Raw genomic sequence first — 92,180 nt, forward strand, 5'->3', positions numbered from 1 at the left:
ACAACTACAAAAGAAGTGTCCACAGAGTCATGAGACACCAACTGTCCACGAAGTCATGAGACATGAAGTGTCTACGAAGTCCTGAGACATCACAACCGCTGAAAACGCGCACAAATGCGACCTAGTTGGGTGCGAGGGGGAGTTCCATGAACACGCTGTTCGGATCCAGCGTGTAGTCGGCAAAAGGAGCGCACTCCGTGAATCCGTGTTTGGCATACAAGCGCCGCGCGGGAGCGAAGTACTCCTCGGTCCCCGTTTCCAGGGCAACCCGATCATAGCCGCGATGGCGTGCCTCGGCCACAATGTGGTTCAGCATCAACGTGGCCACTCCGCGACCCCGGGCCCCGGAAGTGGTCCGCATCGACTTGACCTCCGCTTCGCCCGGAACACCCAGTACTTTCAACGCCCCGCAACCCAGCAGCACCCCGTCTTCGCGGGCAGTCCAGAAGGTGATGGACTCGTGCTGCAACGCCGAATGATCCAGGGCATGCACGCTCTCTGCCGGCGACGTGGCGAACATATCGGCCAAGTGCTCGCTCAAGAGGGCGTGGACGTCAGGGCGTGCGGGATCGTCGGTTTCGATGCGGATCATGCCCCCAAATTTACCCCTCCAGCAAGTGCAGCTGGTCCTTGGTATCCAGGTCCTCGCCGGAGCAGAGATCGCTGCAGTCCACCAGATCCACCAGCCCCGGGTGCGCCTTAAGGAACGATCGCGCACCGGTATCACCGCTGGCTGCCGCCGCAGCTTCGTCGCGAAGCCCGACGTCGATAATCACCGGGTGCCGACGCTTCAGCTGGCCCGAGTCATCAGGGTAGGCGGCCGCGGTGATCCGGCCGGGACGGTGACTGCCCAGCAACCTGCTCACCGCCGTCGGGGTTAATCCGGGCTGGTCCACCAACGCAACCATGATGCTGTTGCCCTGCGATGCTGCTTCGATTCCCGTGCGGAACGAGCCCGCCATTCCTTTGGCCCAGGCAGCGTTTTCCACCACGGTGTACCGCCCAAGGTCCGTGCTGTTCCTGATGCGCTCGGCTTCGGCACCGAGTACCACCACCACCTCGCGGCAGCCGCCGTCGAACAGGGTGTCGGCCACTACTTCAACCAACGTGCGCCCGCGGAAAGGCAGCAGGGCTTTGGGACCGCGGCCCAGTCGGGTGCCGGCCCCGGCGGCGAGCAGGACGCCGGTGATGGGCGCCGTGCCGGATTGAGTCATAAACACACCATACGCGCGGGCTTCCATGCGGTCTCTAGCTCCTTCAAGGCTTTCCGGGACATCTACCAAAATCGGTTGCAAACTACTCATGGGTAGGGCTGTTGGCGGCGTCCGGCGGCGATTACTGTCTGAAGGGACACGTTCAAATCAGCTCTGGTGCAATGACGCGTGGAGGTCAGCAAGATGGCGGGCAGTTTCGAAATTCTCAAGGCAGGAACCAACACCTTCCGTTTCCGGCTCACGGCCGACGATGGAACCGTTGTGGCAGTGTCGCCACAGTTCCCGAGCCTGGCAGCCGTGGTTGCCGGGATCAATGCGGTCCGAGAGAACGCAGCCACCGGATTCGTCGTGGACCGGAGGAATCTGGGGACGTAGCTTTTCCGGTTGAACGCAAAGGTGGCGGCAGTGTTCTTTGGGAACACTGCCGCCACCTTTTTCATGCGCTTTTGCGGGTCGCCTTGTCAGGCCTCGCCTTGTTACGCGTCGCCGCCGGCGCCACCCGTGGTGCCCGCGTTGACGTCGAGCAGCTTGTAGCGGTCAATCGCGTACGACGGCGCGCCCTCCTCAACCTCGCCCCTCGCCGCCAGCATCTGCAGGGTTTTGGTGACGATGGAGTGGGTGTCGTTTTTGAAGTAGCGGCGTGCGGCTTGGCGGGTGTCGGAGAAGCCGAAGCCGTCTGCTCCGAGGGAGGCGAAGTCGTTGGGGATGTATTGGCGGATTTGGTCGGGGATGGCTTTCATGTAGTCGGAGACGGCGATGACGGGTCCGTGGTGGCCGTTGAGTTGCTGGGTGATGAAGGGGGTGGGTGCTTCGGTGCCGGGGTTCAGGAAGGCGTGTTCGTCGGCGGCGAGTCCGTCGCGTCGGAGTTCGTTCCAGGAGGTGACGGACCAGACGGTCGCGGCGACGCCCCAGTCTTCGGCCAGGATGCGGGCGGCGTCGAGGGCCCAGGGGACGGAGACGCCGGAGGCGAGGATTTGGGCGGTGGGCCGGTTGTTTTCTCCGGTGGGGGCGTCTGCGAGTTTGTAGATGCCTTTGAGGAGGCCGGTGGTGTCGAGGTTTTCGGGTTCGGCGGGTTGGGTGATGGGTTCGTTGTAGACGGTGAGGTAGTACATCACGTTCTGGTCCGTGCTGTTTTCGCCGTACATGGTTTCGAGGCCGTGGCGGATGATGTGGCCGATTTCGTAGCCGTAGGCGGGGTCGTAGGTGCGTACGGCGGGGTTGGTGGCGGCGAGCAGGGGTGAGTGTCCGTCGGCGTGTTGGAGTCCTTCGCCGGTGAGGGTGGTTCGTCCTGCGGTGGCGCCGATGATGAAGCCGCGGGTCATTTGGTCCGCGGCGGCCCAGAAGGAGTCGCCGGTGCGTTGGAAGCCGAACATGGAGTAGAACACGTAGATCGGGACCAGGGGTTCGCCGTGGGTGGCGTAGGAGGTTCCGGCGGCGGTGAACGCGGCGACGGCTCCGGCTTCGTTGATGCCGGGGTGGATGAGTTGGCCGGCGGGGGATTCTTTGTAGGCCAGGACGAGGTCGCGGTCTACGGAGAGGTAGTTCTGGCCTTTGGGGTTGTAGATTTTCGCGGTCGGGAAGAACGCGTCCATGCCGAAGGTGCGGGATTCGTCCGGGACGACCGGGACGAGGCGGTTGCCGAAGTTTTTGTCCCGCATCAGGTCCTTGAGGAGCCGGACGAAGGCCATGGTGGTCGCGGCTTGTTGTTTGCCGGAGCCGCGTTTGGCGATGTCGTAGGACTTGGTCTCGGGCAGGGTCACGGGGGTGTGGGAGGGGCGGCGTTCGGGCAGGAACCCGCCGAGGGCTTTGCGGCGTTCCATGAGGTACTGGATTTCGGGGGCGTCCATGCCGGGGTGGTAGTACGGGGGCCGGTAGAGGTCCGCGTCGAGTTGTTCGTCGGTGATGGGGATGCGCAGGTGGTCGCGGAAGGCTTTGAGGTCTTCCATGGTGAGTTTCTTCATTTGGTGGGTCGCGTTGCGGCCCTCGAAGTGCGGTCCCAGGCCGTAGCCCTTGACGGTTTTGGCGAGGATGACGGTGGGTTTGCCCTTGAATTCGGTTGCTGCCTTGTACGCGGCGTAGACCTTGCGGTAGTCGTGGCCGCCGCGTTTGAGGTTCCAGATCTGCTCGTCGGTCAGGTCCGCGACCATGTCTTTGGTTTGCGGGGTGCGGCCGAAGAAGTGTTCGCGGACGAACCCGCCGGATTCGGCTTTGTAGGTTTGGTAGTCACCATCGGCGGTTTCGTTCATGAGGTTCACGAGCGCACCGTCGGTGTCGTTTTCCAGGAGGGTGTCCCATTCCCGGCCCCAGACGACCTTGATCACGTTCCAGCCCGCGCCGCGGAAGAACGCTTCGAGTTCCTGCATGATCTTGCCGTTGCCGCGCACGGGTCCGTCGAGGCGTTGGAGGTTGCAGTTGATGACGAAGTTCAGGTTGTCCAGGTTCTCGTTCGCGGCGAGCTGGAGCAGGCCACGGGATTCGGGTTCGTCCATTTCCCCGTCACCGAGGAACGCCCAGACCTGCTGGTCCGTGGTGTCCTTGATGCCGCGGTTGTGCAGGTACCGGTTGGACTGGGCCTGGTAGATCGCGTTCATCGGGCCGATACCCATCGACACGGTCGGGAACTCCCAGAACCCCGGCATCAGGCGCGGGTGCGGGTAGGAGGACAGGGCATGGCCTTCCTTGGACTTCTCCTGCCGGAACCCGTCCAGGTCCTCTTCCGTGAGCCGGCCTTCCATGAACGCCCTGGCGTACATGCCCGGGGACGCGTGGCCCTGGAAGAACACCTGGTCCCCGCCCGAGGGGTGGTCCTTGCCGCGGAAGAAGTGGTTGAACCCCACCTCATACAGGGTCGCCGCGCCGGCGTAGGTGGAGATATGCCCGCCCACACCAATATCGGCCCGCTGCGCCCGGTGCACCATCACGGCCGCGTTCCACCGCATGTACGCCCGGTACCGGCGCTCGAACTCCTCATTACCCGGGAACACCGCTTCCTGGTCCACCGGGATCGTGTTCACATAATCAGTGGTCGTCACCATCGGAACACCCACGCTCCGGGCACCAGCACGCTGCAACAACGAACGCATAATGTACTGCGCCCGCTCCGTACCCTGCTCCGCGATCAACGCATCAAGGGACTCAATCCATTCCGCGGTCTCTTCCGGATCACGATCAGGCAACTGGGCAGTCAACCCACTAAGGATGTGTGAGGTCTCTTCTCCTGCAGCCACGTCCAACCTCTCTTCATTGAATGTCTGGGCGCTTGCTCTGTGGGGGCGCTCATTGAATTTCGTATTGTGAGAATAAAATTCTGCAATTCGAGATTACGCACGCCTGCTGGGCAGCGTCAATACGGATTGCGGGACCGCTACAGTCAACTCCTGTCTGACGAGCCAATCAACAGAATGTGACCCGTCATACAGTTCAACCCTTGACGTGACGTGACCTGAGTCATAGAGTTCTTTCACTATTCAATAACTTGTTTTCATAATGTGGAAACAGTACGAAGTGGAGATCCACGATGCAGACGACTTCATCAGTCGGCGTCACTGGGACTCCGGAAGAAGATGAGCACCAAGGTGGGCACCACCTGCTTTCCGTAGGAAATACGGAACTCTGTGCCATCGCTTCCGAAGCCTCAGGCCGTACCATCAGCCCCAGCCTCTACAACATTGACCTCGCCCCCACCAAGGCCAAAGGCCGAAAGTGGACCAGTTACAGCATCTTTACCCTCTGGGCCAACGACGTCCACAGCCTGGGTAACTATGCCTTTGCCATCGGCCTGTTCTCGCTGGGGCTGGGCGGTTGGCAGATCCTGGTTGCCTTGGGCATCGGGGCTGTGTTGCTCTTTGCCCTCCTGAACTTCTCCGGTTTCATGGGCCAGAAGACGGGTGTTCCGTTCCCCGTCATGAGCCGCATCAGCTTTGGCATCCGTGGCGCCCAGATCGCCAGCCTGGTCCGTGGCGCCGTCGCTGTCGCCTGGTTCGGTATCCAGACGTACCTTGCCTCCGTGGTGCTGCGCGTCCTGCTGGTTGCCATCGCGCCGGGCCTCAAGGACCTGGACAGCAACTCCATCCTGGGTCTTTCCACCCTCGGCTGGTTCTCCTTTGTTGCCTTGTGGATCGTCCAGTTGGTCATCGTGAGCTTCGGCATGGAAATGATCCGTAAGTACGAGGCCTTCGCAGGACCCATCATCCTTGTCACTATGGCCGCCATCGCTGTGTGGGTCTTCATCGAAGCAGGCGGGGCCATCCAGTGGTCCGGCATCAAGGGCCTCGAAGGTACTGAGATGTGGCTGACCATCTTTGCCGGCGGTGCCCTCTGGGTCTCCATCTACGGCACGTTCGTCCTGAACTTCTGCGACTTCACGCGGTCCTCCACGTCCAAGAAGTCCATCGTCAAGGGCAACTTCTGGGGCATTCCCATCAACATGCTGGTCTTCGGCGCCATCGTCGTGATCATGGCCGGCGGGCAGTACAAGATCAATGGCGCGGTCATCGAGAGCCCTTCGGACATTGTCCAGAGCATTCCGAACACGCTCCTGCTGGTCCTGGCCTGCCTTGCCCTGCTGATCCTGACCATTGCCGTGAACCTGATGGCGAACTTCGTGGCTCCGGTCTACGCGCTGACCAACCTGTTCCCGCGGCACCTGAACTTCCGCAGGGCTGCCTGGGTCAGCGGCACCATCGGCTTGGTCATCCTGCCCTGGAACCTGTACAACAACCCGATTGTCATCGTGTACTTCCTGGGTGGCCTCGGCGCCCTGCTCGGCCCGCTGTTCGGCGTGGTCATGGCCGACTACTGGCTGATCCGCCGCGGCAAGGTCAACGTCCCAGAGCTGTATACCGAGGATCCGAAGGCCGCCTACTTCTACAAGCGCGGCGTCAACCCCAGGGCGATCGTCGCAATGATCCCTGCAGCCGCCATCGCGCTGGCCATTGCGTTCATTCCAGGCCTCGCGGCCGTTGCGCCCTTCGCTTGGTTCATCGGAGCCGGCGTCGCCGCGCTCACGTACTTCGCTGTGGCTGACAAGAAGCAGCAGCACGAGGACGTCTCCGGCGAGCCGATCGCCGTCGCCAGCACCCACTAAAGCATCAGCAAAGGTGATGCCCGCCCTCCCGGCCTCCGAATCCCTGCGGACGCCGGCGAGGGCGGGCATAGCCATTGAGAGGAAACCATGCGCATCCTGGTCGCAAACGTGAACACCACCCAGTCCATGACCGATTCCATTGCAGCCCAGGCACGGGCCGCCGCCGCGCCAGGCACGGAAATCATCGGCATCACCCCGCGCTTCGGCGCTGATTCCTGCGAAGGAAATTTCGAAAGCTACCTGGCTGCCATCGCCGTCATGGACGCCGTGGTCAATTATCCGGAGCCGTTCGACGCCGTCATCCAGGCAGGTTACGGCGAACACGGCCGGGAGGGTCTCCAGGAACTCCTCGATGTCCCGGTGGTGGACATCACCGAGGCCGCCGCCAGCACAGCGATGTTCCTTGGCCACAAGTACTCCGTGGTGACTACCCTTGACCGGGCCGTTCCGCTGATCGAGGACCGCCTCAAGCTGGCCGGACTCGATGCCCGTTGCGCGTCGGTGCGGGCCAGCGGCATGGCCGTGCTGGAACTCGAAGAACACCCGGACCGCGCCGTGGAGGCAATCGTCGGCCAGGCCGAGGAAGCCGTCAGCAAGGACCACGCCGAAGTGATCGTCCTGGGCTGCGGTGGCATGGCCGGACTGGATGACCAGATCCGCCAGCGTACCGGCGTTCCCGTGGTGGATGGCGTCGCCTCGGCCGTCACCATCGCCGAGTCCCTCGTCCGCCTGGGCCTCTCCACGTCCAAGGTCCGCACCTACGCGGCGCCGCGCCCCAAGACTGTCATAGGCTGGCCGATAACTCCCGCGGCCCAGACCGCCGCACGCTAAGGCAACTCCCCGAAAGGCAACCACATGACTGACTCAAGCCTGCCCGCAGACCCCAGGGTCGCCGTCGTGACCGGGGCCGGTTCGGGCATCGGGAGGGCGGTTGCCCGGCTCATGCTCGCCGAGGGGTATCGCGTGGCGCTGGCCGGACGCCGGGAGGCGCAGTTGCTGGAGACGGCGGATGGTCACCCCGAGGCGCTTGCGGTTCCGTGCGATGTCACAGTGCCCGACGACGTCGCCCGCCTTTTCGGTGCGGTGCGCCAGCGCTGGGGCCGGGTGGATGTCCTCTTCAACAATGCAGGCATCTTCGGGCCGGCCGGCGACGTGGGGGACCTGGACGTGGCGGAGTGGGAAGCCACGCTGAGAGTCAACGTGACCGGTTCCATGCTGTGTGCCGCCGAGGCCGTCCGGACCATGAAGGCCCAGGAGCCGCACGGTGGCCGCATCATCAACAACGGGTCCATCTCGGCGCATTCGCCGCGGCCCAGGTCTGTTGCCTACACGGTGACCAAGCATGCGATGAGCGGGCTGACCAAGAGCATCGAGCTGGACGGCCGCGAGTTCGGGATTACGTGCGGGCAGATCGATATCGGCAACACCCGCACCGAAATCATGGACACCATTGGCGTTGGATCGGGTGCGCTGCAGGCCGACGGGTCACGCAAGGTGGAGCCGATGTTCCCGGTGGACGACGCCGCCCGGGCCGTACTCCTCATGGCCAACATGCCGGCGTCGGCCAGCGTGGGATCCCTGGTAGTGACTGCGGCAGGGATGCCCTTCGTAGGCCGCGGCTAGGGGAGCTGCGCCGCCCCTGGCCACCCCCGCGGCCCAGCGTGGTCTACCTTGGCCACGCGGCTGCTTAGCCTGCGCCGCCCTTGGCCACCCCAGCGGCCCGCCCCAGCCGCCCTTGGCCACCCCAGCGGCCCGCCCCAGCCGCCCTTGATCAACCCCCAGCGCCCGCCCCGTGCCGCCACGACCAACTTTGCCGCCGCCGAGCCCCCGAATCGCCGTATTTCCCGGCGATTCGGGGGCTTTCCCACGTCAAAGAAGGTCGCGGAGGCACGCCATCCTTGGCATACCAAACCAAACATGACTTCCATATTATGGAAAAGCTTTTTCCCCTTGCGGAATGATGTGAGCGGGATTACATTGAAAAACATCCCCCCAAAATGAGGGGCTGTTCCCAAACTGATTGGTTCAGATCAATGAAGATCCCAGACTCTGCGGCGCTGAAGGCGAGTTCGGCCCCGCGGAAGAAGAAGCCACTGTATAAGTCGCTCTTCTTCCAAATTCTGATCGCCGTCGTCGCAGGTGTACTCATCGGCCACTTTTGGCCGACCATCGGGTCCACCCTCCGGCCGTTGGGCGATGGATTCATTCAACTCATCAAGATGATCATCGCCCCGCTGATCTTCCTCGTGATCGTCACGGGCATCTCAGCGGTCGGCGACGTCAAGGCGGTCGGACGAGTCGGGGTCAAAGCGCTCCTCTACTTCACCGGCGCTACCCTCTTCGCCCTGGTCTTCGGGCTCATCGTGGCCAACATCGTCCAGCCCGGTGCCGGGCTGAACATCGATCCGGCAACCCTTTCCCAGGATGCCCTCAACGCCAAGACCGGCAACGCGCCGCCCAAGGACGCCGCAGCGTTCATCCTCGATGTGATTCCCACCAGCGTGATCGGTGCCTTCGCCAACAACAGCCTGCTTCAGGTGCTGTTCTTCTCGGTCTTCTTCGGCGCAGCCATCGTGGTGATTGGCCGTGAGCGCTGCATGCCCGTCATCAGCCTCATGGAAACCGTGCTGGAACTGATCTTCAAGATCATGTCCTGGATCATGAAGGTTGCCCCGATCGGTGCCTTCGGCGCCATGGCCTTCATCATCGGCCAATACGGGCTCGGTACCCTCAGCACCTATGCACTCCTGATCGCCGCCTGCTACGGGGCCGCCATCGTCTTCATCGGGCTGCTGTTCCTGGTGGCGTGGGGCTTCGCCCGCGTTCCGCTGTGGAGCTTCCTCAAGTACACCCGCGAAGAATTCCTGCTGGCACTCGGCACCGCCTCCACCGAGGCCGTCATGCCGCGCATCATGACCAAGCTGACCAACGCCGGCTGCTCCCGTGCCACCACAGGCCTGGTGGTCCCTACGGGCTACTCCTTCAACCTGGACGGCGCAGCGATCTACCTGTCCATCTCCCTGCTCTTCCTCGCGCAGGCCTTCGGCCACAACCTGGACCTCGGCCAGCAGTTGGCCGCGCTCGGTGTGTTGCTCCTGACCTCCAAGGGCATGGCCGGTGTTCCGGGCTCATCGTTCCTGGCCCTCTCGGCTACCGCTACCGCACTGGGCATCTTCCCGGTTGCCGGCGTCGCGCTCCTGCTGGGTGCCGACCGCCTCATGGACTCCATGCGGGTGGTGGTCAACCTGCTGGGCAACTGCGTGGCCACGTTCGTGGTGGCCAAGTGGGAAGGCCAGTTCGACCGCAGCGTCATGCTCCGCGCCTTCAAGGGTGAAATCACCAACGAGGACTCCGCCATCATGCTCGGCAAGGAAGATGTGTATGAAGAGCAGGAACTCGAGCGCATCAGCGGAGGCCAGAACCCCTCGCCAAAGTTCCGCGGTGGCCCCACCAAGGACAACATCCCGCAGTTCGAGATGAGCAAGAAGGGCCAGGCTGAAACCCCGGTCTGCCCGGACTGACCCTGGTTCACCGAAAACACTGACGGACCAGCTGCCGGCGACCCCTCCACAAAAGGGGCGTCGGCCGCCGTCGTTAACGGCAGTTACAAGGGGAGCAGCGCAGAAAGGTCGGCCCGTAGCCCGGAGGCAGCCACCCGGCCGGCCGCTACTGCGTCTGCCCACGAAATCCGTCCGGTCACCAGCTCAAGCCAGGTGGCGCCGTCGGTCTCGATGACGTTCGGGGGAGTGCCGCGCGTGTGCCGCGGACCCTCCACGCATTGCGTCACGCCGAACGGTGGCACGCGGACCTCCACGGAATTGCCCGGCGCGCGGGCGGTGACTTCCTCCAGGGCGTAGCGGACCGCCGTCGCAATGGTTGAGCGCGACGGCGGGGTGGCACCTTCCGCAGGTCCGGAACCGCCGGAGGGCCCGACGGCGGTTTGCCAGGCTTCCAGCGCGGCGCGGCCCTCCTGGATGTCGATGCGGCGTCGTGCAACTGCCATGGTAAAACTCTCTCCTCTGTCTGTCTGGCTGACGGAATTAGTCGCGTTAGCCGAGCATTGCGGACACAGCGTGACCCAAACGGATTTTTCCCACTTGCCGTCCGCCGCCAAGCACTGGTTCCACGACGCGCTCCAGGACGTTGGACACGGCAGGAATATCCACGGCGCCGCTGACTGCCAGGAGTGTGAGGCCTATCAGGGACGTGGCGCGGAGGTTGCCATCCAGCACTTTGACGGCAACCGTGGCGCCCGTTGGGGTGGCGAGGACCAGCACGCCTTCCGCGCCGATCTTGGCCAGCACCTCCAACTCTTCCATGACGATCGTGTTGGCCTCGCCCTTGCCCTGCACGGCCCACGGGTAGTCCAGCATGGAGGTGGCAATGGTGGCGGCGCGGGCGTTGGACGCAGGGTCGCCGGGTGCCTTCGCCAGACGGGAGTAGGCCCGCGCCAGGCCCGTTAGGGAGATCGCTGCCACAGGAGCTCCGCAGCCGTCGATGCCCAAGTGGGAGATGGCCTCGCCGCTGTACTCCTCAATCCCTGAGCGGACTCGTTGCTGCAGGGGGTGGTTTGGCTCAAGGTAGCTGCGGAGGTCCCAGCTGTTCTCCACGCAAGCCCACAGGAAGGCCGCGTGCTTGCCGGAACAGTTGAACGCGAGCTTTGACTGTCCGCGCTCGGAGCGGACCAGCCAGTTCCGGGCCGTCTCGTCCTGCGGCCAGGCAGCTGGGCATTGGAGTTGGTCCACGCGGAGACCGGCGGCCTTGAGCATGCCCTCCACCACGTCCATATGGTCCAGGGAACCGGTGTGGCTGCCGCACGCGACGGCCACCTGGGCGCCCCGCAGCGGAACGCCGGCCTGCATGGCGGCCAGTGCCTGGAAGGGTTTGAGGGTGGAGCGGGCCATGATGGGTGCGTCGATGTCGCCGAGGCTCGTGACCACGTTGCCGTCGCCGGACAGGACCACCGCTGCGCCGATGTGCCGTGACTCGATGAAACCACTGCGTTCGATCACTGCAAGTTCGACGGCGGACTCAACAGTAAACGTTTCATGGGAACTCAGTGGCATGTGCCAAGTCTAGGGCGCTGGGCGGGTTCATCCCGTTCCGCCCATCGACACACCTTAGGACTCGCCCGGCTTCACAAAGTACCCTTGAGGACTGTGAAGGTACTCGTCATTGGCCCAGGCGGCCGCGAACACGCCATTGTCCGCTCTCTGCTTGAAGACCCGAACGTTTCCGAGGTCCACGCGGCACCCGGCAACGCGGGCATCAGCAAACTGGTCCCCACGCACGCAATCGACGGGAACAACCCGGAAGCCGTCGCTGCCCTCGCCACCAAGTTGGCCGTGGACCTGGTAGTTGTCGGTCCGGAAGCTCCCTTGGCCGCGGGCGTCTCGGATGCCGTGCGCGCAGCTGGTATTCCAGTCTTCGGCCCCAGCAAGGAAGCCGCGCAGCTCGAAGCCTCCAAGGCGTTCGCCAAGCAGATCATGGCGGAAGCCGGAGTCCCCACTGCGATGGCCCGGGTGGCCGAGAACGCCGAGGAAGCGGCCGATGCCCTGGATACCTTCGGCGCTCCGTATGTTGTGAAGGACGATGGCCTCGCAGCAGGCAAGGGCGTTGTGGTCACCAAGGACCGCGCTGAGGCCCTGGCCCACGCGCAGGCTTGCTTCGACGCCGGCGGAACCGTGGTGATCGAGGAATTCCTGGACGGCCCGGAAGTTTCCCTGTTCGTCCTCTGCGACGGCCGCACCACCGTGCCGCTTTCCCCGGCGCAGGACTTCAAGCGCATCTTCGACAACGACGAAGGCCCCAACACCGGTGGCATGGGTGCCTACACTCCGCTGGAGTGGGCTCCGGAAGGCTTGGTCCAGGAAGTCATCGACCGGGTGGCGCAGCCCACCGTTGACGAGATGGCCCGCCGCGGCACCCCGTTTGTCGGCGTCCTCTACTGCGGCCTTGCCCTGACCTCGCGCGGAACCCGCGTCATCGAGTTCAACGCACGCTTTGGCGACCCGGAAACGCAGGCCGTCCTGGCCCGCCTCAAGACGCCGCTCGGTGCCCTGCTCCTGGCAGCCGCCAAGGGCGAACTGGACACGGCAGAAGAGCTGCGCTGGTCCAAGGACACGGCTGTCGCCGTCGTCGTTGCCGCCGAAAACTACCCGGACACTCCCCGCACGGGTGACCGCATCCGCGGCCTGAAGAAGGTTGACGAGCTGGACGGCGTCCACGTTGTCCACGCCGGCACCAAGCTGGACGACGAAGGCAAGGTTGTCTCCGCCGGTGGCCGCGTCCTCGCGGTGGTCGCGCTCGGTTCCGACCTTGTCGAGGCTCGCGAAAAAGCGTACGACGGCGTGGAGCTGGTTCAGCTGGAAGGCTCACAGTTCCGCACGGATATTGCAGGCAAGGCCGCACGCGGCGAAATCCGGGTGCCGTACACGGCTACCGGCACCATCCCGAAAGTACAGGCCTGAGCATGACTGAATCCCTTCCCACCGGCGGTTTCGAAACCGAGGCGCTGCAGCTTCCGGGCTGGACGCACGTCTATTCCGGCAAGGTGCGCGACCTCTACGTTCCGGCCGACGAATCCATTACCGAGAAGTTCGGCCAGGATTGCGTCCTGGTGGTAGCCAGCGACCGCATCAGCGCCTACGACCAAGTGCTGAGCAGCGAAATCCCGGACAAAGGACGCATCCTCACGCAGCTGAGCCTGTGGTGGTTCGAGCAGTTGGACGTGGAGCACCACGTCCTCGCTTCCACTGTTGAGGGTGGCGTTCCGGCCGAGGTTGAGGGCCGGGCCATGATCTGCAAGAAGCTGGATATGTTCCCGGTGGAATGCATCGCCCGCGGGTACCTGACGGGTTCGGGCCTGGCCGAATACAAGGTGTCACGGACCGTCTGCGAGATTCCCTTGCCCGAGGGACTCGTTGACGGCTCGCGCCTGGAGGCCGCGCTGTTCACGCCGTCCGCCAAGGCCGAGGTGGGCGAACACGACGAGAACATCACCTACGACGACGTCGTAGCGATGGTTGGCGACGACATCGCCGCGCGCCTGAGTGAGCTCACGCTGAAGATCTACACCCGCGCCGAGGAGATCGCCCGCGAACGCGGCATCATCCTTGCGGACACCAAGGTGGAGTTCGGCATCGACGCAGGCACCGGCATCATCACGCTCGGTGACGAGGTCCTGACCCCGGATTCTTCGCGGTTCTGGGATGCGTCTACGTATGCGCCGGGCAAGTCGCAGCCTTCCTACGACAAGCAGTACGTCCGCGACTGGCTGACGTCCGCCGAGTCGGGCTGGGACAAGGCCTCGGACACTCCGCCGCCGGCTCTTCCCGTGGACGTCGTGGAGCGCACGCGTGCACGCTACGTGGAGGCTTACGAGAAACTCACGGGCCGCACCTTCGCGTAACCCCACCCAACTGAGTCGCAGTAGAGCGCGTTTTGAACCCTCAAAACGCGCTCTACTGCGACTCAGTTGGCTTTAAACGGCTTCCGTGTGCGACGCGGCCGCGCGTCGCTCGGCAAGGCGGATCTCCAGCACCGCGTCCATGGCCTGCTGCACCCGGTCCGAGGCGCCGGCAGCACTGAAGTCGTGCTGGGCTTCTTCCAGGAAATGCAGGGCTTCGGACGTTTCGCCGGCAGCCTTCAGGGACTTGCCGAGCAGCAACGACACCTCACCGGCGGTGTGGCGGGCAAGGGCCTTGCGGTCCTGGTAGATTTCGCGGAGCTTTTCGACGGCGGCAGGAATGTCCCCGGTCAGGTACAGCCAGCGGGCGCGAATGAAAGCGACTTCCAGCTGGTCTGTCTTGTTGCCGCCCACAATCGACAACGCCAACTCTGCCCGCTCGATCGCAGACAGTGTTTCCGGTTCAACAATGCCCGACGACAAGCGGACTGCCGCGGAGGCCTTGTTGAAACGGGCCCACAGCTCAATGTCGTTGGCAGGGGAGAGGAGCTTCGCCGCGCGTTCGTGGTGCTTGATGCCCTCTGCGTAGTCGTGGCGCATGAAGGCCACGTTTCCCACCACCCACGCCACCTCGCCGGCCAGCTGCGACATGGAGTGCTCGTCCATGTGCTCGATCATGGCCAAGCAGTATTCCCACGCTTCATCCAGCTTGCCGCTCTCCGCAAGGGCTCCGATCAGTGCGCGGTGCGCGCCGATGATCAGCGTGGAGCCCTTCGGCAGCTGCTCGCACAGCTTCACGGCTTGCTTTGCATGCTCGACGGCGGTGGCCAGCTGGCCTTGTCCGTGACACACCGCGGCGAGCATCTGCCAGGCGCGAACTCCCAGGCCTGCGGACTCGGTGGCCATGGGGTGCTCCAGCAGGTGTTCCACGATCTGCTGGCATTCCTTGAGCAGGCCTTGCTTCATCACGCATTCGGCCTGCATGTACGTCATGTTCCACCAGGCACTGTTGTTCTTGGCTTCCAAGGCAATCTGCGCTGCGGTGGCCGCGTGCGTCGCGGCGAGTGGATAATCACGCAAGTCCCACGCTTGCCGGGCGTAGAGGCCAGCCAAGACATACTCAGCGTCGCTGACGGAAACAGGTTGGCTCCAGGCTTCCAACGCCTTGGGGGCCAGTTCGAGCCGGCGTGCGAGTTCTTCGATGACCTCGGCCGTGGGCTCACGCCGACCGGTCTCCAGAAGGGAGATGTAGCTCGGGGAATACAGGTTTTTGCCCAGCTCAGCCTGGGTCAACCCGCGTTCGAGCCGTTCGGCACGCAACTTCTCGCCGAATCCGTTTCCCACGGGTCCCTCCTCCTGAACATGTCTCTGCGACAGATACCCTTGACAGTCTCTGTGGAAAACATTTTACAATGTATGTCAACAGGGACCGTGTAATTTCCGTAACGAATCCGACTCGCATTGGGGAACACTATGTTCAAGAAAATCGCCGCTTCGGTGGCATTGGCAGGCGCTCTTGCGTTCACGGTTGCGGCTCCCGCAGTCGTCTCCGCGGCATCGTCCGTGGATTCCAACTCTTCCGTAAGTGCCATTGGCAACTGGCCGGATCCGATGCGCGCCAGCGTGTCGGCACCGTCGAAGTCAACGGACACCACCTACACCACGTCATCGATCGGCAACTGGCCCGACCCGATGTAAGCAACACCTTCGAAGAAACCCCGGAGCAAACGAGCTGCTCCGGGGTTTCTTTTTGCCTGCGGCGCGGCCTCAAGGGCTGTGCTCACGCTTCCGGCCTGTTGATGGGGTTCACCAAGGACAGGCTGATGGTCTGGCCGGGGGTGAGCTCGCCGCTTGGGAGATCGACGTACGAAAACCACGTGCCACCCGTGCCGCTTGATGGCCTGTTGGCCGCCCTGAGGTCCGTGATGGCGAATCGGAATGACACCTGGCTTTCGGTGTCGCCAGGGGCGGTGGTGTAGGTCAACGGAACTTCGTTGGAGTCAGCAGTGAATTCACCCTGTGCCTTCCCGATCTTCAGCTTGCCTGGAATGAGGCGCACTTTGGTGCCGGTTGGAAGGGGGTTGTTTGCTGAAAGAGCGGGGTTGTAGAGCAGTATCTGTTCCGTCGTGGAACGGAATTGGTACCCGAGGCTGTCAAAAGAATCTCCTTCGACAGTGGTGTAGAAGATCGCCTGGCCAAAGGAATTGTTCACGGTGGCTCCCCGTCCGGCCTTTGCGTCCACCGGGTTCTTCTGCAGTTGGATTGTGCGTCCCTCGCGGATGAAGTACGTATTCCCCCGCTCGCTGACATAGGGAACCTTGTTGGCTTCCGCTAATTCGTCAACACTCAGTCCGAAGCGAAGGAGAATCCCGTCAAGGGTGTCACCCGCCTCGATCGTGTAGGTTCGTGGTACCCCGGTGGAATCCAGGACTACGTTCCCCTGTGCGCCGGTCATGGAAGCCCCCGCTGTTGGGACCGTCGCTTGCTTGGTGGTCGGCGCCGGCGTCGTTGGCTGGGCGGATGTCTCATCGCTGGTTTGCGGTTTGGCGGACAGGACGTCTGCTGACTGGTCTCCGAAAGTGCAAGCGGCCAGAGTCAGTGAAAGCAAAGTGGCCACCGCAGCGATTCTCCAAGCCGGAGCTTCGTTGACGCGGCATGAACGATTGCTGGATTTGTTTATGATATGAGCCCCCCAAAGCCCTGAATATGCTTACTGCGCAAACTCCTCGCAGACTTTGTTGAGCCTACTGGATAAACAAAAATGGCGCCGATTTCTCGACGCCATTTTCGTTATTGGTCGGGATGACAGGATTTGAACCTGCGACCTCTTCGTCCCGAACGAAGCGCGCTACCAAGCTGCGCTACATCCCGATCCGCTGCGAAAGCAACTGTTCAAGGATAGCTGAATCGGTGCCGGATGCGAAATCGGGGGAGCGGTGTCCCTCGTCACAACAGCACCGCCAGCCCCAGCGACGGACAGCTACACCAGCGAGTCCTTCCAAGCCCCGTGCAGCCGTGCAAACCTGCCACCGCCAGAGATGAGCTCTGCAGGCGTTCCGTCCTCCACAATGCGGCCGTCGTGGACCACCATCACGCGGTCGGCGGTCTCTACCGTAGACAATCGGTGCGCGATGATGATCGCGGTCCGAGCACTGTTGGAGCCGGCAACTCCCTCCAGGAGGTTCGCCAGACCCTGCTGCACCATTCGTTCCGACGGAATGTCCAGGGATGAAGTGGCCTCGTCCAGGATCAGCACCGCCGGCGCGGCAAGGAAGGCACGGGCGAAACCGATGAGCTGCCGCTGTCCCGAGGAAACCCGCCCGCCCCGCTTATTCACGTCGGTGTCGTACCCGTCGGGAAGTCCCATAATGAACTCGTGTGCACCCACAGCCGCAGCTGCTGCCTCTATCTCGGCCCGTGAGGCTTCAGGACGGCCAAGGGCGATGTTGTCCGCCACAGATCCGCTGAAGAGGAATGCCTCTTGGGTCACCATCACCACGGCTCGTCGGAGATCCGTGGTGGAAAGGTCCCGCAGATCGACGCCGTCCAGGGTGATCGATCCGGACGTGACGTCGTAGAAGCGGGCAACGAGTTTGGCCAGGGTGGATTTGCCGGCACCCGTTTGACCGACCAACGCGACGGTCTGGCCAGCCGGGATGTGCAGATCCAGGGTCGGGACAACAACAGAGCTGTCGTTGTACCCGAACTCCACGCCGTTGAAGTCGATCTCCCCACGCGGTTGCCTCAACGCCACGGCGTTTTTCGGCGGTCGAACCGTGGGAACTTCTTCCAACAGGCCAGACACCTTCTCCAACGCAGCCTGTGCGCTCTGGAACGAGTTGTAGAACATGGCCATCTGGTCCACCGGCTGGAAGAAGCGCTTCGTGGACAGAATGAGCGCGAGCAACACACCCACGGCCAACTCGCCATTAAGGACCCGGAAGCCGCCGAACAACAGCACAACAGCCACGCACACGTTGCCGATCAGCACCAGGCCGGGCTGCAGTACACCGTTCAGGAAGATCGACCGCACCGTGTTCTTGCGGTATGCCTCGGCGACTTCGCCGTATTGCTCAGCATTCTCGCGTTCCTTGCGGAAAGCCTTGACGGCACGGATACCGGTCATGGTCTCCACGAAATGCACGATCAAACGGGCGGAAACAACGCGGGACTCACGGAAGGCGATCTGCGAGTGCTTCTGGTACCAGCGGGCAAGGAAGAACATCGGCACGCCGGCCGCGAGCATGATCAAGCCACTTCGCCAGTCCAGGGCGAACACCGTGACCGCCGTGAAGAGCATGAACAGGATGCCGGAAGCCAAGGAACTGACGCCGGAGTCCAGGAGTTCACGAAGGGCTTCCAAGTCAGACGTCTGCCGGGCGATGATCCGGCCTGAGGTGTACTTCTCGTGGAACTCAAGGCTGAGGCGCTGCGTGTGCCGGAATACCCGGACCCGCAGATCCAGCAGCATGGCCTGGCTCAGCTTCGCGGTTGAGGTCACGTACAAAGCGGTCATGCCAGCGGTGGCAATCGCGGCCGCGATGTACAAAACACCTACAAGCACCAGTGGTCCGTTGTCCCCGGATTGCAGAGCGGGCAGCGCGTGGTCAATGCCGAAAGCAATCAGCGCCGGCCCCGCCACCCTGGTGAGCTGCGAAACGATGACCATCACGAGCGTCAGCCAGAAACGTAACCGCACTGGGCGGATCAGCGAGGCAAGCAAGGCGAGCGACCGGCGTCGTACGGCTTTGCTGTCCGCCTTAGAGAGAAGGGTGTTGTCCTCGTTCGCGGTTCCAAACGTTGTGGCGCTCATCGGGTGGCCTCCTCAGCGTCTTCGAGATCCTGGAGTTCACTGTCGAGGTCTTTCGGACCGGTATCCAGGCTTGCAATCACGTAGCGGTAGTGGGCGTTGTCGGCCAGCAATTCCGCATGGGTCCCGACGGCGGTGATGGTCCCGTTTTCGAGCAGGGCGACCCGGTCCGCCAACGCCACGGTGGAAGGCCTGTGCGCAACGATGAGCGTGGTGGTGTCGTGGAGGACATCGCGCAGCCGTGCCTCGACGCGCTCTTCCGTGTTTACATCCAACGCCGAGAGCGGATCGTCCAGCACCAGGACCTTGGGCTTGGCCGCGATGGCACGCGCCAGGGCGATCCTCTGCCGTTGACCGCCGGAGAGGCTGAGCCCTTCTTCGCCGATGAGCGTGTCCACGCCCTCAGGCAGGGAGTAGGCGAACTGGGCTTGGGCAACATCGAGTGCTTCGTCCAACGCCGCGTCAGTGGGGTCCGGCGCACCGAGCAGCACGTTGTCCCGCACCGAGCTGGAGAACAGCGTGGTGTCCTCGAAAGCCACGGCAACGATCCGGCGGAGTTCCTCAAGATCGAAGTCGCGAACATCAACGCCGTCGATGGTTACGGATCCCTCGGTCGCATCGTAGAGCCGGGGGACCAGCTGCAGCAGCGCACTCTTGCCGCTTCCCGTGATGCCCACGAGGGCCATCGTCTCGCCGGGCCGGATGTCCAGGTTCAGGTCGCGCAGGAGAGTCCCGCCGTCGTCGAACCCGAAACCCGCCTGTTCAAAGCGCAAGGCGCCTTTCACAACGGTCGGTACCGCGGCTTCTTCGGGCGAGGTGATGGTGTTCTTCGTGTCCATGACCTCGAAGTGGCGGTCCAACGCAGTCTTCGCGGTCAACGCCATGGCCAGGAGCATGCCCGAGAATTCCACCGGTGTGGCCACCACGGCGGCAGTCGCGAAGAATGCCACCAGCGAGCCGATGCTCAGCTGGCCGCTCGCCGCGAGCATGATGCCCACCACCAGCCCCACGCCCAGCGCGAGCTCCGGCAGCAGCGTCACCACCAACGTAAAGCCGGCCTGCTGCTTGGCCTTGGCGATCTCGGTCTGCCTGAGTTCTTCGGCTTGCCCGTTGAAGTTCTCCAAGGCCTCCCGGCTGCGACCAAAAGCTTTCAAGACGCGGATCCCGTGGACGGACTCCTCAACCGTGGTGGCGAGGTCGCCGGCCTGGTCCTGGCTGAGGCGGGTGACCAGGCTGAACCGCCGACGGAACCGGAACGAGTTGATCATGATCGGTACGGCGGCAGCGAGGAAGATCAGCGCCAACTGCCAGCTCATGGTGAACATGACCCCGACGCCGATGATCACGGTCAGCGTGGTGACCACCAGCATGATCGCGCCGAACGCCATCCAGCGGCGCAGGAAGCTGAGGTCCGTCATGGCGCGGGACAGCAGCTGCCCCGAGCCCCAACGGTCGTGGAAGGACACGGTGAGTTGCTGCAGATGACCGTACAGGGAGACGCGCATCTTCGTCTCCACCGTGGTGGCCGGGTTGATCACGAACTGCCGGCGCAACGCCACCAATCCGGCTTCCCCCACACCCAGCGCAAGAATGACGACGGCGGCAATCCAGACTGCGCCCGGGTCACCGCCGGGTTCCAACGAGTTGTTGACCAGGACCCTGAGCACTTGGGGGATGGCCAGCGCAACAATGCTGGCCAGGAGGGCGCAAAGGAGGCCCATGAACAGCCGGGGCAGGATAGGCCGCACGTGGGGGTAGAGGCGGCCGACGGAGGTGAAAAATGACGTTTGCTTGGACATGCCCGCTTCTCAACAGCTGGATCTTCAGATGGTGCGGAGGTAGTTTCCCGTAGCAACTACCCTATGCCATGCCGTGATTCGTTTCACAGGTCCGCGCAACGTCGGTGAAATGTTTGACCCAGTTATTGGGGATCGTAATGCTGGGGCAGGTTCAGCTGCGCGACGTGAGTGTCAGCAGGACCGCTTCCGGACGGCAAGCTATGCGGACGGGGGCGAAGCGGGAAGTGCCGATGCCTCCCGAGACGTTCACCGGTGTCACGAATCCGTCGCTTTCCCAATCGTGCAGGCCTTTGGCCCGCCACGTGGGGAGGTCGCAATTGGAGACGAGGGCGCCGTAACCCGGGATGCAGATCTGGCCGCCGTGGGTGTGTCCGGCGAGGATCAGGTCAGCTTCAGCCTCGGTGAAGTGGTCGAGGACGCGCTGGTACGGTGCATGGATGACCGCGACCTTCAGGTGCGGCCGGGCGTCCTGGTTCCTGGTGCCGCGGGGCCAGCCAGCGTAGCGTTCGCGCTTCAGGTGCGGATCATCAACGCCGGAGAAGTCGAAGCGGAGCCCGTTCAGCACCACGGACTGGGAGCGGTTGGTCAGTTCGATCCAGCCACCCATTCCAAAGGCGCTGCGCAGCTTGGGCCAGTCGAGCTTGATGGGGTCCGTCTTCGGTTTGGAAGGACCACGGAAGTAGCCGGCGGGATTCTTGATCCGAGGCGCGTAGTAGTCGTTGGACCCGGGCACGAAAACTCCCGGGAACTCCATGAGCGGGCGGAGGGCCTCGATCAGCGGATCAATGGCTTTCACATGGCTCAGGTTGTCGCCCGTGTTGACCACGAGGTCCGGTTTGACTTCGGCCAACGAGCGAAGCCAGGCAGTCTTCTTCTCTTGGCCGGGCACGAAGTGGATGTCACTGAGGTGGAGGACCCGGAAGGGCTCGAATCCGTCCGGAAGGATCGGCAAAGTCTCGTGCCTGATCCCGAACTGGTCCTTCTCCCACCAGCCGTAGGCAGCGGCCGCTGCGCCTGCCGTGGCACCGATTGCGGTAGTGACGGCGAAACCGCGCCCGACGGTGCGGACGCGGTTTGCCAAGGAATCACGGAAAGTCACTTTTAGTCCTTGCCGGGACCGTCGTTGTTGCCATTCCCGTTACCGTTATTGCCATTGTTACCGGTCCCCGTAGAGGGGGCGGTGGACGGCGTGTTGTTGGACGGGGTGGAGCGCTGGGTCGGAGCCGGAGCCGTTCCAAGGAGGTTCGACGGCGGCTGCTGGAACGGGTTGGTGCCATAGGCCGGAGCCACGGACAGCATGTAGTTGGTGAACTGCGGACCGGCGATCATGTAACCGTCAATCGAGTCGTAGAACTTGCCGTTGACCGTGATGTTACGGCCAGGGCGAAGCTGGTCACCGAGCGGATCACCAAACCAGGAAGCAGTTGCCAGGCCGGTGGTGTAACCAACAACCCACGTGGAGCCGTTGGAGTCGTTGGTGCCGGTCTTGGCCGCAACCGGGAAATTGCTGGAGTTTAGTGCCGGCCGGATCAATGAACCAGAACCCTCGTCAAGGACTTTACCCATTGCATAGGCTACGCCGCGGGCGACCTCGGGCTTGACCGCGTCCTTGCAATTCGAGGATTGGGCCGGCAGGTCAGCTCCGGACTGATCCTTCACAGAAGTGATCGCGATCGGCTCGCAATACTTGCCGTCGGCAGCGAACGTCGCGAATGCTGCCGCCATGGTCAGCGGCGCCGTCTGGGTGGCCCCGATGAGGTTTGAAAGCCGTGTCATCGTTACCTGCGGATTAGGGTCAGTGATCTTGCCAGTGTCGTCGCGGGCAGGAAGGCCTCCGTGAATGCCCGTTGCGTCAACAATCTTTTGGATGCCACAAAGGTCCAACTGGGCGGCGGACGCGAAGGTAGCTGTGTTGATCGAGTTCTTAAGACCCCAGAGCACTGTCATGGTCCGGTAATAATTGGGCTCGGCGTTCTGAAGGTCGAAGCTGCCGGGCACATTGGCGTCATAAAAACCGTCCGTGGGAGTTGGACACGTGTTTCGCCACGGGTAATTAACACCATATTTACGCTGCGCCGCGTTGATGTTCGTATTCATCGACTTGCCCTCGTTCAGCCATTCAGCGAACGTAAACGGCTTCATCGTCGAACCCGGTTGGAAGCCACCGATGCCGTTGAGGTCATTGCCCTTGGCATCCATGACATCGACGTTGAAGTTCTGGGTTTGATCGAACTTGCCCTCTTGCGGGAGCCACACGGTGTTCTGGGCCATGCTGACGATCTGGCCCGTACCCGGCTGGACGGAGGTGATCGAAGCGCCCCACTTGTCAGGGTTAGCGCCGGCGGTGCCGTCTACCTGCTGCTGCGCAACGGCCTGGGCTGTGGGATCGAGGGTGGTGCGGATGGTCAGGCCGCCGCGCATGATGCGCTTCTCGCGGTCTTCCTGGGTGTCTCCATAGGCCGGGTTGTTGAAGAGCAGGTGCAGCACGTAGTCACAGAAGTACGGAGCCATGGTGGCGTAAGCGCAGCCCTGGCGGGCCGGCGTCACCTTGGTGGTGACCGGCGTGGCTACAGCTTCGTCGTGCTCGGCCTGGGTGATCTTCTTCTGGGCGAGCATCGCGTTGAGCACCAGGTCGCGCCGCATCTTCGAGTTGTCCGGGTTGGTGATCGGATCGAAAGCGGAGGGGCTGTTCACGAGGCCGGCCAGCAGGGCGGCCTGCGGAAGCGTGAGGTCCTTGGCAGTCGTGCTGAAGAAGAACTTCGAAGCAGCCTCGATGCCGTAGGCGTCACGGTTGAAGAACACGATGTTGAGGTAGCCCTCAAGGATCTGCTCCTTGGAGAACTTCTTCTCCAGGGCGATCGCGAGCTTCATTTCCCGAAGCTTGTCTCCTACGCCCTTGTTAACACCGTTGAGCAGCACGTCTTCACTCTTGCCTGAAGAAACCAGTGACTCGTTGATGACGTTGTTGACGTACTGCTGGGTGATGGTGGAGGCACCCTGCTTGTTGCCGCGGGCCGTGCTGACGATGGCTCGCATAATGCCTGTGGTGTCGATGCCGCCGTGCTCATAGAACCGGCTGTCCTCAATAGCGATGACAGCGTCCTTGATGTACGGGCTCATCTGGTCCAGCGGAACCTTGGTACGGTTCTCCGCGTAGATGGACGCAATGGGCGATCCATCCTTGGCCAGAATCGTGGTGTTCTGGCTGGGCGGGTCCACTTGGAGTTCCGCCGGGAGCGTGTCAAAGAACTGGATGGAACCACTGGCGGCACTGCCCGAGACGGCGGCGGCCGGGACCAGAAGTCCAGCCACCAGGACGCCACAAATCGCGCTCACGCCAAGGAAACCGAGAATCTTTCCGAGGGTGGTGGCAGTGTCGAATATGGGGTTCTTGCGAGTCACCATGTTTTCCACTTTACCGGCAAGGGCTAGGCTTTCTGTCATGACCAAATGGGAGTACGCCACGATTCCGCTCATCATCCATGCCACAAAGCAGATCCTGGACCAGTGGGGCGAGGACGGCTGGGAGCTTGTACAGGTCGTCGGTGGACCCGATGGCAAAGGCCTTGTCGCATACCTTAAAAGGGAGAAGCAGTAACCATGACCACCCCCGCAGAAACCACGTCTGCCGCGGAATCCGGCGCTCCGACGTCCGCCGTTGAACAGCGCCTCGCCGAGCTCGGACTGACCCTCCCCGAGGTGGCCGCTCCGGTTGCCGCTTACGTTCCGGCCGTCGTCTCCGGCAACTACGTTTACACCTCCGGACAGCTGCCCTTTATTAACGGCAAACTCGAAGCTACGGGCAAGGTCTCCACCGGCGAACTCGGCCACTCCGACGAGCCCACTGTGGACCCCGAGGACGCCAAGCGCTACGCCGCCGTCTGCGCCATCAACGCCCTCGCCGCGGTCAAGAGTGTCATTGGCGACCTCGACCGCGTCACCCGGATCGTCAAAGTTGTTGGATTCGTCTCGTCGGACCCGACGTTCACTGGCCAGCCAGGCGTCATCAACGGTGCGTCTGAGCTCCTGGGCCAGGTCTTCGGTGACGCAGGCAAGCACGCACGTTCCGCCGTCGGCGTTTCCGTCCTGCCGCTCGACTCGCCTGTCGAGGTCGAGCTCATTGCTGAATTCAGCTAAGGAACCGGTTCACCCAATTGCCGCAACTTGCTCGTCGCCTGTTTGTCCTACCTCCGGAACTCGAAGGTGCGGCACAGAACTGGCTTGAACTTGGTGAGCGGACCCCCAGGGCCGCCCGCTACGCATCATCTGTTGTCCTTTTGCGCGATTCGCCCACCGGCTTGGAAACGTGGCTGGGTTACCGGCCCGGCTCCTCGCCTTTGGGCGTTCTCGCCTTCCCTGGCGGGTCTTTGGACCCGTCCGACGACGACCCGGTCGGTTGGATTGGTCCCTCGCCCCAGCATTGGGCTGAGCAAATGGGAACGGACGACGTCGGACTCGCCCGCCGCCACGTGGTGGGCGCCATTCGGGAACTCTTTGAAGAAACCGGCGTCCTGCTCGCTGGCCCGGACGCTTCCTCAACGGTTGAGGCCAACTCCACCGTTGAATGGATGAAGGCCCGTGAGGCCGTAGCGGCCCAGGAAAAGTCCTTCACAGAGGTACTGGCCAAGCGCGGCCTGTCGCTGCGGACCGACCTCTTGAAGCCGCTGGTTAACTGGCTCAGCCCGGATTTTGCACACTTCCGTTTCAACACCCGCTACTTCGCTGCCACAGTGCCCATCAACCAGCAGCCCAGCATCCTGGGCAGCAAGGGCGTATGGGGCCGCTGGGTGAATGCCGCAGAGGCCATCTCCCTCCGGGAAACCAGTGCCTTGGGTGACGAGGTGGCCCAGGCGAACACGGTTGGACTCACCCTCGGGCAGCTTCTGGTTCCGGGTTCGGAAATCATGCTGGAGAAGATGGCCCACGCCAACGGCTGCATCGCGTACCTGAGCTACAAGCGCAAGGCCCATGTGTACCAGCCACAGTTGGTGGATCAGGCCGGGGAGCTCATGCTCGAGGTCGAAGCCGCCCGAACGGTAGCCGGCGAACCCCAGCGAGAACGCTAACCCCACCCCGGACGCTCTCTCATAACACCCCGGCGTGAGTCGGACGCTCTCTCACGACACCCCGGTTTGGGACGGACGCTCTCTCACCGCCCGCCAAACGCACAAAAAAGCCGCCCCGGTTCAAACGAACCGGGGCGGCTTTCTCGTCGTAAGTCCTAGCGGGAGCGCTGGCGCAGACGCTGCATGTCCAGAATCACCACGGCGCGTGCTTCCAGGCGCAGCCAACCGCGCTGGACGAATTCGGCCAGTGCCTTGTTGACTGTTTCGCGGGAAGCGCCCACCAACTGGGCCAGTTCCTCCTGCGTGAGTTCATGGGCGACCAGCACGCCGTCGGTAGCGGGGCGGCCGAAGCGGTCTGCAAGGTCCAGGAGGGCCTTGGCAACACGGCCGGGAACGTCCGAGAAAACGAGGTCGGACAGGGAATCGTTGGTGCGGCGCAGGCGGCGGGCCAGGGCCTGCAGCAACTGGGCCGAAACCTCCGGACGGGTGCGGAGGAGGGAGTTCAGGCTTTCGTTCTTCAGGCCTGCCAGGCGCGTTTCGGAAACTGCCGTGGCGGTTGCCGTGCGGGGGCTCGGATCGAAGAGTGCCATCTCGCCGAAGAGTTCGCCCGGGCCGAGGATGGCCAGCAGCGACTCGCGGCCGTCAGGTGACGTACGGCCGAGCTTCACCTTGCCGGAAACAATGAAGTAAAGCTGGTCACCCTGGTCACCTTCGCGGAACACCGATGCTCCACGTGAAAGGTCCACCTCGGTGAGTTCGTCCGTCAGCAAGCGGAATGCGTCGTCGTCAAGGGTGGCGAAGAGGGGTGCGCGGCGCAATACCTCGATGTCCATGAAGTCTCCTGAGAATAAGTTTCGGTCGTGGCGCTTCAGCCATTGTTTCAGAATTTTTAGAGTTCTGTGACGTACTTGGCACGCGAAACGCTGAAAACACGCGGATTTCGTCCTCCCTTGCCTGAGTTGGCGCGCAACAGGAGGCCATGAACTGAACCCTATCGTGACCGGACTAACGGAATCTTGTCAGGGTGCCACTCTAGAATTGGCGCTACCCGGCTATGAGGAGCATTGGTGTTTGGCTTGACCATTTTGGATTTGGCATTGATTTTGATGCTGTTGTCCTACCTGATCTATGGCCTGCGCAATGGCTTCCTGGTGACGCTCGGCGGTATAGCCGGATTCATTGCGGGCGCCATCGCGGCGTTTATCGCAGTGCCGCTGGTCAGCGGCTGGGTGAGCGACAGTGGCTGGAGGCTTACCGCAACGGTGGGTGCCGCCGTCGTGCTTATCGCCTTGGGTCACGGGCTGGGAACCATGATCGGCCGCCGCATCCGGCACGTAGTGCGGCTCAAACCGCTGCACGCCGTGGATCGCCTGGTGGGTGGTGTGGTCAGCGTGGTTGTTGCTGCGTTGGTGATGTCCATGCTGGCGTTCAGCATCAGTTCCTTGGGCGTGCCGTTCGTTTCCCAGCAACTGGCCCAGTCCCGCGTGATCCGGTACATCGACTCGCTGACGCCCACTCCGGTCAAGAGCACCATGGCGCAGTTGCGGTCCACGGTGATCGGCGACGGCATTCCCAAGTTGATCGAAGGCTTCGGCTCCGCCACCCCGGTCCAGGTTCCCAACGCCTCAACCGACACCCCGGCTCTCAACCAGGCCGCCCGGTCCGTGCTGAAGATCGCGGGCACGGCTTTCGAATGCGGACAGAACCAGACGGGGTCCGGCTTTGTTGTCTCGCCGGGCCGTGTGGTCACCAATGCGCACGTGGTGGCCGGCGTGGACCAACCGGTGGTGGAAGTGCCCGACGGCGGCGCGTTGCCGGGTCGGGTGGTCTACTTCGACCCCCAGCGGGATATCGCCGTGCTGGCCGTGGACGGGCTCTCAGCCTCGCCTCTTGCGCTGAGTTCGGACCTGCCTGACGGCAGCCCGGCGGCTTTTGCCGGTTACCCCCACGGCGGGCCGTTCCAGTCGAAGCCGGCGACTGTCGAGGGAATCGCCACCGTCCTGGTACCTGACATCTATGGCAGCAACCCCTCGCCTGAGCAGGTCTACAAGCTTGCGGGCGACGTGCAGCCGGGCAACTCCGGCGGCCCGCTGCTCACCACGGACGGCCAGGTTGCTGGTCTGATTTTCGCCAAGACAACCAGCAACGAAGCTCTCGGTTTCGCGTTGACCATGGAGGACGTGCAGCCCGTCGCTGCCCAGGCCCCGGGCCTCAGCAACCCCGTGGGCTCCGGCCAGTGCACCCGCAAGTAGTCCGCACCCTCTCTCACCAAATCACCCTTTTTCCCGGACCATCTCTCATATAATGGGTGTTTTTCCCCAACCCTCTCTCACCAATTGGGCGCAATTCACGGACGCTCCTGCACCGCTATAGATTGGGTGCCATGACTCAAGCCACTGAAGCCGGCCGCGGCACCATTCTTGTTATCAACGGCCCCAACCTGAACCTCCTGGGCACGCGTGAACCCGAGAAATACGGGACCTCCACCCTGGCCGATGTTGAGCAGCTGGCTTTGTCCGCAGCCGAATCGCACGGACTGACGGTGGATTGCGTCCAGTCGAATCATGAGGGTGATCTGCTGGACGCAATCCACGCGGCGCGGGGCACCGCCGTCGGGATCGTCATCAACGCCGGCGCCTTCACTCATACCTCTGTGGCACTTCGTGACGCGCTGGCCGCTGTCCAACTGCCTGCCGTCGAGGTCCACATCACCAACGTCCACCAGCGTGAGGAGTTCCGCCACCACTCCTACCTGTCGGGTGTTTGCCAGGCGATCATCGTTGGTGCAGGCGTGCTGGGGTACAAACTGGCCATCGATTACCTCGCGGAAACCGTCTGAACCTGCGCGGGTGAGAGAGCGTCCGTCCGAAAGGGCGGTTCGGTGAGAGAACGTCCGGTGAAACGGGCGGTTCGGTGAGAGAGCGTCCGGTGAAACGGGCGGTTCGGTGAGAGAGGGTCCGGTGAAAGCGGGCGTTCGGTGAGAGAGCGTCCGGTGAAACGGGCGGTTCGGTGAGAGAGGGTCAGAAGGCGGTCAGGCGGAGCAGGATCGCGTGCTCGGGGTGGAGCACGGGCATCGGCAGCCCCACCTCGCCAAGGAACCGGCCGTTCGCCTCGGCACCGGACGCCAGCCAGGACACCGGCTGGGCCTCGATGATGGTATGCCCGTAATCAGCGTCCACGGGTGTGGGGAACAGGAGCTCCACCCGGTAGGTCCGCGACGGATCGAGCCCCGGCAGGGAAACCCGTCCTACCTGCTCCGCGAACGATGTCCGGGTCTTGACCACAGCGAAAAGTGCCGCAGTGGCACCCGCCGGGATGCCGCCGTCGTGCTCTGGCGCCACCACGCCGTGAACCATGAGTGACTCGTCCGGCGCATCCGCGCGGACCGCCAGGCCGCTGTGGATGAGCGCCCGGTGTTCCTTGTAGAGCGTGATGAACCGCTTGAGTTCTTCCCGTTCCGCGCCGGTGACCGAGCGAACGTCCCACTCCATGCCGAAGTGGCCGAAGAACGCTGTGATGGCACGGAACGAAAGGTCGTGTGTGCGGGCCGTCGTGTGGGACGTCGACGGACCGATGTGGCCGCCAACCAGCTCAGGTGGCACCACCATGCCCGTCCAACGCTGGATGGTTTGCCGCTCCAGGGCGTCGTTGCAGTCCGAGGCCCAGACACGGTCCGTTCGTTCCAGGATTCCCAGGTCAACGCGGGCACCGCCGGAAGAGCAGCTTTCAATTTCCACGGAAGGATGGGCCTCGCGCAGGGCATCGAAGAGCCGGTAGGCGGCGAGCGTCTGCTGATGAACCGAGGCACGGCCGGAATGACCGTGTTCCAGCAGGTCCCTGTTCTGGTCCCACTTGAGGTAGCTGATCTTGTTGTCGCGAAGCAGCGCATCGATCCGGTCGAAGACGTACTGCCAGGCATCCGGGTTCACAAGGTCGATCACATGCTGGTGCCGCCACTCGACGGGCAGCCGGCCCCCGTCTTTGTAGGACGAGGCCGACGGACCCACGATCCACTCGGGGTGGGCCCTCGCGATGTCCGAGTTGATGCTGATCATTTCCGGCTCCACCCAGAGCCCGAATTCCATGCCATGAGCGATCACGGCTTCAATGAGCGGCGTCAAACCGCCAGGCCATACGGATTCGTCCACGTACCAGTCGCCCAGCCCGGCGTGGTCGTTCCGGCGCCCGCGGAACCACCCGTCGTCGAGCACGAACCGCTCAACGCCGAGGTCCGCTGCAGAACCAGCCAGCTCGATCAGCGTTTCCAGGTTGTGGTCGAAGTAGACGGCCTCCCAGGTGTTGAGGACCACCGGCCGGGGACCCGCAACGTGATGCGGCCGGGCGCGGAACCAGCTATAGAACGCCTCGGTGATGCCGTCCAGGCCCCGGTCAGAGTACGCCGCAAACAGGGCCGGTGCTGTGTACGTTTCGCCGGGTTGCAGCAGCACTTCGGCAGGGCCCAGCAGTTCCGAGCCGCCGATCATCGTGCGGCCATCGCCCACGCGGTCTGCGAACTGCTCGTGGTTCCCGCTCCACGCCAAGTGCGTCGCCCACACCTTGCCGTGTCGGTTGCCGAATCCCGCCGTCCCCGCGGCGAACAGCAGCGAGGAGTCATGGCCGGTGCGCCCATGCCGTCCGGTTCGGACCCACGTGCCTTGCTGGATGGAGTGCCGCTGTGGGTGCCGCTCCCGGCACCAGCGCCCGGTCAGGTCCAAAAGTTCGACGGCGTCCGGCGCCACCGGGAGCACGGTGGCAAGCTCGTCCACCTGGAAAGGTGACGTGCCGTCGTTGGTGACCGCGTTGCGCAGTTCCAGTAGCCCGCCCGGATGCAAGGTGAGGTGGCTGGTCACGGTGATGCCGGCGTCGGGGTCTGACTGGACAACGACGGCGGTGTTGCCGTCCGCCGTCGCGCTCACCACACGAAGGCGAACCGAGAAGTCGAAGCCGGGCATGCCGTCCGTGACGCGATGCCCGCGGAGACCTGGCCGCCCCTGCCACGACGACGACGCCTGGGGGATGAGCCCGGCCGGGACATTGGCGTCCGCGGACGACGGCGGAATGGGCTCGTTCAGGATGGCGAGGTCCGGAAGCGTCTCGCCAAGATCGGCTCCCCAATGGGAAATCTCAGCTTCGCCGCGGTGGGTGCTGACGACCAGGCTGGTGCCGGCGGAACGAAGGTGGAGCGGTTGCATGCGTGGGGTCTCTTTTCGAAAGATGTGTGGCCTGCTCTGCGCGCTAACCCGAAGGTAAAGCGCGCAGAGCAGGCCCAGCAAGGGTTACTTGAAGAGGTTGTTGACCTGGGTGTTGGCTTCCGTCAGAGAGGAAGCGGGCTTCTTGCCGGAGAGCACTGCGTCCATGGCGGGCTTCATGATGCCGTCCACCTTGGCGGCCTTGTCCGCGATCGGGAAGAGGAACGTGGTGCCGTCCTTCACATGCGTGGTGAAGGCGGAAACGTCGGTGCCTTTGGCCTTAAAGGCTTCTGCGGCCTTGTCGGAGGAGCTGCTGATGGCCGGGAAGACCACAGCCTTGCTGGCTACGACGTCCTGGCACGCGGTGGAGCCGAGGTATTCAACCCACTTGACGCTGGCGGCAGGGTTTTTGGTGCCGGCCCACACGGAGTCCGCCAGGCCGTTGAACATCGAAGCGCGCTTGCCGTCGGCGCCCTTGGGGGTCGGTGCGATGGCCGTCTCGATGCCCTTGTAGGTCTTGTACTGGCCGATCAGCCAGTCGCCGTTGGAGTTGATGGCGGCTTTGCCTGCGCCGAAGCTGTCCGGCATGCTCGCCCCAACAGTGGTCTCAAGCTTGGGCATGTAGCCCTTGTCGATAAGTCCGGCCCACCAGGCGATGGTTTCCTGGAAGCGGGGATCATCGTAGTTGAACATGGTGCCCCACGGGTTCTTGTCCGTGGCGGTCCAGCCAGTGGTTGCCGTGAGGAAGCTCCACTCCGTTTGTCCTTGGCCGGATCCGCTGCCGGTCAGGCCGAGGCCGTAGGTGGCGACGTTGTTCTTGTCGAAGCCTGCCTCGTCGCCGCGCTTGCCGTTCTTGTCCACGGTCAAATGCGCGATCGTCTTCTCGTAGCTGCCGCCATCCTTCGGGTTCCAGTCCAGGTTGGCCATCTGCTCTCCTGTGATCCCGGCGGCATCGGTCATGGCCTTGTTGTAGAACAGCCCCACAGTGTCCCAGTCCTTGGGAAGTCCGTAGCGCTTGCCGTCCTGGCCAACCCAGAGCTCGGGGAGGCCCTTGGTGTACTGATCGAGCTTGATGCCATCCTTCTCTACGGCCTCATCCAGGGGCAGCAGTTGCTTTTTGGCGGCGAACTCCGGGTACTTGGACAAGTGGTTGGTGAAGACGTCCGGGGCGGTTCCGGCCACGAAGCCGTTGGTCAGCGTAGTCCAGTAGTCGTCCCAACCGCGCTGGGTGATCTTCACCTTGATGTCCGGGTTGGCCTTGGTGAAGTCGTCAGCGCACTGCTGGTAGGCGGGAAGCTGGTTGGCGTCCCACAGCCAGTAGTTGATCTCGCCTTTTGCCTCGGAGGATCCTGCGCTGGAACCACCGCAAGCGGACAGGGTGAGGGCTATGGCCGCGGCAGCAGCGGCGACGCCGAGGGTTTTCTTCATGGTGGACCTTTCAGGGTTTTGAGTGGGGGAGTTACTTGATTCCGGAGAATCCGATGGAGTTCACAACCTTCTTGCCGAAGGCGATGAAGAGGATGAAGATCGGCAGGGCAGCCACGAGGGTTCCGGCCATGAGCCCGGACCAGTCCAGGGCGCCTTGCGGTGATTGGGACTTGAAGACGCTCAGCCCGACGGTGAGCACGCGGACGCTTTCGTCCTGCCCCACCAGCAGCGGCCAGAAATATTCGTTCCACTGACCGATAAAGGTGAGCAACGCCAGGGTGGCGATGGGGGCTGCGGCGTTGGGAAGCACAATCTGGAAGAAGATCCTCAGGTGCTTGGCGCCGTCGAGCATTGCCGCCTCCTCAACTTCGCGTGACATCCCAAGGAAGAACTGGCGGAGGAAGAAGATGGCAAAGGGGGTCATGAACAAGAACGGAAGCGTCATGCCGGCCATGGTGTTGAGCAGGCCGAGGTTCTTGATCATGAGGAAGTTGGGCAGCGCGGTGAAGATCGGCGGGACCATCATGGTGGTCAGGAACAGCCCAAAGACTTTGTTCCGGCCGGGCCAACGAAGTCTTGCGAAAGCGTAGGCCGCCATCGCGCTGAAAAACACCTGGCCCGCTGTGGTGACCGTGGCGAAGATAACGGAGTTGCGCAGGTAGAGCCAGAAGTTGATGGCGGCTCCGGAGCCACCCTCGGCGATTGCCTCCTCCGTGCTTTGCAGGCCGAGAACCCGTTTGAAGGCGCCCCAGCTGAAGTCCGCCGGCAGCAGGTTGCCGGCGTTGGAGGCCAGAGCGCTGTTGCTGGACAGTGCGGTGCGGAGCATCCAGAGGAAGGGGGCAATGGTCACGGCGAGGGCGACGGCGACCAACACCCAGGCACCGATGCGGCGCCAATTGACAGGCTTCTTGCGGGACGTTTCGCGCGGGAGGGTTGCAGTAGTCATGGGGGATTCCTTAGTCCAGATCCGATTCGTTGCCCTTGAGGAACTTCATCTGCAGGAAGGCCACGATGGCGAGAATGATGAACAGGATCACGGAGAGGGCGGAGGCGTAGCCGAAGTCGGACTCGCCGAAGGCCTTTTGGTAGATGTACATCTGGATCACGCGGGATGCGTTGACGGGGCCGCCATTGGTGGTGACTGCGACGGTGTCGAAGACCTGGAAGGAGCCGATCACGGTGACGACGAGGACCAGGACCAGCACCGGGCGGAGCAGGGGAAGGGTGACGCTCCAGAAGGTCCTGGTGGGCGACGCGCCGTCGAGGTTTGCCACCTCATAGAGATTGCTCGGAATAGCCTGCAGGCCGGCGAAGATCAGAAGCGCCGTGTATCCCATGTGCCGCCACACGTTGACGAACGCGATGGTGGGAATGGCCCATTGCTCACTGCCGAAGAAGGCCACGCGGGGGAGTCCCATCCAGCTCATGACTTCGTTGACGATGCCCAGTTGGTAGTCAAGCATCCAGAACCAGAGCAGCGCGACAATCACGTTGGCCACCAGGAACGGCAGCAGCAGGGCGCCCCGGATGAAGGTGGATTTGGCGACCCGGTGCATCAGGAGGGCCAAGCCCAGGGCGACGACCGTCTGGAATCCAATGTTGAGGACGACGTATTGAAGCGTCACTCCCATGGCATTCCAGAAGAGTTCGTCGGCGAAGATCGCCGTGTAGTTCTTGATTCCGATCCAGGTGGGTTCGCCGAGGATGCTGTACTCGGTGAAGCTCAGGTAGATACCGCGGATGGTGGGAATCAGGAAGAACGCCACGAAGCCGATGACGGCCGGGAGAATGAAGAAGATTGCGATCCTCAGGTCTCCCAGGCGGCTGGCCAGGCTGCGTTTGACGGGTGCGCTCTTGGGCCCTTGGCTGCGCCGAGAGCGCTCTGATGCGCTGCCCGGCTGCTTGGTTAGCGTGGTCATCGTCGACTCTTTCCTAGCTGTGATGTGGGTTACAACAGAGTCAGAATCTACACGAGTAGATTCAACCTTGGCAAGAGTGTGTGGTGAAAAATGTTTGTTAATGTTCGATGTGTTGACTCGTGTAGATTTCGCTGCCAGACTCTAACGCAATCCCGTGAGGGCCATCACAAGCCGCTGCCCCAGGGCAGCTCCAAGAAAGGCAAACAATGACGTTTTCGATCGGTGTCCTGGGCGCAGGCCAGTTCGGCAGCCAGTTCGCGCACCTGTTCAAGCTCCACCCGGGGGTCTCCGAGGTTTACGCGGTAGACGAGCTGCCCGAGAGAGCAGCAGCGGCGCAGGAGCGTTGGGGCCTGGACGGCGTGTTGGCCTCCTTCGAGGAACTGTTGGAGTCCGACGTCGATGCTGTCGCCATCTTCACGCAGCGCTGGACCCACGGTCCGCTGGTCGAGCGTGCCCTCCGTGCCGGCAAGCATGTCTACTCGGCAGTGCCCATGGCGATTTCCGAGGAAGAAATTGCCCGCATCATCGAGGCCGTCCGTGAGACCAGGCTCGTCTACATGATGGGTGAGACCAGCTATTACAACCCGGCCACTGTCTACGCACGGCAGCAACAGGAAGCCGGGAAGTTTGGCCGGATCTTCTACAGCGAGGGCGATTACGTCCACGATATGGACCTTGGCTTCTACGACGCCTACCAATACAGCGGGGGAGAGCGCTGGAAGGAAACGGCGAGCTACCCGCCCATGCTGTACCCGACGCACGCCATTGGCGGGGTCCTGGGCGCAATGCCGGGCCACGCGGTCAGCGTCAGCTGCATCGGCGTCAAGGACCAACGGAATGACGGCGTTTTCGACAAGGACGTCAGCATGTTCGGCAACGACTTCTCCAATGCGACGGCACTGTTCGAAATGAACGACGGCGGTGCGATGCGCACCAATGAGATGCGGCGCGTCGGATACCCGTCCCACATCCGCGAATCCCGTTTCCGTTTCTTCGGTACCGAGGCCAGCTTCGAGCAGCTCGCCACCACCACCGTGTGGCAGGACAAGGAGTCCGTCACCGATGTTTCCGAGCAGGTGGAAACCAAGCCGACCATGTCCCTTGACGATCCATCGCTGGCGGAAGTTGCGCCCGAGCTTCGCGATGCCTTCATCTCGGGCCTGGCCCCGGTCCATGACCATGCCCGGCTCCCGCAGGAATACCTGGGTGCCCCCAACGGGCACGAGGGCAGCCATCAGTTCCTGGTGGACGACTTCGTCACTGCCGTCAACAAGAATGAATTGCCTCCCGTCAACGCCTGGGTTGCTGCCCGCTACACCCTGCCCGGAATCGTCGCGCACCAGTCCGCACTGCGTGGTGGCGAGCGCCTGCCGATCCGCGACTTCGGCGATGCCCCCGCGATGTAGCTAGCATTTACCCCATGACCACATCCGCTGTACAAACCCCGCGCGGACCGGTGACCCGCAAAGACGTTGCCCGGTACGCCGGGGTCAGTACCGCCGTCGTGAGTTATGTGGTGAACGGAGGGCCCAAGAACGTGGCCCCGGCGACGGAAGCCAAAGTGCGCGACGCCATCCGGATCCTCGGGTACCGACCCAACGCCGCAGCCCGTGCCCTGAAGCTGGGTTCCAGCGAAACCGTGGGCGTTATTGTCCCGGACAACACCAACCCGTTTTTCTCGCTCCTGGCGCACGCTGTGGAGGAAGCCGCTGCGGCGCTTGGTTTCGGGATGGTGCTGGCCAACTCCGACGGAAGCCTGGCCAAGGAACGCCAGAACATCCGGAACCTTGCCGCGCGCCAGGTGGACGGGGTGTTCCTGGCCAGCTGTGTCTTTGATCCCGACTTGACGGATCTTGAAGCCTCAGAGATCCCGTCCGTCCTGCTCAACAATGCTGGTTCGCCGCCCGGGTTTACCAGCGTTGGCGTGGACCTTGAGGCCGGCGGACGTGCTGCCGTCGAACACCTGATCGGCCATGGACACACCAGCATCGGCTTGGCCATTGGCACCAACACCGGCAACCAACTGGACGGTCGCGAGGTGGGCTGGCTCGGAGCACTGCGCGACGCCGGGCTGCCGGACGGGCCCCTGCTGCACAGTCCGTTCAGCCGGGCCGGCGGTTACGAGGTTGGCAAGCGGTTCCTGGCCATGGCCAACCGGCCCACTGCGATCTTCGCGAGCAACGACATGCAGGCCATTGGGATCCTGCGGGCGTTGCATGAAGCCGGCGTGCAGGTTCCCCGGGAGATGGCGTTGGTGTCCTTCGACGGTTCCATCGATTCCGAATACACCTGGCCCGCGCTGACCACCGTCGCGCAGCCCGTCAACGCGATGGCCGAGGCTGCCGTCCAAGCGCTGGTTGGGGAGGGCCGTGGTGGGGATCGCGTGCACAGCATCCTGCCCACGGAGTTGATAGTGCGCCAGTCCTGCGGCTGCCCCTAGCGACCCTCTCTCACCGAATCGCTCGTTTTTTCGGACGTTGTCTCACGGAATCGCCCGTTTTTTCGGACGGTCTCTCACGGAATCGCTCGTTTTTTCGGACGGTCTCTCACGGAATCGCTCGTTTTTTCGGACGGTCTCTCACGGAATCGCCCGTTTCCCCGGACGCTCTCTCACGGAATCGCCCGTTTTCCCGGACGCTCCCTCACGAATGTGCCCCTTTCGCCGACGCTCGCTCACTTTCGTCAGAAAAGTGAGAGAGGGGCGGCCGGGAAGAGGCCACAGGTGAGAGAGCGATTGGAAAATTGGGTGGTTTGGTGAGAGGGCGTCCCCAGGGAGGGGTGGTGCGGTGAGAGAGCGTTCCTGGGGAGGGGTGGTTTGGTGAGAGAGCGTCAGGAGTCCGTGTTCGCGTAGCGTTCCGGGCGGGCGAGGACCTGGCTGATCTGGGCCGTGCCCGCGGCAACCGCCAGGCGGACCAGCAGGAACCCGGCAGCGAACACCGCACCAATGGTCAGGAACACCACAGGCTGCGTCAACAGCACCATCCCGGTCAAAGGAAGCACCAACGCCGCCGCAGCAGCAGCGGAAATCCCGGCAACCAGGAACAAGGGCGACATCACTGCCCTGACCCGCGCAGCGACCATGAGTTTCCGGGGCATTCCCACGCGGTCCAAGGCAACGAGCGTTGACGCCCGGTCCAGTACTGCGGCTGCCTGGTTCACACCGGCCGAGCACGCAACCATGAGGAACGAACCCAGCAGCGTGATCATGATTCCGGTGTTGATATCGCGTACCAGCAGCGCGGTTTCATCACCCGCACTTCCACCCATCGTGTCCGCTACCGCCATGCCCACTCCCACGAACACACCAACAAAACTGGTCATCGCGACGCCCCCAACTTGCCGCCACGACTCCTTCGGGCTTTCCAGGACGGTCCGGGCGGCCAACAGTTGCTCCGGTCGGCGAGCCCGTTTCAGTTGGGCGGATGCCCGTAAGCGCAGGACCCAGGGCCCCATCAGGTTCAGTGCCAGCAACGCCAGACCAAAGCAGCCACCCATCACGGCAATGATCACGATGAAAGCGCCAAAGCTGCTGAGCATCCCCATCGCCACGACCCCGACGACCACCACCAAAGCCGCCACCAGGCCGCGGACCCAGTGCGCGCCGTCGGCCGTTTGCCTGGTCCGGACGCCAAGCGGCGTCACCACCACCTTCCTCAGTCCCAACGCGGCGCTGACTGCAGCCAAGAGGCAGACGGAGAGGATGCAGCACAGAATGGCGGACAACGGCAACCAAGCGTAGGAACCGATGGCATGTCCCCGGAACTGGATCAGCCCAAGGAACGGCGCCACGCACGCGTAGAGCCCCGCACCCGCCACGGCGCCGATTGCCGCTAGGACCGTGGACTCGATGACGGTCATCCACACGACGGTTGCGCTGTTGGCGCCCAGCAGGCGCAGGGAGGCAAAGCGGTCATCACGACGGCGGGCGGCGAGTCGGGCTGCCGAGGCGCCGAGCGTCAGCAACGGAACTATCAGGAGGACCATCGCGACGACGGCCAACGCTTGGTAGGTGCCGGCGATCGCGTCATTCCATGACCAGAAAACCTGCGAGCCCCCGGCCACTGTGAGCAGCAAAGCGGTGACCGTGCCGAAGGCCAGGACGGGAAGCCCTGCGTCGCGAAGGCCCGACTCCCGCAAGCCTCCGCTGCTGCGGGCTACGTACGGAGTCAGCCGGATGGCCATGCCGAGGCTAGACATTGAAAGCTCCCTTGAAGTTGATGGGAGCCGCAGCAGGAGAGGGTGCCACTGGCCCGGCGCTGTCCGCTACGATCCTGCCGTCGCGAAGCTCAACGATCCTGCCACAGCGGGCAGCCACGTTGGGGTCGTGGGTGACCACCAGCAGCGTCCTTCCGTTGGCGGCCACCGATCGCAGCAAGACCTCGAGGACCTCGCCGGAGGTGGCCGAATCCAGGGCGCCGGTCGGTTCGTCGGCGAAGACCACCCGGGCGCCCGTTACCTGTGCCCGGGCGATCGCCACCCGTTGGACCTGCCCTCCCGAGAGCTCGCCGAGGCGCCGCTGTTCCATGCCGGCCAGTCCCAAAGCCCCAAGCCATTCGGCAGCGCGTGCTTCGGAAGTCCTACGGTCCGTTCCATTGAGCATGAGAGCCAGCGCAACGTTCTCCACGGCTGTCAATTCCGGCAGCAGCATGCCCTGCTGGAACACGAAACCGAATTCCTCGCGGCGCAGTTTCGACAACGCGCCGTCGCTGAGGGAATCCAAGCGCAGCGGCGCCGAGGGGGTCTGCAAGGTGACCGAACCGGCGTCGGGCCTTAAAATCCCGGCGAGGCAGTGCAGGAGGGTGGTCTTGCCGGAACCAGAGGGACCGATGATGGCAATCGACTCGCCCGTCTGCGCCGTGAAGTCGACGTGATCCAGGGCAATGCTGCCGGGGTAATGCTTGGTGAGTTGCTGGGCGTGGAGGATGGCGTTCATACATCCAGCATCCCCAAAGCGCGGGGGCGCAGGCGTCAACCCGGTGGCTGAACTCTGCGGGACCACCTCCACCCGCGGTATGAGACCCAACTGTGTCGCAGTTGTGGGGGGGGGGGGTTGGGCGGGGAGACGCGCACATGCCGCCTATTGGTTGTGGGCTGGCCGGGGGGCGGCGGCGGCCACGTGTGCGAGGGCCAACACCGGCGGGGGGCCGCCGCCTCCCCCCGGGGGCCTTCCCCGGGGGGCCCCACCCCCCCCCGGGTTCTCCCACCCCAGTGTTCGCCTTTGGGGCGCTTTTACCCCCAAAACCCCCCCCACAACTGCGACCTAGTTGGGTTCGGCAGACGCGATCCGCAGCTTCGCCACGTTGTCCTCCAGCAAACGCCGGGCGTCGTCACCCAACAACGAATCCGTAATGAGTTCGTCCGCCTCATCCAAGCCAGCGATCGAGGCGATGCCCACTACGCCCCACTTGCTGTGATCGGCAAGGACCACGGTGCTGCGGGCCGAGGCCATGAAAGCCCGGTTGGTTTCGGCTTCCAGCAGATTGGGGGTGGTGAATCCCGCGTGGGCATCCATGCCGTGGACGCCGAGGAACAGGGCATCCAGGTGCAGTTGCTTGAGCGATGACGTGGCGATCGGACCCACCAAGGCGTCCGATGGTGTGCGCTCGCCGCCGATCAGGATCACGGTGGAGCCAAAACGTCCCGGCCCCGAGGACGAGCCGTGATGAAACAGATCCGCAATGCGCACGGAGTTGGTCACCACGGTAATCCGCGGCCCATGCACCAGCTCCTGCGCAAGCGCCCACGTGGTGGTTCCGGCGCTGAGCCCGATCGCCATGCCTTCCTGGACCAGCGAGGCTGCCTCAACGGCGATGGCGTGCTTCTCCACGGTCAGCTGGGTGGACTTGAGCTCGAACCCGGGCTCGTGGGTGCTGGCATCTCCGGGTAGCTTGGCACCGCCGTGGATGCGCTCAACACGGCCGATTTCCTCCAGTGCCTCAATGTCCCGCCGCACGGTCATGGGGGAGACCCCCAGCAATTGGGCGAGGTCCGAGACGCGCACCACGCGCTCACGCTGGACGGCGTCGATGATGGCGGAATGGCGTGCTGCCTGGAGCATCAGGACCTTTCTGGGGAGCATCGTCTGGGGTGGGTCTGGCTACAGTCTAGGGCGCGCGGGCGTCCGGCAACGGAATAAACGACGACGGCGTCGCTCACCACCGGGGGTGGGCGACGCCGTCGGGCGCTGCGTGGAAGCCGGGACGCTACTTACGGAGCGATTCGGCGATCTGGGTCATGATCGAGGGGTCGGCCAGGGTGGTGGCGTCGCCGGTGTCGCGGCCTTCTGCGATGTCCTTCAGGAGGCGGCGGACGATCTTCCCGGAGCGGGTCTTGGGCAGTTCCGGAACGATCAGGAGCTGCTTCGGTTTGGCGATCGGGCCGATTTCCTTGCCGACGTGGTTGCGCAGTTCCAGGACGGTTTCGTCGCCGTTGTTCACTGCGTCCCCGCGGAGGATGACGAACGCGACCACGGCCTGGCCGGTGGTTTCGTCCGCGGCGCCGACCACGGCTGCCTCGGCCACGGACGGGTGGGAGACCAGGGCGGATTCGATTTCGGTGGTGGAGAGGCGGTGGCCGGAGACGTTCATGACGTCATCCACCCGGCCCAGGAGCCAGACGTCGCCGTCTTCGTCTTTCTTGGCCCCGTCGCCGGCGAAGTACATGCCCTCGAACCGGGACCAGTAGGTGTCCTTGAACCGTTCCGGGTCGCCCCAGATCCCGCGGAGCATGGAGGGCCAGGGTTCGCGGACCACGAGGTAGCCGCCTTCGCCGTTGGCCACGGAGGCGCCGTTTTCGTCCACGACGTCCACGGCGATGCCGGGCAGCGGGACCTGTGCGGAGCCGGGCTTGGTGGCCGTGACACCGGGCAGCGGTGCGATCATCTGCGCGCCGGTTTCGGTTTGCCACCAGGTGTCCACGATCGGGGCGGGGTTCTTCTTCGTTTCACCGTTCTTCCCGGCGTTGCCCCCGATGACTTCGCGGTACCACATCCACGCTTCGGGGTTGATGGGTTCGCCCACGGAGCCCAGGACCCGGATGGAGGACAGATCGTACTTGCCCGGGATGTCCCGTCCCCACTTCATGAAGGTCCGGATCGCGGTGGGGGCGGTGTACAGGATGGAGACTTTGTACTTCTCCACGATTTCCCACCAGCGGCCCTGGTGCGGGGAGTCCGGGGTGCCTTCGTACATGACCTGGGTGGCGCCGTTGACCAGCGGGGCGTAGGTGACGTAGGAGTGGCCGGTGACCCAGCCGACGTCGGCGGTGCACCAGTACACGTCCGTGTCCGGGTGCAGGTCGAACACGGCCTTGTGCGTGTACGCGGCCTGGGTCAGGTAACCGCCGGTAGTGTGCAGGATGCCCTTGGGCTTACCCGTGGTGCCGGAGGTGTAGAGGATGAAGAGCGGGTGCTCGGAGTCATGCCCGACGGCGGTGTGCTCGGTCCCAGCGGCGCCCACGGTCTCGTCCCACCACAGGTCGCGGCCTTCGACCCAGTTGACGTCCTCGCCGTTGCGCTTGACCACCACCACGTTTTCGACGGTGTGTCCTTCTTTGGAGAGGGCTTCGTCCACGGCGGGCTTGAGGGGTGAGGGCTTGCCGCGGCGGTAGGTGCCGTCGGCGGTGACGACGAGCTTGGCTTCGGCGTCCTCGATCCGGGACCGGAGCGCGTCCGCGGAGAACCCGCCGAACACCACCGAGTGCACAGCGCCGATCCGGGCGCATGCCAGGAGGGTGATCACGGCCTCGGGGATCATGGGCAGGTAAACGGCCACGCGGTCGCCCTTGGCAACGCCCAGGGCCTCGAACGCGTTCGCCGCCTTCTTCACCTCTTCGGTGAGTTCGGCGTAGGTGTAGGTTCGGGTGTCGCCGGGTTCGCCCTCGAAGTAGATCGCCACCCGGTCGCCGAGCCCGTTTTCCACGTGCCGGTCCAACGCGTTGTACGCGGCGTTGACCTCGCCGCCCACGAACCACTTGGCAAACGGCGGGTTGGACCAATCCAACGCCTCCGTGAAGTCCTTGTCCCAACTCAGCAACTCACGCGCCTGCTTCGCCCAAAACGCGGGACGGTCCGCGTCGGCCAAGGCGTACTCGTCAGCCGCTACCACTGCATCCGCCGCGAACTCAGCCGACGGCGCAAACTTCCGGTTCTCATGAAGAAGGTTTTCAAGGGCCTCGACATGGGGTGCCTGTCCGCTTCCAGCAGTCGTCGCTGCAGCGGTGGCCGTGGATCCGTTGGTGTCCTGGGACATGGTGAACCTCATCATTCATCGATCTTTGCTGCGCAGACACGGCCTCAAGGTCCGCGCCCGGGCCGGGTTCCGGCGTCGTGCTTGGGTCCCGCGAGCCGCGCCGCAGTGCTGTCCGCCCTCAACACTATCGCTTTGGGAGGTCCTACGTGTGCGTGGTCACAAACCCGCCAGTAAGCGGTACAGATTCGGCGCCGAACGGCGCCCCTGCTGCCGGGGAACCGCTTACATGACGACGACGGCGGCAGGTGCTTTCGTCGTCTGGCGTCACAGTCTCCCTTGACTGTCTGTAAGGCACCTTGGAGTTAGCTGAGGGCGAAGCCGAACGGCCGGTTTCAGCTAGAAGACTGTCTGTGGGGTGGCATAGGCTGAATAAGTCTTGGGGACGCCCAGAGGCGTGTCAGGTTGTGCCGCCAGATGCTGCGGATGACCGGTCCGGACTGTCCAAGACGACGCCGCACGAAGGAGATAGAGATGAACCAGCTGAGACCAGGCCCAAACGAATCGCAGACTGCGGGACCGGACACCAAGGCTGGAACTGCCACCCCGTCAGGCAGCCAGGATGCTCCCGGCGCAGCCGCCAAGTACGACGCCGTCGTGGGTCCTTTCACTGTTCGCGACCTCACCGTTTTCGGTTCCGTGCTTTTGATGTTCGTTGCTTCCCTGCTGCCGATGTTCGGCGGGCGTTACAACCTTTGGAACCTGGGCAACCTGTTTTTCCTCCTCCTGGGAATTCTCTTGCCGCTCATTGTGGCTGCTCTGTTCGTGGCGCGCCGCCTGCAGCCGGGAACCATTGTTCGGGTTGGGTCCCTCTCGATTGACCAGTTCGCCTCCGTCACGGCTGCGTTCTCCCTTCCTTTGTTCTTCCTGACAATTGCTGACTCCTTCAACGGCGGGGTGTTGCTGGGATTGATCGGTTCCCTCGGACTCCTTGCGGCAACCGTTTTGGGGCCGCACCTGCCATTCCTGTCGGCAGACTTCAAGGGCCGCGCCGACGTTCCAGCCCATCTGGTGGCCCGCCCCGCCGCCGTGCCCACCCGCAAGCCGTCGGCTCCCAAGGAACCGAAGCCGGCCAAGGAAGGAAAGTCTTCCCCCGGATTCTCCATTCCCGGATTACGTGGTTCCGCGCCGAAGCAGTCAGGTGAGGCTTCCGGCGTCGTGCATTCGGCGGACTCGCGTGGGCAGGCGTCAGCCCCCGCTTCTTACGGCGCCACTGCTCCGTATAACGGTCAGATGCCTTATAACGGTCAGGCGCCGCACGGTGTCGGTACGCCGGTGACCCCTGGCGCGGCCGCTGCGGGTGCCGCCACGCATACAGCGGCACAGCAGGGCCGGGTACAGCAGCCGGGTCAGGTACCGCAGCCGGGCCCCGCGACAACAGGTTCGCCGGCAACCCAGGCTTCGCCTGCCGTACCCCGGAGTGGCGAAGGACAGCCAGCCCAGCAAGGAACGGTTGCCCAGGAACAGGCAGCAACCCAGCACGCTCCCCAGCAGGGTGCGGCGACGCAGCACGGTGCGCAGCAGTCCGCAAGCCAGGAGGCCCGGACCGAGCAGGCCGCAAGCCAGGAGGCTCGCACCGAGCAGGCCGGAGCCCAACAGGGTACGGCAGCCCAGCCCCGGACCGGCGCGCTGCAGGGTGCCGGGCAGCAGGGTGCCGGATCCCAGCCCGAAAAGTCCGAGTCGGCACAGGAAGCTGCAACAACGCAGCACGCCGCGCAAGCCCCGGCCGCCCAGCAGGCCCCCGCCGCCCAGCAGGCCCCATCCCAGCAGGCGCAACCGGCTGCAACTCAGCCCGCGGCCCAGCAGCCTTCCGGTGAGCGTTCCTGGGCTGCCACCATGGCAACACCGATTGTCTCGCAGGACACCCGGGCGGTGACCGACTCCATCGGCGCTACGGTTGACCCCGCAAGCCGTCCCGAGGAATCGCACGACGCTCCGCATTACGAGGCTTTCTGGTTTGCCGTAGGCCAGCCCCGGACAGCTTTCGATGAACGGACAGGCGCCCCCGCGTTCGTGATCGAGCCCGGTGGGTGGGTCCTGGCGCTGGAAGACCGCGGCCACGAATTCCTGGTACAGGACACCGACGGCAAGGTTGGGGTCCTGCGGGAACTCAGCAACATCGAACGCGGCTAGGACAGTACACCGTGGCCATCACCGCAGCTGGTTCACCGCTCGCCGTCAAACGTCGGGCACGCAGGATCAACAAGGTCCTCGCAGAGAAGTATCCGTACGCCCACGCTGAATTGGATTTCCGCAATCCGTTCGAGTTGGTGGTGGCCACGGTCCTGTCCGCCCAAACCACCGATGTCCTGGTCAACCAGGTCACCAAGATCCTCTTTGCCCGGTACCCGGACGCCCGGGCACTGTCCGAGGCAGACCCCACGGAGCTGGAAGCCATCCTGCAACCCACGGGATTCTTCCGGGCCAAGGCGCGCAACGTCCTTGCCCTCAGCACGCGGCTGGTGGATGAGTTCGACGGCCAGGTGCCGGGCCGCCTCGAGGACCTGGTGACCTTGCCCGGCGTCGGACGCAAGACGGCCAATGTGGTCCTGGGCAATGCCTTCGGCGTCCCGGGCATCACCGTGGACACCCACTTCGGCAGGCTGGCGCGCCGCTTCGGATGGACGGAATCGGACGATCCCGTCAAGATCGAATTCGACGTAGCCGACCTTTTCGAACCACGGGATTGGACCATGTTGTCCCACCGGGTGGTCTTTCATGGCCGCAGGATCTGCCACGCCAAGAAACCCGCATGCGGAGCGTGCCCGGTCGCCAGCCTCTGCCCAAGCTATGGCGATGGCGAGACGGACCCGGTCAAGGCCGCCAAGCTCCTGAAGTACGAGCTCGCACCCGGCAACGAAGCGTTGCTGGAGCGATTGCTCGCCGAGACCCACCGTGCGGCCGAGATCCGCATGGAATCACAAAGGAGGCCTGTTGACGGCGTTTGAGGACCTGTCCGCCCTGGTGGCCCGCTATGAATCGGGTGACGGAGGGACCTCCGAGCATTGGACCAAGCTGCCAGTCAGCGAGGAGACCAACAGGGCTGCGGCCGTGCTGATGCTCTTCGGCAAGCTGGACAACATCCCGGCCGAGTCCGATCGCCCCATTGCGCCTGCGGACCTGGACGTGCTCCTCCTTGAACGTGCCCACACCCTGGATGACCACCCCGGCCAGGTGGCCTTCCCCGGTGGCAGCGTCGATCCCGAGGACGAATCAGTGGTAGCCGCGGCGTTGCGCGAAGCTGTCGAAGAGACGGGCCTGGATGTCGACGGCGTCCGCGTCCTGGGCGTGATCCGGGAGTTGGGACTTATCCGCAGCAACTTCCGGGTGACACCCGTGGTGGCCTGGTGGGATGCGCCTTCGCCGGTCCGCGTGGTGGACTATGCCGAATCCGCCCAGGTTTTCCGTGTTCCGGTGCGGGACCTGCTGGATCCGGTCAACCGCGTAACGGCCACCATCAGCCGCTTCGGACGAACCTACACCAGCCCGGGCTTCACCGTGAACGGACTCCTGGTCTGGGGTTTCACGGGAATGGTGCTCAGCGGCCTCTTCGATGAGCTCGGCTGGACTGTCCCGTGGGACGAAGGCAAGTTCCACGACGTCGATCTTTAACCCCCGGTCCCGCCGCAGCGGGTGGGCTGTCAGGCTGCCTGCCGTGCCGCCGTCGAACGGTCAACAATCAGGCCGGTGGCCGCGTTCTCACGGACCGCATTGATACCGTCCACCACGCCTTTGAGATGCTTGAAAGTAGGCGATTCGGCTACCACCGTTCCGTCGGCCGCGGTGAGGCGGAACCGGTAGGCGTCGTCGCCGTCCTTGAGAATTTCAAACCTGCCAGCCATCGTTGCTGCCCCCTCGTCAATGCGTCATTGCATGCGTCGCGTGTGCGCTTGTGTTGCGCGCCACACAGAGACCGTATCCAGAAGGAGGAGCGAATTAAAGTTACTTCCGGGTACCCGTCACGGGACGGTCATTCTCCATCACAAAGCGCTATGTGACTGGTCGGAAGGCCGGTCGGAGGCTAGTGTGCCCGGGGCGATTCCGGCCCGGAGTACGCGGCGCGGTTCAGGGATCGGCGAGGTGCGGAGTGCTTCCCGAACGGTCGTTTCGGCCTGTCCCAGGCGCCGCTGTTCCATGGATCTCAGCTCGTGGATGTCCGCCGGATCCAATCCCGGCTGTCCGGCCAATCCCGACAACCAAGCCAGGCCGGCCACACTGTCGTGCTGCTCGCCGAGGGCCCGCTGCAGGGTCATCGCGGCCTGGATGATGGTGGAAGCCTCGCTGCCCACGGCCCCGGCGATCGCCTCCACCGCATAGCGGAGTCCCTTGATGTCCTTCCGGGCCTGATGGAGTTGTTCGTTGCGCCTTGTTCCGGCCGCCGATGCCCGCCGGAGGCTTCCCTGCGCCGTTTCCCACGCCACCTGCAGCAGGGCGACGGCGGCGTCAAAGTGGGGAGCGCTGCTTTTGTCCTGCTGGGTGGGCCCAGTGAATATGGCCCGCGCTGCGGCGTCCAGGGTTTCCTTCGCCCGCGGATCCGCAGCGACGCGCCGGGCAATGTTGTTGCTGCTACCGACCAGGCCTGAAACGGCAGCCCTGAGGGCATCCGCTGAGACCCACGCGACAGGCGCATCCAGCCACAACGTCATCCGTTGGGACAACACGTAGTCGTCGCGGGCCTCTCCGAGGGACCAGGCCAGCCAACGGATGTCCTTCCGGGTGCTTTCCGGAACCCGCGGAAGGTGCACTCCGTAGCAGGACAGGACGGAGCGCAGGCGGCGCAGGGCGAGTCGTGCTTCATGGAGGGCTTCCTGGTCCGCAGCGGCAATGAGCGGCAGGCAACCGTCCAACTCCGCGAGTTGGAGGGCCAGATACGCATCCAGGGAATCCCGGACCTCCGAGTCCATGGAGACAGTTTCCCGCCGTGCGGCACGGGTGGACAAGCGTTCGGCTACTTCGCCTTGTCATAGGAATCGACGACGGCAATGCTCACCGGAAACTCCACGGGTATGCGCCCGAACATGAGTTCTTTAGCGGCGTTCGCGGACTCCTGGATCGCCATGACGCAGGCATCCACGGCCTCATCCGGGGCATGGACCATGACTTCGTCGTGCAGGAAGAAGACGAGTTCCCCGGACGGCAACCCCTCGGCACGCAAGGCACGCAGCCGGCGTCGTAGTTCCGCCAGCCAGCAGGCCGCCCATTCCGCTGCCGATCCCTGGACCACGAAGTTCCGGGTGAAGCGGCCCCGCGAGCGTGCCAGGTTGTCCGCACGCCGCTGCTCCTCGGCGGTGGTGGATTGCTGGCTCCGCAGCCAGCCAACTGACGGCGCCGGGCTGCTCCTTCCCAGCCTGGTGGTGACCGTGCGTCCGGCCTCGCCCTCGCGGGCCGCCTGCTCCACATAGCCCACGGCACGGGGATAGGTACGCGCCAACTGCGGCATCAGCCGCCCGGACTCTCCTGTAGTGGCGCCGTAAATTGCGCCGAGCAGCGCCACCTTTGCCTTTTGGCGGTCGCCACCGAAACCTTGGGCGGCGATACCGGCGTACAGGTCCTTGTCGCGGGCCGCCTCAGCCATCTTCGTGTCCTGGGTCAAGGCCACCAGGACCCGCGGCTCAAGTTGGGATGCGTCGGCGACAATCAGTTTGTGCCCTGGGTCCGCATGGACCGCTGCCCGGATGTTCCTGGGGATCTGGAGGGCACCGCCACCCCGCGAGGCCCACCGCCCGGACACCACACCGCCCACCACGTATTCGGGGTGGAACCGGCCCCCGCGAACCCAGGCATCCAACCATGCCCAGCCATTTGCCGTGTGCAGGCGGGAGAGCTTCTTGTAGGCGAGCAGCGGCGGGATGGCTGGATGGTTTGACTGCTGGAGCTCCCACTGTCGGGTGCTTTTGACCTCGATGCCGTTGCGGTGCAAGGCGCGCATGAGGTCCTGCGGCGAATCCGGATTGAGTGTGGGGGACTTAAGAATCTGGCGTAATTCGTTGCACAGCGACTCAAGCGCAGGTGGCCGGTGCCCAAGGGGTGGGCGGGGGCCCAGGACGTCACGGAGAATCTGTTCGTGCAGCTCTTCGCGCCAAGGGACACCTGCGAACTGCATCTCCACGGCGATGATTCCGCATGCCGATTCGGCGGCCAGCAGGAGCTGCAACCGCTGCTTCTCCGGACCCTCTACTTCCGCGACGGCTGCCTGCTGCGCCGCGAACTCCGTCCGGAGCTCCGTCAGCCCGGCGCCGGCCGGAGCAACATCGTCGAAGAGAGCGTCCTGCTCCACGGGCGGGGGCGGCGGGAGCAACGTCCGGGGCGGCACCGTGTCATCATCCTGGATGAGTTTCTCCGCGTTCCTGGCAAATTCGGTGTGGGCCGTGATCGCTGAGTTCGCCAGGATGGCACCGCACAGGGACAGGTCATGGCAGCGGTCCATCTCCACGCCCTCGGCCAACAGCCCGGGGTACCAGTCCTGCGCGCGGTTCCAGACCCAGCGGGGCCGCTGGCCTTCGAGTTCACGCACGACGCCGGGCAACTCACCAAGGCTGACCAGGCGCGGGTCGGCCGTGGGCTTCCCGGAAGGGGAGATTCTTTGTATGGCTGCGCCGTCCTGGTGGGCGGCGAGCAGCAAATACATGCTCTCCATTCTGCCGTGTCCTGCGGTTCCACTGTTCCTCCACAGACCCGGCCCTCCTGGTGTTGTCCACATGGGGGTATCTATGGCTTACGCGCCGCTGCCGCCGGCCACCAGAGTGGCTTCATGGGTAAGCGACAACGAGCGCAGGGGCAAACAGGCAGGCAGGGGCCACAAGCCTGGACCCCGGAGAACAGTGCGGACATCCTGCTGGTCACGGCCGACGGGTACCTCCAGGACGAAGCCCGCCGCATTGTCGCGGCCGCAGGTGGAACGCTGCATCTCGCCGAGGGCATGGAAGAGGCAATGCACGGATGGGATACGGCCGATGTTGTCCTGGTGGGGAGCGACGTCAGGGAGCTTCCACCACGGCGGCGGGCACCGGCGGTGCTCCTGGGCCGGGCTGCCGAGGGCGACGCGCTGTGGCAACTCGCAGCTGCCCTCGGCGCCGAACGCGTCGCGGTGCTGCCGGGAGCGGCTTCGTGGCTGGCTGAACACCTGAGCCTCTCCTTCGCGCCGGATCCCGGTGGGACGGTCCTTGGCATCGTGGGCGGCCATGGAGGTGCGGGGGCCACCACCACCGCCATTTGGTTGGCCCAGGCCGCTGCCGGACTCGGAACCAGCACGCTCCTGATCGATGGCGATCCGTGGGGTGGTGGCTTGGAACTGGCGATCACGGACCAGGATCTTCCCGGGCTGCGGTGGCCCGACTTCACCGCGACGCGGGGGAGCATCGATCCGAACCAGTTCCGTGAGTCGCTTCCGGTTGCCGGCGGATTCACTTTCCTGTCCTGGCCCGGCGTCCGGGATGCGGTTCCGCTGCCGGACACTGCCTCCGTCGCGGCAGTCATGGATGCCGCACGCCGGGGTTTTGAACTGGTGGTGGTGGACGTCGGGCGGAGTCTGGAGGCCCTCAGGTCGTTTGCCTGGGACTGCGACAAGATGTTCCTGCTCGCCATGCCGCACCTTAAGGCCGCCGTGGCCGCCTCACGGACCCTCAATGAGTTGCCGCCGGGGGATACTGCACTGCTGGTCAGGGGCGGTACGGCTCCCTCGGTTGACGCCCACGTGATTGCCGACTCCTTGGGCCTGCCGCTTGCCGGGACCGTCCCTGCCCTCCGTGGCGTCGCGGGCGCTACGGAGCTTGGCCGCTTGCTGGACATGGGGCACCGGCGGCCGGTAACCCGGTTCGCAGAGGCTCTCCTGGATGTGGACGGAGCGCACCCGTGAACGGCCAGTCCTTCAACGGAGGCCGAAGGAGACAATCGCGACGACTCGACTCCGTGCTCCTTGAAACCGTCAGGGAATCCGTCTTGGCAGGCAACGGCCCCGTAACGCCCTCCACCGTCGCCGCGGCGGTCCAAGCCAGCGGCAAACTGCTCGGAGCGGCTGGCGCGCTCGAGGCCGCAGAGTCCATCAATGCAGAACTCAACGGGCTGGGGCCACTGCAGCACCTGGCCCACGATCCAGGTGTCACGGACATCTTCGTCAACGCTCCCGGAGAGGTGTGGCTGGACAGGGGAAACGGGTTGGAACGCTCAACCGTCTGGTTCGAGGATGAACAGCAGGTCAGGTCCTTGGCCGCCAGGCTGGTAGCCGCAGGGGGACGCCGCCTGGATGACGGTTCCCCGTGCGTCGACGTCCGGCTGAAAGGTGGTTACCGGGTTCATGCCGTGCTCCCACCCATCTCCACAGCCGGGACGCTCCTGTCCATACGCATCCGACGGGAGGAAACCTTCGGCCTCCAAGAACTGCGGCACAGCGGAATGTTCTGTGAACAGATGGAAGGAGTGCTGCGGGCCATCGTGACGCGGCGGTTGAGCTTCCTGGTCAGTGGGGCCACTGGATCCGGCAAGACGACTCTCCTGTCCACGCTCTTGGGCCTGAGCCACGCCTCCGAACGCCTCGTACTGATAGAAGACGCGGCAGAACTGAACCCCGTCCACCCCCACGTAGTCACCCTCGAGTCCCGTCACGGGAACCTCGAAGGCGGAGGCGCACTGGATCTCGGTGAACTGGTACGCCAAGCACTGCGCATGCGGCCCGACCGCCTGATTGTCGGAGAATGCCGGGGTGCCGAAGTCCGGGAATTGCTGACGGCATTGAACACCGGGCACACGGGCGGTGGGGGAACCATCCACGCCAACACGGCCGAGGCAGTACCTGCTCGGCTGGTTGCCCTGGGCGCGCTCGCCGGCCTGAATCCTGAGGCCGTGCGGTTACAGGTTGCCAGCGCGCTTGACGTGGTGATTCACGTTGAACGGACCGGCGCCGGCCGCAGGGTCGCTTCGATCGGGGTGCTCGTGGACACTGCTGGGCTACAGAGAGTCCTCCCGGCTCTGACATCGCATCCCGAAGGGCTGGAACGGGGGCCTGGGTGGCCGTCGCTGGCCATCAAACTGGGTTTCAGCGGGAACGAATGACCATGGTGCTGTTCCTGGTTCTCGCGGTGGCCGCATGGCTGCAGCTGCGGCGGCCGCGGCCTGCCCTCCGAAGGATCTTTGGGCCTGTTTCCGCAGCAGGTGGGCCCGCCCGCCGTTTTCGGGACATCCGCTCTGCACTGGTGGCCAGGCGCCCACCCGCGGCCCGGCCGGTATCCATGGTGGTCCTGGTCCAGCAGCTTGCCGCACTGTTGCGCGGCGGCCGGGGACCGTCGCAGTTGTGGGAGGAGTTGTGGCAGGTGCACCATTCCGCACGACGGGTGGACAACCATGGACAGGTGGCTCGTTCCCTGCGGCCAGCGGCCATTTCCGAAGAAGTTTTAAGGGTCCTTGGGGCAGCCAGGGCAGCATCGGCAGTGGGAAGCTCGACGGCGGACGCCATCCGAAGGACGGTTGCCACGGCCTATGCACCCCGCGGCAACGTTGAGCGCCGCATATGGGTGGAGTTGGCCGCCTGCCTGGATGTGGCGGAGATCAGCGGGTGCCCCCTGGCCGACCTTCTCACACGCTTTGCGGCTCAACTGGAGGCCGAAGAGGATGCCGAAGCAGCCCGTCAGACGGCGCTGGCCGGCCCCAAGGCCACGGTCCGGCTGCTGTCCTGGCTACCGGTTTTTGGCCTGGTACTTGGTATGGCGCTGGGTGTTGATCCACTCGGCATCCTGCTGGGCAACATCGTGGGCATGGGAACCCTGGCCGCTGGTCTGCTACTGACGGTGGCCGGGAGGGTGTGGTCGTCCCGTCTCGTGGCGTCCGCCGCGGGAGGCCCGTGATGGCCGGGTTCCTGCTGGTGGGAATCCTTGTTGTGGCGGCACTGGTTGCGTTCCATGGCCGTGGCCGAAGCCGGGCAGAGGCGACCTCCCGGCTCGTGCTTCGTGCGGATCCTGGCGGTTCGCTTTTACCTGGGGACGATCGGACCAGCGCTTCGGGGACCAAGGACGAAGGACTCACCGACGTTGCCATGATGCTGGAGTTGGTCGCCTCCATGCTGGACGCAGGTGCAGGCATCGGGCGGGCCCTTGAACTCATCGCGGCCAGCTCCACGCCCACCATCAGGGCTTCGTTGAAACCGGTGGTGGCAGCGTTGTCCATTGGCGCGGACTGGGAGACAGCATGGCAGTTGCCGGTCCAGCCATCCCCGGATGTCGAACGGCTTCGTGACGCGCTGGCATTTGCTGCACTGACCGGCGCACCATCAGCGTCCATTCTCTATGCGCAGGCCGCCAGGGAACGGCGGGAACAATTCCGCGCTGCCGAGAAACGTGCTGCCGCCTTGGGGGTGAAACTGGTCGTCCCTTTGGGCCTGTGCTCCCTCCCGGCCTTTATTTGCCTGGGAATCGTTCCCGTACTCATCGCCATGCTCCCTTCGGGCTGAGTCCAAGCACATGTCCTCCACACCGTTCGTCGGCCCCGGGGTTATCCACTTGCGGCGATCGGATTCTTCAATCGCGGTGGCGCAGCCGGAAGAGTCGAAGCCACCGGAGAAACCTCCGGCCCTCGTGAAAGGAAACATCGTGAACTCGCCAACCACAGCACTTACCGCGCACCGGGTCCAGCAGGATAACTCCCAGTCCCTGAGCGAACGGCCTGTCACAGGCGGTCCTGCCCTGGAACCTATGGGGGCCGGACCCGATCTGGCCCCCGGAGGCTTCCACGAAGACTTGCCGCGTCCCGTGTCCGCCCAGATTAAGGCCAGCCCGGATGCGCTGCGCCTGCGAAACCACCTGACCGGAGGCGAAGCGGGCATGGCCACCGCGGAGTATGCCATCGCCACCCTCGCAGCCGTGGGACTGGCTGGCCTGCTGGTGGTCCTCCTTCGGAGCGACGAGGTCCGCGGCTTCCTCCTCAACCTGATCCGGACGGCGCTCTCCCTGCCATGAGCGATGAGCCACCCCAGGGAGCTGTAAGTGCCGGGCCGCCTCGCGGGAGGCAGGCCTGGGCGAATGGAGCGTCGGCCACGGGTGGCGCGGTGGGAGCTCGCGCCGGCTTCGGGAGGCAAGCCGGGGCGGTCACCGCCGAGTTCGCTGTGGCTCTCCCTGCGGTGGTCCTGCTCTTGGCGTTCCTGCTGGCGGGCGGGGCAGCGGGGCTGACGCAGTTGCGCTTGGAGGAGGCAGCACGGGCCGGGGCCCGTGCCTTGGCCCGGGGCGAGTCCAACAGCGCCGTGACAGGAATCGTGCAGCGCAGCGCGGGGGAGGGCACCGCCACCGGGATCGCCAGCGATGGTGGTTGGGTGCGCGTCGAAGCCTCAGCGCGGGTAGGCGGCGCCTTGGGGATACTGATCCCTTGGACCTTGAGCGCCAAGGCGGACACCCCGCAGGAGTCCTCGGGCACGGAGGTACCGGCGGATGGTTGAGTGCATGACGCGATGCAACGCACGCGATCCCGAAAGGGGTTCCGGGACGGTGCTGGCCCTCGGACTGGTAACCGTTGCGGTGGCACTGTTCGCAGGAATCCTGGCGCTGTCTCAGGCTGCGGTCATGGCATCGAAAGCGGCAACAGCGGCGGATCTGGCCGCGCTCGCAGCAGCGGATGCCGCCCGGGGTCTGGTAGCCGGTGAGCCGTGCAGCGTCGCTGAAGGAGTAGCAGCCCGGAACGATGCGCGGATCACGTCGTGCCGGGTGCTTGCGGGCGACACGGTTGAGGTAGCCACGGAATTCTCGCAGCCCTTTGCCTTGGGGGTCGCCGCGGGCAGAGCCAGGGCAGGCCCTCCACCCTAAGTCTGGCCCAGCAGCGTCAGACGGCGTCTTTCAGCAGGACATCAAGGAGCGTGATGGCGGCTGCCTTGTCCAAGGGGTTGTTCTTGTTTCCGCATTTGGGTGACTGGACACAGGACGGGCAGCCGGCATCGCATTCGCAGGCATCAATGGCTTGTCGCGTGGCGGTGAGCCACACCTTGGCTTTCTCGAAACCTCGTTCCGCGAAGCCGGCGCCACCAGGGTGCCCGTCGTAGACAAAGATTGTTGGAACACCCGTATCTGCGTGAAGCGCGGTGGACACCCCGCCAATGTCCCAGCGGTCGCTGGAGGCCACCAACGGCAGGAGCCCGATCGCGGCGTGCTCGGCAGCATGCAGTGCGCCCGGGAACTGTGCCTCTACCAATCCGGCACCATGCAGCGAACGGTTGTCCACCACAAACCACACCGCCTTGGTGAAGAGGTCCCTGGCTCCGAGGTCCAGGGGTTCTTCACCGAGGATTTCATTGGAAATCAAGGCCTTGCGCTGGAAGGAGACCACTTGGGTTGTCACTTTGACATCGCCAAAATGCACCGTGATGTCGCCCCATTGGACCGAGCGGGAGGTTTCCAGTACCTCGATCTGGGTGACATCGCGCGCGGTGGTGTAGAAGTCCGGGTTCACGCGCCGGACCATAACGCAGTGGTCGCGCTCGTTGAGCTCCTCCACCAGGTAACTTTCACCCTGATGCACGTAGATGGCCCCCGTATGCGCTTGGTAATGCGTTTGGGGGGAGTCCATGGTGCCCAGGAGGGATCCCGTGTCCGCATCCACAATGCTGACGGGGCCACCGCCGTCTGCCCTGAGATTCACCATGCCGGCGGCACTTTCCGAATGGGTCCAGAACCATCCCCCCGGCCGTTTGCGGAGGTATCCCTGCGCCACGAGCCGGTCAAGGAGGCCTTCCGCGGTGCTGCCAAAGAGCTCAAGTTCGGCGGGGCCGATGGGCAACTCGGCGGCTGCGGCGCACAAATGCGGTCCCAGGACGTACGGGTTGCCGGGGTCGAAGACCGTCGCCTCGACAGATACGTCGAAGATCGCCTGTGGGTGGTTCACCAGATAGGTGTCCAATGGATCGTCGCTGGCCACGAAGGCAGCGATGGCGTCCTGCCCGGCACGGCCCGCCCGGCCGATCTGTTGGAACAGCGATGCCCGCGTTCCGGGCCAGCCGGCAACCAAAACGGCGTCCAGCCCGGAAATGTCGATGCCCAGTTCCAAAGCGGACGTACTCGAGACGCCCAGCAACTGTCCGGAGCGCAAGGCCTGTTCCAGGGCCCGCCGCTCCTCGGGCAGGTAACCCGAGCGGTAGGCGGCAACGCGGCCGGGCAGGGAGGGATCAACGTCGTCCAGCAGCCGTTTGGTGATGGACGCGATGGATTCCGCGCCGCGCCGGGACTTGATGAAAGCGATGGTCCGGACCCTCGAGGACACCAGGTTGGCCAGGATGTCGGCGGTCTCGGCCACGGCCGTCCTGCGCTGCTTGGCACCGTTCTCGCCCTTGAGGTCGGTGAGGGCCGGTTCCCAGAACGCTACAGTCGTGGACCCGTGGGGCGAACAGTCTTCGGAAATCTCCCTGGCCGGAGCACCGATCAGCCGGCCGAACGATACTCCCGGATCGGAGGCCGTGGCGGACGCCGCGATGAAGACAGGCTCGGGGAAGGAGGAGCCGGCGCCGTAGTAGGCGCAGATCCGGCGCAGCCTGCGCATCAGGTTGGCAACATGGGAACCGAACACGCCGCGGTAGCTGTGGGCTTCGTCGACGATCACGTAGCGGAGCCGCCGGAAGAATTTGGCCCACCAGGCATGGTTGGGCAGGATCCCGAAGTGGAGCATGTCCGGGTTCGCCAGGATGAAATTGGCATGGTCACGGATCCAGCGCCTGGCCGATATATCGGTGTCGCCGTCGTAGGTTTCGGCCCTAACGGTGGGCAGTTTCAGTGCGCGGATGGCGGCGAGCTGATCCGCGGCCAGGGCCTTGGTGGGGGACAGGTACAGGGTCACCGCGCCGTCGTCGTGGATCTTTCCGGGCTCGGACAGCACACGCAGTTCCGAGCGATGGATGGCGTCCAGGGCAGGCAACTGATAGGCCAGGGATTTGCCGGAGGCTGTTCCCGTGGCGATCACCACGTGCTGGCCGTCATGGGCGAGGCCGGCCGCCTGGACCTGGTGCCGGTAGGGCTCCTGGATGCCCAGCCCCTGGTACGCCGCCACGATGTCCGGGTGCACCCAGTGAGGCCAAGGCTCGTTGACGGCTTTGCGCGCAGGAATGGTGTGGACGTGGCGCAGTTGTTCGGGGTCCGGGGTCCGGCCCAGCAAGGAAATCATCGAGTTTGGTGCAGCCACCAAATCATTCTGTCATTCCGGTGCAAACCGGACGTGGCGGCCCCCGGGAGGGGACCGCCGTCGTTCGCGCTACGGAAGGCGCGCTGTCAGGCTGCGGACAAGTCGGAACCGCCTGTGCTGCCGACGGACATCATGAGGACATGGCACACCACGTCCCAACCCAGGTGGGAGTACAGCTTTTGCCCGTCCAGTGAGGCGAGCAAGAGTCCGTTTTGGACGTCGTGGGCGAAGGCCTGGGCGGCCAGGGCCTTCATGATGAAGCTGCCGAGGCCCCTGCGCTGGAAAGCAGGCTCGGTAACGATCTTGTCGAATACCGCGGTTCCGTTGACCACGTAGACCCGGCCGCTGGCGGCAACCTGCTCACCGGAATGGACCACGGCGTAGTGCACGCCGTTGGACTCGGAGGTTGCCAATTCCAGATCGTCGTCAGGAAGCCAGGGATCCTCGGCATCCTGGGTTTCCATGTCCACGATCATCATGGTTTGGGAGGCCGAATTGACGGTGAGGCCGTGCTGTTCGGCGAGGTACTTGTACCGTTGGACGTCGTTGGTGAGGACCGTCAGGATACGGGTGTCGGCCTCGGACGTCTTGGCGGCAAGGGTGGCGAATTCTTCGTCGGAAGGATCGTGGGCGAAATACTCCCAGTCGCCGGTCTTGTCGGCGCGGAGTGCGGCGGGGAAACGTCCCTCTTGACGCGATTCATAGCCCCGGCAACCGGACCAGCCGGCTACCCAGACTTCCAAGAGGTGCGCGATGTCTTCAACCAAGGCGTCTGGACTCATGTAGAGAGACTATGCCAGGGCTCCTGGAAGCAACAGAGCACGCAGGCCCCAGCATTCCGTGCTTATGAAATTGTGACGTCAGCGCGCGATTCTAGTGCACCAAGTACCCTTTAACGGTGGCTTTGAACCGAATTGTGCTTTTCTATGGCTTTACTCCGATCGCCGATCCTGACGCGGTGCGTCTCTGGCAGCGTGCCCTGTGCGAGAAGCTGGGCCTCACGGGCAGGATCCTCATCTCCAAGGATGGCATCAATGCCACGGTGGGTGGCGAGCTGAACAACATGAAGCAGTACGTCAAGACCACCCGGGAATACAAGGGCTTCCACGGCATCGATGTCAAATGGTCGGAGGGCGGCGCCGACGATTTCCCGCGCCTCAGCGTCAAGGTCCGCGATGAGATTGTGTCCTTCGGTGCGCCCGGCGAGTTGAAGGTGGACGAGCACGGCGTGGTGGGCGGCGGCAAGCACCTGCAGCCCGAGGAACTGCACACCTTGCTGGACGCCAAGAAGGCCGATGGCGAGGACGTTGTGTTCTTCGACGGGCGCAACGCCTTCGAGGCCCAGATCGGAAAGTTCAAGGACGCAATCGTGCCGGACGTCGCCACCACGCACGACTTCATCAAGGAGTTGGACTCCGGCAAGTACGACGCCCTCAAGGACAAGCCGGTAGTCACCTACTGCACCGGGGGTATCCGCTGCGAAGTCCTTTCCAGCCTCATGGTCAACCGGGGCTTCAAGGAGGTCTACCAGTTGGACGGAGGCATCGTCCGCTACGGCGAGACGTTCAAGGACCAGGGCCTCTGGGAAGGCTCGCTGTATGTGTTCGACAAACGCATGCACGTCGAGTTCAGCGACGACGCCAAGACCATCGGTGAATGCGTCCGGTGTGCGTCCCCGACCAACAAATTCGAGAACTGCTCCAACCCAAGCTGCCGGACGCTTACGCTCTACTGCGCAGAATGCGCCTCGGACCCGGCAACTTTGCGGTGCCCCGGGGGTTGCGAGGCGGCCTGAGCGCCGGACTCAGAGCCGGCTGACCCGGTAGGCGAAGTTCGCATCGGACCTGGCGCCTACCGTGATGTCCAGGATGGCGTCCTTGTCCAGTTGGACCACGCTGACGCGGGCGTTGGTGCACCCCAGCGTCAGGTCCACCAGGTCCGATTCGCCCATCCTTACGGTGAAGGTGACCCGCCGCGTGCCCCGGCATGCCAAGGTGACGGCATACGTGCCGCCGGGCAATTGGACGGTCTGTTCGGTCTTGGATTCGCCGGGACTCAGGTAGCCGCTGCTTGAGTAGAAGGACCTCCCTTGCGATTCCGGCAGCGCCGACTTGGCCCATTCCTCCAAGGCGTCACCGGTGACAGTCTGCTGCAGGGACGGATCGGGAGGGAGCACCACGTTGCTGCCCGCCGGCGCCGTGGGTGTGGCCTGCGGAGTACCTCGGTCGTCATAGGTGTACTCGCAGCCCGTCAGGGTGCCGCCCAGGCCAAACAACAGTACGACGGCGGCACTCGCCAGCCGTCGCGACGTCACCGAGCCAGCCAACGCGCCGCCCATGATCTGACTTTACGCTTGCGGCGCAGGCCGCCATAGAGGGCGGACGGGGGATTTAGCCCGCCGCTGGAACGACCTGGTAAGCGAAGATCAAGGGTGCATCCACGCTGCTGGCCGAGATGCTGAGGTCCGCCGTGACGGGGACCTTGATCTTGGCCACTTCGCGGCTTCCGTTGCAGGCGGCGCCCGCATCTGCGATCTGCTTTCCGCCGGTGCTGACGGCGAAGAAAGCCTTGCCGCCGCCATCGCACGCCATCGTGAGCGTGTAGGTTCCAGCGGCCACGCTAGGCGAGTCCTTGACAATCGGATCGCGGTTCAGGATCTTTCCGGCGTCCTCCAGGACCACGCCGGCAGCGGCAGGCAGCGCATCCTTCTTCCAGGCGGGAACGTCTGCGTGGGCGATGTCCACTGGCTGCTGGCAAGCCGTGGCAGCCAACAGCGTTGCCGCAGCGACGGCAACAAGACCGGCAGGGCGCCGTGCGGAGGAGAAAATGAGCATGATTCAACGCTACCGGGTTCCGAGGCCCGGCTTTTCCACATAGGCCATCCTGTCCGGAGACCAGGCTGAAACAGCGCCAATAGACTTGCTGGGTGAACCAAACCCCAACAGCTTTTACTTCCGGTGCCACTGCCGACGCTCCCCGCAGCGACCGTCCCGGCCTTCTTGCGGCCTTGGCAGCCAACCTTCGTGCCATCCGGTACACAGTGGATGGCGTCGCGGATTTCCTTGGCGAATCCGCCTATGCGGCGCTCGGCAGGGACCAACTCATTCCGGCACTCCTGGTCACTGAACGGCACACGGGGGCCGGGCAACCAGGGGCGTCGGCCTTGTCGGTGATCGTGCGGCTGTGGCTCCTCGCGGTTCCGCAGACGGCCAGAGACGTGGACGCTGCGCTGCCGGATGTGGGGGCGGCTGGTCTTGCCGAGCTCGGGTTGGTGACTCTTGAAGGTGAAGTCGTGTCTGCGAAGGCGGATCTGCGGCCTTATGGCTGGGACGCCAAGGCGGATGGAACCGGGGGAGCGGAACTCTGGGTGGCCAGTGATCTCGCCGCCCACCAGCAGCCGGGTGTCCTGAGGCACGACCATGTGCTCGGGATCGGCCAGGCGTCCACCACGCTGGTCCAAACGACCGTCCGCCACCACACTAAGCGTGCCCTGGACTTGGGTACCGGGTGTGGAATCCAGACCTTCCACCTGCTACATCATTGTGAGCACGTGACCGCCACGGACATCTCCGAACGCGCCCTTGCCTTCACCCGTTTCAACCTGCTGCTCAACGCTTCCGAACTCGGGGTGGATCCCGCGGACCTGGAAGCCCGCGTGAGCCTGAGGCTTGGCTCGTTGCTGGAGCCGGTTGCGGGGGAAACGTTTGGACTGGTGGTGTCCAACCCGCCATTCGTGATCACACCGCGGAGCAGCGGAGAGTCCGCTGCCGATCAGTTCACGTATCGCGATGGCGGACTCCCGGGCGATGACATTGTCTCCTCGCTGGTGACGTCGTTGGCCACTGTCCTGGAACCGGGTGGAACAGCGCAGATGCTGGGAAACTGGGAGATTGCCTCGGGTTCGGAGTGGCAGGACCGGCCTACCTCCTGGCTCCAAGGCTCAGGCCTGGACGTGTGGTTCATCCAGCGTGAGCAGGTGGGTCCGGAGCAGTATGCCGAGACGTGGCTCCAGGACGCTTCGGAGGGCAGGGACCGCGCCCATTACCAGGATGCCTATGCCGCCTACCTTGACGACTTCGCTTCCAGGGACGTTGAAGGCATTGGCTTCGGCATGATCTGGCTGCGGCGTCCTTCAGACGGCGCGGAAGTCCTCAGGAGGTTCGAGGAAATCACCTACCCCATCGAGCAGCCGATCGGTCCGCACCTCGGGGCTGCCGTGGATCGCGCCGACTGGGTTGCCGGCAACAACCTCGCGGAGGCCCACTTGCTTGTCGCCGACGATGTCACGGAGGAGCGGCACCAGCGCCCGGGAGCCGAGCACCCTGGCGTGATCCTGCTCAGGCAGGGCGCAGGACTTCGCCGGACCAACTTGCTCAGTTCGGAACTGGCCGGCTTCGTGTCCACGTGCGATGGTGAACTGTCCGTGGGCCAGATCATCACCGCACTTGAGGTGCTCCTGGGCGGGGGAGCGGACTTTGATGCGGTTGCGTTCCGTGAAGGGCTGTTCAACGATGTCCGGAACCTGGTCCGGGACGGATTCCTGCTCCCGGACGGCCAGCTGCCCGGCCATGAGGTGTCCGCATGACGGCGGTTTACACGCCGCGCGCCACCAGCACCAGCCCTCCAGCAAGTGACCCTGATTACACTGATGAAGTGAGTGTAAACAACGAGGCATCCGAGGCAGAAGGCGGAGTTCCGCGTCGCAAGAGGGCCGAAAAGACGGTGGAGATCACCGATCCCAAGGCCATCCGCGCCCTGGCCCACGCGGCCAGGCTTGAAGTCATCTCGGAACTCTACGCCACGCAGGTGAGCCACACCGCTACCGAACTGGCCGCCAGGACGGGACTGACGCCCAGCGCCATGAGCTACCACCTCCGTGCCCTCCAGAAGTGGGGAATCGTGGCTCCCGCGGAGAACGCCGGCGACGCCAGGGAGCGTCGCTGGAAGGCCGCCGGTACGGACTTCACCATCTCGGGTGGCAGCGTGGCAAGCCCCGAGATCGCCGTCGTCGACCTGGAGTTGGATGCCTTCCGGCGCAGGGCTTCCGCGTTCGCCAAAGCACGGGGTGAACGGAGGCAGCGGGGAGACACCGCGGAGGAACCGGCGGCGGTGGTCCTGGCCAGCAACCTTTTGTACCTGACCAATCCGCAGCGCAAGGAGCTCTCCGACAGGATCCGGGAGGTCATCAGGGAGTACGAACTGGACGATCCCACCCGGATTCCGGACGGCGCGGAGCGCGTGGCCACGCTCTGGTCGATGATCCCGGACGACCGTCTGGCGCCCGGCCAGTAACCGTCCCAAACCGGCCGGGGTTCCCGGCCAAAAACGCAGAATTCTGCAATTTATGGTGAACTAGGCCAATATGGGCACCAGCCCAATGACACATTTTTTCTGTAGGAGCACCGTGCCCAGCAAGGCAAAAACCGGCAAGAAACTCGTGATCGTGGAGTCTCCGGCCAAGAGTAAGACCATCGCCAAATACCTGGGCGAGGGCTTCATCGTCGAGGCTTCGATCGGCCATATCCGGGACCTCCCGCAACCGTCGGACCTCCCTGCAGAACTGAAGAAGACGTCTCTCGGCAAGTTCGCCGTCGATGTCGAGAACGACTTCAGGCCTTACTACGTTGTCTCGCCGGACAAGAAGAAAAAGGTTGCCGAGCTCAAGGCCCAGCTGAAAGACGCTGACGCTCTGTACCTCGCAACCGATGGGGACCGCGAAGGCGAAGCCATCGCGTGGCACCTCCTTGAGGTCCTGAAGCCCAAAGTCCCCGTGTACCGCATGACCTTCGGTGAAATCACCAAGGAAGCCATCCACCGTGCCATGGACAACCTCCGCGACGTGGACACAGCCCTGGTGGATGCCCAGGAAACGCGCCGTATCCTGGACCGCCTGTACGGCTACGAAATTTCTCCGGTCCTGTGGCGGAAGGTGGCCCGCGGGCTTTCCGCAGGCCGCGTGCAGTCCGTGGTGACCCGCATGGTGGTTGATCGTGAACGGGAGCGCATGGCTTTCCGTGCAGCCTCCTACTGGGATCTGACGGGCCAGTTCGGCGCGGACTCGGGTTCCTTCAAAGCCAAGCTCGCCGCCGTGGACGGTTCCAAGGTGGCCACGGGGCGCGACTTCAATGACAACGGTGAGCTCACGTCGTCCAGCGTGGTGCACCTCAATGAGGAACTTGCCACGTCCTTGGCTGCCGGGCTGGAGAACGCCGATTTCCGCGTCCGCTCGGTGGACACCAAGCCGTACACCCGGCGTCCGGCCGCGCCGTTCACCACGTCCACGCTGCAGCAGGAAGCCGGCCGTAAGCTCCGGTTCTCATCCAAGAGCACCATGCAGGTGGCACAGCGCTTGTACGAGAACGGTTACATCACCTATATGCGTACCGACTCGTCCGCATTGAGCGATGAGGCTGTTACGGCTGCCCGCCGCCAGGCCGCCGAACTTTACGGCCCCGAGTATGTTCCGCAGGGTCCGCGCGTCTACGCCAACAAGGCCGCCAACGCCCAGGAAGCCCACGAGGCCATTCGTCCCGCAGGAGACTCTTTCCGGACCCCTGCCCAGGTAGCGCAGCAGCTGAGCGGCGACGAGTTCCGCTTGTACGAGCTCATTTGGAAGCGCACGGTCGCCTCGCAGATGGCCGATGCCAAGGGTTCCACTGCCACTATCCGCCTGGGTGCCGTGGCAGCCGATGGCCGGGACGCTGAGTTCTCGGCATCCGGTACGGTCATCACCTTCCCCGGCTTCCTGGCTGCGTACGAGGAAGGCAAAGACGCCAGCCGCGAAGATGACGACTCGGACGAGGCCCGCCGCCTCCCCAACGTCGCCAAGGACGACTCCCTGACGGCTTCAGACATTGTTGCTGTTGGCCACGAAACTTCTCCGCCGCCGCGCTACACGGAAGCCTCGCTCACGGCTGAACTGGAAAAGAAGGGCATCGGCCGCCCGTCCACGTACGCGTCCACCATTTCCACCATCCAGGACCGTGGCTATGTGCGGAAGCAAGGCTCGGCCCTGGTCCCCAGCTGGATTGCATTTTCCGTGATCCGCCTGTTGGAGCAGCACTTCACGGACTACGTCGACTACGAGTTCACTGCTGACATGGAAGGCGACCTGGACAAGATCGCCAACGGCCAAGCCATTGGCGCCGCGTGGCTCAAGCACTTCTATTACGGTGAAGACGCTGATCCCGGGTTGTTGAGCATCGTGAACAACCTGGGTGAGATCGACGCCCGCGAGATCAACTCCGTGCCGATCGCCGACGGCATCATGCTGCGCGTGGGCAAGTTCGGTCCGTACCTGGAGAGCACCATTCCAACGGTGGACCAGAAAACCGGCGAGGTTGTCGAGTCTGCCCGCGCCAACGTCCCGGAGGAACTTGCTCCCGACGAGCTGACGGCCGCCAAGGCCATCGAGCTCATGGAAACTGCCGCGCCGGAGGAACGCGTCCTTGGCGCCGACCCGCACACTGGCCACACGGTGGTGGCCAAGAACGGCCGCTACGGAGCATACGTCACCGAGATCATCCCTGAGCTGACCGAGGAACAACTGGCCAACCTGCCGGTGGAGTACTACAAGAACGGCAAGCCCAAGCCACCGAAGAAGCCCGTGAAGGCAAAACCGCGCACGGGTTCGCTTTTCAAGTCCATGACCGTTGACACTGTCACCCTGGACGAGGCCCTGCAGCTCATGAGCCTTCCCCGTGTCCTGGGCGAGGACGCCGAGGGGAACCCCATCACGGTGCAGAACGGCCGCTTCGGTCCGTACTTGAAGAAGGGCACGGATTCGCGTTCCATCGGCTCCGAAGAGGAAATTTTCACCATCACGCTGGAACAGGCCTTGGAAATCTACTCCCAGCCCAAGCAGCGGGGCGCGCGTGCTGCCGTGCCGCCGCTGGCTGAGTTCGGTCCGGACCCGGTCTCCGAGAAGAACATCGTGGTGAAGGAAGGCCGCTTTGGCCCCTACATCACCGATGGCGTCACCAACATTACGGTGCCGCGGTCCACGTCCCTCGAAGAGCTCACCAGGGAACGGGCCATTGAGCTCCTGGCTGAAAAGCGCGCCAAGGGACCGGTTAAGCGGACCGCCACCCGGAAAGCTCCCGCGCGAAAGGCTGCGGCGAAGAAGTAACCCGGCTACATCTGCCTGCCGTGACGTACCGCGAATTGCGTCCCGGCAGGCATCATGGTCGAGTAGAAGCATGACTGAACAGACAGTTTCACCCGACAACGCCCCCTTGAACGACCTGGAAGCCAAGCTTGCCCTGGCCGAAAAGCCGGACGCGAACCCGGTGGACGTCATCCTGGCTTTCCTGAACAACGAGGTGTACCTCGTCAGCTCGGAATCCGTGGACGGCCCTGACTCGTCGGTGGAGCCGCTGGTCCTCTCCAACGCGGACGGACAGCCCGTCCTGGCGGTCTTCAGCCACCCCAGCCGCGTCGACGCACGCTTCCTGGAAGCGGCACCGCATGTCCTGGGCACCTTGGGTTCGGCCATCCTTGGCAACATCGGCGATGAGCTCGGCCTGGTCATCAACCCGGGAAGCGAGCACGGCTTCGAAATCGATCCCGAGGGAATCGCCAACATCCGCAGGGACTTCAAGCGCGCTGACGAAGTGGACGGTTCCGCGGACCAGCAGGCAACGGCACCATAGGACACCGCCGCGTCAGCGAAACGTCGCCGCGAAGTTGCTTCACGGGGTTCGAATCGGTGAATAATGGCAGAATGCGTCTTGGCGTTCTCGACATCGGTTCCAATACCGTCCACCTGCTGCTCGTGGATGCCCACCCTGGCGCGCGTCCGGTAGCTTTCGCGTCCCACAAGCGCCCGTTGAGCCTGGTCCAGTACCTCGACGAAGACGGCAACATCAATGATGCCGGACAGCATGAACTGGTGGAGTTCGTCCTTGAAGCGTGGGAGTTCGCCGCGCGCCACAAAGCGGAAGACCTGCTGGCGTTCTGTACGTCGGCCATCCGTGAGGCCACCAACGGGGCCGAGGTCCTGGCCAGGGTGAAGCACGAAACCACCGTTACCCTGCAGGAACTGACCGGCAGCGAAGAAGCATCCATGACGTTCTTCGCGGTCCGCCGTTGGTATGGGTGGGGCGCAGGTCCCATCCTGGACTTGGACATCGGCGGTGGCTCCTTCGAAATGGCCTACGGAACCGATGAATTGCCGGAATTCGCCACCTCGGTTCCTTTGGGAGCCAGCCGCCTCACCCGGGACTGGCTCCACGAGGATCCGCCGACGGCCAAGAGCGTCAAGGAACTGCGCCGCTACATCCGATCCACGCTCAAGCCGGTGGTCCGCGAATTCCATCAACTGGGCCGGGCCAACCTGGTGGCCGGCACGTCCAAGACCTTCAGGTCGCTGGCCCGCATTGCCGGCGCCGCTCCGAGCGCTGCGGGGCCCTACGTGAAGCGCGAGCTCCATGCCGCGGATCTTGGTTTGTGGGCCCAGCGGATTTCCGCGATGACCGTTGCTGACCGCCTCTACCTGCCTGGCGTTTCGGACGCGAGGGCACGCCAGCTCCTGGCCGGCGCCTTGGTGGCGGAGGCGGCCCTGGAACTGTTTGAGTTCCCCAAGATGGAGATTTGTCCTTGGGCCCTCCGTGAAGGCCTGATCCTGCGCCGCCTCGACCAACTGGTCTTCGAGGAAGCCCTGGACCCGGCACCGCACGTTGGCAAGCGCAAGAAGGACAAGTCCAAGAAAAAGGCCAAGGAAGACGGGAAAGATCAACAGGACCACCCCATCAAGGAATTCCCGGTCCCGGTGAACGATCCCGCCCCAGCACCCATCCCAGCCCCCGCAGCAGGCGGGCTGGCCTCCTGAGATGAGTACCGACGTCGAACCTGTTGCCAACAACCGCCAGATACCGGTGGCGCTGTCCAGCGCATCGGTCTATCCACTGAGCGTCCATGACGCGTTCGCCGTCGCGCAGGACCTGGGCTACGAAGGCGTCGAGGTCATGGTGACCAACAACGCCGTCAGCCAGAACCCGGATGCCCTTGTCCAGTTGAGCCACCGGTATAAGCAGCCCATTGTCTCGATCCACGCGCCTACCTTGCTTCTGACGCAGCAGGTCTGGGGATCCGCGTGGAACAAGATCGAGCGGTCCTGCCAGATGGCCAAGGAGGTGGGCTGCGACACTGTGGTGGTCCACCCGCCGTTCCGCTGGCAGTCGAACTATGCAGAGAATTTCGCCGAGGGTGTCCGCGAGATCGCGGCCATGTACCAAGTGCACATTGCCGTGGAGAACATGTATCCGTGGCGTGTGCGTGGACGTGAGGCCGTTGCTTACCTGCCGCATTGGGACCCGTTGGGACAGGATTACGACGACGTCACGTGGGATTTCTCGCATGCGGCAACTGCCGGGGCCAACAGTCTGGAAGCGGTCCAGGCCTTGGGCAGCAAGCTCCGGCACGTGCACCTGACGGATGGTTCGGGTTCGGGGAAGGACGAGCACCTGGTACCCGGAACCGGTACCCAGCAGTGCGCCGACGTCCTCCAGCACTTGGCATCCAACGGATTCGACGGCGTGGTGGTGGCCGAGATCTCCACCCGCAAGGCAAAAGTTGCCGGGGAGCGCGAGGAAATGCTTGCCGAAACATTGCGCTTCGCGCGGCAGCATCTGAGTGTTCCCCTGGTCCGGAGCCTGGACAGCTAGCTGAGCAAGAGCACGGAAAGCCCGGGCCCGTTGGCCCGGGCTTTCCCACGCGCGCGTGCCGTGGCCTCCTGCCCCGGCCCCAAGGCCCGGCCCCAGGGAACTCGGCCCACCTGCCTTAAAAGCGAAAGCACCGGCGGCCGAATCGGGAAATGGGGGAAAACCCGCCCCGGCCACCGGTGCTGCTGGCGGACATCCCCATGCCCGCCTCATCACTCGCACCCTCAATGAGGTAACTACTAAGTTACGGACCAACCATGGGCGCCGCCTGCAATAACCTTGTGAACTAGCTGGGAATCCTGGACTGGTGCGGCCTGGACCCGCGCCGGCGTTCGACCCGCCCAAGGGCCAACTGCCATGATGGAGCCATGAGCAACCGAATCGCATTCCTTGGCTGTGGATCCATGAACGAGGCAATTCTTGGCGGTCTTCTCGCCGCGGGTGCCGACCCGTCCGATGTTGTCGCCACGGTGCGTCGCGCCGAGCGGGCGGAGGAGCTGGCCCAGCGCCACGGCGTCATGGCGATCGCCGGCGAAGAGGACCCGGACAACAACAAGCTGGCCACCAAGGGCGCCGGAATGGTCATCCTGGGCGTCAAGCCGGTTGGCATTGCGGACCTGGCCCGGGAGATCAGTCCCGCACTGGGCAAGGACACCATCGTGGTCAGTGTGGCTGCCGCCGTTTCCCTTGCCCAACTCGAAGCAGCGCTGCCGGAAGGGCAGCCGGTGATCCGCACCATGCCCAACACGCCCGCCAAGCTGGGCCGCGGCGTGGTTTCCGTATCGCCCGGAACGCACTGCAGCCCTGAGCAGCTCCAGCGTGCCAAGACGGCGCTGGCAGGTGCCGGCACTGTCGTGGAGGTGCCCGAGGACCAAGTGGACGCCTTGTCCGCGATCAGCGGCTCCGGACCCGCCTATGCGTTCTACCTTGCGGAGGCCATGGCCGCAGCCGGCGTCGAACTCGGGTTGGATGAGGAGCTGTCGCTCATGCTGGCGCGCGAAACGGTGGCCGGTGCGGGCTTCATGCTTGCCGAGCCCGGCGCGAACCCCACAGACCTGCGCGTGGCGGTGACCAGCCCCAACGGCACCACCGAGCGCGCCATCGCGGCGTTCAACGACGGCGGGATCCCCAGGATCATCGCGGACGGCGCCCGCGCAGCGGCTGCGAGGGCGGCGGAGATCACCAAGCAACTCGGCTAGGCGTCAAGCAAGCCAAGCTACGGGCGGGCCGCGAAGCGTTCCAGCAGGTCCACGTGTCCGGACACGATCAGCATGTCGTGTCCGGACACTTTGGTTTCCGGACGCGCGTAGGTGAAGTCCTCACCCGGCGTCTTCACGCCCACAATGGTGACGCCGTATTTCGAACGGACCTTGGATTCCTCCAAGGTGAAGCCGACGGTTTCCTTGGGCGGGTACATCTTGACGATCGCGTAGTCGTCGTCGAATTCGATGAAGTCAAGCATGCGCCCGGACACGAGGTGCGCGGCACGGACACCGGCGTCGGCTTCGGGGTAGATGACGTGGTTGGCGCCGATCCTGCTGAGGATCTTGCCGTGGGACGGCGTGATCGCCTTGACCCAGAGGTGCTGGATGCCCAGGTCAACCAGGTTCACGGTAATCAGCACTGACGATTCGATCGAGGTGCCCACGCCCACGACGGCCGAGCTGAACTCCTGCGCACCGAGCTGGCGCAGGGCGTCGATGTTGGTGGCATCCGCTTCCACGACGTGGGTGAGCACCGGAGCCCATTTCTGGACCAGACTGCGGTCGCGTTCGATCGCCAGGACCTCTCGGCCCTGCTTCACCAATTGCTCAGCCGTGGCCGAACCAAAGCGGCCAAGGCCGATCACCAGGACCGGTGCGTTGTGGGCGGGACGGTTGGCCGCCCCCTGGGTGCTAGCCAATGATTGGCCTCTCTTCCGGGTAGTGGAACAGCTGGCTGCGTTGGCGCAGGGCCAGGCCCGCAGCGAGGGTAACGGTGCCGACGCGGCCGGCGAACATGAGGGCCGTCAGGACATAAACGCCCGACGGCGGCAGCTCGGCACTGAGGTTGGTGCTCAGTCCTACAGTGGCGAAGGCGGAAATGGTTTCGAAGAGCACCCGGTCCAGCGAGGCTCCGCTGATGGACAGCAGCAGGAAGGCCGCGACGGACACCAGGGTGGCGCCGGCAACGATCACGGAAATGGCAACGCGCATGGTGCCTTGCGGGATGGTGCGGCCGTACACCTTGACGTCAGCGTCGCCGCGGGCTTCGGCGATGATTGCCAGGAACATGACGGCGATGGTGGTTACCTTGATGCCGCCGGCCGTTGAAGCCGAGCCGCCACCGGCGAACATGAGCGCATCGGTGAGCAGCATGGTGGTGGATTCCATGTGGTTCTGGTCCACCAAGTTGAAGCCGCCGGACCGGGTCATGACAGAGGCGAAGAGCGAGTGGATGATCTTGTCGCCCAGGTCCATGTGCGCGATGGTGCGCACATTGTCCCACTCCATCAGTGCCCACAGCACGGTTCCGGCCAGCAGCAGGATGAAGGAGACCTGGATGGTGAGCTTGGTGTGGAGGTTCCACTTCTTCCAGTTCAGGCCATTCTGTTGGAGCACCATCACCACGGGGAAGCCGAGGCTGCCCAGGAATACCCCGAGCATCAGGGGGATGAGGATCCACAGGTCGGTTTCGTACGGGACGATCCCGTCCGAGTGGGGCGTGAAGCCGGCGTTGTTGAAGGACGAGATCGAGTAGAAGACGCCATGCCACACGGATTGCCAGAACGGCTCACCCAGAAGCATGAAGCGTGGAATCAAGGCCAGGGCCAAGGCGGCTTCGATCACCACGGAGGTGGTGATGACGATCCGGAGCAGTGTACCCACTTCGCCGAGCCGGCCTGCGTTGTTCATGGCTTCCTGGGCAATGAGCTTTCCACGGACGCCAAGCCTCTTACTGACCATGAGCGCCAGCAAGGATGCCAGTGTCAACGTGCCCAAGCCACCGACGAAGATGCCCACCAGGATCACCAATTGCCCGAAGAAGGACCAATGGGTTGCCGTGGAGACCACCGTCAGCCCGGTGACGCAGACGCTGGACACTGCCGTGAACATCGCTTGGTGGAGCGGAGTGGCTTCGCCCGAAGCCGAGGAGGCAGGCAGGGACAGGAGCCCGGTAAAGAGCAGGATGACCAGGCCGAACGCCACGAGTGCCAGACGGGCCGGGGAAGTATTGGCTATGTTGTCGATGAAGTCGCGGGCACGTGTGAAGATCCACAAGCCTTCACGTTCCGGCTGGCCTGGTTGCCAGTTGGCCGAGGCGGTGGACCGCGACTGGCTTTGAGACATGGCGCTCTTCCTCAAGTGAACATACTTTCCTGAGTAGTAAACCACTATTCGGCTGCCGTAACCGGGCGGGGAGGCGCTACGGCCTCAGGTAGCCTGTTCTGGATGAACTCCACGCTTGGAACGGCGGCTTCCAGCATCACGCGTTCCGCACTGCCAACGACGGTGGTGTGGGATCCTGCCATGACCGCCTACAACTTCGGGCCCGGCCATCCCATGGCACCCCAGCGCCTGGAACTGACGGCAAGACTGGCCGAATCCCTGGGTCTTTTCAACCACAACCATGTGGCCGTCGAGGCACCCACGGTGGCTACCGACGTCGAACTTTGCTCGGTCCACAGCCCCGACTACGTGGCGGCGGTCCGCCGGGTCAGTGCGGACCCCTTCTGGCCTGACGAAGAGCGGGGGCTGGGCACCGAGGACGATCCCGCGTTTGCGGGCATGCACGAAGCCAGTGCCCGGCTGGCCGGGGGGTCATTGCTGGCGGCGGATTCGATCCTGGACGGCAAGGCCATCCGGGCGGTCAACTTCAGCGGTGGCATGCACCATGCTTCGCGGGAGCGCGCGAGCGGTTTTTGCGTGTACAACGATGTTGCCATGGCTATCCAGCGGTTGCTCGACGGCGGTGTGCAGCGGATCGTCTGCATCGACGTTGACGCCCATCATGGCGATGGGACGCAAGGCATCTTCTGGAACGATCCCCGGGTGATGACCATTTCCCTGCACGAATCCGGGCTGACGTTGTTTCCCGGTACGGGTTTCGCCAATGAAACGGGCGGTCCGGACGCTCCTGGCACGGCGGTGAACGTTTCGCTTCCGGCGTTCACGGGCGACGCCGCGTGGCTGCGGGCGTTCCATGCTGTTGTGCCGCAACTCGTCGGGGCTTTCCAGCCCGAGGTGATCGTCAGCCAGCACGGCTGTGATTCCCATCGCCTGGATCCGCTCACGCACCTCAACCTGAGCGTCGATGCCCAGCGTGAGGCCGCCAGCGCCGTCGGGAGCCTCGCAGCCCGCTACTGCGGGAACCGCTGGATTGCCACGGGCGGTGGCGGCTATGACGTCACGGGTGTGGTCCCGCGGGCCTGGAGCCACCTGATCGGGATGGTGACGCAGCGCGCGGTGCCCCTCGCGACCCCCGTGCCCGAAGAGTGGCGCACGTACGTCAAGGAGAAGTACGGAGTGTGGGCTCCTGAGTCCATGGGTGACGATGTGGACATCTGGTGGCGTTCCTGGGAGGTGGGTTACGACCCCGCGGACCAAGTGGACCGGACGGTCATCGCCACGCGCAAGGAGATCTTCCCCTTGTACGGCTTGGATCCCTGGTTCGACTGAGCGCTTGCCAGCAAGCTAAGCGTCCGTCTTCTCCGTTTGGAACACCACCCCCGCCGCTCCGACAAGCCAGCCCAGCAGCGACAACGCGAACGCGCCAATAAGGTCGGTGGATGCCTGTCCCTTGAACAACCACAGCACCAGGACCAGCATCCCCATGGTCATGTAGACCATGATGGCGAAGATCACCCGGCCCGAGAGCCGGGTGGCCACCTGGGCGGGATTGATCAGCGGGCCCTGCTCTCCGGCCGCGGCGTTGTCCCGCTTGACCTCGGAAATGGTGAAACCCAAGGCCGAGGGCGTGAGGGAACTCAGCGAAGTGGCCAGGACGCCGGCCGCGGTGACCAGGGCTCCGTTCAACTCGGGTGCCTGGGCTTCGCCGGTGGGAACCCACGTGCCAACGCGGAGCAGGACGGCGGCCCACACCAGGACGAACAGGGCCAGGAACACTGCGGCGATGATGTTGAACATGTGCCGCCTGAAGAAGTCAGTCATTGCCCTGCACCCCGTGGTGTTGGCGGCCGGGGCCTGGGAGCCCGGACGGACCGTGACAAAAGTTGTAGCACCGGCCCACCCGGCGGTCAACGATCCGCCGCTGCGGCGGACGGAAACGAGGGATGCCATTTGGCGTATATGTCGCTAGGGTGGGTGTCATGGTGACTGACGACGTATTTGCCGTCATTGCTGAGGCAACCAGGCGCGACATCCTGGTTTCCCTCCGCTCTGGGGATAAAGCAGTAGGGGAACTGGTAGAAGAGTTGGCCGCAAGCCAGCCCACCATCTCCAAGCATTTGAAGGTTTTACGCGAAGCTGACCTCGTCAGCATGCGTGCTCAGGGTCAGAAGCGCTTCTATACCCTGAATCCCAAGCCGCTCGCGGGCGTCGCCTCGTGGCTGGAAACGTTCGACGTCGGACCGGCGGCTGCCGCCGTCGTCGTACCTTCCGCGGGGGAGCCCGCCGCTGAAGCCGCCACGGCCACCGTTGCGGAGGATGTTGCGCCGCGCACGGAGACCCTCAGCCAGGCCGTCACAGCGCACGCAACGGACGCGCCTGTGTCTGTAGACCTGCAGACGGACGATACTGTGCCGCAGCAGATCGGACGCACCGTGGGCCGGGCGGCCACCAAGGCCGCGGACCTCCTGGCGAACCTTCCCAACCTGCCGAAGTTCGGGCGCAAGCGCTAGACCTAACGTGATACTCCTCACATTGTGAGTTTTTGTTAACCTTCGGTTTCCCGTCTTTCCGAGGCTTTTCTGCCCTTGTGTTAAGTCGCGCCCCGGCAGTCACATCCGGCTCGGATGGAGATCCTACCTTCTGTGATGCAACCATGAGCGGGACTTTGATTGTCTCGCCGCGGGCTCGTGGCACCTGAGGGATAGGAAGACGCATGGACTCAAGGCTCGAAGCCGTCCGGGACACCGTGTTGGCGCGGAACCCTGGAGAGAAGGAATTCCACCAGGCCGTAACCGAGGTTTTCGAAAGCCTGGGCCCGGTCCACGACCGTCATCCGGAGTTCCTCGAAGGCGCTGTCCTGGAACGCCTCTGCGAGCCGGAGCGCCAGATCATCTTCCGCGTTCCGTGGACCGACGACGCCGGACGCGTGCATGTGAACCGCGGCTTCCGCGTGGAGTTCAACTCGGCGCTGGGCCCCTACAAGGGCGGACTGCGTTTCCATCCCTCGGTTTACCTGGGCATCGTGAAGTTCCTCGGCTTCGAGCAGATCTTCAAGAACGCGCTGACGGGCATGCCGATTGGCGGCGGCAAGGGTGGCTCGGACTTCGATCCGCGCGGCCGTTCCGATGCCGAGATCATGCGCTTCTGCCAGTCCTTCATGACCGAGCTCTACCGCCACATTGGTGAATACACGGACGTTCCGGCCGGCGACATTGGAGTGGGCGGACGGGAGATCGGCTACCTGTTCGGCCAGTACAAGCGCATCACCAACCGCTACGAATCCGGCGTGCTGACCGGCAAGGGTATCTCCTGGGGTGGCTCGCTGGTGCGGCCCGAGGCAACCGGCTATGGAACGGTCATCTTCGCCCAGGAGATGCTGAAGACGCGTGGAACGTCCTTCGACGGCCAGCGCGTCGTCGTGTCGGGTTCCGGCAACGTGGCCATCCACGCGATCGCCAAGGCACAGGCGCTTGGCGCCACCGTGGTGGCGTGTTCCGACTCCGCCGGCTACATCGTGGACGAGGCGGGCATCGATGTTGCCCTGCTCAGCCAGGTCAAGGAAGTAGAACGCGCCCGCCTGACCGAATACGCTGCGCGCCGCCCGGGCGCCAGCCACGTCGAGGGCGGTTCGGTGTGGGATGTCAACGGTACCGTTGCGCTGCCTTGCGCCACCCAGAACGAGCTCGACGGCGATGCTGCCGCCAAGTTGGTCAGCAACGGCCTGATCGCCGTTGCCGAGGGGGCCAACATGCCCTCTACCCGGAAAGCCGTGTCCGTGTTCCAGGAGGCGGGCATCCTCTTCGGGCCGGGCAAGGCCGCCAATGCAGGTGGCGTTGCTACCTCTGCCTTGGAAATGCAGCAGAACGCCAGCCGCGACTCGTGGACGTTCGAGCACACTGAGGCCCGGCTTACGGAAATCATGGTGGGTATCCACGACCGCTGCGCCGAGACCGCCGAAGAGTATGGCGCGCCGGGCAACTACGTGGTGGGTGCCAACATCGGTGGCTTCGTGAAGGTAGCCGACGCCATGCTGGCCCAGGGACTCATCTAGCATTCTCACCCAACTGGGTAGCAGTAGAGCGCGTTTTGAAGCTTCAAAACGCGCTCTACTGCTACCTACATGGGTTAGTGCTGCAGCAGGTGGACGTGGTCCGGGTTGAGGTCCGCCACCTTGCTGACTCCGAGCAGTGCCATGGTCCGGGTCATGTCCTTTTCCAGGATCTGGATGGTCCGGTCCACGCCTTCGCGCCCACCGGCCATGAGCCCGTACAGGTAGGCGCGGCCGATCAGGGCGAAGTCTGCGCCGAGGGCGAGGGCGGCAACGATGTCGGCGCCGCTCATGATGCCGGTATCCAGCATCACCGCGGCCTTGCTGTTGTCAGCCTTCAGCGCAGCTGAGACCTCAGGCAGCAGGTGGAACGGGATGGGTGCACGGTCCAGCTGGCGTCCGCCGTGGTTGGACAGGACAATGCCGTCAGCCCCATGGTCGACAACGCGCCGGGCATCCTCGACGGTCTGGATGCCCTTGACCAGGAGCTTGCCCTTCCACGTCTCGCGCAGCCAGTCCAGGTCCTCGTAGGTCAAAGTGGGATCGAACATTGAGTTGATCAGGTCTGCCACCGTGCCCGTGTACCTGGACAGCGAGGCGAAGGTCAGGGGCTCGTGGGTCAGGAAGTTGAACCACCAAGCGGGCCGGTACGAGGCATCAAGGACGGTCTTCAGTGTCAACGCCGGGGGAATGGTCATGCCGTTACGGACGTCGCGCAACCGGGCGCCGGCCACTGCCGTGTCCACGGTGACCATGAGGGTGTCGTTGCCAGCCTTCGCAGCCCGCTCGATCAACTCCAGCGAGCGGTCGCGGTCCGTCCACAGGTAGAGCTGGAACCAGTTGCGGCCATTCGGCGCTGCCGCGGCAACGTCTTCGATGGAGGCGGTACCCATGGTGGAGAGCGTGTAGGGGATGCCGGCGGCCTCGGCGGCCTGCGAGCCTGCATATTCACCCTCGGACTGCATCATGCGGGTGAAGCCGGTGGGTGCGATGCCGAACGGAAGCTTGGACTCCTGGCCGAGGATATCTGTGCGGAGATCGATCTTCGAGACGTCGCGCAGGATGCCGGGACGGAATTCGATGTCCTGGAACGCCTGGCGGGCACGGCGCAGGGTGATTTCGGCTTCCGCGGCGCCGTCGGTGTAGTCGAAGGGTGCTTGCGGGGTGCGCCGCTTGGCGATGTCCCGCAGGTCCCAGATGGTGCTGGCCCGCTTGAGCCGCGCGGTTTTGCTGAACTCGGGCTTCTTGAACTGCATGAGCGGCGCCAGGTCGGAGACCTTGGGCACGCGCCGCTTCAGTGCTGCGGGGAGTACGACGGCGGGCCGCGGCTGAGGCGGGCGGCTTACGTTTTGGTCGCTGCCGGCATCGGCGGGCGCGGCAGTGAGCTTGGGATCGAGGGTGTCGGTCATGCGGTTCTCCCTTGAAGTGTGTGGTCTAACCACACTGTAAGGCATGTGGTTGGACCACATCAACTAGTATTCCGGTATGCGAACGCACGAACTTGTCCTGGGGTGGATCGAACAGCAGTTATCCAGCGGCGAACTGGTCCTGGGGGGACGCCTGCCCGGTGAACGGACCATGGCCGAACAATTGCAGGTCTCCCGCACTTCGGTGCGCGAGGCCGTCCGGATCCTGGAAGCCATGGGCGTTGTCCGTGCTGGGGTAGGTTCCGGTAAGGATGCGGGGACCATCGTCATCGCCGAGCCGGGATCCGCCTTGGGGTCGACGCTCCGCCTTCATGTGGCAACGCGGCACCTGCCCGTGGCGGACATTGTGGAGACCCGCGTGCTGCTTGAGTCCTGGGCGGCGGCGCGCGCACAGCCAGGCGTGCCCGAGCTCTACGAAGCTGCGGAGCTGCTGGACCAAATGGACGCTGCCCCGGACGTTGACACGTTCCTGGGCCTCGACGCCCGCTTCCATGTCGCCCTGGCGCAAGCTGCGGGCAACGCCGTGGTGAGCGCCATGATGGCCTCGCTCCGTGGGGCGATCGAGAATTACGCCAGCGAACTCACCGGAAACCTGCCCGACTGGAACGCCACGTCGGGGCGGCTTCGGGCCGAACACCGCGCCATCCTTGCCGCCGTCAACGCGAACGACGGCCGCAAGGCGGCAGATCTTGTGGCGGCGCACATCCGTGGCTTCTACACGGAGGCCGGAGTGGGCTCGGCTTCCACCCAGGATTAAGAGCAACGCGGAGCCACTTACGGCCCATGTTGGCCCCCTGAAAGGGCCGTTGGTGACTCCGCGTTGCCTTCCTAGGCGGGCTTGAAGGCTGGGGCAGCGGTGCTCTTTCGGATCTCCATGCGGGGAGCGAACTCGTCCTGCTGATGGACGGGTGCTTCGTCCGCCTGCTGGATCTGTTCCCGCATCCTGCGCCACGCCAGGCTGCCGAGCTCATTGATGGGCACGGCGGCCGTGGTGAGCGGGGGAGTGGTGTATTTGGCGAACGGAATATCGTCGAAACCGGTCACGGAGATGTCTTCCGGAACCTTGATGCCGCGCTCGTGCAGGCCGCTCAAGAGGCCCATGGCAACGAGGTCATTGAAGGCCAGGATGCCCGTTGCTCCGCTGGCAATGATGGCCTCGGTGGAGTCGTGGCCCGAGTCGAAGTTGGAGCCGCCGTGCAGCATCTGGAGTTCGATGTCCGGGTGCTCCTTGCGGAATTCCGCCAAGCCGACCAGACGCTGGCGGTTTGAGGCGCTGTGTTCCGGGCCGGAGAGGTAAACGAGCCGCTGGTGGCCCAGGGAAACCAAGTGCCGGGCGAGCTCCTGGATGCCCTGCCCGTAATCGACGCTGAGGCTCGGTGTGTTGGTGGTGATGGTGGTCCGGTTGATCAGGACCAGCGGGTGCAGGGTGGGGGCCAGTTCCTCCAGCTCTGCATCGGGCATGCGGGGTGCACAGAGCACCACGCCGTCGCAGCGTCGCCGCGCTTCACCTGCCAGGATGGCTTCCTCGCTGGTCACTTCGGAGGAATCCGCGATCAATACGCGGTAGCCGTCCTGGGCGGCAGCAATGCTCAGGCCGCGGAGGATGGCCTGGAACGTGGGGTTGGCCAGGTCCGGCACAACGATCCCAATGGTGTCCGTCTTTCCCAAGGCCAAACTCCGGCCCACGGGGTTGGGCTGGTACTTCAGTTCAGCTGCGGCGGCACGTACGCGTGCGGCAATGCCGGGGTCCACTGCCGCGTTGCCGTTCATGACGCGCGACACTGTGGCGTGGGAAACGCCTGCCTTCTCCGCGACGTCGGCAATGCCAACGCGCCTGTTGGTATTCCTGCGTGCCATCTTGCCCCTTCCGATTGGCTTGCCCCGTGCTGCCCCGTCGTTGGGGCGATGGTTGACGCGACCGCCAGAGTCTTGATACAAAGCTTATAACGCTCTGAGAAAACGCTTTCTCATGATTCTTCCCAGAACAAGCCGGGCCGTCAAGCGGTTCACTCCTGCCTTTGGAAAGGGGCATTCTCCATGGTCAACGTCGACACCGCCGAGACCCATCCAGCCACCACCCCGTCCACATCGGGCACCGCCGGCCACCGCACAAGAATCGCCCTCATTGGCACTGGCGGCCGCTCCGAGATGTACATCCGCGCCATCTTCGGCCAGCACGCCGATGTTGCCGAGCTCGTGGCCCTGTCCGACGTCAACCCTGGCCGAGTGGAGTTCTACCAGGAGCTCATCAAGGAACTCGGCGGATCCGGACCGGTCGGGTCCTTTGAACCGGGCGAGCTCACCAGTTTCATCCAGGCACATGGCATCGAACGCGTCATCGTGACCACCCCGGACTACACGCATGCCGACTACATCGTCGAAGCGCTTGAGGCGGGTGCCGACGTCGTGGTTGAAAAGCCGCTGACCATCGATGTGGAGGGCTGCCGCCGCATCACCACTGCCGTGGCAGAAACGGGCCGCAACGTGGTGGTCACGTTCAACTACCGCTACTCGCCGCGCAACTCCGCCCTCAAGGAAGTCATCCAGAACGGCGTCATCGGCAAGGTGACCTCGATCGACTTCAGCTGGGTGCTTGATACCGTCCACGGAGCCGACTACTTCCGCCGCTGGCACCGCGACAAGAAGAACTCCGGCGGGCTGCTGATCCACAAGGCTTCCCACCATTTCGACCTGGTCAACTGGTGGATCAACGATGTTCCCGAGCGCGTCTTCGCTTCCGGCGGCCTGCGCTTCTACGGTGACAAGAACGCCAGCGACCGCGGCCTGGGCGTCCGTCCCGAGCGCGGTACCGTGGACGGACTCGAGCGCGATCCGTTCCGTCTGGACCTCCGCGACGACGAGCGGCTCAAGGCCCTGTACTACGACAACGAGAAGTTCGATGGCTACCGCCGTGACCAGGACGTCTTCACCGATGGGATCACCATCGAGGACAACCTGGCCCTCGTGGTGGACTACCAGGGCGGACCCACCCTGAGCTACTCCTTGAACGCGCACAGCCCGTGGGAGGGTTACCGCGTCACCGTCAACGGCACGGAAGGCCGGGCAGAACTCGAGGTGGTGGAACGTGCCGCCGTCGAGTTCAGCACGGACAAGAAGACCGTCGTGGACCCGAGTGCCACACCCATTGAGGAAGAGGACGCCGTGCGACGCAACGGTGAGCGCCTGATCGTCCAGCGCCACTGGGAGGCAGCCTATGAGGTGCCGATCATCAATGGCGAAGGTGGCCATGGCGGTGGCGACAACCTGCTGCTTTCGGACCTCTTCAACGGCCCCGGAGCGGACCCGTTGGGACGTCCGTCCGGCTACATCGACGGGCTCCGGTCCGTCTCGGTGGGCATCGCCGGAAACCAGTCCCTCGACACCAACCTGCCTGTCCACATCAGCGAACTTGGCCTCGGCGCCGACCTCAGCCGCGACCAGGCCTGACCCCCAAGAGACGCAAGGAACTTCAGATGAGCAGGATTTTCGTCACCGGCGGCTCGGGACGGCTCGGCCGCAGCGTGGTAGCCGGACTCGCAGGGGCGGGCCACGACGTGGTTTCCGTGGACCGCGACGCCATCCCCGCCGGGCAGTTGCCGGCAGGCGCCACGCAATTAACCGCAGACCTCCTGGCGCCCGGTGAGGCGGAGCGCCTCATCAGGGAAACAAAGCCCGACGCCGTCATTCACCTCGCTGCTATTGCGGTACCTTTCAGCGCACCCGAGGACGTCATTTTCAGCACGAACACCCGGCTCGCCTACGCGGTGGTGAGTGCCGCCACCGACGCAGGCGTTCCGAAGATCGTCACGGCAAGCAGCCCCACTGCCCTCGGTTACGGTTCGCCGGCAGGCTGGCTGCCGCCGTCGTTCCCTTTGAACGAAGAGACCCCACCCAAGCCGTGGAACGCCTATGCGTTGTCCAAGCTGATCGCCGAGCAGACGGTCCAGATGTTCGCTGCAGCGCAAGGGGAAAAGATCCGGTACGCGGCCTTCCGCCCCTGCTACGTCATCTCACCCGAGGAATGGGAGGGAGCGCTGACGCAGCAGGGCCATACGGTCAGGGAGCGGTTGGATGATCCCGCCTTGTCCGCACCGGCTTTGTTCAACTACGTCGATGCCCGTGACGTGGCTGAGTTCCTGGATGTCCTCTTGGCGAAGATGGACTCCATTCCCAACGGGCAGGTGTTCTTCGTGGGCGCCAAGGATGCCCTGGCCACCGCGCCCTTGGCTGAATTGTTCCCGCGGTTCCTGCCCGGCAGCGGTCCACTGACGGAGCACCTCACCGGTACCAGTCCAGCATTCTCCGTGGATAAGGCCCGCGAGCTTTTGGGGTGGGAGCCGCGGCGCAGCTGGCGAACCGAACTCGCCCCTGCCTACGAAGGCGCAGATACAGCACTACTCAATGACGAGAACCACCGCGGCCTGGTGCCTGCGGGAGCAACCAGCAAGGAGACAGCATGAAATTCGACGGCGTCCTTTTCTTCCCCGTCACGCCCTTCACCGAGGACGGAGCGGTGGATGTGGCCCTCCTGAAGGAACACATCGCCTCGCGCCTTCCGTTCGGTCCCGGCGGCGTGTTCCCGGCATGCGGCACGGGTGAATTCCATGCCCTGTCCCTCGACGAAATCCGCACAGTAGTCGCAGCCGCCGTCGAGGTTGTAGCCGGAGCTGTTCCGGTGGTGGCAGGTGCCGGTGGGCCTCTGGGCCACGCGATTGCCGCCGCCAAGGCAGCCGAAGAAGCCGGCGCCGACGCGCTGCTGGTTCTTCCCCCGTACCTGGTCACGGGTCCCACGGACGGTGTGGTTGCCTACGTCGAGGCCGTGGCGGACGCCAGCAGCCTCCCCGTCATTGTCTACCACCGCGGTACGGCAAAGTTCACCGCCGCCGCGATGACCCGTTTGACGGCGAACCCCAAGGTGGTGGGCTTCAAGGATGGGATTGGCGATGTTGGCCTCGCGCAGGAAATCGTCTCCGCCATCAACGCCAGCGGCCGTGAAGACTTCGCGCTGTTCAATGGCCTCCTGACGGCCGAACTCACGCAGGGCGCCTACCGCGGGCTCGGTATTCCGTTGTACTCCTCGGCGGCCTTCGCCATGGCCCCGGAGATCGCCAAGGCCTACTACGACGCCTACGTCTCCGGCGACGAAGAGCGCCGCAACGCGTTGCTGGAAGGCTTCTACGGACCGCTCGTCCGGCTTCGTGACCAGACACCGGGCTTCGGCGTCTCCCTGATCAAGGCCGGCCTGCGTTTGGCCGGCCTGCCCGTTGGTCCGGTCCGTCCGCCACTGGTGGATCCCACCGAGGAGCAGCTGTTGGAGCTCAAGGCAATCCTCGCCAAGGGCCACGAGCTGGCCGGCAACTGATGCCGGCCCGCATCACCGGGCTCTCCACCCGCCTGATCACCGTTCCGCTGCTGCGCAGCTGGGGCGTGGAGGCACCGGAGAACCACGTGATTGTCACCGAACTGGCAACGGACAACGGCGGAACGGGCCACGGTTTTTCGTGGACGCCTACCATCGGCCCCCAGGCAGTGAAGGCCCTCCTGGACCACGACATCGCACCATTCATCGTTGGGCTCGAAGCCAACGCGGAGATCGTGTGGGACGCGTTGTGGAAGAGGCTGCACGAAGCGGGCGGTGGAGGGCTCACCACCATTGCCATGGCCGGCGTGGACCTTGCGCTCTGGGACCTCGCAGCGCGGAAGGCCGGCCAGTCCGTCACCGGACTCCTGGGGCAGCGGCAGGAATCCGTGGAAGTCTACGGTTCCGGCGTCAACCTGCACTACTCCCTGGATGAGCTCGTGGAACAGGCCAAGCGCTGGGTGGCTGCGGGTCACAACGCCGTCAAGATCAAGGTGGGCAAACCGGAGCTGCGCGAGGACGCCGAACGGGTGGCCGCGGTCCGGGAGGTCCTCGGACCGGACCGCTTGCTGATGATCGACGCCAACCAGCGCTGGGACCTGGCACATACCTTCCGTGCGTTGGATGTCCTGGCCGGCTATGGCCTGGAATGGCTGGAAGAACCGATCCGTGCGGACGATCTGTGGGCCTACCGGAGGTTGCGCAAGCACTCGCCGGTGCCCATTGCATTGGGGGAGAATGTCCACACCATCTACCGGTTCCGCGACTTCATCGAAGCGGAAGCGGTGGACATCATCCAGCCCAACATTGTTCGGGTTGGCGGTATCACCCCGTTCAGGCGGATCGTCGAGTTGGCGCGGGCAAACAGCATCCGGGTTGCCCCGCACTTGCTGCCCGAACTGTCCGGTCAGCTGGCCCTGACCCTGGCCGAGGCTGTCAGTGTGGAAGACGTGGAGGACGCCTCCTTCCAACAGTTGGGGATCCTTGGCGGCCCGTCCCCTATCAGCATCCGTAACAGCAGGCTCAGTTCCGCAGGCAGGCCCGGACTCGGATTCGATTTCTCCACACAGGCCTCCGCTACCGACGCTATCGAGAGCAAAGGAAACCACATTGAGTACAGCAACTCTTGACCTGACAGCAGTGACGGCCGCAGCGGCTGTCGCGGCGAAAGTGACCGCAGCAGCGTCCGACGCCGAGCGCGCGAAGTGGCTGACCGCCGTCGCCGACGCGTTGGACGCCAACGTGACGGAGCTCGTGGCCATCGCCGACTCCGAGACCAGCCTTGGTACGGTCAGGCTCACCGGAGAAGTGGCCAGGACCAGCGGCCAGCTGCGGTTGTTCGCGCAAGTCATCACCGAGGGTTCGTACCTCGAAGCCGTGATCGACCACGCCGACCCCGGAGCAACTCCGCCCAAGCCCGACCTGCGCCGCATCCTCAGGCCGGTTGGCCCGGTAGCCGTGTTCTCGGCGTCGAACTTTCCGTTCGCGTTCTCCGCGGCCGGCGGCGATACTGCGTCTGCGCTTGCTGTTGGCTGCCCGGTGATCGTCAAGGCCCATTCAGGCCACCTGCGGCTGTCCGAGCGCACGGCGGAGATCGTCACGGAAGCCTTGGCCCAGGCCGGCGCCCCCGAGGGCATCTTCGCGTTGGTGAGTGGCCGCGAAGCCGGAACCGCGTTGGTCCAGGATCCTGCCATCAAGGCTGTTGGTTTCACCGGTTCCATTCCGGGTGGCCGCGCCCTGTTCGATCTTGCGGTTTCACGTCCGGAGCCCATTCCGTTCTACGGCGAGCTGGGCAGCCTGAACCCGGTGGTCATCACGGCGGCTGCCCTTGCGGAACGGGGAGAGGAACTCGCCGCTGGCCTGGCAGCCTCGTTCACCATGGGCGCGGGCCAGTTCTGCACCAAGCCCGGCCTCATCTTCATCCCCGCAGGGACGGACTTTGCAGCGCACGTGGCTGAAGCCAGCAAGGACAAGCCAGCAGCGGCCATGCTCACTGAACGCATCGCCGAGGCGTACCCGTACGGCCTGCGCAGCGTCGCAGAGCAGCCTGGGGTGACGTTGGTCAGCGGCACCGCAGACCAGGACGCCTTGGCCGATGGCGCTGCACCGGTGGTCTTCTCCACCACGGCAGCCAACGTCCTGGCACGGCCCGGGGAACTTCTGGAGGAATGCTTCGGGCCCACCACGCTTTTGATCGAGTACGCCAATCAGGATGAGTTGTCCGAGGCCCTGGGCAAGGTTCCCGGCAGCCTCACGGCAACCCTCCACGCCCGGCCTGGCGAGGACATCGATGCGCTCGTGGAACAGCTCAGCGGGCTGGCCGGGCGGGTCCTGTTCGCCGGCTGGCCCACGGGCGTGGCAGTGAACTGGGCCCAGCAACACGGAGGTCCCTACCCGGCCACCACGTCCCTGTTCACGTCCGTGGGGGCAACGGCGGTCCGCAGGTTCCAACGTCCGGTGGCGTACCAGGACGCGCCGGAGAGCATCCTGCACCCGGCCCTGCACGAGTCCAACCCGCTGGGCATCCCGCGCCGCGTGGACGGCGCACTGAACCTCAGCTAGCGCACCCAACTGGGTCGCAGTTGAGCGCGTTTTGAGCGGTCAAAACGCGCTTAATTGCGACCTACTTGGGTAGCCACGCGCGAAAGGGGCGGGTCACCTTGATGGTGACCCGCCCCTTTCGTGTGGGGGACGACGGGTTATGGACGCAGCGTCACCGGACGACGGCGGCCGTCGACTTCCGCTGTGGGCCAGCGTTCGTCGAAGGTCAGGATCTCCAGCCCGCCCTCGGCGAGCAGCACTGTGTCCTCGATCTTCACGGCGGGACCGGAAGGGTTCCACGTGAAGGGCTGGTTGACGACAATCCAGTCAGTGACCTCTGCGGTGACCCGGGGATCCCGTCCGGCATATCCTGCAGGGCCGCCCTGGTGGTGCAGCTTCCACTGGTCAGCGCCGAAGCCGTGCCTCTCGTAGGCCGACTGGATCTCGGTGAAGACATCATTGAGGCGGGCACCCGGCACCGTCGCACGGAAGATGTCCGCTTCCACCGCCGCGATGCGGGCCTCGGCGTCGAGCTCCTGGGGAGTGCCGGCGTCGAACGCCACCCAGCGGGTCACGTTGGCAACCAGGCCGTCACGGCGGGCACACACCACGGCCATGGCGCGGCGGCCAATCGGCGAGTGCGTAGCCAACGGGTGCCGGAAGTCGCTGCGGCCCGTGCCGTTGCAGAGCAGGACCAGCGGTTCGGCCCCGACGGCGACGATCCGGGCAGCAAGATCGGAGACCAGCTCGAACTCGGTGGTACCGGGTGTTGCCTGCGACAGGACGTCGGTCATGGCTGTTGCGGCATCGGCCGAGAGCCTGGCGTAGCGGGCGGCCTCGGCGGGAAGGAGTTGCTGCCGCGCGGCACGGAGTTCGGTTGCCACGGCGGCTTCCAGCAGGGGATCGCCATCGCCGGCGAGCCCAGCGGCCGTAGCGTGCAGCGGGCCGTGCCAGGGAACCGTGTGAAGGCTGACGCCCTGGGGGAGTTCCTCGGCGGCAATCCGTCCGGCCTCGTTGTTGAACGTCACCAGGTGGTCGCCGTCCCGGTCCACCAGCAGGGCAGCGATGGGATCCCCGGCGAGGCTGATGTGCACGCGGCTCCCGTCCAAGTACCAGGTGAGCGCCGTATGCGTTGTCAGGAGCAGTGAATCGCGGCCCGCGGCATCGAGGATATCCAGGACGCGCCGGCGCTTGACGGCGCGATCGGCTGCGTTGCCGGGTGCGGTCCGTGGCGCTGTGACGGTCACGGTTGTGGACTGAGCTGGAGCGGTCATGCCGATTCCCCCAAGGTTGAGATGAGTTGTTTAATGTCGTTGGTGGCCAGGAATCCGTCGGCGATGAGGACCGTGACGGTGCGGTGGACAGGATTGCCGGGTTCTGCCCGGACCGGGGTGTCCCACGCGAGGGAAAGCCCGACGCCCGGGTAGCCCGATTGCCTCACGAACCACGGATCCGGTGCCTGCGGCGAGGCGAGGAACACCAGCGTTGCAGGGTGGCCCAGTCCGCCGGTGCCGTGCCCGCCGGGTGACGTTCCGGCGTCGAACGTTCCAGACCAAGCCAGCCACGGCGCCACGCTCCCATGGACCGCGTCCTCGCCGCGGGCATCCGCGGTCCAGATGGTGGCATCGCCCACTTTCGGCAGACGCCAGAAGAAGCCGCCGTAGCCGCCCTGCGGCCGGCCGTTCGACCCGGGGCTGCCCAGCATCACGGAGCCACCAGTGGCCGGCTCAAGGCTGAAGTCCAGCGTCAACGCCCATGCGGACTGCCCGACGGCGGCCCAACTCCATTCGCGTTGTTCGCGGAGCATCCGTGTTCCGTCGGGACCGACCCAGCCAAGCAGTTCCACCCGCTTCCCCTCCGTGTGTTCAGCGGATTCGGTGACGATGTGCCCGTGGTCTTTGCGCCACACGTACGCTCCCGCGTCCCGGGTGTAGGTGCGGCCACCCCAGAAATTGATGCCGTCCACGTCCTGCAAAGCCACGCCGGCCCCCAGATGCCACACATGGTCCTCGGGGACGTGGTCCGTCACGACGGTTCCGGCCAAGGTCCGGACGGGGTGCAGGTAGGGCCGGGGCGACGACGTTGGCCTGGTGCCGGTTCCATCCTGGATGGTGGCTACGACTGTCCCGCCGAGTTCCATCACGGGCTTGCTGGAGCCGGAGGCCCAAGGCGCTCCGAGCTCGGCGAACGTGGCCTGCCCCAGGGCGGCCCGCTGGATCCAGGTCCCGATGCCCTCCACCACGGCGTGTGCCTCATTACCCTCTCCCGCCCAAGTCACGAAGGCCGGATCGATGGGGGCCGGATCCTCGGCAGTGCGGATCGCTTCGAGGACGGCAACGTAGGCTCCAGTGCCGCCGAGGGGGCTCAGGAGGTCCGCTTCGGACCGTGCCGCGAGCAGATTCTCCAAGAGGTCGGTCCGGCCATGGCTTTCCGATCGGGTTCCCTGCGGAGTGGTGATGTCCAGCCGGTCTTCAGTGTAGGAGAAGGCCACCTGCCCCAGGGTGCCGTAGACGGTGACCACCGGGGCCGACTGCACGGGGGCGCACAGTGTCAGTGCGCAGGTCAGGACAGTGCCGTGGACGGTAGCTATCCGGACAACGGAGGTATCGTCGCTTTCGGTGTCGTTGGCCCGGTAGAGATCCGTATCCACCTGCCGGACATCGGTGACTTTCGCCGCACCGGCCAGGCGCAGCCCTGTTGCGACGGCATGGGCCAAGGCATTCGTCGCCACCCCGTCCACTACATCGGTTCCGTTGATGCTTCGCTTTCCTGCCCACCGGGAGCGGGTGAAGTAGCCCTTGGTGCGCAGCCACTGCCCGGTGGCGCTGATCCCGCGGAGTTCGCCGAGTTCGCCGGAGGCCAGCAACCCTTGGATGGCGTCAATGGCATGTGATCCCAGGCTTTGGAAGCCCACTTGCACCAGTTTTCCGGCCTCCCGCGCAGCCGCCATCACGTCGGAGTACTGCGCCATGGAGGCCACGGGTGGTTTTTCCAGATACACGTTGGCGCCCGCCGCGAGTGCCGCGAGGGCCAAAGGTGCGTGGGTCTGGATGGGCGTGGAGATGATGACCACGTCAGGGGTTTGCCCCACGGCCAGGAGTTCGTCGAGGGAGGCGAACACGGCAACGTCGTCAGGCAGTTGACCGTCCGCGGGTGGCTGGGGATCTGCGACAGCCACCAGGCGGAGCCTTCCCTCGGACCCGAGGCGCCGGAGGTTGTCCAGATGCCGTTCGCCGAAGCCGTGGACGCCTACCAGTGCGACGCGGGGCACGGGCACGGGCGGTGTTGGGCTGGTGATGGTTGCGGGCTGGGTCATGGGGTGGTCCTCGCTGAAGCTTGGGTGGGTGGTTCTGCCTGGAGCCGGGTGGCGAGGAAAGCGGCAGCCTCTTCCTGCATCGCCGTCGTGAAGACGTGGGGTTCGTCCCAGAAGCTGCCCGTGTACCGGCCCGGTGCCATGGCGCGCCTGAGGTGGGAATCGGCGTCGCGCATTCCGGCTTCGGGAAAAAGTTCGTCGCGCAGCCCGTATTGCACCAGGACAGATTCCGCACTGGAACGCGCCACGACGTCCGGCCATTCGCCCAAGCCAGAGAGTCCGGGGGAATGGAGGAGCCAAGAGTGCGCGTCGAGGTACGCGGGTAGCAGCGATTCAAAGGTGGTCATCATGCACGTCACCACGCAACTGCGGATCTTCGGGCTCAGGCCGGCGAGGACCATGGCCCGGCCGCCGCCACCGGAAAACCCGACGCAACCAAGCCGTCCGGCATCGACGCCGGGGAGAGAGGCCAGCATGTCCAAGGCCACGAGGTCATCGTGGGCCACCGTCCCGGCCACAGTGGAGCCAAGCAACGTGGCGGCCTTTGCCACGGTTTCTTCGTGGGCAGCTGCCGCGGCGTTGTACCGTTCCGCGTCGGAAGGTACGACGCCGGCCTCCCGCCAGAGTGCCTCCTGCCCGGCCAGCGTGTGGGCGGTCCGGTAGGGCAGTGGGTCCAGGGTGAACCGGCGGCTGCCCCACATGAAAGCGTCGTGGGCCAGGACCGCGAACCCATGGCGGGCCAACCACGTGGCCCAGGGCCTGCCGTCGTAGAGCCGTGACCGTAAGCCGGGTGGCAGGGGGCCGAGGCTGTTGCCGGAGGCGGTGCCGTCGTCGTGCGTGGACTGTTCCGCTACGCCGGGAGGCATTCCCACCAGGCGCTCGGCGCCGTGCGACTTGATGCCGCCATGGCAGTGCAAGGCGAGGATCCCGGGGAGTGGTCCCGTGGCATCGGCGGGCTTGACCAGCCAAGCCGATGTCCGGGGACCGAAGCCGGTTTGCCACGTCAGCTTGGACGTAACCACATTGTTGTCTTCCACTTCCCACTCCACCGAGTACCCGGGATTCGGTGCGAGGGCAGGAACGCCGAGTGTTTCGGCGAGCAGCTTCGCCGCGGGGGAGTCGGGCACGTGGGGATTGTTGGCTGCATGGTCCGGCCAGTCCTCGTAGCCGGCAATCGCACTGGGGCGTGCCTGTATCCCGGCCAGTACAGCGGTGTCCGTGGCTTTTTTCGGGAACAAGTGAGTCCTGCTTTGCTGGGGCGGATGGGTGTGCGGAACCGCACGCCGGGCTGCTTCGGCGAGCGGGAAATCCTGTGGAGCGCGTTCATCAGAAAACGCTTTCTCAAAAATTAGCAAAAGGCTGTACATGGGTCAAGAAAACGTTTACTTTGGTACGGAGCCGCTGAACGCCGGGATCGGAATCCTGGAAAACCAGGGGGCTGCGCCGGAGCCCCCGGCGGACCCGGAGGCAGCATTTCCCAGCACGAATTCCGTGGAAGGCCACGATGACCAAAGGAGACCACATGGCCGCACAGCACCACCCCGCAACGCCGCAGGGCGTCCGGGGTCACGCAGGGAGGACGCAATGAGCGCTATTGGCGAACTCTCCACGATGACCCGCCGCAAGGGCCCCATGACCAAGGAGGAGAAGAAGGCCAACGGCCGCGACAACAAGGCCGCCTACTTCTTCCTCCTGCCATGGTTGATCGGCCTGGTGGTCATCACCGTGGGACCCATGTTGATGTCCCTGTACCTGTCCTTCACCGACTACAACCTCCTGCAGCCGCCGGAGTGGGTTGGCCTGGACAACTTTGTCCGGATGTTCAGCGATGCCCGCCTGCACAACTCATTGCGCGTGACGTTCACGTACGTCCTGGTGGGCGTGCCCCTGCAGCTGGCCGTGGCGCTCCTCATTGCCCTGGTCCTGGACAAGGGCCTCCGCGGACTCCCGTTCTACCGTTCCATCTTCTACTTGCCCTCGCTGCTCGGTGGCTCGGTTGCCGTTGCCATCCTGTGGAAGCAGATCTTCGGCACCACGGGCCTGGTCAACCAGGTGCTGGCCATGATCGGCATCGAAGGCCCGGGCTGGATCTCGGATCCGAACACTGCGCTGGGCTCCATCATCCTGCTGCACGTGTGGACCTTCGGCAGCCCCATGATCATCTTCCTGGCCGGTCTGCGCCAGATCCCGAACATGTACTACGAGGCAGCCGAAGTTGACGGCGCCACCACCTTGCAGAAGTTCTGGCGGATCACCATCCCCATGCTGAGCCCCATCATCTTCTTCAACCTGGTGCTGCAGATCATCGGCTCGTTCCAGTCGTTCACGCAGGCGTTCATCGTCTCGGGCGGCAACGGCGGTCCGTCGGACTCCACCATGTTCTTCACGCTGTACCTGTACCAGAAGGGCTTCGGCCAGTTCGACATGGGTTACGCCTCAGCGATGGCCTGGTTCCTGCTGGTCATCATCGGTGCCTTCACGGCCATCAACTTCATCGCTTCAAAGTATTGGGTGTTCTACGATGACTAAAACTCAGACCATGCCCGCCACTTCCGGCTCCACGTCACAGCAGCCGGGCAAGACCCCCCGCCGCCGCGAATCCCGGGGAACCCTGGCCTTCAGCCGCAGCGCCCGCATCAAGGGACTGATCAAGCACGCCATCCTGATCCTGGTAGGCGGGGTCATGATCTATCCGCTCCTGTGGATGGTGGTCTCCTCCCTGCGACCGAACGACCTCATCTTCCGCGAACCCGGCCTGTGGCTGCAGAACCTGGAAATGAACAACTACACCGATGGCTGGTCCGCGCTGACCCACCCGTTCGGGCATTACATGATCAACTCCGCGATCGTGGTCCTTGGCTCCATCCTGGGTAACCTGATCTCCTGCTCCATGGCCGCCTACGCGTTCGCGAGGCTCCAGTTCACCGGCAAGAAGCTCTTCTTCGGGATCATGCTGCTGACCATCATGTTGCCCTTCCATGTGGTGATCGTGCCGCAGTACATCCTGTTCTCGCAGATCGGCTGGGTGAACACCTTCTGGCCGTTGATCGTGCCCAAGCTCCTGGCCACGGATGCGTTCTTCGTGTTCCTCATGGTCCAGTTCATCCGCGGTATCCCGAAGGAACTCGATGAGGCCGCCCGCATCGACGGCGCAGGCCACCCCCGGATCTTCCTGCGCGTCATCCTTCCGTTGATGGTTCCGGCCCTCGCCACCACCACCATCTTCACGTTCATCTGGACCTGGAACGATTTCTTCGGCGCCCTGATCTACCTCACGGACCCGGACATGTTCACTGTCCCGGTCGCGCTGCGGGCCTTTGTCGACTCACAATCGGCCACCAGCTGGGGATCACTGTTCGCCATGTCCATCGTGTCCCTGTTCCCGGTGTTCCTGGTGTTCCTGTTTGGCCAGCGGTTCCTCATCAAGGGCATCGCCACCACCGGCATCAAGTAAGCCTGAAGGCGCCCCGCCGAGGGGAAGGGGCCGGTGCAAGCCGGCCCCTTCCCGTCAGTAAACCCAGACAGAAATGACACTTGTCACACAAGATGGTGACTTGTATCATAATTCCAATGAGAAAACGCTTTCTCACACTTCCACGGATCAAAGAAGATCGGAGACTACAGTGCCGGTATTTCCCAAGGGTGAAGCAGTCGCCCACGCAGCCGCGTCGGAGGCGCGCTCGTCGGAACCCAAGGTCAAGCGGTCCAAGCGCAAGCTTCGCGCTTCGGCCATTATTGCAGCAACCGCGGCAGCCGTCCTGGCCTTGAGCGCCTGTGGGGGAGGCTCCGAGGCCAAGAGTGCCGATGGCAAGGTTGAGCTCCGCTTCTCCTGGTGGGGCGGCGACAAGCGGGCACAACTGACGCAGGAAGCCATCAAGGCCTTCGAAGCCGAGAACCCGAACATCACCATCAAGGCCGAATACGGCGACTGGTCCGGTTACTGGGACAAACTGGCCACCCAAGTGGCAGCCAACGATGCTCCGGACATCATCCAGATGGACGAAAAGTACATCACCGAGTACTCCAGCCGCGGCGCCCTCCTGGACCTCTCCAAGTACCAGATCGATACCTCCAAGTTGGACGAGGCTGCACTGAATGCAGGCAAGGGTCCCAAGGGCCTCACCGGCATCGCCGCGGGCATCAACGCAGCCACCATCCTGGCAAACCCCGCAGTCTTCAAGGCTGCCGGCGTTGCCCTCCCGGACGACAAGACCTGGACCTGGGACGACTTCGAGCGGATCTCGGCCGAAGTCACGGCCAAGTCCCCGAAGGGCACGTATGGTGCCGCCGCCTATGGAACGGACGAGGCGTCCCTTGGCGTGTGGCTCCGCCAGAACGGCAAGTCGCTGTACACCGACGATGGCAAGCTCGGGTTCGAGCCCTCGGACATCGCCGGCTACTGGGATTTCCTGAAGGAACTGAGCGAGAAGAAGGCTGTCCCGTCGGCCTCGGAAATCGTTGAAGCAGAAGCCGCGCCCCTTGACCAGAGCGGCCTGGCTACCGGCAAGAACGGCCTGGCCTTCTGGTGGTCCAACCAGCTGCCCGCCCTGGAAAAGGCCGCGGGTGGTGAGCTGCAGATCCTGCGCTTCCCGTCCAAGACCGGCAAGGCGTCGGACACCCAGCTTTGGTACAAGGCCTCCCAGTTCTGGTCCGCCTCTTCGCGGACCAAGCACCCTGAAGAGACCGCCAAGTTCATCAACTTCCTGACCAACAACGTCAAGGCCGGCGAAATCCTGCTTGCTGACCGCGGCGTCTACCCCAACTCGGATGTCCGCGAAGCGATACAGTCCAAGTTGGCTCCGGCGGACACCAAGGTGGTCAACTTCATCAGCGACATCCAGGGCGAACTGGGCAAGGCTCCGGCAGCTCCGCCGAAGGGTGCTGGTGCCATTCAGGAAATCGTCAAGCGCTACAGCTCCGAAGTCCTGTTCAACAGGCTCTCCACCGAAGAAGCAGGCAAGAAGGCCGTGGACGAAATGAAGTCCGCGATCGGCGCCTAGCCTTTCAGCACCGAACAGCGCCCCGGGTTGGTCAACGCGATCAATCCGGGGCGCTTTTCCGTGCGCGGGCACCCAACTGGGTCGCAATTGTGCGCGTTTTGAGCGTGGCGGAGTCATAGGGTCGTTGCAACGCTCTGATTGATGGAGCGTGTTGTGGTCAGGAATTTTTCGTTGGACGCCCGGCGGGAGTTTGTTGAT

General features: G+C 64.3%; 80 protein-coding genes and 1 tRNA gene. 45 read left to right on the top strand and 36 right to left on the bottom strand.

Annotated elements, in window-relative coordinates; genetic code table 11:
* Positions 1–121: 121 nt before the first annotated feature.
* Positions 122–592 carry a GNAT family N-acetyltransferase gene (locus ACIQT2_RS18805; protein ID WP_402949457.1) on the bottom strand — a complete coding sequence of 157 codons (471 nt, stop codon included), beginning with the start codon at positions 590–592 and terminating at the stop codon, positions 122–124.
* 10 nt (positions 593–602) lie between these two features.
* Positions 603–1,241, bottom strand: a complete 639-nt coding sequence (gene nboR / locus ACIQT2_RS18810) for a nicotine blue oxidoreductase (RefSeq protein ID WP_400336300.1) — start codon at positions 1,239–1,241, stop codon at positions 603–605.
* A gap of 156 nt (positions 1,242–1,397) precedes the next feature.
* Between nboR and ACIQT2_RS18815 the strand changes: the two genes are divergently transcribed.
* A complete protein-coding gene (locus tag ACIQT2_RS18815; protein WP_397323327.1) occupies positions 1,398–1,589 on the top strand; it encodes a YegP family protein in 192 nt (63 codons plus the stop codon).
* 101 nt (positions 1,590–1,690) lie between these two features.
* Here ACIQT2_RS18815 and aceE read toward each other — a convergent pair whose 3' ends face one another.
* Complete coding sequence (gene aceE / locus ACIQT2_RS18820; RefSeq protein WP_402949461.1) at positions 1,691–4,441, bottom strand: pyruvate dehydrogenase (acetyl-transferring), homodimeric type; 2,751 nt, start codon at positions 4,439–4,441, stop codon at positions 1,691–1,693.
* Between the two features lie 290 nt (positions 4,442–4,731).
* Here aceE and ACIQT2_RS18825 point away from each other — a divergent pair, with 290 nt between their 5' ends.
* From ACIQT2_RS18825 to ACIQT2_RS18840, 4 genes are all read left to right on the top strand, one after another.
* The gene (locus ACIQT2_RS18825) at positions 4,732–6,300 is read left to right on the top strand and encodes an NCS1 family nucleobase:cation symporter-1 (protein ID WP_402949463.1); all 1,569 of its coding nucleotides are present in this window, start codon (positions 4,732–4,734) and stop codon (positions 6,298–6,300) included.
* 87 nt (positions 6,301–6,387) lie between these two features.
* Positions 6,388–7,131 (top strand): aspartate/glutamate racemase family protein, encoded by a 744-nt coding sequence (locus ACIQT2_RS18830; protein WP_397326538.1) that lies wholly within the window; start codon positions 6,388–6,390, stop codon positions 7,129–7,131.
* Between the two features lie 24 nt (positions 7,132–7,155).
* Positions 7,156–7,923, top strand: a complete 768-nt coding sequence (locus ACIQT2_RS18835; RefSeq protein WP_402949467.1) for an SDR family oxidoreductase — start codon at positions 7,156–7,158, stop codon at positions 7,921–7,923.
* A 410-nt stretch (positions 7,924–8,333) separates the two neighbouring features.
* The gene (locus ACIQT2_RS18840) at positions 8,334–9,821 is read left to right on the top strand and encodes a cation:dicarboxylate symporter family transporter (RefSeq protein ID WP_400337798.1); all 1,488 of its coding nucleotides are present in this window, start codon (positions 8,334–8,336) and stop codon (positions 9,819–9,821) included.
* Between the two features lie 83 nt (positions 9,822–9,904).
* On the opposite strand, the gene ACIQT2_RS18845 is transcribed toward ACIQT2_RS18840, so the two are convergent.
* Positions 9,905–10,303: a sterol carrier family protein gene (locus tag ACIQT2_RS18845; protein ID WP_402949470.1), complete on the bottom strand. Its 399-nt coding sequence runs from the start codon at positions 10,301–10,303 to the stop codon at positions 9,905–9,907.
* 46 nt (positions 10,304–10,349) lie between these two features.
* Entirely contained in the window at positions 10,350–11,366 is a 1,017-nt protein-coding gene (locus ACIQT2_RS18850) for an asparaginase (protein WP_402949473.1), read from the bottom strand.
* Positions 11,367–11,459: 93 nt separating this feature from the next.
* Here ACIQT2_RS18850 and purD point away from each other — a divergent pair, with 93 nt between their 5' ends.
* Entirely contained in the window at positions 11,460–12,770 is a 1,311-nt protein-coding gene (gene purD / locus ACIQT2_RS18855) for a phosphoribosylamine--glycine ligase (protein WP_400337808.1), read from the top strand.
* A gap of 2 nt (positions 12,771–12,772) precedes the next feature.
* Positions 12,773–13,711 carry a phosphoribosylaminoimidazolesuccinocarboxamide synthase gene (locus tag ACIQT2_RS18860; RefSeq protein ID WP_402949475.1) on the top strand — a complete coding sequence of 313 codons (939 nt, stop codon included), beginning with the start codon at positions 12,773–12,775 and terminating at the stop codon, positions 13,709–13,711.
* A 72-nt stretch (positions 13,712–13,783) separates the two neighbouring features.
* On the opposite strand, the gene ACIQT2_RS18865 is transcribed toward ACIQT2_RS18860, so the two are convergent.
* Complete coding sequence (locus tag ACIQT2_RS18865) at positions 13,784–15,052, bottom strand: helix-turn-helix domain-containing protein (RefSeq protein WP_397326546.1); 1,269 nt, start codon at positions 15,050–15,052, stop codon at positions 13,784–13,786.
* A 129-nt stretch (positions 15,053–15,181) separates the two neighbouring features.
* On the opposite strand from ACIQT2_RS18865, the gene ACIQT2_RS18870 reads away from it, so the two are divergent.
* On the top strand, positions 15,182–15,406 hold the full coding sequence (locus ACIQT2_RS18870; RefSeq protein WP_402949479.1) for a hypothetical protein: 225 nt from the start codon (positions 15,182–15,184) through the stop codon (positions 15,404–15,406).
* Between the two features lie 82 nt (positions 15,407–15,488).
* Here ACIQT2_RS18870 and ACIQT2_RS18875 read toward each other — a convergent pair whose 3' ends face one another.
* From ACIQT2_RS18875 to ACIQT2_RS18900, 6 genes are all read right to left on the bottom strand, one after another.
* Positions 15,489–16,325, bottom strand: coding sequence for a LysM peptidoglycan-binding domain-containing protein (locus ACIQT2_RS18875; protein ID WP_402949482.1), 837 nt, complete (start codon positions 16,323–16,325; stop codon positions 15,489–15,491).
* Positions 16,326–16,502: 177 nt separating this feature from the next.
* Positions 16,503–16,579, bottom strand: a tRNA-Pro gene (locus tag ACIQT2_RS18880).
* A gap of 109 nt (positions 16,580–16,688) precedes the next feature.
* Positions 16,689–18,521 (bottom strand): ABC transporter ATP-binding protein, encoded by a 1,833-nt coding sequence (locus ACIQT2_RS18885; RefSeq protein WP_402949485.1) that lies wholly within the window; start codon positions 18,519–18,521, stop codon positions 16,689–16,691.
* Positions 18,518–20,317, bottom strand: coding sequence for an ABC transporter ATP-binding protein (locus tag ACIQT2_RS18890; RefSeq protein WP_402949488.1), 1,800 nt, complete (start codon positions 20,315–20,317; stop codon positions 18,518–18,520). Before ACIQT2_RS18890 ends, ACIQT2_RS18885 begins: the two co-directional genes overlap by 4 nt.
* Before the next feature lie 151 nt (positions 20,318–20,468).
* Positions 20,469–21,416: a metallophosphoesterase gene (locus ACIQT2_RS18895; RefSeq protein WP_402949491.1), complete on the bottom strand. Its 948-nt coding sequence runs from the start codon at positions 21,414–21,416 to the stop codon at positions 20,469–20,471.
* Between the two features lie 2 nt (positions 21,417–21,418).
* On the bottom strand, positions 21,419–23,722 hold the full coding sequence (locus tag ACIQT2_RS18900) for a transglycosylase domain-containing protein (protein ID WP_402949494.1): 2,304 nt from the start codon (positions 23,720–23,722) through the stop codon (positions 21,419–21,421).
* A 37-nt stretch (positions 23,723–23,759) separates the two neighbouring features.
* Between ACIQT2_RS18900 and ACIQT2_RS18905 the strand changes: the two genes are divergently transcribed.
* The 3 genes from ACIQT2_RS18905 to ACIQT2_RS18915 are packed head-to-tail and all read left to right on the top strand — an operon-like array spanning position 23,760 to position 25,383.
* Positions 23,760–23,915, top strand: coding sequence for a DUF4177 domain-containing protein (locus tag ACIQT2_RS18905; RefSeq protein ID WP_011775990.1), 156 nt, complete (start codon positions 23,760–23,762; stop codon positions 23,913–23,915).
* 2 nt (positions 23,916–23,917) lie between these two features.
* Positions 23,918–24,454 carry a RidA family protein gene (locus ACIQT2_RS18910; protein WP_397326554.1) on the top strand — a complete coding sequence of 179 codons (537 nt, stop codon included), beginning with the start codon at positions 23,918–23,920 and terminating at the stop codon, positions 24,452–24,454.
* 17 nt (positions 24,455–24,471) lie between these two features.
* Entirely contained in the window at positions 24,472–25,383 is a 912-nt protein-coding gene (locus tag ACIQT2_RS18915) for an NUDIX hydrolase (protein ID WP_397326555.1), read from the top strand.
* Positions 25,384–25,538: 155 nt separating this feature from the next.
* On the opposite strand, the gene ACIQT2_RS18920 is transcribed toward ACIQT2_RS18915, so the two are convergent.
* Positions 25,539–26,216, bottom strand: a complete 678-nt coding sequence (locus tag ACIQT2_RS18920; protein WP_003797871.1) for a Crp/Fnr family transcriptional regulator — start codon at positions 26,214–26,216, stop codon at positions 25,539–25,541.
* A gap of 234 nt (positions 26,217–26,450) precedes the next feature.
* Here ACIQT2_RS18920 and ACIQT2_RS18925 point away from each other — a divergent pair, with 234 nt between their 5' ends.
* Together ACIQT2_RS18925 and aroQ are read left to right on the top strand one after the other, a co-directional pair.
* Positions 26,451–27,635 (top strand): MarP family serine protease, encoded by a 1,185-nt coding sequence (locus tag ACIQT2_RS18925; protein ID WP_400337693.1) that lies wholly within the window; start codon positions 26,451–26,453, stop codon positions 27,633–27,635.
* 131 nt (positions 27,636–27,766) lie between these two features.
* Complete coding sequence (gene aroQ, locus ACIQT2_RS18930) at positions 27,767–28,222, top strand: type II 3-dehydroquinate dehydratase (protein ID WP_400337696.1); 456 nt, start codon at positions 27,767–27,769, stop codon at positions 28,220–28,222.
* A 181-nt stretch (positions 28,223–28,403) separates the two neighbouring features.
* Here aroQ and ACIQT2_RS18935 read toward each other — a convergent pair whose 3' ends face one another.
* The 4 genes from ACIQT2_RS18935 to ACIQT2_RS18950 form a co-directional block, all read right to left on the bottom strand.
* The gene (locus ACIQT2_RS18935) at positions 28,404–30,575 is read right to left on the bottom strand and encodes an alpha-galactosidase (RefSeq protein WP_402949500.1); all 2,172 of its coding nucleotides are present in this window, start codon (positions 30,573–30,575) and stop codon (positions 28,404–28,406) included.
* An 84-nt stretch (positions 30,576–30,659) separates the two neighbouring features.
* A complete protein-coding gene (locus ACIQT2_RS18940; RefSeq protein ID WP_402949503.1) occupies positions 30,660–32,000 on the bottom strand; it encodes an ABC transporter substrate-binding protein in 1,341 nt (446 codons plus the stop codon).
* 31 nt (positions 32,001–32,031) lie between these two features.
* Positions 32,032–32,946, bottom strand: coding sequence for a carbohydrate ABC transporter permease (locus tag ACIQT2_RS18945; RefSeq protein WP_400337705.1), 915 nt, complete (start codon positions 32,944–32,946; stop codon positions 32,032–32,034).
* Between the two features lie 10 nt (positions 32,947–32,956).
* Positions 32,957–33,919: a carbohydrate ABC transporter permease gene (locus ACIQT2_RS18950; RefSeq protein ID WP_402949507.1), complete on the bottom strand. Its 963-nt coding sequence runs from the start codon at positions 33,917–33,919 to the stop codon at positions 32,957–32,959.
* A gap of 206 nt (positions 33,920–34,125) precedes the next feature.
* On the opposite strand from ACIQT2_RS18950, the gene ACIQT2_RS18955 reads away from it, so the two are divergent.
* Both ACIQT2_RS18955 and ACIQT2_RS18960 read left to right on the top strand, forming a co-directional pair.
* Positions 34,126–35,325 (top strand): Gfo/Idh/MocA family protein, encoded by a 1,200-nt coding sequence (locus ACIQT2_RS18955; protein ID WP_402949510.1) that lies wholly within the window; start codon positions 34,126–34,128, stop codon positions 35,323–35,325.
* A 14-nt stretch (positions 35,326–35,339) separates the two neighbouring features.
* On the top strand, positions 35,340–36,359 hold the full coding sequence (locus ACIQT2_RS18960; RefSeq protein ID WP_402949513.1) for a LacI family DNA-binding transcriptional regulator: 1,020 nt from the start codon (positions 35,340–35,342) through the stop codon (positions 36,357–36,359).
* A gap of 389 nt (positions 36,360–36,748) precedes the next feature.
* On the opposite strand, the gene ACIQT2_RS18965 is transcribed toward ACIQT2_RS18960, so the two are convergent.
* The 4 genes from ACIQT2_RS18965 to acs form a co-directional block, all read right to left on the bottom strand.
* Positions 36,749–38,116 carry an FtsX-like permease family protein gene (locus ACIQT2_RS18965; RefSeq protein WP_402949515.1) on the bottom strand — a complete coding sequence of 456 codons (1,368 nt, stop codon included), beginning with the start codon at positions 38,114–38,116 and terminating at the stop codon, positions 36,749–36,751.
* On the bottom strand, positions 38,109–38,852 hold the full coding sequence (locus ACIQT2_RS18970; RefSeq protein ID WP_402949518.1) for an ABC transporter ATP-binding protein: 744 nt from the start codon (positions 38,850–38,852) through the stop codon (positions 38,109–38,111). Before ACIQT2_RS18970 ends, ACIQT2_RS18965 begins: the two co-directional genes overlap by 8 nt.
* A gap of 327 nt (positions 38,853–39,179) precedes the next feature.
* Entirely contained in the window at positions 39,180–39,977 is a 798-nt protein-coding gene (locus tag ACIQT2_RS18975; protein ID WP_400337361.1) for a DeoR/GlpR family DNA-binding transcription regulator, read from the bottom strand.
* Between the two features lie 145 nt (positions 39,978–40,122).
* Positions 40,123–42,168, bottom strand: a complete 2,046-nt coding sequence (gene acs / locus ACIQT2_RS18980; RefSeq protein ID WP_402949620.1) for an acetate--CoA ligase — start codon at positions 42,166–42,168, stop codon at positions 40,123–40,125.
* Positions 42,169–42,639: 471 nt separating this feature from the next.
* Between acs and ACIQT2_RS18985 the strand changes: the two genes are divergently transcribed.
* Genes ACIQT2_RS18985 through ACIQT2_RS18995 form a run of 3 tightly spaced genes read left to right on the top strand, consistent with a single transcriptional unit; the run spans position 42,640 to position 45,777 of the window.
* Entirely contained in the window at positions 42,640–44,298 is a 1,659-nt protein-coding gene (locus tag ACIQT2_RS18985; protein WP_402949521.1) for a hypothetical protein, read from the top strand.
* Positions 44,299–44,309: 11 nt separating this feature from the next.
* Positions 44,310–45,113, top strand: a complete 804-nt coding sequence (gene nth, locus ACIQT2_RS18990) for an endonuclease III (RefSeq protein ID WP_400337365.1) — start codon at positions 44,310–44,312, stop codon at positions 45,111–45,113.
* Complete coding sequence (locus tag ACIQT2_RS18995) at positions 45,100–45,777, top strand: NUDIX hydrolase (protein ID WP_397325649.1); 678 nt, start codon at positions 45,100–45,102, stop codon at positions 45,775–45,777. Before nth ends, ACIQT2_RS18995 begins: the two co-directional genes overlap by 14 nt.
* 29 nt (positions 45,778–45,806) lie before the next feature.
* On the opposite strand, the gene ACIQT2_RS19000 is transcribed toward ACIQT2_RS18995, so the two are convergent.
* The 3 genes from ACIQT2_RS19000 to ACIQT2_RS19010 all read right to left on the bottom strand — a co-directional run bounded on the left by ACIQT2_RS19000 (position 45,807) and on the right by ACIQT2_RS19010 (position 48,793).
* Entirely contained in the window at positions 45,807–46,007 is a 201-nt protein-coding gene (locus tag ACIQT2_RS19000; RefSeq protein ID WP_397325648.1) for a YegP family protein, read from the bottom strand.
* A 138-nt stretch (positions 46,008–46,145) separates the two neighbouring features.
* Positions 46,146–47,069 carry a CHAD domain-containing protein gene (locus ACIQT2_RS19005; protein WP_402949526.1) on the bottom strand — a complete coding sequence of 308 codons (924 nt, stop codon included), beginning with the start codon at positions 47,067–47,069 and terminating at the stop codon, positions 46,146–46,148.
* Positions 47,070–47,113: 44 nt separating this feature from the next.
* Complete coding sequence (locus ACIQT2_RS19010) at positions 47,114–48,793, bottom strand: bifunctional 3'-5' exonuclease/DNA polymerase (RefSeq protein ID WP_402949529.1); 1,680 nt, start codon at positions 48,791–48,793, stop codon at positions 47,114–47,116.
* Between the two features lie 123 nt (positions 48,794–48,916).
* On the opposite strand from ACIQT2_RS19010, the gene ssd reads away from it, so the two are divergent.
* From ssd to ACIQT2_RS19045, 7 genes are all read left to right on the top strand, one after another.
* Complete coding sequence (ssd, locus tag ACIQT2_RS19015) at positions 48,917–50,020, top strand: septum site-determining protein Ssd (protein ID WP_402949531.1); 1,104 nt, start codon at positions 48,917–48,919, stop codon at positions 50,018–50,020.
* Positions 50,017–51,213 (top strand): TadA family conjugal transfer-associated ATPase, encoded by a 1,197-nt coding sequence (locus tag ACIQT2_RS19020; protein ID WP_402949534.1) that lies wholly within the window; start codon positions 50,017–50,019, stop codon positions 51,211–51,213. Before ssd ends, ACIQT2_RS19020 begins: the two co-directional genes overlap by 4 nt.
* Complete coding sequence (locus tag ACIQT2_RS19025) at positions 51,210–52,001, top strand: type II secretion system F family protein (RefSeq protein WP_402949537.1); 792 nt, start codon at positions 51,210–51,212, stop codon at positions 51,999–52,001. Before ACIQT2_RS19020 ends, ACIQT2_RS19025 begins: the two co-directional genes overlap by 4 nt.
* Positions 52,001–52,603, top strand: a complete 603-nt coding sequence (locus ACIQT2_RS19030; protein WP_402949540.1) for a type II secretion system F family protein — start codon at positions 52,001–52,003, stop codon at positions 52,601–52,603. Before ACIQT2_RS19025 ends, ACIQT2_RS19030 begins: the two co-directional genes overlap by 1 nt.
* Before the next feature lie 139 nt (positions 52,604–52,742).
* On the top strand, positions 52,743–53,108 hold the full coding sequence (locus tag ACIQT2_RS19035) for a DUF4244 domain-containing protein (RefSeq protein WP_402949543.1): 366 nt from the start codon (positions 52,743–52,745) through the stop codon (positions 53,106–53,108).
* A gap of 89 nt (positions 53,109–53,197) precedes the next feature.
* The gene (locus ACIQT2_RS19040; protein WP_402949545.1) at positions 53,198–53,581 is read left to right on the top strand and encodes a TadE family type IV pilus minor pilin; all 384 of its coding nucleotides are present in this window, start codon (positions 53,198–53,200) and stop codon (positions 53,579–53,581) included.
* Between the two features lie 4 nt (positions 53,582–53,585).
* Positions 53,586–53,945 carry an Rv3654c family TadE-like protein gene (locus ACIQT2_RS19045; RefSeq protein WP_402949548.1) on the top strand — a complete coding sequence of 120 codons (360 nt, stop codon included), beginning with the start codon at positions 53,586–53,588 and terminating at the stop codon, positions 53,943–53,945.
* 16 nt (positions 53,946–53,961) lie between these two features.
* Here ACIQT2_RS19045 and ACIQT2_RS19050 read toward each other — a convergent pair whose 3' ends face one another.
* Together ACIQT2_RS19050 and ACIQT2_RS19055 are read right to left on the bottom strand one after the other, a co-directional pair.
* A complete protein-coding gene (locus tag ACIQT2_RS19050) occupies positions 53,962–56,286 on the bottom strand; it encodes a DEAD/DEAH box helicase (RefSeq protein WP_402949623.1) in 2,325 nt (774 codons plus the stop codon).
* Positions 56,287–56,390: 104 nt separating this feature from the next.
* Positions 56,391–57,086 carry a GNAT family N-acetyltransferase gene (locus tag ACIQT2_RS19055; protein ID WP_397325638.1) on the bottom strand — a complete coding sequence of 232 codons (696 nt, stop codon included), beginning with the start codon at positions 57,084–57,086 and terminating at the stop codon, positions 56,391–56,393.
* A gap of 116 nt (positions 57,087–57,202) precedes the next feature.
* Here ACIQT2_RS19055 and ACIQT2_RS19060 point away from each other — a divergent pair, with 116 nt between their 5' ends.
* A complete protein-coding gene (locus ACIQT2_RS19060; protein WP_400337387.1) occupies positions 57,203–58,099 on the top strand; it encodes a rhodanese-related sulfurtransferase in 897 nt (298 codons plus the stop codon).
* 9 nt (positions 58,100–58,108) lie between these two features.
* On the opposite strand, the gene ACIQT2_RS19065 is transcribed toward ACIQT2_RS19060, so the two are convergent.
* Together ACIQT2_RS19065 and ACIQT2_RS19070 are read right to left on the bottom strand one after the other, a co-directional pair.
* Positions 58,109–58,642, bottom strand: coding sequence for a hypothetical protein (locus tag ACIQT2_RS19065; protein ID WP_400337389.1), 534 nt, complete (start codon positions 58,640–58,642; stop codon positions 58,109–58,111).
* Between the two features lie 52 nt (positions 58,643–58,694).
* On the bottom strand, positions 58,695–59,138 hold the full coding sequence (locus ACIQT2_RS19070; RefSeq protein WP_402949553.1) for a hypothetical protein: 444 nt from the start codon (positions 59,136–59,138) through the stop codon (positions 58,695–58,697).
* A gap of 92 nt (positions 59,139–59,230) precedes the next feature.
* On the opposite strand from ACIQT2_RS19070, the gene ACIQT2_RS19075 reads away from it, so the two are divergent.
* The 7 genes from ACIQT2_RS19075 (at position 59,231) to proC (ending at position 68,164) form a co-directional block, all read left to right on the top strand.
* Positions 59,231–60,889: a methyltransferase gene (locus ACIQT2_RS19075; RefSeq protein ID WP_402949556.1), complete on the top strand. Its 1,659-nt coding sequence runs from the start codon at positions 59,231–59,233 to the stop codon at positions 60,887–60,889.
* Positions 60,886–61,596 (top strand): ArsR/SmtB family transcription factor, encoded by a 711-nt coding sequence (locus ACIQT2_RS19080; protein ID WP_402949559.1) that lies wholly within the window; start codon positions 60,886–60,888, stop codon positions 61,594–61,596. The genes ACIQT2_RS19075 and ACIQT2_RS19080 overlap by 4 nt, the downstream gene beginning before the upstream one ends.
* A gap of 112 nt (positions 61,597–61,708) precedes the next feature.
* Positions 61,709–64,432: a type I DNA topoisomerase gene (gene topA / locus ACIQT2_RS19085; protein WP_402949562.1), complete on the top strand. Its 2,724-nt coding sequence runs from the start codon at positions 61,709–61,711 to the stop codon at positions 64,430–64,432.
* A 70-nt stretch (positions 64,433–64,502) separates the two neighbouring features.
* Positions 64,503–64,955, top strand: a complete 453-nt coding sequence (locus ACIQT2_RS19090) for an SseB family protein (RefSeq protein WP_400337399.1) — start codon at positions 64,503–64,505, stop codon at positions 64,953–64,955.
* Between the two features lie 71 nt (positions 64,956–65,026).
* Positions 65,027–66,133 (top strand): Ppx/GppA phosphatase family protein, encoded by a 1,107-nt coding sequence (locus ACIQT2_RS19095; RefSeq protein WP_402949566.1) that lies wholly within the window; start codon positions 65,027–65,029, stop codon positions 66,131–66,133.
* A gap of 1 nt (position 66,134) precedes the next feature.
* Positions 66,135–66,968, top strand: a complete 834-nt coding sequence (locus ACIQT2_RS19100; RefSeq protein WP_400337403.1) for a sugar phosphate isomerase/epimerase family protein — start codon at positions 66,135–66,137, stop codon at positions 66,966–66,968.
* A 365-nt stretch (positions 66,969–67,333) separates the two neighbouring features.
* Positions 67,334–68,164, top strand: a complete 831-nt coding sequence (proC, locus tag ACIQT2_RS19105; RefSeq protein ID WP_402949569.1) for a pyrroline-5-carboxylate reductase — start codon at positions 67,334–67,336, stop codon at positions 68,162–68,164.
* A gap of 17 nt (positions 68,165–68,181) precedes the next feature.
* Here the strand turns inward: proC and ACIQT2_RS19110 are convergent, their stop codons facing one another.
* Together ACIQT2_RS19110 and ACIQT2_RS19115 are read right to left on the bottom strand one after the other, a co-directional pair.
* Positions 68,182–68,868 carry a potassium channel family protein gene (locus tag ACIQT2_RS19110; RefSeq protein WP_387439446.1) on the bottom strand — a complete coding sequence of 229 codons (687 nt, stop codon included), beginning with the start codon at positions 68,866–68,868 and terminating at the stop codon, positions 68,182–68,184.
* Positions 68,861–70,294: a TrkH family potassium uptake protein gene (locus ACIQT2_RS19115; RefSeq protein WP_400337406.1), complete on the bottom strand. Its 1,434-nt coding sequence runs from the start codon at positions 70,292–70,294 to the stop codon at positions 68,861–68,863. Before ACIQT2_RS19115 ends, ACIQT2_RS19110 begins: the two co-directional genes overlap by 8 nt.
* A 102-nt stretch (positions 70,295–70,396) precedes the next feature.
* On the opposite strand from ACIQT2_RS19115, the gene ACIQT2_RS19120 reads away from it, so the two are divergent.
* Complete coding sequence (locus ACIQT2_RS19120) at positions 70,397–71,623, top strand: acetoin utilization protein AcuC (RefSeq protein ID WP_402949573.1); 1,227 nt, start codon at positions 70,397–70,399, stop codon at positions 71,621–71,623.
* A gap of 15 nt (positions 71,624–71,638) precedes the next feature.
* Here the strand turns inward: ACIQT2_RS19120 and ACIQT2_RS19125 are convergent, their stop codons facing one another.
* Positions 71,639–72,244: a hypothetical protein gene (locus ACIQT2_RS19125; protein ID WP_402949576.1), complete on the bottom strand. Its 606-nt coding sequence runs from the start codon at positions 72,242–72,244 to the stop codon at positions 71,639–71,641.
* Between the two features lie 29 nt (positions 72,245–72,273).
* Here ACIQT2_RS19125 and ACIQT2_RS19130 point away from each other — a divergent pair, with 29 nt between their 5' ends.
* Both ACIQT2_RS19130 and gdhA read left to right on the top strand, forming a co-directional pair.
* Positions 72,274–72,804 carry an ArsR/SmtB family transcription factor gene (locus ACIQT2_RS19130; RefSeq protein WP_402949579.1) on the top strand — a complete coding sequence of 177 codons (531 nt, stop codon included), beginning with the start codon at positions 72,274–72,276 and terminating at the stop codon, positions 72,802–72,804.
* A 203-nt stretch (positions 72,805–73,007) separates the two neighbouring features.
* The gene (gdhA, locus tag ACIQT2_RS19135) at positions 73,008–74,345 is read left to right on the top strand and encodes an NADP-specific glutamate dehydrogenase (protein ID WP_400337414.1); all 1,338 of its coding nucleotides are present in this window, start codon (positions 73,008–73,010) and stop codon (positions 74,343–74,345) included.
* Positions 74,346–74,419: 74 nt separating this feature from the next.
* Here the strand turns inward: gdhA and ACIQT2_RS19140 are convergent, their stop codons facing one another.
* On the bottom strand, positions 74,420–75,751 hold the full coding sequence (locus ACIQT2_RS19140) for an alpha-hydroxy-acid oxidizing protein (protein WP_402949582.1): 1,332 nt from the start codon (positions 75,749–75,751) through the stop codon (positions 74,420–74,422).
* A 76-nt stretch (positions 75,752–75,827) separates the two neighbouring features.
* Between ACIQT2_RS19140 and ACIQT2_RS19145 the strand changes: the two genes are divergently transcribed.
* Positions 75,828–76,526 carry a FadR/GntR family transcriptional regulator gene (locus ACIQT2_RS19145; protein WP_402949585.1) on the top strand — a complete coding sequence of 233 codons (699 nt, stop codon included), beginning with the start codon at positions 75,828–75,830 and terminating at the stop codon, positions 76,524–76,526.
* A gap of 71 nt (positions 76,527–76,597) precedes the next feature.
* Here ACIQT2_RS19145 and ACIQT2_RS19150 read toward each other — a convergent pair whose 3' ends face one another.
* Complete coding sequence (locus ACIQT2_RS19150; RefSeq protein WP_402949587.1) at positions 76,598–77,626, bottom strand: LacI family DNA-binding transcriptional regulator; 1,029 nt, start codon at positions 77,624–77,626, stop codon at positions 76,598–76,600.
* 180 nt (positions 77,627–77,806) lie between these two features.
* Here ACIQT2_RS19150 and ACIQT2_RS19155 point away from each other — a divergent pair, with 180 nt between their 5' ends.
* The 5 genes from ACIQT2_RS19155 to ACIQT2_RS19175 are packed head-to-tail and all read left to right on the top strand — an operon-like array spanning position 77,807 to position 83,690.
* Positions 77,807–79,216 carry a Gfo/Idh/MocA family protein gene (locus ACIQT2_RS19155; RefSeq protein WP_402949590.1) on the top strand — a complete coding sequence of 470 codons (1,410 nt, stop codon included), beginning with the start codon at positions 77,807–77,809 and terminating at the stop codon, positions 79,214–79,216.
* Positions 79,217–79,242: 26 nt separating this feature from the next.
* On the top strand, positions 79,243–80,229 hold the full coding sequence (locus ACIQT2_RS19160; RefSeq protein ID WP_402949593.1) for an NAD-dependent epimerase/dehydratase family protein: 987 nt from the start codon (positions 79,243–79,245) through the stop codon (positions 80,227–80,229).
* Positions 80,226–81,131, top strand: a complete 906-nt coding sequence (locus ACIQT2_RS19165) for a 5-dehydro-4-deoxyglucarate dehydratase (RefSeq protein WP_402949595.1) — start codon at positions 80,226–80,228, stop codon at positions 81,129–81,131. The genes ACIQT2_RS19160 and ACIQT2_RS19165 overlap by 4 nt, the downstream gene beginning before the upstream one ends.
* Positions 81,131–82,258 carry a mandelate racemase/muconate lactonizing enzyme family protein gene (locus ACIQT2_RS19170; RefSeq protein ID WP_402949597.1) on the top strand — a complete coding sequence of 376 codons (1,128 nt, stop codon included), beginning with the start codon at positions 81,131–81,133 and terminating at the stop codon, positions 82,256–82,258. The genes ACIQT2_RS19165 and ACIQT2_RS19170 overlap by 1 nt, the downstream gene beginning before the upstream one ends.
* Positions 82,239–83,690 (top strand): aldehyde dehydrogenase (NADP(+)), encoded by a 1,452-nt coding sequence (locus tag ACIQT2_RS19175; protein WP_402949599.1) that lies wholly within the window; start codon positions 82,239–82,241, stop codon positions 83,688–83,690. The genes ACIQT2_RS19170 and ACIQT2_RS19175 overlap by 20 nt, the downstream gene beginning before the upstream one ends.
* Before the next feature lie 137 nt (positions 83,691–83,827).
* On the opposite strand, the gene ACIQT2_RS19180 is transcribed toward ACIQT2_RS19175, so the two are convergent.
* The 3 genes from ACIQT2_RS19180 to ACIQT2_RS19190 are packed head-to-tail and all read right to left on the bottom strand — an operon-like array spanning position 83,828 to position 88,220.
* Positions 83,828–84,943, bottom strand: coding sequence for a M24 family metallopeptidase (locus ACIQT2_RS19180; protein WP_402949601.1), 1,116 nt, complete (start codon positions 84,941–84,943; stop codon positions 83,828–83,830).
* The gene (locus ACIQT2_RS19185) at positions 84,940–86,985 is read right to left on the bottom strand and encodes a DUF6807 family protein (RefSeq protein WP_402949604.1); all 2,046 of its coding nucleotides are present in this window, start codon (positions 86,983–86,985) and stop codon (positions 84,940–84,942) included. The genes ACIQT2_RS19180 and ACIQT2_RS19185 overlap by 4 nt, the downstream gene beginning before the upstream one ends.
* Positions 86,982–88,220, bottom strand: coding sequence for an acetylesterase (locus ACIQT2_RS19190; RefSeq protein ID WP_402949607.1), 1,239 nt, complete (start codon positions 88,218–88,220; stop codon positions 86,982–86,984). The genes ACIQT2_RS19185 and ACIQT2_RS19190 overlap by 4 nt, the downstream gene beginning before the upstream one ends.
* A gap of 346 nt (positions 88,221–88,566) precedes the next feature.
* Here ACIQT2_RS19190 and ACIQT2_RS19195 point away from each other — a divergent pair, with 346 nt between their 5' ends.
* The 3 genes from ACIQT2_RS19195 (at position 88,567) to ACIQT2_RS19205 (ending at position 91,982) form a co-directional block, all read left to right on the top strand.
* Complete coding sequence (locus tag ACIQT2_RS19195) at positions 88,567–89,511, top strand: carbohydrate ABC transporter permease (protein ID WP_402949610.1); 945 nt, start codon at positions 88,567–88,569, stop codon at positions 89,509–89,511.
* Positions 89,504–90,436, top strand: a complete 933-nt coding sequence (locus ACIQT2_RS19200) for a carbohydrate ABC transporter permease (RefSeq protein ID WP_402949613.1) — start codon at positions 89,504–89,506, stop codon at positions 90,434–90,436. The genes ACIQT2_RS19195 and ACIQT2_RS19200 overlap by 8 nt, the downstream gene beginning before the upstream one ends.
* A 169-nt stretch (positions 90,437–90,605) precedes the next feature.
* Positions 90,606–91,982: an ABC transporter substrate-binding protein gene (locus ACIQT2_RS19205; RefSeq protein ID WP_402949616.1), complete on the top strand. Its 1,377-nt coding sequence runs from the start codon at positions 90,606–90,608 to the stop codon at positions 91,980–91,982.
* Positions 91,983–92,180: the final 198 nt, after the last annotated feature.

Origin of the sequence: Paenarthrobacter sp. NPDC090522, assembly GCF_044769225.1 — a bacterium.
Classification (GTDB): Bacteria; Actinomycetota; Actinomycetes; order Actinomycetales; family Micrococcaceae; genus Arthrobacter.

Bases quoted from the DNA above. Each gene is read 5' to 3' on its own strand.
- ACIQT2_RS18805 (WP_402949457.1), bottom strand. From the start codon at position 592: ATGATCCGCATCGAAACCGACGATCCCGCACGCCCTGACGTCCACGCC.
- nboR (WP_400336300.1), bottom strand. From the start codon at position 1,241: ATGGAAGCCCGCGCGTATGGTGTGTTTATGACTCAATCCGGCACGGCG.
- ACIQT2_RS18815 (WP_397323327.1), top strand. From the start codon at position 1,398: ATGGCGGGCAGTTTCGAAATTCTCAAGGCAGGAACCAACACCTTCCGT.
- ACIQT2_RS18825 (WP_402949463.1), top strand. From the start codon at position 4,732: ATGCAGACGACTTCATCAGTCGGCGTCACTGGGACTCCGGAAGAAGAT.
- ACIQT2_RS18830 (WP_397326538.1), top strand. From the start codon at position 6,388: ATGCGCATCCTGGTCGCAAACGTGAACACCACCCAGTCCATGACCGAT.
- ACIQT2_RS18835 (WP_402949467.1), top strand. From the start codon at position 7,156: ATGACTGACTCAAGCCTGCCCGCAGACCCCAGGGTCGCCGTCGTGACC.
- ACIQT2_RS18840 (WP_400337798.1), top strand. From the start codon at position 8,334: ATGAAGATCCCAGACTCTGCGGCGCTGAAGGCGAGTTCGGCCCCGCGG.
- ACIQT2_RS18845 (WP_402949470.1), bottom strand. From the start codon at position 10,303: ATGGCAGTTGCACGACGCCGCATCGACATCCAGGAGGGCCGCGCCGCG.
- ACIQT2_RS18850 (WP_402949473.1), bottom strand. From the start codon at position 11,366: ATGCCACTGAGTTCCCATGAAACGTTTACTGTTGAGTCCGCCGTCGAA.
- ACIQT2_RS18860 (WP_402949475.1), top strand. From the start codon at position 12,773: ATGACTGAATCCCTTCCCACCGGCGGTTTCGAAACCGAGGCGCTGCAG.
- ACIQT2_RS18870 (WP_402949479.1), top strand. From the start codon at position 15,182: ATGTTCAAGAAAATCGCCGCTTCGGTGGCATTGGCAGGCGCTCTTGCG.
- ACIQT2_RS18885 (WP_402949485.1), bottom strand. From the start codon at position 18,521: ATGAGCGCCACAACGTTTGGAACCGCGAACGAGGACAACACCCTTCTC.
- ACIQT2_RS18890 (WP_402949488.1), bottom strand. From the start codon at position 20,317: ATGTCCAAGCAAACGTCATTTTTCACCTCCGTCGGCCGCCTCTACCCC.
- ACIQT2_RS18900 (WP_402949494.1), bottom strand. From the start codon at position 23,722: ATGGTGACTCGCAAGAACCCCATATTCGACACTGCCACCACCCTCGGA.
- ACIQT2_RS18905 (WP_011775990.1), top strand. From the start codon at position 23,760: ATGACCAAATGGGAGTACGCCACGATTCCGCTCATCATCCATGCCACA.
- ACIQT2_RS18910 (WP_397326554.1), top strand. From the start codon at position 23,918: ATGACCACCCCCGCAGAAACCACGTCTGCCGCGGAATCCGGCGCTCCG.
- ACIQT2_RS18920 (WP_003797871.1), bottom strand. From the start codon at position 26,216: ATGGACATCGAGGTATTGCGCCGCGCACCCCTCTTCGCCACCCTTGAC.
- aroQ (WP_400337696.1), top strand. From the start codon at position 27,767: ATGACTCAAGCCACTGAAGCCGGCCGCGGCACCATTCTTGTTATCAAC.
- ACIQT2_RS18935 (WP_402949500.1), bottom strand. From the start codon at position 30,575: ATGCAACCGCTCCACCTTCGTTCCGCCGGCACCAGCCTGGTCGTCAGC.
- ACIQT2_RS18940 (WP_402949503.1), bottom strand. From the start codon at position 32,000: ATGAAGAAAACCCTCGGCGTCGCCGCTGCTGCCGCGGCCATAGCCCTC.
- ACIQT2_RS18945 (WP_400337705.1), bottom strand. From the start codon at position 32,946: ATGACTACTGCAACCCTCCCGCGCGAAACGTCCCGCAAGAAGCCTGTC.
- ACIQT2_RS18950 (WP_402949507.1), bottom strand. From the start codon at position 33,919: ATGACCACGCTAACCAAGCAGCCGGGCAGCGCATCAGAGCGCTCTCGG.
- ACIQT2_RS18955 (WP_402949510.1), top strand. From the start codon at position 34,126: ATGACGTTTTCGATCGGTGTCCTGGGCGCAGGCCAGTTCGGCAGCCAG.
- ACIQT2_RS18960 (WP_402949513.1), top strand. From the start codon at position 35,340: ATGACCACATCCGCTGTACAAACCCCGCGCGGACCGGTGACCCGCAAA.
- ACIQT2_RS18965 (WP_402949515.1), bottom strand. From the start codon at position 38,116: ATGTCTAGCCTCGGCATGGCCATCCGGCTGACTCCGTACGTAGCCCGC.
- ACIQT2_RS18970 (WP_402949518.1), bottom strand. From the start codon at position 38,852: ATGAACGCCATCCTCCACGCCCAGCAACTCACCAAGCATTACCCCGGC.
- ACIQT2_RS18975 (WP_400337361.1), bottom strand. From the start codon at position 39,977: ATGCTCCAGGCAGCACGCCATTCCGCCATCATCGACGCCGTCCAGCGT.
- acs (WP_402949620.1), bottom strand. From the start codon at position 42,168: ATGTCCCAGGACACCAACGGATCCACGGCCACCGCTGCAGCGACGACT.
- ACIQT2_RS18985 (WP_402949521.1), top strand. From the start codon at position 42,640: ATGAACCAGCTGAGACCAGGCCCAAACGAATCGCAGACTGCGGGACCG.
- ACIQT2_RS19000 (WP_397325648.1), bottom strand. From the start codon at position 46,007: ATGGCTGGCAGGTTTGAAATTCTCAAGGACGGCGACGACGCCTACCGG.
- ACIQT2_RS19005 (WP_402949526.1), bottom strand. From the start codon at position 47,069: ATGGACTCGGAGGTCCGGGATTCCCTGGATGCGTATCTGGCCCTCCAA.
- ACIQT2_RS19010 (WP_402949529.1), bottom strand. From the start codon at position 48,793: ATGTATTTGCTGCTCGCCGCCCACCAGGACGGCGCAGCCATACAAAGA.
- ssd (WP_402949531.1), top strand. From the start codon at position 48,917: ATGGGTAAGCGACAACGAGCGCAGGGGCAAACAGGCAGGCAGGGGCCA.
- ACIQT2_RS19025 (WP_402949537.1), top strand. From the start codon at position 51,210: ATGACCATGGTGCTGTTCCTGGTTCTCGCGGTGGCCGCATGGCTGCAG.
- ACIQT2_RS19030 (WP_402949540.1), top strand. From the start codon at position 52,001: ATGGCCGGGTTCCTGCTGGTGGGAATCCTTGTTGTGGCGGCACTGGTT.
- ACIQT2_RS19045 (WP_402949548.1), top strand. From the start codon at position 53,586: ATGACGCGATGCAACGCACGCGATCCCGAAAGGGGTTCCGGGACGGTG.
- ACIQT2_RS19050 (WP_402949623.1), bottom strand. From the start codon at position 56,286: ATGATTTCCTTGCTGGGCCGGACCCCGGACCCCGAACAACTGCGCCAC.
- ACIQT2_RS19055 (WP_397325638.1), bottom strand. From the start codon at position 57,086: ATGAGTCCAGACGCCTTGGTTGAAGACATCGCGCACCTCTTGGAAGTC.
- ACIQT2_RS19065 (WP_400337389.1), bottom strand. From the start codon at position 58,642: ATGGGCGGCGCGTTGGCTGGCTCGGTGACGTCGCGACGGCTGGCGAGT.
- ACIQT2_RS19070 (WP_402949553.1), bottom strand. From the start codon at position 59,138: ATGCTCATTTTCTCCTCCGCACGGCGCCCTGCCGGTCTTGTTGCCGTC.
- ACIQT2_RS19080 (WP_402949559.1), top strand. From the start codon at position 60,886: ATGACGGCGGTTTACACGCCGCGCGCCACCAGCACCAGCCCTCCAGCA.
- ACIQT2_RS19090 (WP_400337399.1), top strand. From the start codon at position 64,503: ATGACTGAACAGACAGTTTCACCCGACAACGCCCCCTTGAACGACCTG.
- ACIQT2_RS19095 (WP_402949566.1), top strand. From the start codon at position 65,027: ATGCGTCTTGGCGTTCTCGACATCGGTTCCAATACCGTCCACCTGCTG.
- ACIQT2_RS19100 (WP_400337403.1), top strand. From the start codon at position 66,135: ATGAGTACCGACGTCGAACCTGTTGCCAACAACCGCCAGATACCGGTG.
- proC (WP_402949569.1), top strand. From the start codon at position 67,334: ATGAGCAACCGAATCGCATTCCTTGGCTGTGGATCCATGAACGAGGCA.
- ACIQT2_RS19115 (WP_400337406.1), bottom strand. From the start codon at position 70,294: ATGTCTCAAAGCCAGTCGCGGTCCACCGCCTCGGCCAACTGGCAACCA.
- ACIQT2_RS19120 (WP_402949573.1), top strand. From the start codon at position 70,397: ATGAACTCCACGCTTGGAACGGCGGCTTCCAGCATCACGCGTTCCGCA.
- ACIQT2_RS19125 (WP_402949576.1), bottom strand. From the start codon at position 72,244: ATGGCATCCCTCGTTTCCGTCCGCCGCAGCGGCGGATCGTTGACCGCC.
- ACIQT2_RS19130 (WP_402949579.1), top strand. From the start codon at position 72,274: ATGGTGACTGACGACGTATTTGCCGTCATTGCTGAGGCAACCAGGCGC.
- gdhA (WP_400337414.1), top strand. From the start codon at position 73,008: ATGGACTCAAGGCTCGAAGCCGTCCGGGACACCGTGTTGGCGCGGAAC.
- ACIQT2_RS19140 (WP_402949582.1), bottom strand. From the start codon at position 75,751: ATGACCGACACCCTCGATCCCAAGCTCACTGCCGCGCCCGCCGATGCC.
- ACIQT2_RS19145 (WP_402949585.1), top strand. From the start codon at position 75,828: ATGCGAACGCACGAACTTGTCCTGGGGTGGATCGAACAGCAGTTATCC.
- ACIQT2_RS19150 (WP_402949587.1), bottom strand. From the start codon at position 77,626: ATGGCACGCAGGAATACCAACAGGCGCGTTGGCATTGCCGACGTCGCG.
- ACIQT2_RS19155 (WP_402949590.1), top strand. From the start codon at position 77,807: ATGGTCAACGTCGACACCGCCGAGACCCATCCAGCCACCACCCCGTCC.
- ACIQT2_RS19160 (WP_402949593.1), top strand. From the start codon at position 79,243: ATGAGCAGGATTTTCGTCACCGGCGGCTCGGGACGGCTCGGCCGCAGC.
- ACIQT2_RS19165 (WP_402949595.1), top strand. From the start codon at position 80,226: ATGAAATTCGACGGCGTCCTTTTCTTCCCCGTCACGCCCTTCACCGAG.
- ACIQT2_RS19170 (WP_402949597.1), top strand. From the start codon at position 81,131: ATGCCGGCCCGCATCACCGGGCTCTCCACCCGCCTGATCACCGTTCCG.
- ACIQT2_RS19180 (WP_402949601.1), bottom strand. From the start codon at position 84,943: ATGACCGCTCCAGCTCAGTCCACAACCGTGACCGTCACAGCGCCACGG.
- ACIQT2_RS19185 (WP_402949604.1), bottom strand. From the start codon at position 86,985: ATGACCCAGCCCGCAACCATCACCAGCCCAACACCGCCCGTGCCCGTG.
- ACIQT2_RS19195 (WP_402949610.1), top strand. From the start codon at position 88,567: ATGAGCGCTATTGGCGAACTCTCCACGATGACCCGCCGCAAGGGCCCC.
- ACIQT2_RS19200 (WP_402949613.1), top strand. From the start codon at position 89,504: ATGACTAAAACTCAGACCATGCCCGCCACTTCCGGCTCCACGTCACAG.